Annotated in this window: 93 protein-coding genes, 1 tRNA gene, 4 pseudogenes and 2 CRISPR repeat arrays (1 of these 100 running past the window's edge); of the genes and pseudogenes, 55 read left to right on the top strand and 43 right to left on the bottom strand. The window is 65.6% G+C overall.

All coding sequences use genetic code 11. The features are described 5' to 3' along the window. Nucleotides 1-175: 175 nt before the first annotated feature. The 5 genes from EDC62_RS12060 to purE all read right to left on the bottom strand — a co-directional run bounded on the left by EDC62_RS12060 (nt 176) and on the right by purE (nt 5,050). Nucleotides 176-1,054, bottom strand: a complete 879-nt coding sequence (locus EDC62_RS12060; RefSeq protein WP_124224077.1) for an SGNH/GDSL hydrolase family protein — start codon at nt 1,052-1,054, stop codon at nt 176-178. 191 nt (nt 1,055-1,245) lie between these two features. Then, entirely contained in the window at nt 1,246-2,208 is a 963-nt protein-coding gene (locus EDC62_RS12065) for an IS5 family transposase (protein WP_124224078.1), read from the bottom strand. A 115-nt stretch (nt 2,209-2,323) separates the two neighbouring features. After that, on the bottom strand, nt 2,324-3,331 hold the full coding sequence (locus tag EDC62_RS12070; RefSeq protein ID WP_124224079.1) for an L-threonylcarbamoyladenylate synthase: 1,008 nt from the start codon (nt 3,329-3,331) through the stop codon (nt 2,324-2,326). Nucleotides 3,332-3,350: 19 nt separating this feature from the next. Continuing rightward, entirely contained in the window at nt 3,351-4,550 is a 1,200-nt protein-coding gene (locus tag EDC62_RS12075; RefSeq protein WP_124224080.1) for a 5-(carboxyamino)imidazole ribonucleotide synthase, read from the bottom strand. After that, nucleotides 4,547-5,050, bottom strand: a complete 504-nt coding sequence (gene purE, locus EDC62_RS12080; RefSeq protein WP_124224081.1) for a 5-(carboxyamino)imidazole ribonucleotide mutase — start codon at nt 5,048-5,050, stop codon at nt 4,547-4,549. The genes EDC62_RS12075 and purE overlap by 4 nt, the downstream gene beginning before the upstream one ends. Nucleotides 5,051-5,107: 57 nt before the next feature. On the opposite strand from purE, the gene trxA reads away from it, so the two are divergent. Continuing rightward, entirely contained in the window at nt 5,108-6,067 is a 960-nt protein-coding gene (gene trxA / locus EDC62_RS12085; RefSeq protein WP_124224082.1) for a thioredoxin, read from the top strand. Between the two features lie 43 nt (nt 6,068-6,110). On the opposite strand, the gene EDC62_RS12090 is transcribed toward trxA, so the two are convergent. The 7 genes from EDC62_RS12090 to def all read right to left on the bottom strand — a co-directional run bounded on the left by EDC62_RS12090 (nt 6,111) and on the right by def (nt 12,781). Next, entirely contained in the window at nt 6,111-7,007 is an 897-nt protein-coding gene (locus tag EDC62_RS12090; RefSeq protein ID WP_124224083.1) for a phosphoribosylaminoimidazolesuccinocarboxamide synthase, read from the bottom strand. Nucleotides 7,008-7,116: 109 nt separating this feature from the next. Next, nucleotides 7,117-8,181 (bottom strand): class II fructose-bisphosphate aldolase, encoded by a 1,065-nt coding sequence (fba, locus tag EDC62_RS12095; protein WP_124224084.1) that lies wholly within the window; start codon nt 8,179-8,181, stop codon nt 7,117-7,119. 308 nt (nt 8,182-8,489) lie between these two features. Further along, nucleotides 8,490-9,929 carry a pyruvate kinase gene (pyk, locus tag EDC62_RS12100; RefSeq protein ID WP_124224085.1) on the bottom strand — a complete coding sequence of 480 codons (1,440 nt, stop codon included), beginning with the start codon at nt 9,927-9,929 and terminating at the stop codon, nt 8,490-8,492. Nucleotides 9,930-10,012: 83 nt separating this feature from the next. Next, complete coding sequence (locus EDC62_RS12105; protein WP_124224086.1) at nt 10,013-10,342, bottom strand: AzlD domain-containing protein; 330 nt, start codon at nt 10,340-10,342, stop codon at nt 10,013-10,015. Further along, nucleotides 10,339-11,160, bottom strand: a complete 822-nt coding sequence (locus tag EDC62_RS12110; RefSeq protein WP_124224087.1) for an AzlC family ABC transporter permease — start codon at nt 11,158-11,160, stop codon at nt 10,339-10,341. Before EDC62_RS12110 ends, EDC62_RS12105 begins: the two co-directional genes overlap by 4 nt. Continuing rightward, on the bottom strand, nt 11,157-12,149 hold the full coding sequence (gene fmt, locus EDC62_RS12115; RefSeq protein ID WP_124224088.1) for a methionyl-tRNA formyltransferase: 993 nt from the start codon (nt 12,147-12,149) through the stop codon (nt 11,157-11,159). The genes EDC62_RS12110 and fmt overlap by 4 nt, the downstream gene beginning before the upstream one ends. A 98-nt stretch (nt 12,150-12,247) precedes the next feature. Then, entirely contained in the window at nt 12,248-12,781 is a 534-nt protein-coding gene (gene def / locus EDC62_RS12120) for a peptide deformylase (RefSeq protein ID WP_124224089.1), read from the bottom strand. A 191-nt stretch (nt 12,782-12,972) separates the two neighbouring features. Between def and EDC62_RS12125 the strand changes: the two genes are divergently transcribed. Continuing rightward, nucleotides 12,973-14,196 (top strand): LysM peptidoglycan-binding domain-containing protein, encoded by a 1,224-nt coding sequence (locus EDC62_RS12125; protein ID WP_124224090.1) that lies wholly within the window; start codon nt 12,973-12,975, stop codon nt 14,194-14,196. 22 nt (nt 14,197-14,218) lie between these two features. Continuing rightward, entirely contained in the window at nt 14,219-15,457 is a 1,239-nt protein-coding gene (dprA, locus tag EDC62_RS12130) for a DNA-processing protein DprA (protein ID WP_124224091.1), read from the top strand. A 20-nt stretch (nt 15,458-15,477) separates the two neighbouring features. Here dprA and EDC62_RS12135 read toward each other — a convergent pair whose 3' ends face one another. The 4 genes from EDC62_RS12135 to yajC form a co-directional block, all read right to left on the bottom strand. Beyond that, the gene (locus EDC62_RS12135; RefSeq protein WP_124224092.1) at nt 15,478-18,174 is read right to left on the bottom strand and encodes a DUF1631 family protein; all 2,697 of its coding nucleotides are present in this window, start codon (nt 18,172-18,174) and stop codon (nt 15,478-15,480) included. A 40-nt stretch (nt 18,175-18,214) separates the two neighbouring features. After that, complete coding sequence (gene secF, locus EDC62_RS12140; protein ID WP_124224093.1) at nt 18,215-19,177, bottom strand: protein translocase subunit SecF; 963 nt, start codon at nt 19,175-19,177, stop codon at nt 18,215-18,217. Between the two features lie 3 nt (nt 19,178-19,180). Then, nucleotides 19,181-21,070 carry a protein translocase subunit SecD gene (gene secD / locus EDC62_RS12145; protein WP_124224094.1) on the bottom strand — a complete coding sequence of 630 codons (1,890 nt, stop codon included), beginning with the start codon at nt 21,068-21,070 and terminating at the stop codon, nt 19,181-19,183. 102 nt (nt 21,071-21,172) lie between these two features. After that, nucleotides 21,173-21,508: a preprotein translocase subunit YajC gene (yajC, locus tag EDC62_RS12150; protein WP_124224095.1), complete on the bottom strand. Its 336-nt coding sequence runs from the start codon at nt 21,506-21,508 to the stop codon at nt 21,173-21,175. Nucleotides 21,509-21,814: 306 nt separating this feature from the next. Here yajC and EDC62_RS12155 point away from each other — a divergent pair, with 306 nt between their 5' ends. Then, the gene (locus EDC62_RS12155) at nt 21,815-22,003 is read left to right on the top strand and encodes a hypothetical protein (protein ID WP_124224096.1); all 189 of its coding nucleotides are present in this window, start codon (nt 21,815-21,817) and stop codon (nt 22,001-22,003) included. 13 nt (nt 22,004-22,016) lie between these two features. Here the strand turns inward: EDC62_RS12155 and EDC62_RS12160 are convergent, their stop codons facing one another. Together EDC62_RS12160 and EDC62_RS12165 are read right to left on the bottom strand one after the other, a co-directional pair. Continuing rightward, nucleotides 22,017-25,613: an indolepyruvate ferredoxin oxidoreductase family protein gene (locus EDC62_RS12160; protein WP_124224097.1), complete on the bottom strand. Its 3,597-nt coding sequence runs from the start codon at nt 25,611-25,613 to the stop codon at nt 22,017-22,019. A 300-nt stretch (nt 25,614-25,913) separates the two neighbouring features. Beyond that, entirely contained in the window at nt 25,914-26,504 is a 591-nt protein-coding gene (locus tag EDC62_RS12165; protein ID WP_124224098.1) for a Uma2 family endonuclease, read from the bottom strand. Between the two features lie 71 nt (nt 26,505-26,575). On the opposite strand from EDC62_RS12165, the gene EDC62_RS12170 reads away from it, so the two are divergent. From EDC62_RS12170 to EDC62_RS12185, 4 genes are all read left to right on the top strand, one after another. Next, nucleotides 26,576-27,055: an Lrp/AsnC family transcriptional regulator gene (locus tag EDC62_RS12170; RefSeq protein WP_124224099.1), complete on the top strand. Its 480-nt coding sequence runs from the start codon at nt 26,576-26,578 to the stop codon at nt 27,053-27,055. A gap of 75 nt (nt 27,056-27,130) precedes the next feature. Continuing rightward, on the top strand, nt 27,131-28,474 hold the full coding sequence (locus EDC62_RS12175; protein WP_124224100.1) for a nucleotide sugar dehydrogenase: 1,344 nt from the start codon (nt 27,131-27,133) through the stop codon (nt 28,472-28,474). Between the two features lie 52 nt (nt 28,475-28,526). Then, complete coding sequence (locus tag EDC62_RS12180) at nt 28,527-29,807, top strand: lipopolysaccharide biosynthesis protein (protein ID WP_124224101.1); 1,281 nt, start codon at nt 28,527-28,529, stop codon at nt 29,805-29,807. Between the two features lie 135 nt (nt 29,808-29,942). Beyond that, nucleotides 29,943-30,932, top strand: coding sequence for a glycosyltransferase family 2 protein (locus tag EDC62_RS12185; protein WP_124224102.1), 990 nt, complete (start codon nt 29,943-29,945; stop codon nt 30,930-30,932). Between the two features lie 296 nt (nt 30,933-31,228). Here EDC62_RS12185 and EDC62_RS12190 read toward each other — a convergent pair whose 3' ends face one another. Genes EDC62_RS12190 through EDC62_RS12215 form a run of 6 tightly spaced genes read right to left on the bottom strand, consistent with a single transcriptional unit; the run spans nt 31,229 to nt 37,530 of the window. Continuing rightward, nucleotides 31,229-32,080, bottom strand: coding sequence for a glycosyltransferase (locus EDC62_RS12190; RefSeq protein ID WP_124224103.1), 852 nt, complete (start codon nt 32,078-32,080; stop codon nt 31,229-31,231). Next, nucleotides 32,073-33,041, bottom strand: coding sequence for a glycosyltransferase family 4 protein (locus tag EDC62_RS12195; RefSeq protein WP_211331010.1), 969 nt, complete (start codon nt 33,039-33,041; stop codon nt 32,073-32,075). Before EDC62_RS12195 ends, EDC62_RS12190 begins: the two co-directional genes overlap by 8 nt. A gap of 53 nt (nt 33,042-33,094) precedes the next feature. Next, nucleotides 33,095-34,177, bottom strand: a complete 1,083-nt coding sequence (locus EDC62_RS12200; RefSeq protein ID WP_211331011.1) for a glycosyltransferase family 4 protein — start codon at nt 34,175-34,177, stop codon at nt 33,095-33,097. 43 nt (nt 34,178-34,220) lie between these two features. Further along, entirely contained in the window at nt 34,221-35,108 is an 888-nt protein-coding gene (locus EDC62_RS12205; RefSeq protein WP_124224105.1) for a glycosyltransferase family 2 protein, read from the bottom strand. A 5-nt stretch (nt 35,109-35,113) separates the two neighbouring features. Continuing rightward, nucleotides 35,114-37,105: a tetratricopeptide repeat protein gene (locus EDC62_RS12210; RefSeq protein WP_124224106.1), complete on the bottom strand. Its 1,992-nt coding sequence runs from the start codon at nt 37,103-37,105 to the stop codon at nt 35,114-35,116. Further along, a complete protein-coding gene (locus EDC62_RS12215) occupies nt 37,105-37,530 on the bottom strand; it encodes a pilin (RefSeq protein WP_342767078.1) in 426 nt (141 codons plus the stop codon). The genes EDC62_RS12210 and EDC62_RS12215 overlap by 1 nt, the downstream gene beginning before the upstream one ends. 288 nt (nt 37,531-37,818) lie before the next feature. Here EDC62_RS12215 and EDC62_RS12220 point away from each other — a divergent pair, with 288 nt between their 5' ends. Both EDC62_RS12220 and EDC62_RS12225 read left to right on the top strand, forming a co-directional pair. Beyond that, on the top strand, nt 37,819-39,606 hold the full coding sequence (locus EDC62_RS12220; RefSeq protein ID WP_245968872.1) for a PglL family O-oligosaccharyltransferase: 1,788 nt from the start codon (nt 37,819-37,821) through the stop codon (nt 39,604-39,606). A 9-nt stretch (nt 39,607-39,615) separates the two neighbouring features. After that, entirely contained in the window at nt 39,616-40,209 is a 594-nt protein-coding gene (locus EDC62_RS12225) for a Crp/Fnr family transcriptional regulator (protein WP_124224107.1), read from the top strand. Nucleotides 40,210-40,245: 36 nt separating this feature from the next. On the opposite strand, the gene EDC62_RS12230 is transcribed toward EDC62_RS12225, so the two are convergent. Genes EDC62_RS12230 through EDC62_RS12240 form a run of 3 tightly spaced genes read right to left on the bottom strand, consistent with a single transcriptional unit; the run spans nt 40,246 to nt 42,402 of the window. Then, nucleotides 40,246-40,818, bottom strand: coding sequence for a TPM domain-containing protein (locus EDC62_RS12230; RefSeq protein ID WP_124224108.1), 573 nt, complete (start codon nt 40,816-40,818; stop codon nt 40,246-40,248). A gap of 30 nt (nt 40,819-40,848) precedes the next feature. Next, complete coding sequence (locus EDC62_RS12235) at nt 40,849-41,751, bottom strand: TPM domain-containing protein (protein WP_124224109.1); 903 nt, start codon at nt 41,749-41,751, stop codon at nt 40,849-40,851. Nucleotides 41,752-41,805: 54 nt separating this feature from the next. After that, complete coding sequence (locus EDC62_RS12240) at nt 41,806-42,402, bottom strand: LemA family protein (protein ID WP_124224110.1); 597 nt, start codon at nt 42,400-42,402, stop codon at nt 41,806-41,808. A 203-nt stretch (nt 42,403-42,605) separates the two neighbouring features. Here EDC62_RS12240 and EDC62_RS12245 point away from each other — a divergent pair, with 203 nt between their 5' ends. Then, nucleotides 42,606-43,589, top strand: a complete 984-nt coding sequence (locus EDC62_RS12245) for a YheT family hydrolase (protein WP_124224111.1) — start codon at nt 42,606-42,608, stop codon at nt 43,587-43,589. A gap of 7 nt (nt 43,590-43,596) precedes the next feature. Next, nucleotides 43,597-44,157 carry a DUF2946 family protein gene (locus EDC62_RS12250; protein WP_124224112.1) on the top strand — a complete coding sequence of 187 codons (561 nt, stop codon included), beginning with the start codon at nt 43,597-43,599 and terminating at the stop codon, nt 44,155-44,157. Nucleotides 44,158-44,253: 96 nt separating this feature from the next. Here the strand turns inward: EDC62_RS12250 and EDC62_RS12255 are convergent, their stop codons facing one another. From EDC62_RS12255 to EDC62_RS12270, 4 genes are all read right to left on the bottom strand, one after another. Continuing rightward, nucleotides 44,254-44,793 (bottom strand): c-type cytochrome, encoded by a 540-nt coding sequence (locus EDC62_RS12255; RefSeq protein ID WP_124224113.1) that lies wholly within the window; start codon nt 44,791-44,793, stop codon nt 44,254-44,256. A gap of 101 nt (nt 44,794-44,894) precedes the next feature. Beyond that, nucleotides 44,895-45,242, bottom strand: coding sequence for a YqjK family protein (locus EDC62_RS12260; protein ID WP_124224114.1), 348 nt, complete (start codon nt 45,240-45,242; stop codon nt 44,895-44,897). Further along, nucleotides 45,242-45,673: a phage holin family protein gene (locus tag EDC62_RS12265; protein ID WP_124224115.1), complete on the bottom strand. Its 432-nt coding sequence runs from the start codon at nt 45,671-45,673 to the stop codon at nt 45,242-45,244. Before EDC62_RS12265 ends, EDC62_RS12260 begins: the two co-directional genes overlap by 1 nt. Before the next feature lie 53 nt (nt 45,674-45,726). Further along, complete coding sequence (locus EDC62_RS12270) at nt 45,727-46,077, bottom strand: ElaB/YgaM/YqjD family protein (RefSeq protein WP_124224116.1); 351 nt, start codon at nt 46,075-46,077, stop codon at nt 45,727-45,729. Nucleotides 46,078-46,411: 334 nt separating this feature from the next. On the opposite strand from EDC62_RS12270, the gene EDC62_RS12275 reads away from it, so the two are divergent. The 12 genes from EDC62_RS12275 (at nt 46,412) to EDC62_RS12330 (ending at nt 60,983) form a co-directional block, all read left to right on the top strand. After that, nucleotides 46,412-47,245: a MotA/TolQ/ExbB proton channel family protein gene (locus EDC62_RS12275; protein ID WP_124224169.1), complete on the top strand. Its 834-nt coding sequence runs from the start codon at nt 46,412-46,414 to the stop codon at nt 47,243-47,245. A gap of 103 nt (nt 47,246-47,348) precedes the next feature. Then, nucleotides 47,349-47,780, top strand: a complete 432-nt coding sequence (locus EDC62_RS12280; RefSeq protein ID WP_124224117.1) for an ExbD/TolR family protein — start codon at nt 47,349-47,351, stop codon at nt 47,778-47,780. A 15-nt stretch (nt 47,781-47,795) separates the two neighbouring features. Further along, complete coding sequence (locus EDC62_RS12285) at nt 47,796-48,227, top strand: ExbD/TolR family protein (RefSeq protein WP_124224118.1); 432 nt, start codon at nt 47,796-47,798, stop codon at nt 48,225-48,227. After that, nucleotides 48,224-48,886 (top strand): energy transducer TonB, encoded by a 663-nt coding sequence (locus EDC62_RS12290; RefSeq protein WP_245968874.1) that lies wholly within the window; start codon nt 48,224-48,226, stop codon nt 48,884-48,886. The genes EDC62_RS12285 and EDC62_RS12290 overlap by 4 nt, the downstream gene beginning before the upstream one ends. 303 nt (nt 48,887-49,189) lie before the next feature. Next, nucleotides 49,190-51,970, top strand: a complete 2,781-nt coding sequence (locus EDC62_RS12295; RefSeq protein WP_245968875.1) for a TonB-dependent receptor — start codon at nt 49,190-49,192, stop codon at nt 51,968-51,970. Between the two features lie 224 nt (nt 51,971-52,194). Further along, nucleotides 52,195-54,435, top strand: coding sequence for an ABC transporter substrate-binding protein (locus EDC62_RS12300; RefSeq protein ID WP_124224119.1), 2,241 nt, complete (start codon nt 52,195-52,197; stop codon nt 54,433-54,435). Next, complete coding sequence (locus tag EDC62_RS12305) at nt 54,432-55,409, top strand: ABC transporter permease (RefSeq protein ID WP_124224120.1); 978 nt, start codon at nt 54,432-54,434, stop codon at nt 55,407-55,409. The genes EDC62_RS12300 and EDC62_RS12305 overlap by 4 nt, the downstream gene beginning before the upstream one ends. Before the next feature lie 11 nt (nt 55,410-55,420). Then, nucleotides 55,421-56,896, top strand: a complete 1,476-nt coding sequence (locus EDC62_RS12310) for an ABC transporter permease (RefSeq protein ID WP_124224121.1) — start codon at nt 55,421-55,423, stop codon at nt 56,894-56,896. Between the two features lie 5 nt (nt 56,897-56,901). Then, nucleotides 56,902-58,806, top strand: coding sequence for an ABC transporter ATP-binding protein (locus EDC62_RS12315; protein WP_124224122.1), 1,905 nt, complete (start codon nt 56,902-56,904; stop codon nt 58,804-58,806). A gap of 31 nt (nt 58,807-58,837) precedes the next feature. Further along, nucleotides 58,838-59,467 (top strand): IS607 family transposase, encoded by a 630-nt coding sequence (locus EDC62_RS12320; protein ID WP_124224123.1) that lies wholly within the window; start codon nt 58,838-58,840, stop codon nt 59,465-59,467. Continuing rightward, entirely contained in the window at nt 59,461-60,696 is a 1,236-nt protein-coding gene (locus tag EDC62_RS12325) for an RNA-guided endonuclease InsQ/TnpB family protein (protein ID WP_124224124.1), read from the top strand. The genes EDC62_RS12320 and EDC62_RS12325 overlap by 7 nt, the downstream gene beginning before the upstream one ends. A 211-nt stretch (nt 60,697-60,907) precedes the next feature. Continuing rightward, a tRNA-Arg gene (locus EDC62_RS12330) sits at nt 60,908-60,983 on the top strand. 373 nt (nt 60,984-61,356) lie between these two features. Here the strand turns inward: EDC62_RS12330 and EDC62_RS12335 are convergent. After that, nucleotides 61,357-62,484, bottom strand: a pseudogene (locus tag EDC62_RS12335) (IS3 family transposase). 108 nt (nt 62,485-62,592) lie between these two features. After that, the gene (locus tag EDC62_RS12340; protein ID WP_124224125.1) at nt 62,593-62,805 is read right to left on the bottom strand and encodes a helix-turn-helix domain-containing protein; all 213 of its coding nucleotides are present in this window, start codon (nt 62,803-62,805) and stop codon (nt 62,593-62,595) included. A 173-nt stretch (nt 62,806-62,978) separates the two neighbouring features. Here EDC62_RS12340 and EDC62_RS12345 point away from each other — a divergent pair, with 173 nt between their 5' ends. The 7 genes from EDC62_RS12345 (at nt 62,979) to EDC62_RS12375 (ending at nt 72,811) form a co-directional block, all read left to right on the top strand. Then, nucleotides 62,979-63,215, top strand: coding sequence for a hypothetical protein (locus tag EDC62_RS12345; protein ID WP_124224126.1), 237 nt, complete (start codon nt 62,979-62,981; stop codon nt 63,213-63,215). Nucleotides 63,216-63,249: 34 nt separating this feature from the next. Then, nucleotides 63,250-64,467 (top strand): site-specific integrase, encoded by a 1,218-nt coding sequence (locus EDC62_RS12350; RefSeq protein ID WP_245968876.1) that lies wholly within the window; start codon nt 63,250-63,252, stop codon nt 64,465-64,467. Next, nucleotides 64,467-65,579: an HD domain-containing protein gene (locus EDC62_RS12355; RefSeq protein ID WP_170159073.1), complete on the top strand. Its 1,113-nt coding sequence runs from the start codon at nt 64,467-64,469 to the stop codon at nt 65,577-65,579. Before EDC62_RS12350 ends, EDC62_RS12355 begins: the two co-directional genes overlap by 1 nt. A gap of 112 nt (nt 65,580-65,691) precedes the next feature. Next, complete coding sequence (locus tag EDC62_RS12360) at nt 65,692-65,880, top strand: hypothetical protein (RefSeq protein WP_124224129.1); 189 nt, start codon at nt 65,692-65,694, stop codon at nt 65,878-65,880. 1 nt (nt 65,881) lies between these two features. Further along, entirely contained in the window at nt 65,882-66,523 is a 642-nt protein-coding gene (locus EDC62_RS12365) for a hypothetical protein (protein WP_124224130.1), read from the top strand. Then, entirely contained in the window at nt 66,516-69,416 is a 2,901-nt protein-coding gene (locus EDC62_RS12370) for a hypothetical protein (RefSeq protein ID WP_124224131.1), read from the top strand. Before EDC62_RS12365 ends, EDC62_RS12370 begins: the two co-directional genes overlap by 8 nt. Continuing rightward, nucleotides 69,413-72,811, top strand: a complete 3,399-nt coding sequence (locus EDC62_RS12375) for a site-specific integrase (protein ID WP_124224132.1) — start codon at nt 69,413-69,415, stop codon at nt 72,809-72,811. Before EDC62_RS12370 ends, EDC62_RS12375 begins: the two co-directional genes overlap by 4 nt. A 169-nt stretch (nt 72,812-72,980) precedes the next feature. Here EDC62_RS12375 and EDC62_RS12380 read toward each other — a convergent pair whose 3' ends face one another. Continuing rightward, nucleotides 72,981-74,090, bottom strand: coding sequence for an IS5 family transposase (locus EDC62_RS12380; protein ID WP_124224133.1), 1,110 nt, complete (start codon nt 74,088-74,090; stop codon nt 72,981-72,983). Between EDC62_RS12380 and EDC62_RS12385 the strand changes: the two are divergent. Beyond that, a pseudogene (locus tag EDC62_RS12385) lies at nt 74,038-74,862 on the top strand (IS3 family transposase); the annotation flags it as partial. The gene EDC62_RS12380 and the pseudogene EDC62_RS12385 sit on opposite strands and share 53 nt — an antisense overlap. A gap of 20 nt (nt 74,863-74,882) precedes the next feature. On the opposite strand, the gene EDC62_RS12390 reads toward EDC62_RS12385, so the two are convergent. From EDC62_RS12390 to EDC62_RS12405, 4 genes and pseudogenes are all read right to left on the bottom strand, one after another. Then, entirely contained in the window at nt 74,883-76,004 is a 1,122-nt protein-coding gene (locus EDC62_RS12390) for an AAA family ATPase (protein ID WP_124224134.1), read from the bottom strand. 153 nt (nt 76,005-76,157) lie between these two features. Beyond that, nucleotides 76,158-76,810: pseudogene (locus EDC62_RS12395) on the bottom strand (IS630 family transposase); the annotation flags it as partial. Next, complete coding sequence (locus EDC62_RS12400; RefSeq protein ID WP_124224136.1) at nt 76,804-78,363, bottom strand: transposase; 1,560 nt, start codon at nt 78,361-78,363, stop codon at nt 76,804-76,806. The pseudogene EDC62_RS12395 and the gene EDC62_RS12400, both read right to left, overlap by 7 nt. Before the next feature lie 248 nt (nt 78,364-78,611). Continuing rightward, nucleotides 78,612-79,577, bottom strand: a pseudogene (locus tag EDC62_RS12405) (DUF3375 domain-containing protein); the annotation flags it as partial. Between the two features lie 577 nt (nt 79,578-80,154). On the opposite strand from EDC62_RS12405, the gene EDC62_RS12415 reads away from it, so the two are divergent. The 11 genes from EDC62_RS12415 (at nt 80,155) to EDC62_RS12465 (ending at nt 93,244) form a co-directional block, all read left to right on the top strand. Continuing rightward, nucleotides 80,155-80,364: a hypothetical protein gene (locus tag EDC62_RS12415; protein ID WP_124224138.1), complete on the top strand. Its 210-nt coding sequence runs from the start codon at nt 80,155-80,157 to the stop codon at nt 80,362-80,364. Between the two features lie 14 nt (nt 80,365-80,378). Next, a complete protein-coding gene (locus EDC62_RS12420) occupies nt 80,379-81,239 on the top strand; it encodes a hypothetical protein (RefSeq protein ID WP_124224139.1) in 861 nt (286 codons plus the stop codon). A gap of 36 nt (nt 81,240-81,275) precedes the next feature. Beyond that, nucleotides 81,276-82,292 (top strand): protein kinase domain-containing protein, encoded by a 1,017-nt coding sequence (locus tag EDC62_RS12425; RefSeq protein ID WP_124224140.1) that lies wholly within the window; start codon nt 81,276-81,278, stop codon nt 82,290-82,292. A gap of 77 nt (nt 82,293-82,369) precedes the next feature. After that, nucleotides 82,370-83,026, top strand: a complete 657-nt coding sequence (locus EDC62_RS12430; protein WP_124224141.1) for a vWA domain-containing protein — start codon at nt 82,370-82,372, stop codon at nt 83,024-83,026. A gap of 52 nt (nt 83,027-83,078) precedes the next feature. After that, on the top strand, nt 83,079-84,086 hold the full coding sequence (locus EDC62_RS12435; protein ID WP_170159074.1) for a PP2C family serine/threonine-protein phosphatase: 1,008 nt from the start codon (nt 83,079-83,081) through the stop codon (nt 84,084-84,086). A gap of 137 nt (nt 84,087-84,223) precedes the next feature. Further along, nucleotides 84,224-86,140 carry a CRISPR-associated protein Csx16 gene (gene csx16, locus EDC62_RS12440; protein WP_124224143.1) on the top strand — a complete coding sequence of 639 codons (1,917 nt, stop codon included), beginning with the start codon at nt 84,224-84,226 and terminating at the stop codon, nt 86,138-86,140. Nucleotides 86,141-86,239: 99 nt separating this feature from the next. Continuing rightward, complete coding sequence (gene cas1 / locus EDC62_RS12445) at nt 86,240-88,384, top strand: CRISPR-associated endonuclease Cas1 (protein ID WP_124224144.1); 2,145 nt, start codon at nt 86,240-86,242, stop codon at nt 88,382-88,384. 21 nt (nt 88,385-88,405) lie between these two features. Continuing rightward, complete coding sequence (gene cas2 / locus EDC62_RS12450) at nt 88,406-88,690, top strand: CRISPR-associated endonuclease Cas2 (RefSeq protein ID WP_124224145.1); 285 nt, start codon at nt 88,406-88,408, stop codon at nt 88,688-88,690. An 8-nt stretch (nt 88,691-88,698) separates the two neighbouring features. Beyond that, entirely contained in the window at nt 88,699-89,010 is a 312-nt protein-coding gene (gene cas2, locus EDC62_RS12455; RefSeq protein ID WP_124224146.1) for a CRISPR-associated endonuclease Cas2, read from the top strand. Between the two features lie 546 nt (nt 89,011-89,556). Further along, nucleotides 89,557-91,882: direct repeats of the CRISPR family, unit length 36 nt; unit sequence CTTTTCCCGTACCCGGTTCATGAACGGGATTAAGAC. A 683-nt stretch (nt 91,883-92,565) separates the two neighbouring features. Continuing rightward, entirely contained in the window at nt 92,566-92,793 is a 228-nt protein-coding gene (locus tag EDC62_RS12460) for a hypothetical protein (RefSeq protein WP_124224147.1), read from the top strand. Further along, nucleotides 92,765-93,244 carry a hypothetical protein gene (locus tag EDC62_RS12465; protein ID WP_211331012.1) on the top strand — a complete coding sequence of 160 codons (480 nt, stop codon included), beginning with the start codon at nt 92,765-92,767 and terminating at the stop codon, nt 93,242-93,244. Before EDC62_RS12460 ends, EDC62_RS12465 begins: the two co-directional genes overlap by 29 nt. A 71-nt stretch (nt 93,245-93,315) precedes the next feature. Here the strand turns inward: EDC62_RS12465 and EDC62_RS12470 are convergent, their stop codons facing one another. The 5 genes from EDC62_RS12470 to EDC62_RS12490 form a co-directional block, all read right to left on the bottom strand. Then, entirely contained in the window at nt 93,316-93,540 is a 225-nt protein-coding gene (locus EDC62_RS12470; RefSeq protein ID WP_124224148.1) for a hypothetical protein, read from the bottom strand. Between the two features lie 449 nt (nt 93,541-93,989). Next, nucleotides 93,990-94,595, bottom strand: coding sequence for a hypothetical protein (locus tag EDC62_RS12475; protein ID WP_124224149.1), 606 nt, complete (start codon nt 94,593-94,595; stop codon nt 93,990-93,992). Nucleotides 94,596-95,175: 580 nt separating this feature from the next. Next, complete coding sequence (locus EDC62_RS12480; RefSeq protein ID WP_059401391.1) at nt 95,176-96,120, bottom strand: IS481 family transposase; 945 nt, start codon at nt 96,118-96,120, stop codon at nt 95,176-95,178. A gap of 49 nt (nt 96,121-96,169) precedes the next feature. Continuing rightward, nucleotides 96,170-97,348, bottom strand: a complete 1,179-nt coding sequence (locus EDC62_RS12485) for a PDDEXK family nuclease (RefSeq protein WP_124224150.1) — start codon at nt 97,346-97,348, stop codon at nt 96,170-96,172. Nucleotides 97,349-97,414: 66 nt separating this feature from the next. Continuing rightward, a complete protein-coding gene (locus EDC62_RS12490) occupies nt 97,415-97,603 on the bottom strand; it encodes a hypothetical protein (RefSeq protein ID WP_124224151.1) in 189 nt (62 codons plus the stop codon). 135 nt (nt 97,604-97,738) lie between these two features. Here EDC62_RS12490 and EDC62_RS12495 point away from each other — a divergent pair, with 135 nt between their 5' ends. From EDC62_RS12495 to csx2, 12 genes are all read left to right on the top strand, one after another. Next, on the top strand, nt 97,739-98,101 hold the full coding sequence (locus EDC62_RS12495; RefSeq protein ID WP_124224152.1) for an STIV orfB116 family protein: 363 nt from the start codon (nt 97,739-97,741) through the stop codon (nt 98,099-98,101). Between the two features lie 38 nt (nt 98,102-98,139). Continuing rightward, entirely contained in the window at nt 98,140-99,300 is a 1,161-nt protein-coding gene (csm6, locus tag EDC62_RS12500) for a CRISPR-associated ring nuclease Csm6 (RefSeq protein WP_170159075.1), read from the top strand. Nucleotides 99,301-99,538: 238 nt separating this feature from the next. Continuing rightward, on the top strand, nt 99,539-101,857 hold the full coding sequence (locus tag EDC62_RS12505) for a UvrD-helicase domain-containing protein (RefSeq protein ID WP_170159076.1): 2,319 nt from the start codon (nt 99,539-99,541) through the stop codon (nt 101,855-101,857). Nucleotides 101,858-101,962: 105 nt separating this feature from the next. After that, complete coding sequence (gene traT / locus EDC62_RS12510; protein ID WP_124224155.1) at nt 101,963-102,712, top strand: complement resistance protein TraT; 750 nt, start codon at nt 101,963-101,965, stop codon at nt 102,710-102,712. A 283-nt stretch (nt 102,713-102,995) separates the two neighbouring features. Next, nucleotides 102,996-104,000 carry a CRISPR system precrRNA processing endoribonuclease RAMP protein Cas6 gene (gene cas6 / locus EDC62_RS12515; protein ID WP_124224156.1) on the top strand — a complete coding sequence of 335 codons (1,005 nt, stop codon included), beginning with the start codon at nt 102,996-102,998 and terminating at the stop codon, nt 103,998-104,000. Next, complete coding sequence (locus EDC62_RS12520; RefSeq protein ID WP_124224157.1) at nt 103,997-105,634, top strand: Cas10/Cmr2 second palm domain-containing protein; 1,638 nt, start codon at nt 103,997-103,999, stop codon at nt 105,632-105,634. Before cas6 ends, EDC62_RS12520 begins: the two co-directional genes overlap by 4 nt. Then, nucleotides 105,631-106,230: an RAMP superfamily CRISPR-associated protein gene (locus EDC62_RS12525; RefSeq protein ID WP_124224158.1), complete on the top strand. Its 600-nt coding sequence runs from the start codon at nt 105,631-105,633 to the stop codon at nt 106,228-106,230. Before EDC62_RS12520 ends, EDC62_RS12525 begins: the two co-directional genes overlap by 4 nt. Then, nucleotides 106,227-107,741, top strand: a complete 1,515-nt coding sequence (locus EDC62_RS12530; RefSeq protein ID WP_124224159.1) for a hypothetical protein — start codon at nt 106,227-106,229, stop codon at nt 107,739-107,741. Before EDC62_RS12525 ends, EDC62_RS12530 begins: the two co-directional genes overlap by 4 nt. A 4-nt stretch (nt 107,742-107,745) precedes the next feature. Continuing rightward, the gene (locus tag EDC62_RS12535; protein ID WP_124224160.1) at nt 107,746-109,305 is read left to right on the top strand and encodes an RAMP superfamily CRISPR-associated protein; all 1,560 of its coding nucleotides are present in this window, start codon (nt 107,746-107,748) and stop codon (nt 109,303-109,305) included. After that, entirely contained in the window at nt 109,302-109,808 is a 507-nt protein-coding gene (locus EDC62_RS12540) for a hypothetical protein (RefSeq protein WP_124224161.1), read from the top strand. The genes EDC62_RS12535 and EDC62_RS12540 overlap by 4 nt, the downstream gene beginning before the upstream one ends. Beyond that, entirely contained in the window at nt 109,805-112,096 is a 2,292-nt protein-coding gene (locus EDC62_RS12545; protein WP_124224162.1) for a TIGR03986 family type III CRISPR-associated RAMP protein, read from the top strand. The genes EDC62_RS12540 and EDC62_RS12545 overlap by 4 nt, the downstream gene beginning before the upstream one ends. A 551-nt stretch (nt 112,097-112,647) precedes the next feature. After that, nucleotides 112,648-113,875: a CRISPR direct-repeat array (repeat unit 36 nt; unit sequence GTTCCGGCATACCCGGTTCATGAACGGGATTAAGAC). 150 nt (nt 113,876-114,025) lie between these two features. After that, on the top strand, nt 114,026-115,070 hold the 5' portion of the coding sequence (csx2, locus tag EDC62_RS12550; protein ID WP_124224163.1) for a TIGR02221 family CRISPR-associated protein. The gene runs 167 nt beyond the window's last position; the window shows 1,045 of its 1,212 coding nt (coding positions 1-1,045); it begins with the start codon at nt 114,026-114,028; the stop codon falls past the right edge of the window.

Genomic DNA, 115,070 nt, shown 5'->3' on the forward strand with positions numbered 1-115,070 from the left:
AATCCTCGCCATGGCGCCCGCCATGGCTGTGGTTTGCGCCTTGCCCGCGCGCCCGATGACGGCCCGCACGGGCGCGCCCAACTGCCGGATTTAGGTTCAAAGCAAAAAAGCGAGCCGCGGCTCGCTTTTTTCTTGGGCTCTGGGGCCGGAGCCGCGCCAAGCGCCCCGCACCGGTTCACCAACGCCCGGTCAGCTTGTTGTAGGCCTCGACGCCGAACAGTCGGTGCGCCACCGGCGTGAGGTGCGTGGCATCGGCAAACAGCGCGCGCGTGTAGTCGATGTTCGCCGCTATCGTGCTCGCGGTGCAGGTGGTCGCGTCGGGCGTGGTGCAGGCGGCGTCGGTGACATTGACCAAACCGTAGCCCGCCGGCAAGGCATGGACCAGGTTGAAATACAAGGCCGTATCGACGTAGAGCACATTCGCGCCCAAGTCCACCGCCGAGACGAGGAAACGGTTGTTGAAGTGGATCGAGAGGTCGGTGATCGCCGAAGCCTGCCCCCGGGCCACCGCCCAGGGCGTGATGCCGAGGTTATAGACACCGGCCACCAAAACGTACTTGGCGCCTGCGGCGACGAGACGACGCACGAGGGAGGCGAGCGCATCGCCCGCTGCGCGCACGCGCGTGGTCGTGGCGTCCGAAATCCCGGTTTGGGTCACGGCGTCGATGATTTCATTCATGCCCGCACCGATGAGCACGACGTCGTTCGGACCTAGGGCATGGTTGGCCAACATCCGGTTGAGCTGAGATTCGACGCTGTTGGTCGCCCCGCTGATCCAGGCTCCCCCTTGCGCATACGACAAGCCGCCCGCAGACGCCGTCGTGATCGTCTTTTGGTAGATGCTCACGAGCTGTTGCGTCCAGATGTTGACGCTGCCGTCGTTGACGGTGTAACGAACGCCCGTCTCGCCCAAGTCGCTGAAATCATCGCCGAGGGCAAAGAACCGATCCGGCTTGAGCGCAGAGACGATGGAACTCGAGCCGCAGCCACTCAGGGCCGCCGCAGCGCCACCCGCAAGCGTGAGAAAGGCGCGACGGGAAAGGGACGGGGTCATAAGGAAGTCTCCAAGGGGAACGACCGAGTTTAAGGCAACGCTGAACAACCCCCCCAATTTCGCCCGGTCAGCGATGAGCCGAGTGCCGAGCTTGCACATCATGAGATTGGTGAGTCCAAAAGGCACCAATCCGAGCCCGATTGGACTCAATTTTGCTTGGCGCATGCGCTCTGCGCCCATTTTGGGCGCACCTATGCCATGAGGCGCTGGCGCGCGAGGAAGATGTTGGCCAAACCCAGCGCCACAAAGCAGCGCGTGGCGTTCTTTTGCAGGCCTCGGTAGCGCACTTTCGTGTATCCCCATAGCCGCTTGACCACGGCGAAGACGTGCTCGACGCGAGCACGCACCTTGGATTTGTTGCGGTTTTTCGCACGCTCGACTTCGTCGATCACACCACCTTTGCGTACGCGCTGGTTGGTGAAGTCTCGAGCGTTGGGCGCCTTGGACTCGATCAGTGCCTTCTGGCTGGCGTAGGCACTGTCTCCGTACACGCGCTGCTCGTTGCCGTGCAGCAAGTCGGGCAGCGGGTGCTTGTCGTGCACGTTGGCCGCAGTCACTACCGCGCTGTGGGCCAGCCCCGTTCGGCTGTCCACGCCGATGTGAATCTTCATGCCGAAGTACCACTGCTGACCCTTACGCGTCTGGTGCATCTCGGGGTCGCGGGTGCGCTCAGCGTTCTTCGTCGAACTCGGTGCGGCAATGATGGTGGCATCCACGATCGTGCCGGTGCCCACCTTCAACCCTCGCGCCTGCAGCACCTGGCCGACCGTGGCGAACAGTTGCTTGCCCAGCTCGTGCTGCTCCAGCAGGCGGCGGAACTTCAGCAGCGTGGTGCCGTCGGGCACACGCTCGCGGCCCAGGTCGATGCCCACGAAGCGGCGCAGTGCCGTGCTGTCCAGCAGCGCTTCCTCGCACGCTTCGTCGGCCAGGTTGAACCAGTGCTGCACGAAGTACATGCGCAGCATGCGCTCCAGCCCCACCGGCGGGCGCCCATTGCCAGGCTTCGGGTAGTACGGTTCGATCACCGCACACAACTCCTGCCACGGCACGATCTGTTCCATCGTCGCCAGAAACGCGTCGCGCTTCGTCGGCCTGCGGTACTGCTCAAATCCGGCGCCTTGATCGGCTGCCATGGCAAGGGTCTGCTGTTTCATCCACCTTCAACGCAGCAGGCCGCTCATCGGTGGACTTAATCAGCGTTGCCTTAAGGCAACGCTGAACCAGTCCCTTGCGCACCGCACACCCGGCGCCGACGCTGCTGCGAACGGTTCAGCCGCCGGTCGCCGCAGCGGCCGCACGCCGCAGGCGGTCGCGCACGCCCTCCCACGCCGGGGTGTCGGGCGGCAGCTCGACCCAGATCAGCCGTGCGCCCGCGTCGTCGAAGCCGCGCAAGGTGTCGAACAACTGCTGCGCGGCCGCGCCGGCGTCGTCGGGCATGCGCCGCGCCAGGGGCGTGGCCAGGTTCGGCAGCGCGCTGCGCGCGTAGACGGCAACCCCGGCACGCGCAGCATCGGCACCGAGCAATTCCAGCGCCGTTTGCAGCTCGCGCGCCGACATCAAGCGCACCGGCGCACGCGGCGCGTAGTGAGCGGCCAAGGTGCCACTGGCCTTGGGGGTCGCTCCCGCCTGGACTTCGTCGGGGTCGAGTATGGGCATGCCCGCCGCCGCGGCGAGCGCCTCGCGGTCGATTTGCCCGGGACGCAGCAAGACGGGCGCGCCCCGCGTGGCATCGACGATGGTCGACTCGATCCCCACCGCACACGGGCCGCCGTCGAGCACGAGCACGCGGTCCCCCAGGTCGGCGACGACATGCTCGGCGCGCGTCGGGCTGATGCGTCCAAAGCGGTTGGCACTGGGTGCCGCCAGCGCCCGGATGCCCTGCGCGGCGGCGGCGCGCAAGAGCGCCTGCGCCACCGGATGCGCAGGGCAGCGCAAGCCCACCGACGGCTGGCCCGCGGCCGCTGCCGCTGCAACTCCGGCCCGGCGGGGCAGAATCAAGGTCAAAGGCCCGGGCCAGAACGCGTCCATCAGCGCGCGCGCGAAGCCTGGGACCTCTTGCGCAAAGGCGGTGACCGCGTCGGCATCGGCGACATGCAGGATCAAGGGGTGATCGCTCGGCCGACCTTTGGCCGCATAGATGGCCGCAACGGCGTCGCCGTTCTCCGCATCGGCGGCGAGGCCGTAGACGGTCTCGGTCGGCATGGCGACGATCCCGCCCGCGCGCAGCGTGCGCACGGCGGCGTCGATCGATTCGGTCCGGGTTCCGTCGAGGATCACGGGCGTTCGCCAGCGGGACTCACCACGGCGCCATGCCCAGCAGGGCTGCCGCCCGCGCGGCGGTGGCACGCACCTCGACGGCGCTCGCGGCGGTGAAGGTCAGGTGACCCATCTTGCGCCCAGGCCGCGGCTGCAGCTTGCCGTACAAATGCAGATGCGCCCCCGGCAGCGCCAGCACCTCGGCCCAGGCGGGCGTGCGGGCACGCCCCTCACCGTCGAACCAGAGATCGCCGAGCAGGTTGAGCATCACCGCCGCGCTGTGCTGGCGCGGGGCGACCAGCGGCAAGCCGGCGAGCGTGCGCACCTGCGCCTCGAACTGCGAGAGGTCGCAGGAATCGACCGTGTGGTGCCCGCTGTTATGGGGTCGCGGCGCCATTTCGTTGGCCACCAACGACCCATCGGCGAGCACGAAGAATTCGACGCAGAGCACCCCCACGTAGCCCAGCTCGTCTGCTATTGTTTTGGCAGCATCCAGTGCCCGATTGACGCCGGGATAAGGCAGATTTCCTTCAAAAGCCTCGGTCACGGCCAAAATCCCGTCGCGGTGCAGATTGCGCTGCAGCGGGTAATGCACCGTCTGGCCGTTCCAGCCTCGCGCGACGATCACCGAGCATTCATCGACCAGCGGCAGCATGCGCTCGAGCACGCAGGGAACCGCGCCGAGTTGCCGCCACGCCTCGCCCAGCGCCGCGCGCGAGGCGACCCGAACCTGCCCCTTGCCGTCGTAGCCCAGCCGCGCGGTCTTGAGCACCCCGGGCAGCAGCGCGTCGGACACCGCCGCCAAGTCGGCCTCGGACTCGATCGCCGCCCAAGGCGCGGTGGCCACGCCGCAGCGGTTGAAGAACTGCTTTTCCTGGATGCGGTTCTGCGCGATGGCGACCGCGCGGGCGCCGGGCGCCACCGGCCGGTGCGCGCCGAGCGTGTGCAAAGCCGCCGCGGGGACGTTTTCGAACTCGGTCGTGATGGCCGAACACCGCTGCATGAGCTGCGCCAGCGCCTGCTCGTCGAGGTAGTCGGCCTGGATGTGGAAGTGGCTCACCAGGCCCGCGGGGCTTGCCGGATCGGGGTCGAGCACCGCGGTAAAGTAACCCATGGCCTGAGCGGCCTGCACGAACATGCGGCCGAGCTGCCCGCCGCCCATCACGCCCAGCGTGGTCTGCGCACCGGTGGCCGTGGTGCCTGGCAGGATGGTGGCCGCCCGCGTTGCGGTTTCGGTCATGCGGCGGCTCCGGTGGGCGGCAGCGTCATCGCGCGCGCGGCGGCGGTTTGCTCGGCACGGTAGGCCTCGAGCCGCGCCCGCAAGGCCGCGTCGTGTTGCGCCAACATGGCCACCGCGAACAGCGCCGCATTGGCCGCCCCGGCCGCACCAATCGCGAAGGTGGCCACCGGCACGCCCTTGGGCATCTGCACGATGCTGTGCAGCGAGTCCACGCCCTGCAGATGCCGGCTCGCCACCGGCACCCCGAGCACCGGAACCACGGTCTTGGCCGCGAGCATGCCCGGCAGATGCGCGGCCCCACCCGCCCCCGCGATGATGGCGCGCAGGCCGCGCGGCTGGGCGGCTTCGGCATAGGCGTACATGTCGTCGGGCATGCGGTGCGCGGAAACGACCCGCGCCTCGTGGGCGACGTCGAAGTGTTGGAGAATCTGGACTGCGTGCTGCATGGTGTCCCAGTCGGAACTGGAGCCCATGACCACACCGATGAGCGCAGCGGTCATTGAGTGCCTGTCGGAAGTTGCTTGAATTTTACGGTTACAGCCCTGAGTTACCCCACCATGATCGACGTCACCCTGGAAAACTTTGAATCCGAGGTCATCGAAGCCTCGATGACGACCCCCGTGCTGGTCGACTTCTGGGCACCCTGGTGCGGTCCCTGCCGCGCGCTCGGCCCGGTGCTCGAAAAGCTCGAAGCGGCCTATGGCGGGCGGTTCAAGCTCGTGAAAATCAATTCCGACGAGCAGCAGGAACTCGCCGGCGCCTTTGGCATCCGCAGCATTCCGACCTGCGTGCTCCTGAAGAACGGCCAGCCGGTCGATGGCTTCATGGGCGCCTTGCCCGAAGGCCAGGTGCGCGCCTTCCTCGACAAGCACGTGCCCGCGGAAACCGAGCTTGCTGCCCAGGCCGAGGCGCAAGAGGCCAAGCAGCAGCTCGAAGCCGGCGACGTCGATGCGGCCCTGCGCCGTATGGCCGACGCCTTGGCCGCCGCCCCCGAAAACGACGACCTGCGCGAGGACTATGTGCGCTTGCTCATCGAGCTCGGGCGGCTCGACGAAGCCGCCGCGGCCCTGGCGCCCGCGCTCGCACGCATTCCGGTGCCGCTGCGCTTCGAGGCTCTGGACCAATGGCTCAAAGCGCGCGAATTCGCGGCGAACGACCCTCGGGGCCAGTGGTCGATCGAACAGTTCGATGCGCGCATCGAACAAAACAAGCGCGACTTCGAGACCCGCTTTGCCAAAGCCCGGGTACTCATGAACCGCGGCGAATGGACCGCGGCGATGGACGAGTTGCTCGAAATCATCATGCGCGACAAGAAGTGGGACGACGAAGCACCGCGCAAGACCATGGTGGCGATTCTGGAACTGCTCAGCCCGCGCAAGCCAGCACAACCGGGCGCCGTCGCAGCAGGGCGCACGGCCGGCGGCATCGAGATCGCGGGCAAGGCCGCGGTCGAGCAAGACCCGCAAGCCGAGCTCGTCTCGCGCTATCGCCGCCGCCTGAGCATGGCGCTGAACTGAACCCACGCGAGCGGGCGAGGTGCCGCCCTCGCCGTGTGCGGCCTCAGGCGGTGAGGCGCTGCAGCGCCTCACGGTATTTCTCGGCGGTTTTTTCGATCACCTCGAACGGCAGGTGCGGCGCCGGCGGCGTCTTGTTCCAGGGCTGGCCGTGGATGCGCACCTGCTCGAGCCAGTCGCGCAAAAACTGCTTGTCGAAACTCGGCGGGTTGCTGCCCTCGGCGTAGCTCTCGAGCGGCCAGTAACGCGAGGAGTCCGGAGTCAGCACCTCGTCCATCAGCACCACCGTACCGTCGCGGTCGAGGCCAAACTCGAACTTCGTGTCGGCGATGATGATGCCCTTGGTCAGCGCAAAGTCGGCCGCCGCGCGGTAGAGCGCAATCGACAGTTCACGGATGCGCGCGGCGTGCTCGGGCCCGATCATCTCCACCGTGCGCTCATAGCTGATGTTCTCGTCGTGCTCACCGACCGCCGCCTTGGCCGCCGGCGTGTAAATTGGCTCGGGCAAACGGGACGCGTTTTTCAAGCCCGGCGGCAGCGGCACACCGCAGACAGCGCCATGCTCCTGATACTCCTTCCACCCACTGCCCGCGAGGTAGCCGCGCACCACGGCTTCGACCGGAAGCGGCGTGAGGCGCTTCACCAGCATGGAGCGACCCCGGACTTGATCGACCTCGTCCGGGGCGACCACGCGCTCGGGCGACTCGCCCGTGAGGTGGTTGGGGCAGATGTGGCGCAGCTTGTCGAACCAGAACAAGGCCATCTGGGTCAGCAAGACGCCCTTGCCCGGGATGGGCTCGCCCATGATGACGTCGAAGGCGCTGATCCGGTCGGTGGCCACCATCAGGATGCGGTCGTCGCCGACCGCGTAGTTGTCGCGCACCTTGCCGCGCGCGAGCAGCGGCAAGGAATGGAGGCTGGAGGTGTGCAAGGCGGTGGTCATGTGAGCGAGCTGAAAAATGAAGAGGCCCGACGCAAGCGCCGGGCCCCGAAATTATCGCCCTGCCGGGCGCAACGCCCGTATCGGCGTGCGCCCGCAGGGATGGACTCCCTCAATGCACGACCTGTGCGAGCTCACCACGGGCATAGCGCTCGGCCATCACGGACAGCGGCAGGCCTTTGATCTTCGGGCCCTGGCCTTCGCAGCCGAATTCGAGATAGCGCTGCTTGCAGATGGCCCGGGCGGCCTCGCGCGCAGGCTTCATCCATTCGCGCATGTCGAATTTCTCGGGGTTTTCGGCGAGGAACTTGCGCACCGCACCGGTCATGGCCATGCGGATGTCGGTGTCGATGTTGATCTTGCGCACGCCATGCTTGATGGCCTCTTGGATCTCGGCCACGGGCACTCCCCAGGTTTGCTTCATCTGTCCGCCGTAGCTGTTGATGAGCGTGAGCAGATCCTGCGGCACGCTGGAGCTGCCGTGCATGACGAGATGCGTGTTCGGGATGCGCGCGTGGATCTCCTTCACGCGGCTGATCGCCAGCACGTCGCCGGTCGGTGGGCGCGTGAATTTGTAGGCGCCGTGGCTCGTTCCGATGGCGATGGCCAGCGCGTCGAGCTGCGTGGCTTCGACGAAACGGGCGGCCTCCTCGGGGTCGGTCAAGAGCGCCGAATGGTCGAGCTTGCCCTCGGCGCCGATGCCGTCCTCCTCACCGGCCAAGCCCGTCTCGAGCGAGCCCAGACAGCCGAGTTCCCCTTCGACGGTGACGCCGACCCGGTGCGCCATTTCGACCACTTCGCGCGTGACCCGAACGTTGTAGTCGAAGCTCGAAGGCGTCTTGCCGTCCTCCAGGAGCGAACCGTCCATCATCACCGAGCCGAAACCCAGCCGGATCGCGCCTTCGCACACCTTCGGGCTGGTGCCGTGGTCCTGGTGCATCACCAGGGGGATGTGCGGCCAGGCTTCGGTTGCCGCTTGGATCAGGTGCTTGATGAAGCTCTCGCCCGCGTATTTGCGCGCGCCAGCGCTCGCTTGCAGGATGACGGGGGCGCCCACCTCGTCGGCAGCCGACATGACGGCCTGCACCTGTTCGAGGTTGTTGACGTTGAAGGCCGGGATGCCGTAGCCGTGCTCGGCCGCATGGTCGAGCAGTTCGCGCATGGAGACGAGAGCCATGGGGAAGTCCTGTCGCTTGGAGGTTCTTGAAACGCCGGCAGCGCCGACGCGCCGCTGCCGCCCTTCGGTTTCGCCAGAAACCAGAAAAATTCTAGGGCAACGCTGAATCAGTTCCTGCGATGGCGCGCGCCCGGCCGCGGGATGGGATGCGAGGCGCAAACCGCAGCCATAGCCGAAGCTATGGCGAGGATTTGCAACGAAGCAGACCGCCCGCAGCTGGGATGCGCGACGCGCGAGGGACTGGTTCAGCGTTGCTCTGGCGCCAGGCCCCGACGCCGGACTGACGGCGGCATGTCCCGCCGCTGCGATTACGCCGCCCGGCAGACCTTGAGCATGTTGGTGCCGCCCGGGCTGCCCATGGGCTCGCCGCAGGTGATGGCGTACACCTCGCCGGAGGCGATGATGCCGCGGGTCTTGAGCAGTTCCTCGGCCTGCGCGAAGGCGGTGTCGCGGTCGGCGCTGGCGTTCATGAGCAAGGCCGTGACGTTGCGAAACAGCGCCATGCGCCGCTGCGTAGCCAGCCGCGAGGTCAGGGCGTAAATCGGGATGTGCGTGCGGTGGCGACTCATCCACAACGCAGTGGCACCCGATTCGGTGAAGGCCACGATCGCGCGCGCGCCCAGGGCATGTGCGGTGAACAGCGCACCCATGGCGATGGACTGGTCGATGCGGCTGAGCTGCTGGTTGTTGAAGTCCGCATCGAGCGCGCCGTGCTCAATCTGGTCGGCCTGCTCGGCGGCGGCGCAGATCTTGGCCATCTCCTGCACCGTCTCGAGCGGGTAGCGGCCCGCGGCGGTCTCGGCGCTGAGCATGACCGCGTCGGTGCCGTCCAGCACCGCATTGGCCACGTCGCTGACCTCCGCGCGCGTGGGCACGGGGTTGGTGATCATGCTCTCCATCATCTGCGTGGCGGTGATGGCGAGCCGGTCATGGCTGCGCGCAAGGCGGATCATGCGCTTTTGCAAGGCCGGCACCGCGGCGTTGCCCACCTCGACGGCGAGGTCGCCGCGCGCGACCATGATGCCGTCGCTCGCCAGAATGATGGATTCGAGCGCCGGAATCGCCTCGGCCCGCTCGATTTTGGCGATCAGCCCGGTGCGGTGCCCACCCCGTGCGGCCGCGTCGCACAGCCGCCGTGCGAGCTGCATGTCCTCGGCGCTCTTAGGGAAGCTAACCGCGATGTAGTCGGCGTCGAAACTCATCGCGGTGACGATGTCTTCGCGGTCCTTGTCGGTGAGGGCGGGCGCGGTGAGTCCGCCGCCCTGCTTGTTGATGCCTTTGTTGTTGGAGAGCTCCCCGCCGACCTTGACGACGGTGTGCACCCGTGAACCCTCGACCGACACCACGTCGAGCACGATGAGCCCGTCATTGAGCAAGAGTACGTCGCCGGGCCGCACATCCCGCGGCAGTTCCTTGTAGTCGAGTCCGACGCCGTGCTCGTCACCGGGCTCGCTGCGCTCGGCGTCGAGCACGAAGGGCTGCCCCGGCACGAGCTGAACCTTGCCCGCCGCGAACTTGCCGACGCGAATCTTCGGCCCTTGCAGGTCGGCCATGATGGCGACTTCCCGCCCGACGCGCGCCGACGCCTCGCGCACCCGCTGCGCCCGGTCGATGTGGTCCTGTGCCGAGCCGTGGCTGAAGTTGAGCCGCACCACGTCGACCCCGGCACGAATCATGGCTTCGAGCATTTCCGGCGTGTTCGACGCCGGGCCGAGGGTGGCGACGATGCGGGTGGCGCGCAAGGACATGAATGTCTCCTTCGTTGTTGTACTGGGATGAGTATTTTCACCCGTAAAAGTGTCGCGCGGGTGACAGCGACCGCAGGGGCGGCTTACCATCCGAGTCCGATGTGCAAGGGTAGGTAAACGGTCATCCCCAGCACGATGGTGCCCAGGATGTCGCGGCGCCAAAAATAGTAGGCGAGCGCCACGAGCACCGCCGGCGGTCGGGCATCGCGCCAGGTGTCGAGCAGCTGCCCGTGGCTCATCAGGATCTCGGGGGCGATCACGGCGACCAACGCGGCCAGCGGCGCGTAGGCCAAGCCGCGACGCAACCAGCCCGGCATCGGCAGCTCGCGGCGCGAAATGAAAAAGAAACTCCGCGTGACGACGCTGATCACCGCCAAGCCGACGATCGCCACACCGACGGTCCAGGGGTTCATGGTCCGGCCTCCTCTGCCGCAGAGCCGCCCGGCCGGGCGCCCTGCGGCGCAGCCCCCCGATGCGGGCGTGCGCCCCGGATCTGTCGTTCCGCCGCTTCGGCCGCCAAGCCAGCGGCCACCGCCGCGACGATGGCAACGACGATGTTGAGTCGCAAGGGCAGCGCCGAGGCCGCGATCGCCGCCGTTGCCGCCACGGCGGCGGCCACCCAGGCCGGTCGGCTCTGCAAGAGCGAGGCCGTCACGCCCAGCAACGCGAGCACGCCCGCAAATCCCAAACCCCAGCGCGCGGGCACCGAATCGGCCAGCACGATGCCGAGGATGGACAGGGTCTGCCAGGCGGTCCAGTTCACCACGACGCCTCCCCAGAAATACGGCAACTGCTCGGCGCTGGGTCGCGGCTCGGGAAAACGGCGCATGAACAGCACGTAATTGAGATCGCCGCTGAAGTACCCCAACATCATCCGATAGGGCCGCGGATAGGGCAGGAAATACGGTCGCCAGATGGCGCTGAAGATCACGAAGCGCAGATTCACGCAGGTCGCCGCCGCCCAGACGACCCAAAGCGGCGCGCCCGAGGCCAGCAGCGGCAGGGCCGTGAGTTGCGCACTGCCTGCAAACACCGCCAAGGACATGAACAGGGCCAAGGGCACCGACAAGCCGCTTTGCACCATCGCGACCCCGGTCACCAGCGCCCAAGCCCCGAGACCCAGCGCCACGTGGGCAATGTCCGCCGCGCCGCGCCGAAAGTCTGGATGCGTGACGATCGCCCGCCAGGTCGGCGGGCGCAGGGCTCGCAGCGGCGTAGCCTCGACGCTCATGCCGGCTCGAAGCGCTGCCCCGCCACGAGCGGATGGCCCTGCAGGAAGGCCGCGGCCCCAAGCCGCCGCCCGCCCGGGCGCTGCAGTTCGATGATGCGCAGCACGCCTTGCCCGCACGCGACGCGGATTCCGTCGGCATTGGCGGACAAAATCTCGCCTGGGCCGGCGGAAACTGGGGTCTCGGCGCTATCGATTTGTGACTTCCAAATCTTCAAGTGCTGCCCCCCGATCATCGCGCCGACGCCGGGAAACGGGTCGAAGGCGCGCACGCGGCGCTCGATCTGCACCGCCGACTGCGTCCAATCCACACGGCTTTCGGCCTTGTCGATCTTGGGCGCATAGCAGGCGCCCGCTTCGGGCTGAGGGCGAGGCTCGAGCCCGCCCTGCGCCAGCGCCTCGAGCCCTTCGACGATGGTTCGTGCGCCCAAGTCCGCCAAGGCATCGTGCAAATGCGCCGCGGTGGCATCGGGCGGAATCGGCAGGCGCCGCATCAACAACACCGGGCCGGTGTCGAGGCCCGCATCCATCTGCATCAGCGTGATACCGGTCTCGGCGTCGCCCGCCTCGATCGCGCGTTGGATCGGCGCCGCGCCCCGCCAGCGCGGCAGCAGCGACGCGTGGATGTTGATGCACCCCCACCGCGCGCGCCCGTCCGAACGCGGTGCGGCCATGAGGTCGAGCACCCATTGCGGCAAGATCAAGCCATAGGCCGCGACGATCATCGCATCCGCATCGGCGGCCTCGATCGCCGCGCGCGCGGCCGCCGCATCCTCGGGAAATTTGCCCTCGAGCCGCAGGCTGCGCGGCTGCGCCACCGTCACACCGTGCGCCAGCGCCCATTGTTTGACCGCCGAAGCTTGCAACTGCAGACCACGACCGGCAGGACGGTCGGGCTGGGTCAGCACCAGGCGAATCTCGTGCCCGGCGCGATGCAAGGCGTCGAGCGCCGAGCGGGCAAACTCCGGCGTGCCGGCAAAAATCAGGTTCATCGAAACTCGCGGCAGTGGATGGGTCGAAGCATCGGTCCCGAAGCGGCTACGGCGGAGCGGCTGGGCGATGCGGTGAAAAGAACTGGGGCAGCGCTGCCTTAGGCCCGCACCGGCTCGCGGCGCTCGCGCTCTTCCTCGCGTTGCTGTTTGAGGAGCTTGGCCTTGATGCGGTTGCGCTTGAGCGGCGAGAGGTACTCGACGAACACCTTGCCGAGCAGATGGTCCAGCTCATGCTGGATGCAGACCGCGAGCAGGCCCTCCGCCTCGATCGTCCGCCGTTGCCCCTCGGCATCGTGGGCCTCGACCCGCACGGCTTGCGCGCGCTCGACCCCATCGTAGATTCCCGGCACCGACAGGCAGCCTTCGTCGCTGCGCACACGCTCCGGACTCATCCAGACGATGTCGGGGTTCACGAGCACCAGCGGCTGGTTGCGCTCTTCCGAGACGTCGATGACCACCACCCGAACATGACGATCGACCTGCGTGGCGGCAAGCCCGATGCCGTGCGCGGCATACATCGTCTCGAACATGTCCGCGACCAAGCGGCGCAAGTCTTCGTCGAAACGCTCGACGGGCCGCGCCACCGTGTGCAGCCGGGGATCGGGGTAACGGAGGATGGGAAGCTGTGCCATGGAAAATGTCCGCCAGCATCCGGCCACGGGCCCGGAGACTTTGCGGGTGGAAAGCGAAAAACGTTGGTATTTTCGCGACTTTTGCGACGCTGTGCGGCCCGAAGCGCCGATCAACATTGCCCGAAGCAGGGCTTGGGCGCAGAATCGGCGGCATCGTGCCCAGAGAAACCCGCCCGGGATTGCCCTTCTCCATGAAACCCTTGCCACCCACCGACCTCACCGAACCGACGATGCCCCGCCGTCAGGCGCTCTCGGCGCTCGCCCTGCTCGCCAGTGCCTGGGTGCCCGCCGCCGCCTGGGGCGCCGGCAACTACCCCATCACCCCGGGCCAGAAGCGCACCGCCGCGCAAGTCGCCGAGCGCGGTGTGCCGCTCGATGAAATCGCCCCGAATGCGCCCGATCAGTACACCGTGCAGCGTGGCGATACGCTCTGGGCGATCTCCGGGCTCTACCTCAAGCGCCCCTGGCGCTGGCCCGAGCTTTGGGGCATGAACCTGGCCGACATCCGCAACCCCCATTTGATCTACCCCGGTCAGGTGTTGCGGCTCGTGCGCCGCGACGGGCGCGCCATGCTCGAGACACCCAGCGAGCCGCCGCTCGTCAAGCTCTCGCCGCGCGTGCGCGCCGAGTCACTCGCCGACGCGCCGATTCCGACTTTGCCGCCGCACCTGATCGAGCCCTTCCTCGCCGAGCCCATCGTGCTCGACGAGAAGGAATTCGAAAGCGCTCCGCGAATCGTCGCCACGCGTGAAAACAGCGTGCTGCTCAGCCGCGGCGACCTGGCCTATGCGCGTGGGCCGGCAGGCAAACCCCTCTCCACCGACCCGGGCGAGCCCAAGGCCTACCGGGTCTACCGCGACCTGCGCCCACTCAAAGACCCGGCCAGCGGCGAAATCCTCGGCTATGAGGCGCAGTTCGTCGGCCGCGCCCGCCTGCAACGCGGCGAATCCGTCTCCGAAGCACCGGGGCCCGACGGCAAACCCGAGGGGCTGCCCGTGCCGGCCACGATCGAAATCGTCAGCGCCAAGGAAGAAATCCGCACAGGCGACCGACTGCTGCCCGAACCCGAGCGCAGCTTCCGCAGCTACGCGCCCCACGCGCCCGCGGGCGAGGTCGATGCCCGCATCGTCTCGGTCTACGGCAGTGCGGTGCGTTTTGCGGCACAGAACCAAGTCGTCACGATCAACCGCGGCATCCAAGACGGCATCGACACCGGGACCGTGCTCGCGGTGCTGAGCGCCGGCGCGCGCGTGGTCGATCGCGGCGGCCCCGAAGGTCCCACGGAGTTGCGCTTGCCCGACGAGCGCAACGGGCTGCTGATGGTCTTCCTGCCGTTCGAACGCGTCTCCTACGCGCTGCTGCTGCAGATCGCCGACGGCGTAAAGGTCGGCGACCGAGTCGTTCAACCGCGCTGAGCGCGCAGCTGCCGCCCGGCCCATGGAGCGGGACGAACTGGCCGCCTGGTTGCGGCTGACCACCACGCCCGGCATCGGCGGGGTGACTGCCCGCCGCCTACTGGCCGCGTTTGGGCTGCCGCAAGCCGTGTTCGAGCAGCCCAGCAGCACCTTGCGCCAGGTGGTGACGCCCGCACAGGCCTGGGCCTTGCTCACACCCCCGCCGGGGCTGGACGATCGGATCCAGGTCACCTGGAACTGGCTGCAGGAAACGCCGGGCGGCTCCGATGCCACGGCCGACGCCCCTGCCGCGCCGATGCAGCGCGCGGTCATCGCGCTCGGAGATGCCGCGTACCCCCGCGCACTGCTCGAGCTCGAAGACCCGCCGCTGCTGCTCTACGCGCTGGGTCGCATCGCCACGGCGCCGGGCGCCGCGTTCCCGGCCACGCGGCGCTCGCATGGCGCAGGCTCGAGCCTCACGCACCTGGGCGAACAGGCCATCGCCATCGTCGGCAGCCGCAACCCAACCGCGCAGGGCGCCGAGAATGCCCGGCAGTTTTCGCGCTCGCTCGCCCAAAGTGGCTGGACCGTCGTCTCGGGCCTGGCCCTGGGCATCGACGCCGCGGCCCATGAAGGCGCGCTCGCGGGCGCACCGGCCCCGCTCGAGCTGGCAACCGTCGCCGTCGTCGGCACGGGGCTCGATCGGGTCTATCCACGGCAGCATCTCGAGCTCGCCCGGCGCATTGCGCACCGCGGCCTGCTGCTGAGCGAGTATCCGCTCGGCACCCCTCCGAGCCCCGCCAACTTCCCGCGCCGCAACCGCCTCATCGCCGCCTTGAGCCGGGGCACGCTGGTCGTCGAAGCGGCCCTGCGCTCGGGCTCGCTCATCACCGCACGGCTCGCGGCCGAGCAAGGCCGCGAAGTCTTCGCCGTGCCCGGCTCGATCCACTCGAGTCTCTCGCGCGGCTGCCACGCCCTGATCCGCCAGGGCGCCAAACTGGTCGAATCGGCCCAAGACATCCTCGAAGAGCTCGGCCCAGGCTCCGATTCCCAACCGCAGTCCGGGGCCGCCGCTGCGGATGCATCGACCCCGCCTGCGGCGAGCCCCTCGGGCAGCGCCATCCTCGACGCGCTGGGTTACGACCCCATCGGGCTCGACGCCCTGCTGGCCCGCACCGGCATGGACGCGGCGACGCTGCAGGGGCAATTGCTCGAACTCGAACTCGACGGGGCGGTCGCGCGTCTGCCGGGCGGACTGTTCCAGCGACTCGCCAGGGCCTGAGAGGCTGAGGCCTCACGAAGTCAACCGCCGATACGCTCAGGGTTGGCCTCGAGTTTGGTCAGTGCCGCGCGGGTGGCACGGATCGTCAGGGTCTCGTCCTCCTCGGGGAGGAGCAAGCCCGCTTTGAGGTAATTCGCCAAGCGCCCGCGCTGGATCAGGTAGTTGGCCCCTTCCCCAGAGCTGAACACGAACAGGCGCCCGCGCGGGTTGCGCCAGACGAGTTGCACCCGCGCGTAGCGATGGTTGTGATCGAGCTGGAACCACTGCCCGAGCTCGAGTTCGTCGACCCAAGGCGTGGCCTGCACCGTCGGAGCCGGCCCCGTATCGGCCAGCACCTCGAAAGCGCCCGCGTCGGGTCCGAGCAGGCGGGCCACGGCCTCGGGGGTCAGCAGTGACTGGCCGACCTGCTCGCCGGAGATTTCCGCTTCCAGCGCATCGAGCCGGCGCGCCATGTCGTCGATTTGCTCCGACGCGATCGCCGCCCCCTCGCCACGGGCCAGAAAGGCCTGCGTCAATTGCTGGTTGAGCCGTTTGATGTGCGCGTCTTGTTCCGGCCGGGGCAGCCCGATGAGCGTCATGCCCTCGCGCAGACGCTGAAGCAAGGCGGGCAGATGGCGCAGCACTTCGGCGCGTTCTTCGCGTGTCGCCTTGGCCGTGGCAGCCCAGAGCAGTTCGGGGGCGGCGCGCTTGAACTGCTGCGTGCTTGGGTGCTGGGCGCCATGACGCAAATCGGAGAGCGCCAGCACCTCGGCCCAAACCTTGAAGAGGAAGTCCCGCAAGTCGTTGCCCACTTCGAGCGTGCCCAGCATCTTGCGCAGCTCGATCGTGTATTGAATCGTGAGGGTTTCCTTCTGCTCGACCTGCTGCGCCACGCTCACCAGTCGCTGCGTTCCTTCGCGCTCGGTCAGGAAACGGGCCAGGAACTGTTTGAATTCGTCGAGCACGATGCGAAACACCCGCCGCCCCGTCTCGGGGTACTGCTCGATGACCTGGACGATGCGCCGAACCTCGGCCTCCATCACCGGCCCCTGCACGCCGCTGGCATCGAAGCCCAGCACCACGGCGCCCATGCGGTCGATCAGCTGCCGCGCCGGATGTTCGAGCGAGCTGAAGAAATCGGGTTCAGCCAAGGCGACGCGCAACACCGGCATTTGCAGACGCGCAAACCACACGCGCAGACTGGGCGCGATCCGCTCCTCGGCCAAGATGGCCTGAAACATGAGCGCCACCACCTCGATGGTAGCGCGTTCGACGTCGGTCGCCGCTTCCCGCTTGAGCGCCGCGGTCTGCTCGCGCAGCACCTGGCCGACGCGCTGCACCTCCTCGCGGCCCGCGGGGGCAGCGCCGGCAGCCTCCCAGGGGCCGCCCAAGGCTTGGAGCCGCTCGGTGGCCACCGCCTCGTCGAGCGCGCGCGTGAGCTGCGGCGAAGCACCCGCCGGTTGCGTCGCATCGAACTGCGCCCCGCGCGCGACCAGCAGCCGCTTGATCTGCCCCAGCACGCCTTGCGCCTTCACCCGAGCCCGGGCGAGCGGCGAGGTCGCGGTCATCAGGTGTGTGTCGTCGAAACGCTGGGGCACGCTGCCGGAGTAACCCTCCGTCGCACCACTCGGTGCGGAGCCGCGCCCGGAGCGACCACTGGCACCGGCACCACCCTGCGCACCGGCGAACCCGCCACCGGGCGCAGCCGCGCGGCCGCCGCTGGATCCAAAGCCTTCGGCGCCGACGCCACCCAGTGACGACCGTCCGCCGCCCGTCGACGGGGCCGACGACCCGCCCGAGCGCCCGCCGTGTCCGCCATAGGGCGACGGCCCTGAATGCGGCCCGCTATCCGGCCCCATACTCGGTCGACTACCCGGTCGACCACCCCCCGGCCCACGACCTGGCCCCGAGGCCGCAGCACCTCCGCCCGATGCGCCCCAGCCGCCGGTCGAGCCACCCGCCGGGTCTGCCAGCGCCCCCCCCGTCGAAGCGCCCGTAGCCCGGGCCTCGGACAGCGGCATCGGCGCAGAAGCGCGGGCAGCCGCCGAGGCGATGGCGCGACGCACACGATGGTCGATTACGGGCAGCACCCCCGCATCGATCAGCGTCTGGTTGGCATGGGCGACCGCGTGCTCATAGCGCTCGGCGAGCAAGGCCGCGATCGTGTCGTGCACCAAGGCCCAGATGTCCGCACCCAAGCCACTCGCGCCCCATTGCTGCACCAGCAGTTGTGCAAACCGGCTGGGATGCAAAACGTCGTCTTCAGCGGGCTCTCGACCGTCTTCGAGGTATTTGATGCGCAGTCGCAGCTCCGAATAGCCCGCACCCGCACGGTCTTCGATGACCGAGACCAGACGCGAGACACGGATGCGTCGATCGACTTCGTCGTCGCTCAACAGGGTCAGACCCCCGCCAATGTCGGCAAACTCGGTGGCGGGTGAAACCCGCTGGAGCGCCGGAGCTTCTTCGAGCCCCCCGGCTGCCGTGCGCCAGGCCGAAGCCAGCGACTGCATCCAGACGTCGCGACGCTTGCGATAGTCGAGCAAGGCGTCCCGCCGCTGGTGCTGCTCGCGCACCGTCCCTGCCGGCTCCTCGCAGAGCGCCGTCAGCCGTCCCTGCAACGTCGCCGCGAGCTTGACGATGGTTCCGTCCAGCTCGGTGGCGAATTGCTTGCGGACCAAGCGCGCCACGGCCGCGGGGTCAGCGGGCGTTCGGTGCGGGCTGGCGTTCGGGTTCATGGGCGGGGCGACGCGGCGCGGTGAACCTCATACCCGGCGATCAGACCGTCGCCCCGGCGTTGGGGTCTTTCGGGTCTTCGATCTCGCCGGATTTCTTGCCGCCGGATTTGACCAAATCTTCGCGCCGCACACCCAGCCACATCGCAATCGCTGCCGCCACGAAGACGGAAGAATAAATGCCAAACAAAATGCCGATCGTCAGCGCCATGGCGAAATAATGCAGCGTTTCCCCCCCGAAGAGCAACATCGAGAGCACCATGATCTGCGTCGATCCGTGCGTGATGATGGTGCGGCTGATCGTCGACGTGATGGCGTTGTCGATGATCTGCACCGTGTTCATCTTGCGATAACGGCGGAAGTTTTCGCGTATCCGGTCGAAGATCACCACCGACTCGTTGACCGAATAGCCCAGCACCGCCAGCACCGCCGCCAACACGGCGAGCGAGAACTCCCACTGGAAGAAGGCGAAAAAGCCCAGAATGATCACCACGTCGTGCAGGTTGGCGATGATGGCGGCGACGGCGAACTTCCATTCGAAGCGCATCGCCAGATAAATCATGATTCCCACCACCACGAAGGCCAGCGCCTTGAGGCCGTCGGTGGCCAGCTCTTCACCCACCTGGGGGCCGACGAACTCGGTGCGGCGCAGCACGACATCGGGTGCATCGGCCTTGAGCGCGGCGAGCACTCGCTCGCTCTGTTGAGCCGAGGAGACGCCCTTACGGGCCGGCAAGCGGATGAGCACGTCACGCGCGCTGCCGAAGTTCTGCACCTGCACATCGCTGTAGCCCAGCTGCGCCACCGCCGCGCGCACCCGGTTGAGGTCGGCGGGCTGGCTGTAGGCGACTTCCATCACGGTTCCGCCGGTGAACTCGACCGAGAGGTTGAGACCGCGGGTGACGAGGAAGAACACTGCCGCCAGGAAGGTCACGAGCGAGATGATGTTGAACACCAGCGCGTGGCGCATGAACGGGATGTCACGCCGGATTCTGAAGAATTCCATCGCTCACTTCTCCTTTGCAGAGGTCGCCACGGCCGCAGCGGTTTCGGGTCGCCAAACGGTACCGATCGATACGCTCTTGAGCTTCTTCTGGCGACCATACCAGAGGTTGACCAGCCCGCGTGAGAAAAACACCGCCGAGAACATCGAGGTCAGGATGCCGATGACGTGCACCACCGCAAAGCCCCGCACCGGCCCCGAGCCAAAAGCCAGCAAGGCCAGGCCCGCAATCAGGGTCGTGATGTTGGAGTCGAAGATCGTCGCCCATGCGCGCTCGTAGCCCGCGGCGATCGCGGCCTGCGGCGCCACGCCGTTGCGCAGCTCCTCACGGATGCGCTCGTTGATGAGCACGTTGGAGTCGATCGCCATGCCCAGCGCCAGCGCCATCGCCGCCATGCCCGGCAGCGTCAGCGTCGCCTGCAGCATCGACAGAATGGCCACGAGCAGCAACAGGTTCACCGCCAGCGCCAAGCCGGAAAACACCCCAAACAAGCCGTAATAGAGCGCCATGAACGCGACGATGACCAAAAAGCCCCAAAGCACGCTGTGAAAGCCCTTGGCAATGTTCTCGGCGCCCAGGCTCGGACCGATGGTGCGCTCTTCGATGATTTCCATCGGCGCAGCCAGCGACCCTGCGCGCAGCAGCAAGGCGAGGTCGTTGGCTTCGGTCACCGTCATCGCGCCCGAGATTTGGAAGCGGTTGCCGAGCTCGCCCTGAATCACCGGCGCGGTCAGCACCTCGCCCTTGCCCTTCTCGAACAGCACGATGGCCATGCGTTTTTTCAGGTTCTCGCGGCTGACGTCGCGCATGATCCGCCCCCCCTTGGCATCGACGGTCAGGTCGACCTTGGGGCTTTGGGTTTGCGCGTCGAAGCCCGGCTGTGCGTCGGTCAGGCTATCCCCCGTGAGGATGACCTGTTTTTTGACGATGATCGGCCGGCCGTCGCGCTGCGGGAAGCGCTCCGAGCCGAGCGGCACCGGGCCACGGCCGGCTTGGGCCTCGCGCGCCTCGGGGCTGTCGTCGACGAGCCGAAGCTCGAGCGTGGCGGTGCGACCCAGGATGTCTTTGGCCTTGGCCGTGTCCTGCACGCCCGGCAGCTGCACGACGACGCGGTTGCCGCCCTGCTGTTGGATGACGGGTTCGGACACCCCGAGCTCGTTGATGCGGTTGTGCAGCGTGGTGATGTTTTGCTTGAGCGCCTGCTCCTCGATCTTGCGCGCCGCCGCGGGCTTGAGCGTCGCGACGAGCCGCGTCTCTTCGCCCTCACCCTGGCGGGCGAGCTGCAGTTCGGGGAACTGGTCCTTCACCACGCGCTCGATCGCTTCGGCCACGGCGGCTTCGCGCACGCGGATTTCGATCGACTCACCGTTGCGGCTGATGCCGCCATGACGGATGCTCTTCTCGCGCAGCACGCTGCGCAGATCCCCCGCGAGCGACTCGACCTTTTTGGCCAGCGCCGCCTTCATGTCCACCTCGAGCATGAAGTGCACGCCGCCCCGCAAGTCGAGGCCGAGGTACATCGGACGCGCATGCAGCGCCGTGAGCCAGCCCGGAGTGCGCGAGACGAGGTTGAGCGCGACGATGTAGGCGGGGTCGGCCGGATCCGGGTTGAGCGCGCGCTGCAGCACGTCCTTGGCCTTGATTTGCTCGTCCGGCGTGGCGAAGCGCGCCCGAAGCGAGGGCCCGTCGAGCGTCACGGCCTCGGGCTTGAGGCCCGCTTCGGCCAACAACTGCTCCACGCGCGCGCGCAGCGGCTCGTCCACGTGAACGCTCGCCTTCGCGCCCGAAACCTGCACCGCCGGCGCTTCGCCGTAGAGGTTGGGCAGCGCATAAATGATGCCCGCCAACAGGGCGAGCGCGATGAGGACATATTTCCAGACCGGGTAACGGTTCATGGCTGGCTCCTGGAAAAACAGGCAGCGACGCGCGCAGGCGCAGACCCAAATGAGCCCGACACCGGCGGCACGCGGGCACGCGCCGGGGCGGGTTTCGATCGATCAAAGCGGCTTGATCGTGCCCTTGGGCAGCACTTGAACGACGGACATGCGCTGGAACTGCACCTCGACGCCGGGCGCGACCTCGACACCGATGTAGACATCGCCGAGCTTGGTCACCTTGCCAAGCATGCCGCCGCCGAGCACCACCTCGTCACCCTTGGCGAGCGCGTCGACCATGGCTTTGTGCTCCTTGGCCTTCTTCATTTGCGGACGAATCATGACGAAGTAGAGCACCACGAACATCAGCACGAGCGGCAGCATGCTCATGAGCGAGGACTGGGCGTCGCCACCGGCAGCAGCCGGCGCGGTCTGGGCAAAAGCAGAGGAAATGAACACGAACAACTCCAGAAAGCATGAAAACGAAGGATCGCGCGCGCAGCACCCAGGGACCGCTCACGCACGGACGGGCTGCACACGCCCAAAGCGCAGGGGGGCTCGCGCGGGCAAGCCGGCATTGTATGCGGCACCCTCGGCGTGAGGGCCAGGCGCGGTGACGGTCGGGGCCTGACCGCCGCAGGGCCGGCGCAGGTCCGTCTTACTCCTAATTAGAGAGCAACCAATCAGCGATTCACGCCGGGATTCTGCCAATTGGTTCAACCTAAATCCGGCAGTTGATCGCTTTGAGCTGAATACAAGGTGTTGGTGTTTGAGCCGTTTTTGGTGCAAAAGCCGTTCACCGCTTGGGTGAGCGCTGCGCGCCCGTTCGAGCCGCCCTCGGGCGCGGGGGCGGCGTTGCAAATCCTCGCCATGGCCAGCGCCATGGCTGCGGTTTGCGCCTTGCCCGCGCGCCCGATGACGGCCCGTCCGGGCGCGCTCAACTGCCGGATTTAGGTTCAAAAAACCTTCAGGCAGCCCGCTGCAGCTGCGCGGCGCTGCGCCAGGCGGCCAATTGCGCCTGCCACTGCGCGCGAACCTGCGCCAAGTGGCGCGCCTTCACATGGCCGTAGCCGCGGATGTGCTCGGGCAGCCGGGCGATTTCCACCGCCTGCGCATGATTCTCGGGCGTGAGGGCCGCGAGCAGTTCCTCGATCGTCGCGCGGTATTCGTCGATCAGTGCGCGTTCGGTGCGGCGCTCTTCGCTATAGCCGAAGGGGTCGAGCACGCTGCCGCGCAAGCCCTTGAGCCGCGCAAGCACCGCAAACACCCGGCCCATCCACGGGCCGAAGGGGCGCTTGACCAGTTCCCCGCGCTCGTTGCGCCGCGCCAAGAGCGGCGGCGCGAGGTGGTAGTGCAGCCGGTAGTCGCCCTCGAACATCTGGGCGATCTTCTGCTGGAACGACGGGTCGCTGTGCAGCCGTGCCACTTCGTACTCATCCTTGTAGGCCATGAGCTTGAACAGGTAGCGCGCCACCGCCTCGGCCAGCGTCTGCTTGGCGCTCGCGCCCGGCGCGGCGGCCCACATCGCCGCCTCGGCCGCGCGCACGCGTTCGACGAAGGCGCGGTAACGCTCGGCATACGCGGCGTTCTGGAAGTCGGTGAGGTAAGCCACCCGGCGCTCGACCAGCTGCGCCAGCGTCTCGCGCGGCTTGAACTGGATGACCTGCGCCGCCGGCTGCACCAGCGCCATCACCCGGGGCAGATCGTGCGCAGCCCAGCGGCCCCATTCGAACGCGGCCTTGTTGAGCGACACCGCCACGCCGTTGAGCTCGATGGCGCGCATCAGCGCCGCGTGGGTGAGCGGAATCCAGCCCTTTTGCCAGGCGTAGCCCAGCACCATGGGGTTGACGTAGAGGGTGTCGCCCAAGAGCCCAAGCGCCAGGCGCTCGGCATCGAAGCGGCCCACGGCGTCCTCCCCCAGCAAACCCACCACCTCGGCCACGCAGGCGGCCGAGGGGTCTTGCCAGTCGGGGTTGTGCACGAAGGCCGCCGTGGGCGGCGCATCGGTGTTGAGTGCCACATGCGTGCGGCCGCGGCCCATGCGCTGCACGGTTTCCTTGGCGGCGGTGACCACCGGATCGCAACCGATGATGAGGTCGGCGGCCGCCAGACTCACGCGCGTGGTGCAAATATCCTCCTGGTGCGCCCCAAGCAGCACATGGCTCCAGGTGGCACCACCCTTTTGCGCCAGGCCCGCCGCATCCTGCGTGACCACCCCTTTGCCCTCCAGGTGCGCGGCCACACCCAGCAGCTGTCCGATCGTGATGACCCCGGTGCCGCCGACCCCCGCCACCACGATGCCCCAGGGGCGTGCGCCCAGCGCGGGCAGCGTGGGTTCGGGCAGGGCGCCCAGCGACTCGGGCGTGGGCGCCTGGCCCTTCTCTTTCTTGCGCAACTGCCCGCCTTCGACGGTCACGAAGCTCGGGCAAAAGCCCTTGACGCAGGAAAAATCCTTGTTGCAGGTGCTCTGGTTGATTTGCCGCTTGCGGCCGAACTCGGTCTCCAGCGGCTCGACCGACAGGCAATTGCTCTGCTCGCCGCAGTCGCCGCAGCCCTCGCACACGGCTTCGTTGATGACCGCGCGCCGCGCCGGGTCGGGCATGAGGCCACGCTTGCGACGCCGGCGCTTTTCGGTCGCGCAGGTCTGGTCGTAAATGATGATGGTGGTGCCCTTGATTTCCCGAAACTCGCGCTGGATGGCGTCGAGCCGGTCGCGGTGCTCGATGGCGATGCCCTCCGGGATGCCGGCCACGCCTTGGTATTTCTCCGGCTCGTCGGTGACGATGGTGATTTTCACCGCGCCCTCGGCGCGCATGGCCTGCGCGATCTGAACCACACTGAGGCCATCGGGCCGCTCGCCAATCGGCTGGCCGCCGGTCATGGCCACCGCGTCGTTGTAGAGAATTTTGTAGGTGATGTTCACCCCGGCCGCAATGCTCTGGCGGATCGCCAGAATGCCGCTGTGGAAGTAGGTGCCGTCACCCAGGTTGGCAAAAATATGCGGCTCGGTCGAAAACGGCTGCTGGCCCACCCAAGTCACCCCTTCGCCGCCCATCTGCGTAAAGCCCGACGTGTGCCGGTCGGGCATCCAGATCGTCATGAAGTGACAGCCGATGCCAGCCACCGCGCGCGAACCCTCGGGTACGCGGGTGCTGGTGTTGTGCGGGCAGCCCGAGCAGAACCAGGGCAGGCGGTCTGCCGGCGGCTTGACTTCGATGAGCGTGCGCTCGGCGGCCTCGATGGCCTCGAGCCGCTGGCGCAAGTGCACCGCCGTGTCCGCATCCACCCCGAGCGCAAGCAAACGCTTGGCGATCGCACGGGCGATCAGCGCGGGCGTCAGGTCCGCGTTGGCGCGCAGCAGCACGTTGGCCGAGGGGTTGGGCATGCTCCATTCACCGCCCGAATGGTCATCGCCCACCTCGTCGAACTTGCCCAGCACATTGGGCCGCACGTCGGGCCGCCAGTTGTAGAGCTCTTCCTTGAGCTGGTATTCGATGACCTGGCGCTTCTCCTCCACCACCAGGATTTCCTGCAGCCCCGCGGCAAAGGCGCGCGTGATGCTTGCCTCCAGCGGCCACACCACCGCCACCTTGTGCAGCCGGATGCCCAGCGCGCGGCAACGCGCCTCGTCGAGCCCCAAATCCACCAGCGCCTGCCGCGTGTCGTTGTAGGCCTTGCCGCTGGCCATGATGCCAAAGCGGTCGTTCGGCCCCTCGATCACATTGTGGTTGAGCCGGTTGGCCCGCACATAGGCGAGCGCCGCGTACCACTTGGTGTGAAAGAGCCGCGCCTCCTGCTCCAGCGCCGCGTCGGGCCAGCGGATGTGCACGCCGCCCGGCGGCATCTCGAAATCGTCCGGCAGTTTGATGCGCACCCGGTCGGGGTCAATCTCGGCCGTGGCACTCGACTCCACGATCTCCTGGATCGTCTTCATGCCCGACCACACGCCCGCGTAGCGGCTCATCGCGAACGCATGCAGGCCCAGGTCCAGAATCTCTTGCACCGACGCGGGGAAAAACACCGGAAAGCCCACGGCCTTGAAGATGTGGTCGCTCTGGTGCGCGGCGGTGCTGCTCTTGGCCACATGGTCGTCGCCCGCCACCGCGATCACCCCACCCCACGGCGTCGTGCCCGCCATGTTGGCGTGCTTGAACACATCGGCGCAGCGATCCACGCCCGGCCCCTTGCCGTACCAGATGCCAAACACGCCATCAAAGCGGTTCGTGCCCGGCGGCGCAAAGCCCAGCTGCTGCGTGCCCCACAGGGCAGTCGCCGCCAGTTCCTCGTTCACCCCGGGCTGGAACACGATGTTCTGCGCAGCCAGGTATTTCTTCGCCTTCTGCAGCGCCTGGTCGTAACCCCCCAGCGGCGAGCCCCGATAACCACTGATGAAGCCCGCCGTGTTCTTGCCCAAGCGCGCATCCCGCACGCGCTGCAGCATCGGCAAACGCACGAGCGCCTGGATGCCGCTCATGAACGCGCGCCCGTGGTCGAGCGCATATTTGTCGTCGAGGGTCACGCGCTCGAGCGCGCGGCGAATGGATTCAGGCAAAGGCGCATTCATGGCATCGGTCTCCGGGTGGGGTCCTGCAAACGGCCGCGCCGCCTCGTGGGCGCCGCACCGGCACATCGGGCCTTGCCCTAGAGCAAGCGCCCGATCTCAAAACGCAGTGTAGAGAGATCGCCGCGAGAGGTGTTTGCTTTTCGTGCCCAAAAACCGCGCATCCGCGCAAGCTTCTTGCCGATCAGCCTCAAAACCTCGCGTAAACCCTAATCAAAGTCACTGTTTTGGAAAGGGTTGAGACGCTGCGATTCGGCGATGCCCGGGTCGCGGCTCGCCATGCTGGCTTGCTCCCGGTCGCACTCATGCATCGGACGACGCGCCTGCCCCAACCGCAGGCGCGACATCTTCGAACACCTGCGCCAAGGGCAGCGACAGGTGCACGCTGCCCAGTTCGAGCACCTCGTCGCCGCTGTAGGGGTACAGCACCCAGTGGCCGCTGGCGTCGCGCCGGTAGATCTCGACGCTGCGGCGGTCGGGGTCGATCAGCACGTATTCCTGCAAGCTCGGCAGGCTGCGGTAGGCCGCGAACTTGCCCCCGCGGTCGAAGGCCTCGGTACTGGGCGAAAGCACCTCGGCCACCAGCACGGGCTCGGCTTTTGCCAACGGCTGCTGGGCGTCGGCGGCCGAACAGGTGACAAACACGTCGGGGTAAAAATACGCGTCCGCTGCCGCCACGCGCAGCTTCATGTCGGCAATGTAGGTGCGGCAGGGCGTGCCGCGCAGGTGAGAGCGCAGGGCAGAAGCCAAATTCAGGCTCACCGTCACATGCGCGTCGCTGCCGCCCGCCATCGCGAATACCTCGCCCGCGAGGTATTCATGCTTCACCGGCTGGTTGGCCTCCCAAGCGAGATAGTCTTCGGCGCCGAATTTGGGCTGGGCAAGCGCGGTCATGGGGAACTCCTGGCAAGCGGTGCAGCGCTGCATTGTGACGGAACGCCGCAATCCGCGGCAAGATAGCGCCCATGAACCCGCGCCTCGACAAATTCGACCTGGCCATCCTGCGCGAGTTGCAGGCCGACGGGCGGCTGTCCAATGCCGAGCTGGCCGCCCGTGTGGGGCTGTCCGCCGCGCCCTGCTGGCGCCGGGTGCGCGCGCTCGAAGAAGCCGGCTTCATCACCGGCTACCGCGCCATCCTCGACCGGCAGAAAATCGGCCTGGGCGTGCTCGCCTTCGTGCGGCTCGATGCCGAGCGCAACAGCGGCGAAGTGACCCGCGCGCTCGAAGACGCGATCCGCCGCATCCCTGAAATCATCGCCTGCCACTACATCAGCGGCACCGGTACGTTCGAGCTGCAGGTGGTCAGCCGCGACCTCGCGAGCTTCAGCGCCTTCGCCCGCGACGTGCTGCTGAACCTGCCCAATGTCAAAGACGTGCACACCAGCTTCTCGCTCGGCGAGGTCAAGGCCGACGGGGCGCTGCCGTTGGACGCGGCGGGTGCGTGAGGGCTGTGCGGCCAAACATCCGTTTTCTTCGCCGACAATCAACGGTCACACCTCCCGAGCACCAACCTTTGTTGCATGACCACCTTCGTAGCTGCGCCCCCATTGCCCGAAGAACCCACCATCGCGATCCTCGGCTTGGGATACGTTGGCCTCCCGCTGGCGATCGAATTCGGCAAGCATTTCGACACGATCGGCTTTGACCATGCCTCTGCCCGAATCGCGGCCTGTCAGCAGGGCTGCGACCCGTCTGGCGAAATCGAGGCGGCTTCCTTTGCACAAGCCCGGCGGCTGCGCTTCACGACCGATGCCGCCAGCCTGCGCAGCGCGGACGTGCTCATCGTCGCCGTGCCTACGCCTGTCGATGCCGCCCACCGCCCGGACTTCGGCCCGCTCATCGCGGCGTCAGAAGCGGTTGGACGCAACCTCAAATCGGGCGCGCTCGTGGTTTATGAGTCCACCGTCTACCCGGGCGCCACGGAAGAGGTGTGTGTACCCGTACTGGAGCGGCACTCCGGCCTGCGATGGGCGGGTCGCGCTGACGCCGGCCCAACGGGCGGCCAATTCCACATCGGCTATAGCCCAGAGCGCATCAACCCCGGTGAAAAGGGCCGCAGCCTCACGACGGTGGTCAAAGTCGTTGCCGCGGACGACGAAGCGCACCTCGAATACCTCGCTGGCCTGTACGGGCAAATTGTCAGGGCTGGAATCCACCGAGCCAGTTCGATCAAGGTAGCCGAGGCCGCCAAAGTGATCGAAAACACCCAACGCGACCTGAACATTGCCCTAATGAACGAGTTGGCGATCATTTTCGACCGCATCGGCATTGACACCCAGGAGGTGCTGGAAGTTGCGGGCACGAAATGGAACTTCCTGCGCTTTCAGCCAGGATTGGTCGGCGGGCACTGCATCGGGGTGGACCCTTATTACCTCACGCATAAAGCGGAAATGCTGGGCTATCACCCCCAGGTCATCCTGGCCGGGCGACGCATCAACGACGACATGGGCCGCTTCGTGGCCCAGAAAACCGTCAAACTCCTGGCGCAACAAGGCCGGCCGCTGTTTGGTGCCAGCTGCAACGTGCTTGGGCTCACTTTCAAGGAAAACTGCCCGGACTTGCGCAACTCACGCGTCCCCGAGCTGATTGCCGAACTGCAAAGCTTCGGCCTGCGCGTGGCAGTCCATGACGCCGTGGCCAGCTCCGCGGCCGCCCGCGACGAATACGGCATCGAACTCCAGCCGCTCGACGCCCTGCCGCAGGCCGATGCGCTCGTCGTCGCGGTGGCCCACGATGCATACCGCTCGCTCGATCCCGCCGCCCTCAACGCGCTGGTTCGCCCCGCTGGCGTCGTGGTCGACGTCAAAGCCTGCTTGCCCCGTGCGCGCATCGAAAGCGCGGGCTATACCATTTGGAGGCTTTGATGGCACCCTGTCCCCAGCGCCCGCCCCATGCGCTGGCCCGCGCTGGGGCCGTATGAGTCGCGCAAGCGCCACGGCCTGGTGGCATCTCGCCCGTCGCTGGCGCCCCGGTGCCTACGCGCGGGACGGGCTGCGCATCTTCGCTTGGCTGGCGCTGCGCGCTGCGGCCCAAGCCGCAACCGTGGTGCTGCTGGCCCGCTGGCTGGGCGCAAGCGGCTATGGTGAATTCATCTCGGCGCTGGCCGTCGCCAGTTTTTTCAGCCCCCTCGCGGGCCTGGGGCTCGCGGCTGTGGTTCTGGTGCGCGGGGCGCGCGCGCCCCAGCAGTTACCGGCACTGCAAGCCCAGGCCGCACGGCTATGGGCCATCTCTTCGGTGGCGTTCAGCCTCGTCGCCACCGCGGCCTTGGTTTGGAGCTTGCCCAGTCCCCAGCCGCTCTGGGCGCTGGCCGCTTTGGCCGTTGCCGAAGTGGCTGCAGCAGCCTGGGTGGAGCTCGTTGCCCGCAGCAAGCAAGCGCGCTATCAGGCACATGCATTTGGGGCCATCCAGGCCGGCTTGCCCTTGGCACGGCTTGCGGCGCTCGCCTGCAGCCTGCCCTGGCTGCCCGCCAGCCCCGCCGCGTGGATGCTCATCTATGCCGCCGTCAGCCTACTCTACGCAGCTGCGCTCTCCGGCAGCTTCTGTGCTTCCATGCGCCGCACCGCGATGACCGATTCCGCCGACGAACCCACTGGCGCACTCGTGAAGGAAGGCTCGCCCTTCCTGGTGGGTGCGCTGTCGTTTCGCCTGCAAGCGGAATTCAACAAGCCTGTGTTGGCCCACGTCGGCTACGCCCAGGCGGGGGCCTTGGGCATCGCTCAGAGGGTGGTGGATTTGGCAACCCTGCCCTTGAGCGCGCTGCAAGAAGCGCTGTGGCCCAGAGTCTTTGCCTCCGAACGGCCAGGCTCCCGTCTGTGGCAAACCGGGGCGATGCTGGTGGCGCTGGCCCTCCTTTCAGGCGCTGCCCTCGCTCTCGCGGCACCAGTATTGCCCTGGCTGCTCGGGCCGGACTTTACCGCCGCTTCGCAGGCTCTTGGGTGGCTTGCCCTGCTGCCTGCGGTGCAGCTCATGCGCAATCTAGGGAATGCCTGGCTGATGGCGCGCGGCAAGAGCCACTACCTAACAGCAGTGTATGTGACCAGTGCTTTGGCCGGTGTGCTGCTGGCGCTGCTGTTGGTGCCGCGGTGGGGGTTGAGCGGGGCGGTGTGGGCAATGTATGGGAGCGAAGTCGCGGCGCTGGTGATACAGATGATTCTGAGTAAGCGAAATCCGGAGAAAAAAGATGAGCGATCCGAATAAGCAGCTATTCGACAATTACGCGTATAACTCTTCTGGTAACTGCACGTAAATGAAGCCCAAGCTCTTGTTTGTCCTGCCCGACCTCGCAGCTGGTGGAGCGCACTTCATGAACGTGCGCCTGACCCAGCAATTGCAATGCCTTTACTGTCCATCGTAATTCCCACCCACAAGCGCCCTCGCTTGATTGCTCGCGCGATTTCCAGCGCCCTCGACGTCTACAAAAATGTAGACCTCGAAATTATCGTGGTTCCGAACGGCCAGGACGACACATGGCGAGCCATTGCAGAGCAGCATGGGCATGATCCTCGCATCCAATGGCATTACCTGCCAGCCGGTAATGCTTGCGCGGCACGAAACCATGGACTTGCCAACGCCCAAGGCAAGTACCTGCGCTTCCTGGATGACGATGATTACCTGCTCCCGGGCGCCGCTGAACAACTGGAGCTGATCGAGCGCGAACGGCTTGATGCGTGCTCGGCACCCCTCGAGTTCACCACCGCAGACGGTATTGGACGTTATTCAATCGGACTGCCCGTCACGGACGATTTCGTCAGCGCAGCCATCCACTCCGCAACCGTGAGTCTGACACAAGGCTCCATCTTCCGGACCAGCCGCATCCGGGAAATTCGATGGCGCGAAAATGTGGACCTTTACGACGACTATCTCTGGATGCTGGATGTCGTTACCGCAGGTGAAATGACCTGGACAAAAACCCCCGTTCCTGTCTGCACATACGTGCAGCATGATGGCGCCCGACTCTCCCGGATTCGACGGTCCAATCGGAATTCACGCATCCTCGTGGATGCACTGCTGCACGTACACCGCGAACTCCAAGCCCAAGGCAGGCTCAGCCCCCGGCGCGACGAGGCCGTCGCCGCCGCATTGCTCGCCCACGCCCATTCCGCATTCCCGGCAAGCCCGGTTTATCTCAGTGCAGCGATCCGGAAAGCCAAGGCCATCGCTTCGGACGCAGCCCCTCTGCAACCGATCTTCGTGAGGCACCCGTGGCTGAACAAACACCTGCTTCTGATCGAATGGGCAGCCCTTGCCCCGCGCTATGTGACGCGTGGCTATCGTCGCGCCTCTTGGTTCGTCGGCAGGCTGCTGAACCGACTGAACAGCTGACCAAGACTGCGGAGTGGTATCCACGAACAGTATCGCAACGTACGTAAGACAGCACGAAGTGCCAACGAAGGCACCCTGAACAGCCGCATCGCTGTTATCTGCAATGGACTGTCAGCAAGCTTCCGCGCCAACAGCCGGTGCGGTGTTTGCCGACGGTCGTTGGCCACCCGATGCCGTGCTTTGGGTGCGATTGGCAGTGCATTCACACCGCACGCACAGACCGACCGTTTCCGTGCATCGAACAAGTGCCTGCCGACGACGTGATCCGCGCGGTGGAGGCAATTCTTTCCGGGCTGTCACGACCTGACACGTCGGGCGATGCGCCAACCCTCCAGCAAGGCTGACAAAGGCACTAGGCTACGGCTTCTCAGCGCGCGCGCGGCCGCCCTCGCCCCCAGACCCAGCACACGTCCCGCCAGCAGCGTGGCGTCCTCGAGAGGCGAGCGCGCCAGTTTGCGCGCGAGCAGCCAATGCCCAGCCGCAGTATAGGTCTCATAGAACACCGACCCGTTGCGGCTGGAGGCGCTACCCTCATGCCAGACCAGCACCTGAGGCACATGCGCCATGCGCGCTGCGCCCAGCCGCCAGCCGAGCATCACGTCCTCGCCGTACATAAAAAAGTCCTCGTCGAACAGCGGCAGCGCGGTACGTTCCGGCGCGATCAACAGCGCGCTGCCGCTGGGATAGGGAAAACTGCCCGGCCACGGGCGGTCGAAACGTAAGAGAGCAAACCAGCGCTGGTAGTAGACCGTGCCGATGACCTGGCCGCCATGATCGACGCGCGGGTAGGCAATGACGGCGCGTGGCTGATCGTTCAAGGCGCTCGCCAGGGTGACAAGCGCGCCGCGCTGGAGCACGGCGTCGTTGTTGAGGAGCATCACCCAGGCCTGCGGCCAGCGGGTAAGGATGGCTTCGATGCCGCGGTTGACGCCCGCGGCGAACCCGAGGTTGCGCGCACTCAACTCCACGATGACGCGCGGCTCGCGCGCCCACCGTTGATCCAACTCCCGCGCCGATACGCCGTCGTTTTCCGAGTTGTCCCACACCAGCACCCCGGCGGCCCCGTCGGCCAGGAGCGACGCGATGCACCGGCTGGTGCGCTCGGCATCGCGGTAGTTCAGGGTCAGGCCGACGATCAGTCTATCCATGGGGTTTGGTGCACACTTGCTGGTAAAGATCAAGGTACCGCTCAACCTGCTTGGCCTCGTCGAAAAGCGCTACTGCCCGCTCCCTGGCCGCCAGCCGCATCGTGCGCCAAAGCCCGACGTCGCCCTGCAAGCGCCGCGCGGCGGCAACGAACGCGGCCACGTCGTCCACCGGGCAGAGTAGGCCCGTCTGTCCGTCGGCCACGACTTCGGGGAGCGATGAGCTGCCGGCGGCAATCACCGGCAGGCCGCAGGCCATTGCCTCTGCGGCGACCAGCCCGAATCCCTCCAAGCGGCTTGGAAAGAGCAAGGCATCGGCTTGGGCATAGGCCGCGCGCAGTCCTTCGGCATCAAGCCGGCCCAGGCAGCGCGCATTACTTGGCAGGGGATAGCGGCGGTGTTGGCCGGAGCGGTCGGCGGTATAGACCAGCTCGAAGTCGTCGCCCAGTTCTCGCAAAATGGGCGACAACACGTCAACTCCTTTACGAGCATCCCAGTTGCCAACATACAGGAACCGGAAAGGTCGATTGGTTAGCTCGCACGGGGCTGGCGTAAAAAAGTCGGTATTGACCCCATTGTGGATGACTTCGATGCCCTGACAACCAAACACCGCGCGAGCGACATGCGCCGTGTATCGACTGACCGCCACGACCCGCGAGGCGCGGTTAAGCGCCGCGTTTTCGACGCGACGTATCCAAAAGCGGTGATACAGGCGCTGCAAAGGGCGTTTGAAGGGTGAAAAGGCCGGGTCATGAACGCAGGAATGCACCGTGCAAACCACCGGCAGCCCCTGCGGCCAGAAGCGCTGGGGCAACCACGAGTTCACATGCGCCACCGTCGCCCAGCCCGGCGGCCGGGGCACTGGAACCGACCACGGCGCGTACTCGGCGCGCAGCGGCAGCCAATGGATTTCGGCGCGAATGCCACGCGCATTGAGCGCCGTGCACAGCCGTTCGGTGAACACATCCGCGCCGCTGTGGGCGCGGATGGAGGGAAACCAAACACCGAGCGGCGGACTCATGGCTGAAGTTCCCCCATCAGCTTGTGCCCAAACTCATCCCACGCAAACCCCTGCGCAAACGTGCGGCAGCCCTCAGGAGCAAAGGGCGAGGCAAGCGTCGCCAACACGGCCTGCGCGAAACCGGCTGCATCGCCTGGGGAGACAAGGCGGCCGGACTGGCCCTCGCGCACCGCATCGACCACGCCACCGGTCGCATAGGCCACGGTCGGCAGTCCGTGCGCGGCGGCCTCGATCGCGACCATGCCAAAGCCCTCGGGGTCGCCTGGGAGGTCGCGCACGGGGAAGACGTGGAGGTCCGCACCAAAATTGGCCTCGGCCAGATCCGGCCCAAACAAGGTGCCCAGCCAACGAACGTTGGGCGCCACCCCCGCATCCCGCGCGGCGGCGAAGATGCTCTCCGGAGTTTGCGCCTGCGCGTACAGCGCCTGCTTGGGCGCATCGCCCACGATGACCAGCACCACATCGGGTCGGGCACAAGCGACCGTCGGCAGCACCTCTTGCACGAACTCGCGTAGCCCTTTGCGCGCGGTCAGTCGCCCCACCGACAGCAGCACCGGCGCGTCGGGAGGCAGGTTCCAGCGCTGGCGAAAACGCGCGCGGGCGGTGGGGTCGGGTGCGGGAATCTCCACGCCCGGGTGGACGATGGCGATCCGCTCGGGCGCAACGCCTGCCTTGCGCGCGAGTTGGGCAGTCGGGGCACTGTTGGCAATGACCCGGTCCATGCGGCGCAAGGCAGGCAGCCACAGCGCACGATAGACCGGATGCGGCACCACCACGTCGAGCCCATGCACATAGGCCGCGCTGCGTGCCTTGCACGCGCGCGCGGCGACGAGCGCCAGTGGAGCCGTCAAGCCACTACCAGCCAACACGATCTGAGGGCGGAAGCGGCGCGCTTCAGCCAGTGCAGCCAGCCCCGCTGCCGTAAGGAACCGGCGCAACGGTTGAAGGGGCACTTCCCGCACCGAGACCGCTCCAGGCGCATGCTCCGCCGCGCCCACGGGTGCAACGACGCGCACATCGAAGGTCTTGGACAGTTCCCCAGCCAGGTGCCAGTTGAGCCGCTCCATGCCGCCCCACATGGGGGGGAAATTGCGGGTGATGAGGAGCAAGCGTGGCCGCAGTTCACCCATCGCGCTTGTAGGTCAGGTTGGTGATCTGCTCGGAAATCAGCCCGATGAGAAACACGATCACGGCAGCACTGAGCAGCAGCGCGCTCATGTTCGTGAAACGCCCCTCCGTGCTGTAGGTGTGCGCATACCAGAGCAACCCCGCGGAGCCAAACCCCACGGCTACCGGACCAAATAGCTTCATGGGCGCGTAGAGCGTGGCGATTTTGAAAATGATGAGCAAGAACCGCAGCCCGTCGCGAAGTGGGCGAATATGGCTCTTGCCGATGCGCTTGTGCGCCGTGATGGGCACATAGGCCACGGGGTAAGCACTGCGGAAGAACGCCATGGTACTGGTGGTGGGGTAGGAAAACCCGTTGGGCAACAGGTAGAGAAACTCCCGAAACTTGGCGGCCCGCACAACGCGGTAGCCGCTGGTGAGGTCCAACACCCGATGCCCAACCACCCAACTCGCCAAGCGGTTGTACAGCGCGTTGGCCAAGCCACGCCCGAGGCTGGCCTGCGAGCCCGCCCCACGCGCGCCGACCACCAAATCAAAACCCTCATCGAGCTTGGCCAGCAAGCGTGGAATGTCCGCCGGGTCATGCTGGCCGTCGGCATCCATGAACACCAAAAGATCGCCGTGGGCTGCGCGCGCACCGGTTTTGATGGCCGCGCCGTTGCCCATGCCGTACGGGTGCCGGATGACGCGCGCCCCTGCGGCCTGTGCGACCGCGGCCGTGTCGTCCGTGGAGCCATCGTCCACAACGATCACCTCCGCTTGGGGAAAGCGCGCGCAAATCCGGGCGACGGTTTCCCCCACGGCGCCACGTTCGTTCCGGGCAGGAAGAACCACACTGAGCGTGAGCCCGTCGCCGGAATGGGTGTGGGTGGGGATGGACATGGGTATCAAGATCGCGCGGAAGCGGCCGCGCGCGCCGGCGCATGAGCCTTGTCCCGCTCTTCGTTCAGCAGCCCGCGGATCCGTTCGATTTCACGAAGGTAAAACGCGCGGGGGAATTTAACGTCATCTTCGCGTTGCGTGGCCAGCAGTCGCTCGGCTTGATCGAGCAGTCGCAGCGCGTGCTCCGGATACCCCGCATTGCCGACCTCAGCCACCATTTCCATCGCCGCATCCATTTGGCCATAGAGCGACATGGCCTCACGATAGAGGCGCTCGGCTGCGTCGGCATCGCCTTGCGCCAGCGCGATGCGCGCGAGCAGGTAGGGGATCAGCCTGCGGAACAGCGGAAACTGCTGGTACTGCCCATTGGCTTGCAGTCGCTCAATGAGGAGGCGCACACCGGCGCGCTCGACCTCGGTCGCTGAAGGGCGCGCGGCGCGCTCGGCGAGATGCCGCAGGGCCGTTACCACCTGGGCATCGAATGGAGCACTTTCCAGGCGCCGCGCCGCCTCCTCAAACTCGGCCAGCGTGGCCGTGCCCACATTGGTATGCAGTTGCAGCCGGCTCAGAATCAGCAAGCCGGAATTCGGCTTGCGCGCCAGCGCCTCATCGAGCACTTTTTCAGCTTCGGCCACATTCCCGCCCTGGTTGAGCCAATGACGGGCCAAGGCGTTGGCCGCGCGGGGCGATTCCGGTGCCGCCAAGGCCCAATACACCTCGAGCTTCACCGGATCGGCCCACAGCTTGGCCCGCTGCCACGAGAAAAAGGTCAACCAAGCCAGCAACACGCCCCCGACCAGCCAGGCCAAGGCGCGCTGCGTCCCGGCATGGGCCTGCACCAGCCACACGGAGAGGGGCAGGAACAAAAAGACACTGGGCAGGTAATTGCGATGCTCGAAGTAAAGCTCCAGCCCCAGCCAGCCCGACTCCATCACGTGGCCTGCGAGGAAAAAGAGCAGCGCTAAGGCCACAAAGGGCGCGCGACGGCGCACCCACACCGCCCCCGCCAGCAACACGGCAAGCCCCGCGACGGCCAGGGCGGTTTGCGGCGGCGCCCAAAGGCTACGCGAGAGAACGATGCCATCGCGGAACAGCCCTGCGCCCTCGATGCGCGGCAGAAACCACAGGCCCAGATAATCCCAGAGGATCCGCGCCTCGGTCAGCACCCGCTCGATCTGGTTGAAGGACCGCTCGGGCCAAGGATGATCGGACAGGTTGATGTAGCGCCCAAGGTAGGCGAGGAGCGCGAGGCTCGGCAGATACAGCGCCATCCAGCGAAACCAGCGAGGTAGCGGCGGGCGACCGGCCGGGGCGCAAAATTCGATGACCAGGATGAGCAGCGGCAGCAGCGCACCGTTTTCCTTGGAGAGGGTGGCCAGCGCGGTTCCCGCGCCCAGCCCCACCACCATCCAAGTAAGCGCCGCGCGGGGCCGTTCGGGCCAGAGGCTGCGGCCATGCAGGTAGGCGATGAGTCCCGCCAGGCTGAAAGTGGCGGCCAGCATGGCCATGCGCTGCACCACGTAGAAGGTGGTGGAGATCAGCAAGGGGTGCAAGCCCCAAAAGGCGGCGGCCCAGAAAGCCGCCCAGGCCGCGCGCCGTGCATCGAGGCCATAAAAACGGGTGAGCTTGAGCGTCGCCCAAGCCAGCAGCGCCACGTTGAGCAGATGCAACAGCAGGTTGGTGCGCTTGAAGTTCTCGGGCGTGCTGGGCCAAGTGAAGTCGTCGATCAGAAAACTCAGCAGCGACAAGGGGCGGCCGCTCGGGCCGGCAAAGCCGCCGAAGAGATAGGCGCGCAGGGTTTCCCATGTCTCGACCCCACCGTAGGCGCCCAAATCACGCAGGTTGGGCTCGTCGTCAAACAGAAAACCACCCTGGAGCGCTGGCCCTTGCAAGACCGCGATGAGGCCCAGCAACAGCAGCAGCGCCCAGCCGGGCGCTGTCGGCCCAAAAAAAACCCGCGCCGTGGCGCGGGCCTTTTCAGCCATGCGGCTCGGCATCAACGGCAGCTAGAGGGCAGATACTTGGCCTGCACCGTCCCCGCCTTGCACTTCCACTGAACCGCGCCGTTGGCAGTGACCGGGCTCAGGAGCAAGGTAGCGCCCGAAGCAACTTTCGTGTTGTAGGTGATCGTGATCAGGCCGTTGGCAATCCCCACGGACCTCACGGCGTTCCCAGTAATACTTGTCGCACTTGCAACGCCAGCCGAGGCGTTGCTGCCCGGCAATACGCCTTTGGTGGCCCAACTTTCCGAAACAGCCGTCTTCGCTGCAGCGGCGAGCGTGAGACCTTCGGCGACATGGGTGCGCTTGGTGTAGTCTTGGTAAGCGGGCAGCGCGATGGCCGCGAGAATACCGATGATCGCCACGACGATCATCAATTCAATGAGGGTAAAACCCTGCTGAACCTTGCGGGACATGGACATGAGAGCCTCCTGTGCTCGGGTAGATGAACAAAAACAACGCCGACGAAGCATGCAGCGTGCGGGCAATGTAGCAGTTTTCATGCCGGGACTGGGCTCGAGCGCCGCCCCTGCACAGCGCGACGTTGCGATTGGCCAACAATTGCACACTGGGGCCTTGGCCAATGCCGCATGGCCGTGGCCGCGATGGATGGGTCGGCGACATCGACAGCGGCACATGGAGTGACATTTTTGTCCAGGCTGTACCCAACTTTGTCAGCCGACGCGGTGCGCTCGCTCACAGCGGTGGCCTTGCTCACCCTCCCCTGGCTCACCCCGTTTGCGCCGGGGCCGAGTGCGGCGGTGGGGCCTTTGTTGTTCGCTTGGGCGTGCGTCGGGGTGCTGGCCTGGGTGGGGCTGGGCTTGGAGCCCGGCCGCGGCGGCGGTGGGGGGCGGGCGGATGCGGCAACGCCCGGGTCGGAGAGCCCGCAACGGAGTCGACGCGCCTGGGGCTGGGCGCTGGCTTGGGCCGTGGTGTGGGTGTTGGCTGCGGTGCGGCCGGTGGCCTTGCCGGGGGTGGATGTGGCACCGGCGGATGGGGCGGCGGCTGGGGTCACGTGGGTGGGGACGGCGGCGCAGCGCTGGAACACGTCACCGGAGACGCTGGGCTTGATCGCGGCGCTGCTGGCCACGGGGCTGTGCGCGCTGTGCTTCGCCCATGCGGGGCCGCGCGCGCGGCGGGCGCTGGCCGGGGCCTGGGTGCTGGCGGCGGCGGTGGGCGCGCTGATCGGCTGGTTGCAGTACACCGGTCATGCCGCTGCTTTCTGGCCCTGGGTGAACGGCGCGCGGCCCGGTGAGGCCTATGGCAACCTGCGCCAACGCAACTTGTACGCGAGCGGCTTGGCGATTGGACTCGCGGCGCTGCTGTGGTGGGCGCGTCAGGCGCCGGCGGTGGCGGGCGCCGGCACGGACACGGGTCCGGGCGGGCTTCCGCTGCGCGCCGTGGGGCTCGCGGCGCTGGCGGGCTTGATGGGCTCGGCGCTGGCGCTGTCGGCCTCGCGCACGGGCTTGGTGGCCTTGGGCGTGCTCGCGCTGCTGGCGACCGTGTGGCGGCTGTGGCGCGCGCCGGGCGTGGCGGCGGTGCTGGGGTGGGCGACGCTGGCTTATGTCACTACCGCCGCGCTGCTGCCCTGGGTGTGGCCGCAGTGGGCGGCGGGGGGGATTTTTTCGCGGCTGGCCGAGGGGGCGCCGGCGTGTTCGAGCCGGCTGACCTTGTGGCGCAATGTGCTGTATCTGATTGCCGAGCGGCCTTGGGGCGGTTGGGGTTGGGGGCAGTTGGATGCGGCGCATTTCCTCACGCTCTACCCCGATGCGCGGTTTTGCGACATTCTGGACAACGCGCACAACCTGCCGCTGCATTGGGCGGTGGAGCTGGGCGTGCCGGTGGCGCTGCTGCTCTGCGGTGCGGCGCTGTGGGCGGTGTGGCGCGCACGCCCCTGGGTTGAGCGTGACGCGACGCGGCAACTGGCCTGGAGCGTGCTGGCGGTGATGGCGCTGCACAGCCTGCTGGAATACCCGCTGTGGTACGGGCCGTTTCAGATCGCGGCGGGTGCGGCACTGGGGCTGCTGATGGGGCCTTTGGATTTGCGGCGAGCATCTCGGGTGCGCGGATGCTGTCGCGCGGCGGCGGTGGCGCTGGGGGTGGCGGTGGGGGTGGCGGCGGTGGACTATGCGCGGGTGAGCCAGATTTACCTCGCGCCGCAGGATCGGCTGGCGGTGTTTGGCGACGATGCGCTCGCCGCCGCGAGCCGGGCGTGGGTGTTTCGTGACACGGCCCGGTTCGCCGCGCTGACGGTAACGCCGCTGCAGGCGGGCAATGCCGCTTGGGTGTGGGCGACGGCGCGGGATTTGCTGCGGTATTCGCCCGAGCCCCGGGTGATCGAGCCTTTGATCGAAAGTGCCGAGCGACTGGGCGAGTCGGCGTATGCGGCCTGGCTGGAACGCCGGTACGCCGCGGCGTTTCCCGCCGACCATGCGGCCTGGGCCGCACGACGCGATGTGGTGGCAGCGCCGGCATCTGCGCCGGTGGCCGGCCCGTAGAATGGGCGCATGAGTTTTCCCTACCCCAAGGACGCAGGCCGCGCGGTCGCGGAGCGCGCGGCCGGATGGTTGTGCGTGCCCGAGGCTTTGCTGCCGCTGACGCTGCCGCAGGCACGCGTGGTGGTGCAACACATGCAGCCGCGGCGCATGGCGGCGGGCACGACCTTCATGCGCGCGGGGGACGCGAGCGAGACGGACTACCTGGTGCTCGTGATCGACGGCGAGGTGACGGTGCAAAACGCCGCGCCTGGGGCCGCCGAGGGCCAAGTGGTGACGGTGCTCGGCCCGGGCAGCTTGATCGGGACGATGGGGCTCATCGACGGCTCGCCGCGTTCGGCGACCTGCACGGCAGCGACCGACTTGGCGGTGGGCGTGCTCACCCGTGCGGCGATGCTGGAACTGATCCGCCACAAGCCCGAAGTGGGTGCGCGGCTGTTGTTGGCGATTGCGAAGCAGCTCTCCGACGACGTGCGCGACGCCAACCGCAAGCTGCTCACGCTGTCGCAGCTGACCCGGGCGCTGCAGCAGGAGCTCGACGCGACGCACGCGGTGAACCGGCGGCTGCTCGAAGGCGGCTCGCCCCCGGCGCCGACAGCAGGCTGAAGCCCGCAGGCGCCAACCCGAACATCGCGGTCGACCTCAGAGGCGCAGCGGCGCGTCGGAAAGCTCGTTCACGGGCGTTGTGCCCTGCACCGGCGGGAACGCGGCTTCTAGCAGGGCGGAGACTTCCTGCACGGCTTGCGTGAGACCTTGCTCGAACTGCTGGGCTGCCAGCGCCTCTGACAGCCGCGCGAGCACGCTGCGCCACTGCGCCTCGCTGACATGGGCGTTGAGGCCGCGGTCGGCCAGGATTTCGACCGCGCGTTCGGCCAACAGCAGGTAGATGAGCACGCCGTTGTTGCGCTCGGTGTCCCAGACGCGAAGCTTGCCAAACAGCATCAGCGCGCGCTCGCGCACGATGCGGCGCAGCGGCACGCGGTCGCGCAGGTGGCGCCAGAGGTAACTGAGCGGCAACGCGGCTTCGACCACCACGCGAATCTGCCCGCCGTGGCGGCGTTCGCTCTCACGCACGCGCTCGCCGATGCGCTCGAGCACCTCCGGCGGCAGCACCCGCTCGGACCACCGGGGGTGGACGAGCCGATGGCGCAGCAAGGTGCGCAGCCCCTGCCAGAAGCCGGGCGGCCGGTCGAAAACGGTTGCGGTGCTTGGCATGTCGGTCACCCTAGATTGCTTCGCCGTTGGTTACCAGTCGCCGCTGGCCCCGCCGCCGCCGAAGTCGCCGCCACCGCCGGAGCCGAAACCGCCACCTCCGCCGCCGCTACCCCAGCCACCGCCCAAGCCCCCGGGGCCGCCACCGCCCAGCGGAACGAAGCCGCCGCGGCCGACGACCAGGCCGTAGACGGCCGCGATGAGGGCGGCGAGCACGGCGACCAGCACACTCGCGGTGAGCGCGAACGCCAGCACGCCCGCCAGCGACGCGCCGGCCAGCAAGCCGAGCACGGGCCCGAGCACGGCGCGCAGCACGCTGGCGACCAGGGGCACGATGATGAAGAGCAGCACCAGGGTTTCCTGCCAATCCAGCCCGTCGCTCGCGGCCGTCGCGGGCTCGGGCGCGGGCAGGGCCTCGCCGCGGATCAGCGTCGCGAGCCGGTCGACCGCCTGGTCGAGCCCGGCGTAGTAGTCGCCCGCCTTGAAGTGCGGCACCATGGCTTCGTCGATGATGCGCTTGGCCGCGAGGTCGGGAATGGCGCCTTCGAGCGTCTTGGCGACTTCGATGCGCACGCGCCGGTCGTCGGTGGCGACGACCACCAGCACGCCGTCACCGACCCCGGCGCGGCCGATCTTCCAGGCGTTGCCGATGCGGTTGGCGTAGGCCGCGATGTCTTCAGGTGCTGTCGTGCGCACCAGCAACAGCACGACCTGGGCGCCGCGTTCGGCCTCGAGGGCTTCGAGCTTGCGCTCGAGCCCGGCGCGCTGCTTGGGCGTGAGCACTTCGGCAAGGTCGACCACCCGCGCCTCCAGCGCGGGCACGGGCTGCAGGGGCTGCGCCCACGGCACCCCCACACCCGCGAGCACCGCCACCGCGACGAGCCACCGGCGCCACAGCGCGCGCCAGAAACCCGCCCGCGACGCATCAAAATTCATAGCAGACCAGGCCCGATTCACGCCGGCACACGGCCAAAAACAGAGCCAAAAGGCTTACTTCTTACCGAAGTCCACCTTGGGCGGGGTGCTGATTTGCGCCTCGTTGCTGACGGTGAAATTGGGCTTGGGCTCGTAGCCAAAGACCTTGGCCGTGAGGTTGGTTGGGAAGCTGCGCACCAGCGTGTTGTAGCGCTGCACGGCCTGGATGTAGCGGTTGCGCGCGACGGTGATGCGGTTCTCGGTGCCTTCGAGCTGCACGCGCAGGTCGCGGAAGGCCTGGTTGGACTTGAGCTCGGGGTAACGCTCGGCCACCACGAGCAGGCGGCTGAGCGCACTGCCGAGTTCGCCTTGCGCCTGCTGGAACTTCTGGAAGGCTTCCGCGTTGTTGAGCGTCTCGGGCGTGACCTGGATGGCCGTGGCCTTGGCGCGTGCCTCGATGACCTTGGTGAGCGTCTCCTGCTCGAACTGAGTCTCACCCTGCACGGTGGCGACGAGATTGGGCACGAGATCGGCGCGGCGCTGGTACTGGTTGAGCACCTCGCTCCAAGCGGCCTTGACCTCCTCATCCAAGCGCTGGATTTCGTTGTAGCCGCAGCCCGAAAGCAGCGCGGCCGTCATCAGCGCAAACCATGTGAGCAACCAACGTTTCATGCGAACTCCTGCTTCTCAAAGAATGGGCAACGGTAGCATAGATACATGTTCCTCCCGCCGTTTCAAGTAGCTCCTCGCCAAGGCAGCGCCGGCCGCCGTGTGGCTGCGCCCGATGTGGCGGCATCTGGCCTGCCCCATTGGGCTTCCATGGATTTTTGGGACAAATTTCGCGGTTCCCCAGCGTAAAACGGTCGGCTGATGCTATGAATTACAGAGCACCCTGGTGGCTGCCCGGCGGCCACGCGCAAACCATCTGGAGTGCGCTGCTGGCCCGCCGCACGCACGGCCCGCGGCCGGTGTACCGGCGCGAGCGCTGGGACACGCCCGACGGCGACTTCATCGACGTGGACTTCGCCACCCATGCTCGGTCGTCGGGCGCGCCGCTGCTGGTGCTGTTCCACGGCCTCGAAGGCTCCTCGCGCAGCCATTACGCCGAGGCCTTTGCCGACTGGGCGCGCGAGCAGGGCCTGGCCTACGCGGTGCCGCACTTTCGCGGCTGCAGCGGCGAAATCAATCGCGCGCCACGCGCCTACCACTCGGGCGACTATGAAGAAATCGACTGGATCCTGCGCCGCCTCGCGGCCGCGCAGCGTGCCGCAGGCGCTGGGCCGGTGCTCGCGGTCGGCGTGTCGCTCGGCGGCAACGCGCTCATGCGCTGGGCCGGGGAGATGGGCGACGCCGCCGGCGCGGTCGTCGCAGCGGTGGCATCCATCTGCGCGCCGCTCGACCTCGCCGCAGCGGGCCACGCGATCGGACGCGGCTTCAACCGGCAGGTCTACACGCGCATGTTTTTGCGCAGCATGCAGCCGCGCGCACTGGCCAAGCTGCGTCAGTTCCCGGGCCTGTTCGACGAAGCCGCGCTGCGCGCTGCGCGCGACCTCTACGCCTTCGACAACGTGTTCACCGCGCCGCTGCACAGCTTTCGCAACACCGACGACTACTGGTCGCGCGCCTCGGCCAAGCCGCACCTCGCGCGCATCCGCGTGCCGGCGCTCGCGCTCAATGCGCGCAACGACCCCTTCGTGCCGGGGAACAGCCTGCCCAAGCCGCAGCACGCGGGCCGCCATGTCACCCTGTGGCAGCCCGAAGGCGGCGGCCATGTGGGCTTTGCCGCGGGCGCCTGGCCGCGCGGCCAGTTGCGCGGCTTGGCCGACGCGGTGGGCGGCTGGCTGCTTGCCCATTCATAATCGGTTCATGGACGACATCGTCATCAAGGCCATGGCCAAGTGGCCGAACGTTCCAGACTGCTACGGCTGGCTCGGGCTCGACGCGCGCGGACACTGGTGGATGCGTGACGCCCGCACCCAAGCGCTCGGCCCGTTTCCCACGCTCGATACGCCGGGGCCGGCGGCGGCACGGGGCGCGCGGCTCGCGCATGAAAAGCTGATCGAATTCATCGGCCGCAATTACCAGGCCGACGCCGCGGGCCGCTGGTTCTTCCAAAACGGGCCGCAGCGTGTGTACGTCTCGCTCGAAGCCACGCCCTGGATCTGGCGGCTGCAATCAGACGCCACGCAGGCGGACGCGGTGGCGGTACAGGCCCACACCGGGGTCGATGCCGGCGCGGTGCGCAGCGCCTGGCTCGACGAAGCCGGACGGCTCTATCTGCACACCGATCTCGGCTTTGGCCTCGTCGACAGCGCCGACATGTGGCGCGCCGCCGCCGCGGTGGAAGCCGGCCGGTGGACACCGCAGCCGATCGAAAGCGCCTTGACCCCGCAACGTTTTGGCTTCGTGCGCGCCCCCACGGCGTGAGACCGGTACGCGGCGCGCGAGGGACTGGTTCAGCGTTGCCCAACAAAAAACCGGGTGCTCGACCCGGTTTTTTTGTGCCTAGAGACAGCGTTTTGCTTACTTTTTCTCGCCCTCGGCCGCCGAAGCCGCAGGCGCCGCGGGCTCGGCAAACTTCGCCCCGGCGGCGTTGGCCATGTAAACCACCGCACGGCCGACTTCGACGTCGGTAAAGGCTCCGCCGCCTTGCGGTGCCATGGCGCCCTTGCCTTTGAGGGCGGAATTCAACAGCGCCTCGTAACCCTGGGCAATGCGCGGCGCCCAGGCCGCCTTGTCTTCGAACTTCGGCGCCCCGGCAGCCCCCGTGGCGTGGCAGCCCGAGCAAACCGCCTTGAACACTTCCTCACCGGTCTTGAGCGGCCGGTTGGCATCGACCAGCGTCACGGCGCCGACCTTCTGAATCCGACGGGCCACGGCCAGTTCGGAGTCGTCGGACGTCCCCGTGCCTTGGCCGCGGGTGACCGCATAAACCAGACCGATGATGACGAAGATGGGTACGACGAAGGCAAACAGGCTGGTCCACAGCAGCTGCCTTGGCGTTTTCACCGGCCCGGTGTGGGCCTCGTCGTGGGCGGAAGTGTCGGTACTCGAAGCGCTCATGGTTTCCTCTTTGGATGGATGGTGCGGAAGCGGACCCGGCGGCGTTGCCGCTCGTGCCGCACGCGGATGGGTTTGGTTCTTTACGAATTATTCCAGAAGCCTCAGCCGCGCCGGCGGGCGTCGCCCGCGCCGCGGTCGAGCGCCGCCCACAACGGCGGCAGTGCGGTCCGCACGCGCTGCGCCCAACGCCACAGCGACCAGACCCGCAGGGACCAGCGCCCGACGAACCGCACCGCGCGCACCGGGCCGGTCGCGAAGAGCAAGGCCGCAGCGCCCGCCACCCAAGCCGGGTTCTGCTGCAGCCACTGCCAACCCGAGCGCACCGCATCAGCGCCGCGCAGCGCCGGACGCAGCAGCTGCGCCTGATCCGCCACGACGCGACGCAACTCGGTCGAACGCTGCTGCAACACCGCGCGCCGCAGCGCCAAAGCCTGCCGCCGCGGCGACATCAACGCGCTCCCCCGCCTGCGGATGCGCCGTCCGCGCGCGCGGCGCCCGCAGCCTGCGGGTCGAGCACGGCACGGTCGCGTTCGAGTTCCTCGATGCTGGCGGCAAACACGGCCGCAGGCCGCTGCAGCCGCGCCCGCGCGGCCACGAACGCCACGCCACCCAGCGTCAGGAACAGCGTCGCAAACACCGCCAAGGCCACCAAACGGTGACTGTCCCAGAACAGCACGGTCAGAAACACCGCCAGAAAGCCGAGCCCCAGGCTCAACATCAGCACCGCCAGCGCGCCATACAGCAGCAGTTCACCCCAGCGCGCCGCCTCCTCCCGCGCCTCGACGCCCGCGAGCTCCAAACGCACTTGTGCCAACTCCAGCAAGCCGCTGGCCAGCCGGCGCAAGGAGCGCTCGAATCCCGTGCCTGGTGTGGAATCCATCTTGGTCTACCAAAAAAAACGGGCGCCCAGCGCCCGTGCGGTTCCCGCCGCGATCAACGCCGGCCGATCAGCAAGCCCACGAGCAGCCCAGCGCCGGCAGCAATGCCGATCGAGCGCCACGGATTCTCATGCACGTAGTCGTCCGTCACACGGGCGGCCTGGCGGGCCCGCTCGCGCATGGCCGCTTCGAGGTCTTCGAGCTTGTGACGCGCAGCGCGCAGGTTTTCACCCATGCGCACCCGCAAAGCGGCCACCTTTTCGCCGGTCTGGCCGGAGGTCAGCGCCAGCAGCTCTTCAGCATCGGCAATCACGGTGCGCAGGTCTGCGGCCAGCTTCTCGCGGGCGGCCAGCGGCAGATCTTGAGTCGCGGTCGCGGCAGCGACGTTGGTGTTGGTCTCGGACATTTGTATTCCTCCTGGTGGTTGAAAAACCCGACCCGCGCGGCGCGCGGGCTGATGGGCTCATGGATGGGCATTCTGATCGGTCTGTCGCGCGCTCGCGACAGCCGCCGTCCATTATTTATAGGCGAAGCTCTCCATTGACAAGGGCGCCGCGATGGTATTTGGCTCGCCTCTCCTCGGGATATACACCGGCCGGTACGTGCGTCCGCCGCTCGCAACAGGGAAAGCCCTACGCTGCGCCCACCCTTTCACGAAGCTGACCGCTGCTAACATCCGCGCCACTTCACACATTTTCACTGGAAGGAAACATTCCGTGCGCTACTCATTCGTCCGTTGGATGGGCATTGCCCTCCACTCCGCCGCCCTCCTGTGCCTCGCCGCGCCAACCCTGAGCCCGGCTCAAACCGCTGCACCCGCCGCAACTGCCCCCGCAACGACCACCGCTGCACCGGCACCCGCAGCCCCAGCAGCCCCCGCGGCTGCCAGCAACGGCAACAAGGCCGAAGGCATCGAGAACCCCTACGGCATCGAAGCCCTTTGGAAGACCTCCGACGCCGTCGCCAAGACCGTGTTGATCCTGCTGCTCGTGATGAGTGCCAGCAGCTGGTACGTCACGGTCGTCAAGCTGCTCGAACAAAGCAAGACCGCGCGCCAGGCCAAGACAGCGGCCCAAGAGTTCTGGAACGCGGGCAGCGTCGAGCAAGGCGCGAAGAAGCTCGAGCCCAACAGCCCCTTCCGCTTCATCGCCGACTCGGCACTCAACGCCATTCGCAAGCACGACGGACTCAAAGGCCACATCCCGCTGGCCGACTGGGTCTCGATGAGCATCCAGCGCGCCATGGACCGCGTGCAGAGCAACGCGCAACGCGGCCTTGCCGTGCTCGCCACCGTGGGCTCGATCTCCCCCTTCGTCGGCCTGTTCGGCACGGTCTGGGGCATCTACCACGCGCTCACCGCCATCGGCATTTCCGGCCAGGCCTCGATCGACAAAGTCGCCGGCCCCGTCGGCGAAGCCCTCATCATGACCGCCATCGGTTTGGCGGTGGCCGTCCCCGCGGTGCTGGGCTACAACTGGCTCGTGCGTCGCAACAAGGTCGTGCTCGACGACGTGCGCGCCTTCGGCCAGGACTTGCACGCGGTCATCGTCGCCGAAGTCGCGCAGAAGAAATAAGGCCTAGACCCAAGCCCAGACGCGCCATGCGTGCCACGCCCCAGCCGGTCTTGCCGGCGGGCGTGGCCCTGGCATTGGTGCTCAACCCACAGGAACTCAAGCCATGGCGATGAACATCGGCTCGGCTGACGACGGCGAAGACGCCGTCATGTCAGCCATCAACACCACCCCGCTGGTGGATGTCATGCTGGTGCTGCTGATCATCTTTCTGATCACCATCCCGGTCGTGACCACCTCGGTGCCGGTCACCCTGCCCAAGGAGCGCATCGAAGTGCGCGAGACCAAGCCCGAGAACATCATCATCTCGGTCGACCCGGCCGGGCGCATTTACTACTACGACACGCCCATCAAGAACGTAGACGCGCTCGTGGAGCGACTCAAGAAAGTCGCGGCGCTGAAGCCCCAGCCCGAGGTACAGGTGCGCGGCGACATGAGCGCTCGCTACGAAGGGGTGGGCAAGGTGCTGCTGGCCTGCCAGCGCGCCGGCATCGTCAAAGTGGCCTTCATCACCGAACCGCCCGCACTGGGCGGCTGACCGTAGGAGCACATCATGGCCATGAATGTAGGCAGCCCCGGCGGCAACGGCAGCGAACCCGACGTGATGATGGACATCAACACCACACCGCTCATCGACGTGATGCTGGTGCTGCTCGTGATGCTCATCATCACCATCCCCATCCAGCTTCATTCGGTGACGCTGGAGATGCCGGTCGGCGCGCCGCCAGCCAACCAGATCAAGCCCGAGAAAATCCAGATCGACATCGACGACAAAGGCACCGTCTACTGGCAGGGACTGCCCGTGACGGCCGCCGAACTCGAAGAAAAGATGCGTGCGACGGCCCAGATGAATCCGCAACCCGAAGTGCACGTGCGGCCCAACAAGGACGCCCGTTACGCGGTGTTTGCCAACGTCCTCGCGAGCACGCGGCGTATCGGGCTCAACAAAATCGCTGTCATCGGCGCGGAGCAGTTCGTCCAATGAGCCACACCGTCATGACCCCGGACTTCCGGCCGCGCGATCCGGCGCGGCGCATCAAGGGCATTGCCATCGTCATCGCGGTCCACGTCTTGATCGGCTACGTGCTCATCAGCGGCATGGCTCGCCAGGGCCTCAACCTCATCAAAAAGCCCCTCGAGGCAGTGGTCATCCAGGAAGTCATCATCCCGCCGCCACCGCCCCCACCACCGCCGCCCAAAGTGGTGCAAAAACCCGAGCCCCAGGCACCCAAGGTCGACGCCCCGCCGCCCTTCGTACCGCCACCGGACGTTCCAACACCGGTGAGCAACGCACCGGCGATCGTCGCCACCACCACACCGCCTTCGGCACCGGCACCCATTGCGCCACCGCCACCACCCGCGCCGGCGCCGGCGCCACCAGCGCCGCCGAAGCCGCGTGACATCGGCGTCATCTGCCCCACGCAGGTGCCACCCGAGATGCCCCGCAAAGCCTTGCAGGAAGGCATCGGCGGCGTCGTGCGGGCGCAGGCGCGCATCCAAAACGGCGTCGTCAAGGAGGTCACCATCCTCTCGGGCCCGCGCATCTTCCACAACGCCGTCAGAGAGGCGATGCTGCAGTACAAGTGCGCGAGTGAGGCACAGGAAGTGATCGCCGTGCAGGAGTTCAACTTCAAGGTCGAATGAGCCCGCTAGCCGGCCCTTGCGCTTATCGAGCCGACATCGCAATCGGCGCTGGCGATCCGCATCGGCGCGGCCCCGCCGCGCGCGGCGGCTCGGCTGCGCCCCATCAGCTGGCGGCGTTGCGCCAATGCGACGAATTTGCAATTTCGGGTAAACACCCGATAGCCGTCGAACGACCGTTCGGTTAACCTGATTTTTCAACCTTTTACACGGCGGATACATATGGATGCCTGTGCCCGACCCGGGCGCAGGCATCGGGTTTATGCCCCAACTGCCGTTTTTGTTTACTTTTCACGGAGTCTAGTTATGCCCCTGAAGCCTCGTCGATTCCGCCTGCAGCCGTTGACCCACTCGGTCCTGCTCGCCTGCGGCACCATGGCCTTGGCCGCCACCCCGGCACTGGCCCAAACCGCCAACACCGAACTGCAACGCGTCGAAATCACCGGCTCGTCCATCAAGCGCATCGCCGCCGAAGGCGCGCTGCCGGTGATGGTCATGAAAGCCGAAGACATCAAGGCCACGGGCGCCACCTCGGTGGCCGACCTGATCCAGAAGATCTCGACGGTTCAGGGCGGCTCGGTCGAATCGGGCGCGGTCGGCGGGGAGTCGCACGGTTTCACGGGTATTTCGCTGCACAACATCGGCGAAACCCGCACCCTGGTGCTGCTCAACGGCAAGCGCATGGCGCAGTTCGGCGGGCAAACCCTCACGGGCTTTGGCGCCGGTTTCGATGTCAACGCGCTGCCGATCTCGGCCATCGAGCGCGTGGAAATCCTCACCGATGGCGCCTCCGCCCTCTACGGTGCCGACGCCATCGCCGGTGTGGTCAACTTCATCACCAAGCACGACGTGACCGAAGGTGACGTCACAATCGGCTTCTCCAACCCCAAAGGCGGCGCGCGCGAAAAGCGCGTCAGCGCGAGCAAAGGCTTCGGCTCGAAGGAGAAAGACGGCTTCAACGTCTTCATGAGTTTTGGCCACGACGAGCGCACGCAACTCAACGCCACGGCGCGCGACTTCGCCAAGACCGGCAATATTCAATTCGACTACGAAGGTCAGCGCTACCAGACGCAAAAATACTCAAGCCGCAACATTCCGGCCAACGTCGTCAACGCCGGCCGACTCGTCAGTCCGTATTACCTGAAGAACGGCACCTGCCCGCCCGGCAGCTTCCTCGTCACCGATACCCAGTTCTGCGGCTACGACTACATCGCTGCGCTCGAAATCTACCCCGAGCGCAAGCGCGACAGCTTCATGGTCTCCGCCGTCAAGCCCATCGGCGACCATGAGCTCTACGCCGATGTGCTGCTGTCCCGCACGCAACAAATCTCGCGGATCGCTCCGGTGCCCGGTGAAGTCGGCATCCCGACCGGTTCGGCGCTCTACAACGAATACCTCACGCCGCTGGGCATGACGGGCAAGGCCACGGCCCGCTACCGTTTCACCGATCTCGGCAAGCGCACCAACGACGACAAGGCCGACTTCCAGCACCTCGTCGTCGGCTCGCGGGGCACCCTCGCCGGCTGGGACTATGACGCCAGTCTTCTGCATTCACAGAGCGACGTGAAGGGCAACATCTCGGGCTATCCGGGCTCGCTGGCCGTCGACCGCCTGGTCAAGAGCGGCCTGCTCAACCCCTTCGTGGGGCCAGGCCAGCAAACGGCTGCCGCGCAAGCCGCCATCGACGGCGTGAACTACCGCGGGTACTGGGACGGCGGCACCGCCAAGCTCACTGCGCTGAACCTCAACGGCTCGCGCCCGGTTGGCAAGCTCGACGGGGGCCCGATCATGCTCGGCGCCGGCGTCAACTTCAACCGTGAGGAGTTCGCCTCCAAGCCCAGCCCCTTCGCCCAAGGCATCCTCTCCGACCCGGTCAAGGGAACGCGGTGCGACCCCGCCGCCGGCGACTGTGACCAGCGCTTCGGTGACGCGGCAGCCAAGCCCCCCTACTCGGCGAGCCGCAATTCCAAAGGCGTATTCGGTGAACTGCAGTTGCCGGTTTCCAAGAAACTCGAATTCGGCCTGGCCGCGCGCTACGACAACTACTCCGACTTCGGCGACGCCACCACTGCCAAGGCCAGCTTCCGCTGGACGCCGATGCCCAACCTGCTGGTTCGCGGCTCGCTCGGTACGGGTTTCCACGCGCCGACGGTGCCCCAGGTGAAAGGCGCGCTGCAAAGCTACGGCGTTACCGGCGGCACCTACATCTGCACGCCGGAGCTGCTCGCCATCGCCAATTCGCTCGGTGCACAATGCCAGCCGGGCAAGGGCCAGTATGACGTGTACGCGGGCGGCAACCCCGAAATCAAGCCGGAGAAGTCGCGCCAGGCCACCATCGGCATCCGCTTCGAGCCCAACAACCAGCTCTCGCTCGGCGCCGACCTCTGGCACGTCGCTATCCGCGATGCGTTTGGCCAACTGCCCGAAGCTGCGTTCTTCACCAACCCCAACCAGTACCGTTCGCTGTTCAGCACCGCGACCGATCCGGGCACGGGCAACAAATACCTGGCCATCGTCCAGGCCAACGGCAACCTGGGCAAGTCCTACACCACCGGTATCGATTTCGACATCGTTGGCAAGGCCAAGACCGGCTGGGGCGACCTGAACTCGCAGCTGACGCTGACCTACATGCTGCGTGACGAAGCCCAGATCGAAAAGGGCGGCAAGTACTACACGGGCCTGGGCCGGTTCGATGATGACCTCGGCACGGTGACCTTCCGCTACAAGGGTCGCTGGGCGAACACGCTCAAGACGGGTAACTTCGCGCACACGCTGGCGATCAACTTCCAGTCGGGATACACCGACGGCACCACCACCGTCGACGTGCTCGACGCGATGGGCAACGTGGTCGACAGCAAAGATCTGCGCATCAAGGTTCCGGCTTACGTGACGTTCGACTGGCAAACCACCTGGACCTTCGACAAGAAATGGTCCGTCACCGGCGGCGTGCTCAACCTGACCGACCGCAAACCGCCGCTGAGCATCTCGGACATTGGCTACAACCGCGGTCAGCCGCGCGGCTACGATGACCGCTACTACGACCCGCGAGGCCGGACCTTCTACGTCAACGCGTCGTACAAGTTCTGATCCTCACCCGCCGGGTGGCAAACCGGGTACCCCCCGGTTGCTCCCCGGCAACAAACAAGGCCCGTCCGCGACAGCGGCGGGCCTTTGAACATCTGGCACCGTGCATGCGATCCATGCGCGGCTGCTCCGGGCAGCATCCGGGGCGCCCCGTTCCCACCAGGCAGGACGCCCTACTTCACCTTTTACAGCGACCGCCGTCACACCGGCATACACGCTTACCAGACATGCTCAAACGACCGCTACTCGCGTTCACGCTCGGCCTCGCGCTCGCCGCAGCGGGCTGTGGCGACGTGCAGAACAACCCGCACCCCGCGGGCTCCGAGTACACGAACACGTTGTTCGTGCCCTTCATGACGCGCTCGCCGCGCACGCTGGATCCGACGAGCTCGTATTCCAACGACGAAACGCCCTACACCTACCAGGTCTACGAGCCGCTGTACCAGTACCACTACCTCAAGCGGCCGTATGAGCTCATCGGCCGCGCGGCGACCGAGGTGGTGCAGCCGCGCTACTTCGACCGCGACGGCAAGCCGCTGCCGGCCGATGCACCGGGCGAGCGGATTGCCGAGTCGGTCTACGACATCCGCATCAAGCCTGGCATTCGGTTTGCTCCGCACCCTGCGTTTGCCAAGCGCGCCGACGGCCGCTACGTCTACCACGACCTCAAGCGCGAAGACCTCGAAGGCGTGCACCGCATCAGCGACTTCAAAGAGACCGGCACACGCGAACTCACCGCCGACGACTATGTCTACGCCATCCGACGTCTGGCCACGACGCGGGTGAAGTCGCCCGCGTATTCCACGCTCGCCGAGTACATCGTTGGCCTCAAAGACTACGGCGAACGCATCAAGGCCGTGGACAAGGAACTGCGCAAGGGCCTGCCCGCCACCGCACGGGACCTGCCCTTCCTAGACTTTCGCCAGTACCCGTTCGACGGCGCCGTGGCCCTCGACCCGCACACGCTACGCATCCGCGTCAAAGGCAAATACCCGCAGTTTTCCTACTGGCTGGCGATGACCTTCTTCGCCCCCATCCCCTGGGAAGCGGAGAGGTTCTACAGCCAGCCCGGCATGGCCGAGCGCAACCTATCGCTCAACTACTGGCCCGTGGGCACCGGCCCCTACATGCTCACCGAGTTCAGCGAGAACCGGCGCCACGTCCTCGAGCGCAACCCGAATTTCCGCGGCGAGCCCTACCCTTGCGAGGGCGAACCGGGCGACCGCGAGAAAGGCTACCTCGACGATTGCGGCAAGACCATTCCCTTCGTGGACAAGGTGGTGTTCGACATCGAAAAAGAGGCCGTGCCGCTGCAGGCCAAGTTCCTGCAAGGCTATTACGATTCGCCCGCCATCGAACGCTTGGACTTTGGCACCAGCTACCTCGTTGCGATGAGCGACGACGCCTCCAAAGAGCGCGAGTTCAAGGAAAAAGGCATACGCCTGCCCACCACGGTCGAAGCCAACAACCATTACATCGGCTTCAACTGGCTCGACCCGGTCGTGGGGGGCGGCAAAACGCCCGCCGAAGCTGAAGCACACCGCAAGCTGCGACAGGCTTTGTCCATCGCGCTGGACTGGGAGGAGCACATCGCCATTTTCGAGCGCGGCCAAGCCGTGCCCGCGCACGGGCCGGTTCCTCCATCGCTGTTCGGTTACCGTGCAGACGGGCCGGCTGCGTTCAACCCGATCGTCTATCGCAAAGGCCCCGACGGAGCGCCGCAGCGCCGCTCCATCGACGAAGCGCGCCAACTGCTCGCCGAGGCGGGCTATCCGAACGGGCGCGACGCCAAGACCGGGCAGCCGCTGGTGCTGAATTTCGACTACGCCAGCTCCTCCGGCGGCGGGAAAGCCTTGCTCGACTGGTACACGAAGCAGCTGGGCAAGCTCGGCGTGCAACTCGAAGTGCGCGCCACCGACTACAACCGCTTCCAGGAAAAAATGATGAAAGGCACGGGCCAAATCTTTTCTTGGGGCTGGCTCGCGGACTACCCCGACGCCGAGAACTTCCTGTTCCTGCTTTACGGCCCGAATGCCAAGGCCGTGACTGGCGGCAACGGCGAGAACGCCGCCAACTACCAAAGCCCTGAGTTCGACCGCTTGTTCGAGCAGATGAAGTACCTCGACAACGGGCCGCAGAAGCAGGCCCTGATCGACCAGATGATTGCGATCACCCAGCGCGATGCGCCCTGGAGCTTTGGCTACTTCCCAAAATCCGCCGCGGCCTTCCACCAATGGGTCTACAACGGCAAGCCGACGCAGATCGTGCGCAACCACATCGGCTACCTGCGGCTCGACCCCAAGCTGCGCGGCGACCTGATCCGCCAGTGGAACCGGCCGGTCTGGTGGCCGATGGCGCTGCTGGCCCTCGCCGGGTTTGGCTTGGCGTTCGTAGGCTGGCGCGCCTGGCGCCGGCGTGAATTGGAGACGGCCGCGCGCACGCTGGCTCGCGAGGAGGCCACACGATGATTCGCTACATCCTGCGCCGACTCGGCTACGGCTTTCTCATCCTGGTCGGGGTGAATCTGCTGACCTTCGTGCTGTTCTTCGCGGTCAACACGCCCGACGACATGGCGCGCATGAACATCGGCGGCAAGCGCGTCACCCAGGACGCCATCGACAAGTGGAAGGCCGACCGCGGCTACGACAAGCCGCTGTTCTGGAATGCCCAGCGCGAGGGCACGGCCAAACTGACCGAGACGATCTTCTTCCAGCGCTCCGTGCCACTGTTCGTGTTCGATTTCGGCGCGTCGGACACGGGGCGGGACATCGGCTACGAAATCAAGCAACGCATCGGCCCTTCGGCGGCGGTTGCTGTTCCCACGTTTTTGCTCGGAACCTTCGTGGCCGTGATGATCTCCCTCGGGTTGGTGTTCTTTCGACACACCGCGCTTGAACTCTGGGGGGTTGCGCTCGCGGTGTTCCTGATGTCGATCTCAGGCCTCTTCTACATCATCATGGGGCAGTTCCTGTTCAGCAAAGTGCTCAAGCTCGTTCCGGTTTCGGGCTTCTCGACCGGTCCAGACCTGGTGCTGTTCCTCGCACTGCCCGTGGCGATGGGCATCCTCTCGCGGCTCGGCTCCGAGGTGCTGTTCTACCGCACGATGTTCCTCGAAGAAATCGGCAAGGACTATGTGCGCACCGCGCGCTCCAAGGGCCTGTCCGAAGGCCAGGTGCTGTGGCGCCATGTGCTGCGCAACGCGATGTTGCCCATCCTGACGAGCACCGTCGCCGTGCTGCCACTGCTGTTCCTCGGGGCGCTGATCATGGAATCCTTCTTTGGCATCCCGGGCCTGGGCAGCTTCACCATCGACGCCATCAACGCGCAGGACTTCGCGGTGGTGCGCGCCATGGTGTTTCTCGGTTCGGCGCTCTATATCCTGGGGCTGATCCTGACCGACATCTCCTACACGCTCGCCGATCCGCGCGTGCGCCTCGGTTGAGGAGCTCTTCCATGCCCAAGTTCGTCTTCCTCGCCACCGACCTCGCCCTGCTGGCGATTCTGATCGGCATCGGTGTCTACATCCGACACGCCGCGCGTTCGCCCAGCCTGCGCCAAACCTGGATCCAAGTGCTGAAGAATCCCTCGGCAGTCTCCGCGGGGCTGGTGTTGCTGCTGTTCTTCTTGCTGGCCACTCTCGATTCCGTGCACTTCCGGCCCCGGCTGCCCGCCGCCGATGCGGCGGCAGCCAGCGACGCGCCGGTCGCGTATTCCACGCGCACGCTGTCGCTGCTCGACGTCTTGCTGAGTGGCCCGCGCGAAGCCGTGGAACGTACCTATTCCGTCCCCCTCGGCACGCATCAGTTTTCCAAGGAGTCCGTCCTCGTCAACGGCAAGATGGTGCGCGACTTTCCCCGACTGGCTTACGGTGGTCGGCATCTGCAAGACCCCGCGCGCGACTGGCTGCCCGATGTGCTGCGGAAATCGGCAGCCGGTCTCGCCGCGGGCCTGCTCGCCTCGGCCGCGCTGTGGCTGCTCGTGACTTGGCGCTTAGGAAAGAACGCTGCGCAGCCCCTGGGGGCGAGCTTTACCCGGCTCTGGCATGGGCACACGGCCTACCCTTGGCGCGCGGCCCTGTGGACCTTGAGCGTGCTCTTGCTGCTGGTGGGCTGGCTGGCGGCGCTGTGGCCGTACTACCACGTCATGGGCACCGATCAAACCGGCAATGATGTTCTTTTCCAGGCCATCAAATCCGTGCGCACCGCGATCGTCATCGGTTCGCTGGCGACGCTCGCCACGTTGCCCCTGGCGATTCTGTTCGGCGTGCTCGCTGGCTATTTCAAGGGTTGGGTCGACGATGCGATTCAATACCTCTACACGGTGCTCTCGTCGATTCCGTCGGTGCTGCTGATCTCGGCCTTCGTGCTGCTGATTCAGGTCTTCATCGACAAAAACCCCAATCTCTTCGCCACCGGCTTGGAACGCGCCGATGTTCGGCTCTTCCTGCTGGCGGTGGTGCTGGGCATCACCGGCTGGGCGCAGCTCGCGCGACTGCTGCGCGCCGAAACGCTCAAGCTCGGCGAGCTGGACTTCGTGCAAGCCGCCCGCGCCTTTGGCGTGTCCGATGCCGGCATCATGCGCCGCCACATCCTGCCCAACCTGATGCACATCGTCGTCATCGTGGCGGTGCTCGACTTCTCCGGGCTGGTGCTCTACGAGGCCGTGCTGTCTTACGTAGGTGTGGGCGTGGACCCGAGCACCAACAGCTTTGGCACCATGATCAACGGCGCGCGCAATGAGATGTCGCGCGACCCGGTGGTGTGGTGGAACCTGGTGACCGCGTTCAGTTTCATGGTGACCTTGGTGCTGTCGATGACGCTGTTCTCGAGCGCCGTGCGTGAAGCCTTCGACCCCCGTGCGCGAAGCTTCCGCGTCCACAAACTGCCGCCGCCCCGGACGGCTTCAGCCGCCGCTTCCTCGAAATCCTGATCCCCATGCTGACCGTCGATCACCTCTGTACCGAAATCGATGCCGAGACCGGCGTCGTGCGCGCCGTCGATGCGCTCTCGCTGACCCTGGAACGCGGGGAGACCTTCGCGCTGGTGGGAGAGTCCGGTTGCGGCAAGTCCATGACGGCCATGTCGCTGCTGCGGCTTTTGCCCGACAGCGGCCGCGTCGCCGCGGGATCCGTGCGCCTCGGCGAAACCGACCTGGTTCAATTGCCTGAAGCCAAGATGCGCGATTTTCGAGGCCGTCGCATCAGCATCATCTTTCAGGAGCCTTCGACCAGTCTGAACCCCATCATGACGGTGGGGCGTCAGATCATCGAAGTCATCGAGCGCCACACCGCGCTGCGCGGTGCCGATGCACGACGGCGTGCCATCGAGTGGCTCGATCGCGTCGGCATCCCCGAGCCCGAGCGGCGCATCGACACCTACCCGTTCCAGATGTCGGGGGGGCAGAAGCAACGCGTGATGATCGCGATTGCGCTGGCGGCCGAGCCCGACATCGTCGTCGCCGACGAACCCACCACGGCGCTCGACGTTACCATCCAGGCCCAGATTCTCGACCTACTGAAGTCGCTGCAGCAGTCGCAACGCCTGGCCATCCTGCTCATCACGCACGACCTGGCGGTGGTCGCCCAGATGGCTCACCGGGTCGGCATGATGTACGCCGGCCAGCTGGTCGAGGTGGCCGAAGCGGCCGAATTCTTCGCGCGGCCGCTGCACCCCTACGCCGTGAGCCTGTTCCAGGCGCTGCCGGACGCCGCCAAGCGCGGACAGCCATTGGCTTCGATCCCCGGCCAAGTCCCGCCGCTCAACCAAAGCTTTACGCGCTGCCGCTTTGCGAACCGCTGCAGCCACGTCATGCCCCGCTGCGAGCAAACGCCACCCGACCTGGTCGACATGGGGCACGGGCACCAGGTGCGTTGCTTTCTCTACCCCGAGGCCGAGCGTGCGCCCGCGACACCCACCCGGGTGGACCTGCGCTCGCCTACGACACTGCAGCCCACTGGGGCCCACGAGCGCGCCGCCGCAACGGCCGAAACGCTGCTGGAGCTCAGGGACTATCGCGTCTGGTTCCCGATCCGCAAAGGTTTGCTGCAGCGCACCGTGGACTACGTCCGCGCGGTCGATGGCGTGTCGCTGAAGGTCGCCGCCGGCTCGACGCTCGCCCTCGTGGGCGAGTCCGGCAGCGGCAAAAGCACGGTCGGCAAAGGCCTGCTGCAGTTGTTGCGGCAGACCGCGACGATCAGCGGTCAAGCCCTGTTGCGCGGGCAGCCGCTCGATGCGCTCGAGGGCGAGGCCTTGCGCGCGGCGCGACGCCGGCTTCAGGTGGTGTTTCAAGACCCCTTCGCATCGCTGAATCCGCGCATGCGGGTCAGCGACATTCTCGAAGAAGGCGTGGCTGCGCTCCGCACCGACCTCGACGCCCGGGAACGCGGCCGCAGGATCGCCGCCTTGCTTGACCGCGTGGGTCTGCCGTCCACGGCCGGACAGCGATTCCCGCATGAGTTCTCCGGCGGACAGCGGCAACGCCTGGCCATCGCCCGAGCCCTCGCCGTCGAACCGGAAATCATCGTGGCCGATGAGCCCACCTCGGCCCTCGACGTGTCGGTGCAGGCGCAAATCCTCAACCTCTTCAAAGAGCTGCAACAGGAACTCGGCGTCGCCTATCTGTTCATCACGCACAACTTCGGCGTGGTCGAGTACTTGGCCGACGAAATCGCGGTCATGAAAGCCGGAAAACTCGTCGAGGCGGGGCCCGCCGATCAAATTCTCACGCGACCGAGCGATCCATACACCCAGGCGCTCCTTGCTGCCGTCCCACGGCTAACCGTGGCCGAGGCGTTCCTCGAAGAGCGGGCCAGGGGTTCGAGTAGCTTAAATGAAAGTTGAATGTTCTTGCGCAGTATTGTATATTTTGATCATGTCTCGCAAGATGGTCAGCATTCAAGAGGCCGCCGAGTTCCTGGGCGTGTCGCCTCAGACCCTGCGCCGCTGGGAGCGCGAGGGTCGGCTTTTGGCCGATGAGCGCACGCCGGGTGGCCGGCGCCGCTATGACCTTGCGCGGCTTCGGCCAGAGCAATTCCGCGCACCGGAGACGCCACGCCGCACCATCGCCTACGCACGGGTCTCCAGCCACGATCAGAAGGACGATCTGGAGCGGCAAAAGCAGGTGCTCGAACTCTATTGCGCCCGCCAAGGCTGGACGTTCGAGGTCATTGCCGACCTGGGTTCCGGCATGAACTATCAAAAGAAGGGCCTGAAGCGCCTGCTCGATGCGATCATCGATGGTCAGGTCGGGCGCTTGGTCATCACGCACAAAGACCGGCTGCTGCGCTTTGGCGCGGAACTGGTGTTCGCCATCTGCGAGGCGAAGAGCGTCGAAGTCGTGATCCTCAACCAGGGCGAGGACACGATGTTCGAGGAAGATTTGGCAAAAGACGTGCTGGAGATCATCACCGTCTTCAGCGCCCGGCTGTACGGCAGCCGCTCCCGCAAGAACCAGAAGCTCATCGAAGGCGTGCGGGCCGCCGTGGAGGCTGCGCAATGCTGATTGCCCACCGCATCGCGCTCGATCCGAACAACGTGCAGGCGACGTATTTCGCTCGCGCCGCTGGGACGGCCCGCTTTGCCTACAACTGGGCGCTAGTCCACTGGAAGTGCCAGTACGAGGCATGGAAAGCCGACCCTAGCCTGCCCAAGCCTTCTCAGCAGTCCTTGCGCCGCCAGCTCAACGCCATCAAGCGCGAGCAGTTCCCTTGGATGCTCGAAGTCACGAAGAATGCGCCGCAGATGGCGATCATCCAGTTGGGGCAGGCGTTCCAGAACTTCTTCGCTGGCCGTGCCCGCCATCCGCAGTTCCGCAAGAAGGGTGTGCACGACCGCTTCACGCTCACCAACGACCAGTTCGACATCGACGGTTCGCGCATCCGCATCCCCAATCTGGGCTGGGTGCGCATGCGCGAGCCGTTGCGCTTTGCTGGCAAGCTCATGTCGGCCACCATCTCCCGTGTGGCCGACCGCTGGTTTGTCAGCATCACCGTGGACACGCCCGACAGTTCGCACCTGTCCAAAGCCGAAAACCAAGGCGCGGTAGGCGTTGATCTGGGCGTGTTGGCACTCGCAACGCTCTCGACGGGAGAGGCCATCCCTGGCCCCAAGGCGCACACCGCTCTGCTGGCCCGTCTCAAACGGTTGTCCAGGAGCCTATCGCGCAAGCAAAAAGGCTCGACCAACCGCAAGAAGGCCAGGGCCAGACTGGCAAAGCTGCACGTCAGGATCGCCAACATCCGCGCGGATGCGCTGCACAAGCTCACGACAGACCTCACGCGCCGGTTCCACACCATCGGCATTGAGGATCTGAATGTGCGCGGCATGGTGAAGAACCGCCATCTGGCGCGCTCCATCATGGACATGAGCTTCTTCGAGTTCAGGCGGCAACTGGAATACAAGGCCGCGATGCGCGGCGGCGAGATCGTAGTGGCAGATCGCTTCTTTGCCAGCAGCAAGATATGCTCGGCGTGCGGGCACAAGCTCGACGATTTGCCGCTGTCGGTGCGCCGGTGGACGTGCCCAGACTGCGGCGCGGTTCACGACCGCGATGTGAACGCGGCGATCAATCTGAAAAAAGTGGCCGAGAGTTCGGCTGGCGGCTGCCAGCCCTTTCAGCGACAAGCTGATTGCTCGGCGACAGCCTGTGGAGAGGCGGGCTCTGGCCTTGGGCGCAAGCTCAAGACGAAACCGGCCTCTATGAAGCAGGAAGTCAGCTTTGTTCCTGTGTGAGCAGGAATGAGTAAGTCTGATGGAACGGTATAGCCCGCGCGAGACGGCCGTGTTTCCATGCGATAATTGGCGCGGCATCTTTGCCGTGCGAGCGTAAGCTCGCATCCTGCAGAGTCAGCGGCTGTAGCTCAGTGGATAGAGTATCGGCCTCCGAAGCCTATGGTCATGTAGGCTTCATGTGAAAATTTGACGATGGGCCCTGCGCCCAAATGCGGCTGTAGCTCAGTGGATAGAGTGTTGGCCTCCGAAGCCAAAGGTCGTGGGTTCGATCCCCGCCAGCCGCGCCAAATCAATGGGTTATCCATTACTTTTAGTGTATTTTCTCGATACCTGCTTTCGGTAAGCTGGGCGAGGCATGCCATCACAGGTAAAAAAGCCTTGTGGTCATCTGACTTTTGAGACTCGCCGGTTGTGCCCAACTTGTGCCGAACCTGTGCCACGCAGGGTAGGCTACTCGATATAAATTGACCATAGGCTCTGTGCCTTGCAAGAAGCAGATTTCGGGATGCTCCCCGAGCCGCACGGGTACTCTTCCTTACGCGCCCCGTCGCTATCTCTAGATCTCGATATCGGTATCGACGTCGGCGTGAGTTCGACGTGCTGAGCTGCCCCCGCTTCCCGTACCATCGGTTTGGAACATTTCCGCGGGGTTGATGAACTTTACTCTTGCGTTGGTGTCATGCGGGCTGCGTGGCGATGCGGCGATCCGAACCGTGCCGGCGGGACGCGGCCGCAGTTGCTGGGAGGCCGCACCTCGTTGAAATCGACCCGCCACTTGGCGATCTCGTGTCGCGGCTGCGCCAACGTCTCGAACCAGTGCTCGTTGAGGCACTCGTCGCGGAACCTTGCCGTTGAAGCTCTCGATTTACGCGTTCTGCGTCGGCTTGTCCAGCTGGTTCAGGATGTGCCTGACGCCTCGGGTCATCGCCCGCGCCAGGAACGCGCGACTGGTGAACTCCGGCCCTTGGTCCGTTCGCACCGCTCGCGGGTAGCCGCGGAACCGGGCCGCCTGATCCAGCACCCACACGACGTACTCGCGCCGATGCCGCGGTCCACCGCGATCTCCGCGCACGCGTGGCTGAAGTCGTCGGGGATCGTCAGGCTTGATCCGGCGCCCGTTGGCCAGGCTGTCGCTGACGCAATCCATGCTCCACACCTCGTTGATCGCCTCGCACTGGTTCAGGGGCACGCGTTCGAGCTTCAGCCGCTTGCTACCTCGGCGTTTGCGCACCACCAGGTCACCCAGCCGATACAGCCGGTAGACCCGCTTATCGTTGACCTCTGTGCCACGGAGCAAGTCGGCAATGCGCTGGTGGACGAAGCGCCGGCGCTCGTGCGCCAGCTTGGTGATGCGTTGGCTCATGTCGCGGTCCGCCTCGGCTCGTCGAGCTGGATGGCGCCAGATGTCGCGCGCGAGGCCCACCAGCGCACACGCCCGCCGCTCGCTGATCGCTGATCGCTGATCGCTGATCGCACTGTCTTGCAGCATCTTGCCCACCGCCCGTCTCTTGACCGGTGGGCTCAGCGCTTTACCCCGAAGGCTACCTTCAGTGCTTCGCCCTCCAGCGCCGCTTCGGCAAGCAGCTTCTTAAGCCTGGCGTTCTCGGCTCCAAGCTCGCGCAGCCGCTTCGCGTCGCTGGCCTCCATGCCGCCGAACTTGGCCAGCCACTTGTAGAACGTGGCCGTGCTGAAGCCTTCCCAGCGGCATAAGTCCGCCACGTTCACGCCGGCGTCAGCCTGGCGAATGAGCCCGATGATCTGCTCTTCCGTGAACTTGCTCTTGCGCATCGCGCTTCCTTTGCGTTGCACGGATTTTGTTCCTTTTCCGTGCTACGGAATTCGGGGAGCCGGTCTGTCTGCCACGACCTCGCCGTGGATGGAGCGGCGTGCAGCCCTTCAAGGGGATTCGTCGGGTACGTGTTCCAACAATTCGTCAACGCCGACGCCGAGATGGGCGCAAAGCTTGTCCAGCACATCGAGCTCGACACGCTCAGCCGTTTCGTAATAGAGCCGCGTGAGCGTGCCCCGGTTGATGCCTGTAGCTCGTGACACGTCACTGATCTTGAGCTTGCGTTCGCCTAACAGGCGGGCGAAGTGACAGCGAATCATCGCACAGCCCAGATAAAACTGATCTTCAGTGGGTCAAAATGCTTGCAAACAGTTTCGTACTCTGTCATAATAACCTGCAGGAGATCGGAACGGTTTTGAAAAGGCCGTAAAGACCTCCTAGTGTACTAGTTGTCAGGAGACTTACAGTGGAAAACATCACGAGCAATCCTAGGGTGCCTCTCACCTATCTCACGACCGAGGAGCTGGCGCAACGCATCAAATACGACGTACGCACGATCCGCGACCGGCTCAAAGACAGCGTGCTGCTGGAGGGGCGCCACTACATCCGCCCCTTTGGTGGGCGCAAGACGCTCTACATCTGGGAGCACATCGAAGCGGACATGGGGCGCCGCTCGAGCCAATCCGGCGTCGCGATCCCGCTCGTGGGGGGAGGGATGATCTATGGCTAGTATCCGTGTACGTCCGGAAACAGGGCTGCTGTTTATGGACTTCACGTGGCAGGGAAAGCGCTACCGCGAGCAAACCGCCTTGCCCGACACCCCTGCCAACCGACGCCGGCTGCAAAAAGTCCTCGAGCGCATCGAAGCCGAGATCGCTGCGGGTACCTTCGACTACGAGCGCACCTTCGGCAAGCCACAGCCCAAAGCGGCGCAGGCAACGCCCGTGGTGGCTGAGCCTGCCGCCGCCGCAACTGCCGCCACAGGGGCGACGCACGCGCCGGTCACGCCCACCTTCGCCGAGTTTGCCGAGATCTGGTTTGCCGAAGCTCGGGTCGGCTGGCGGCGAAGCTACATCGTCACTCAGCGCGGCGTGCTCGACAAATACCTGCTGCCGCACTTTGGGAATCAGGCGGTCGGCAGCATCAGCAAAGCAGACGTGTTGGCATTTCGGGCGAGCCTCGCCAAAGTCCCTGCCCGAAGTGCCGCTGGTGCCCCTTTGTCGAACCGTCGCATCAACGCCATCATGAAGCCGCTGCGACAAATCCTCAACGAAGCTGCCGACCGCTATGAGTTTACTTCGGCGTTTCGCTCCGTCAAACCGTTGAAGGTCAAGCGCAGCGAGGTCATGCCCTTTAGCCTGGAGGAGGTCAACCGCATCCTGCAGACCGTGCGTCTCGACTGGCGCCCGTACTTCATCGTTCGGTTCTTCACCGGCATGCGCACCGGCGAAGTCCACGGGCTCAAATGGCGTTGGGTCGACTTCGAGCGCCGCCTCATCCTGGTGCGCGAATCCATCGTGCTGGGAGAGGAAGACGACCTCAAGACCGAAGGCTCGATGCGCGACATCCAAATGAATCAGATGGTCTACGACGCGCTGGCGGCGCTGCGACGCGCAGCTACTGAGGACAGTGTCTACGTATTTGGCAACCGGGCGGGTAAACCCATCGACAACAAGAACTTCATCACCCGCATCTGGAACCCGCTGCTGCGTCACCTGGGATTAGCCCTGCGACGCCCCTACCAGATGCGCCACACCGCTGCCACTCTGTGGCTCGCTGCGGGCGAGTCGCCCGAGTGGATCGCGCGCCAGCTCGGCCACACCAGCACCGAGATGCTCTTTCGGGTGTATTCGCGCTACGTGCCCAACCTCACACGCCAAGACGGCTCAGCCTTCGAGCGGCTGTTGCGCCAGCACCTGGAGCTGCCCGCGCGGGTACCGTCTGGCGTGTCCCCCAGCGATGGCACACAAGGGAGTCGATGATGCGAGCCGCCGCCCTCGATCACGGGGCGCGCGGTGCGCGCCAGGAAGTCATCCCATCCGTGCCTCCACCTCCGCCGCCACTGCCGCGCCCCACCGACGCGCCAGGCTGTGCGCCGCCGAGCGTGCCCTTGCGGCTGCTGCGCCTGAGGTCGCAGGCAACGGGTCGGGCGCGTGAATGCGAAGCAATCCTGTGGGGGGTGCTGCCTGGGGCCCGCGAAGCCGACGCGCGGCGCTGGCGCGTGTGCTGGCGAGCACCGGCGGCGGCCCCCTTGCCGAGCGCGGGCGCGCTGGTGCAGGTGGCCTTGGGCGCAGCGGGTCTGGCCGCCGTGCAGCGCGGCACTGACCCCGTGGCCGTGCAGCGCCTGTGGTCGCTGCCCCGGGTGCAGCCCGGTGTCAATTTGCTGCACACCGTGCCTGTCCATTGGCTGCCCAGCGAGCCGCTGCAGGGCCTGGACGTCTCGCACGCCTTTGCCCTGCTGTGGGCGCGCCTGCCCGAGGCGCTGCGGGCCTGGTTCAACGCGATCTTTTGGGAGCACCCGCAGCGACTGTGGGCCTTCTTGCACGCGCCCGCCTCGCTGGCGCACCACCACGCCTGCCGCCACGGCTTGCTGCGGCACAGCCTGGAGTGTGCGCTGCAGGCCGCGCGCCTGAGCCGCAGCGACCCCGAAGCCGACCCCGGAGTGCTGCTGCTGGCCGCCTTGCTGCACGACGTGGGCAAAGCGGGTGAATACGAGGCGTGGCTTAGCCCGCGCGCGCACGCTGACCCACGAGGGCCGCAAAGCGCAGGGCTATCGCTGCGCGGTGAACTGCTGGGCCACCGGCTAACGGGGCTGGAGTGGATGGCGCAGGCGCGAGCGCGGCTGCCTGCCACGCTCGCACCCAGCGAGGCCCAGGCCCTGGCGGTCTATCACGCCATCCATGCCTGCCACGCGCCTGCTTGGGTCGGCCTGCGCAGCCCGCGCACCCCGGAGGCGCACTATCTGGCCAGTGTCGATGCCCTCTCGGGCCACCTCGAGCTCATGGAGCGGCTGTGGCGCCAGGGGCGCGCCCAGGGCGTGCGTCACCCCGCGCTGCAGGGCAGACAGTATTGGCCCAGGCATACCCTGGCTTGACGCAGGGGGCGAGCGCGACCACCCTTGCGCGTGGTGCGGCAGCTCGACTAGCATGCGGGGCCATGATCCTAAATCCGGCAGTTGACCGCTTTTCGCTGAATGCAAGGTGTTGATGTTTCAACAATTTTCGGCGCGCACGCCGTTCACTGTTTGGGTGAGCGCTGCGCACCCGTTCGAGCCGCCCTCGAGCGCGGGGGCGGTGTTGCAAATCCTCGCCATGGCGCCCGCCATGGCTGTGGTTTGCGCCTTGCCCGCGCGCCCGATGACGACCCGCCCGGGCGCGCCCAACTGCCGGATTTAGGATGATCGTTGAGCCGCCCCCTCCCGAGCCGACGCCGGAGTCTGCCGACGCCGCGGACCGCGCCGCCCCGTGCCGCTGGCTGCCCGGGCGCTTCGTGGTCGAGCCGCGTTGGCTACCCGTGCAGGCCGTGGTCGACATCGACAGCGACACGCGCGCGTTTCTCCAAGAGGTCGGCTTACCTCCCGTGGCGCTGCTCGACACCGACGCGTGGGACCCCTTCGCCATGCGCTGGCTGGCGTTGCGCCATCCCCCGTTGCTGGCACCGATGCGCAGCCGCCATGAGCTGCGCTATCGTGTCATCGGCTCGCCTTGGGCGCTGGACCTGGCGCGCCGGGCCTACGCCGATGCAAACGCGTCGGGCATACCGGCACTGGTGGTAACCGCACCCAAGCGCTTGTCCGTTGCCGACAAGCAACTGATCTTGGCCACCGAGATTCTGGGATTGGCCGCCACGGGGCTGCGCGCACCTCCTCAGATCGCAGCGCTCTACGAATGGTGGTCGCAGCACCCGGTCGATGGCGTCTTGAAGGATCGGCAGCACACCACGTTCTTGCGCGCGCTGCGTGCCTCGCCAGGCTCGCTGTCTGGGGCAAAACCGCCGCAACCACGTCTGCGGAAGGCCAACCCACTGCCGCATGCCTAAAACCCGGCCTTCTCCTGCCGGGCGCGACGCGCTTGTGGCGCCGTGCGAGGCGCCCGCGCAGCAAGCGCTGCTCGCGCTGGCCGCGCAAGCTGGGCACGACCCGCAGGCGCTGCACTGGCTGCTGCGCAGCCTCAACGCCCACCCGGGGCTGCGCGCGCACGCGCGCGTCTTTGCCCGTGTGCATGACGTGCTGGCGCTGGAGTCCATCGACCCCACGGCGCACCGCTGGGGCGACTGGCTGCCAGCCTGGGTGTCATTGCTGCGCTGGGCGTGGACGCAGCGTGATGCGCTCATCTCACGGGCCCCAGAGGCGCTCGCGCACTTCGATGCGCAGCCAACCGCGCGCGGCACGGGTGCGCGTCAACGCCTGAGCCACCCCCTGATGCGTTACGGGGTCGATACCTACCCCGTCGTTGCGGCACTGTGGAACAGCCACGCGGACGCTCCTGCCCACCCGAGCGCCCCTCCACACGCCGGCGCCCCCTCGCTGCTGCTGCCGCTGAACAAAGCCGGCGCCGATGTGCACCACGCGTGGCTGCAGCGGCGCGTGCTCCTGGCGTATTGGGATGCGCGTTGGGCATTGGGCGAGTCGTCGCTGCTCACCTACGACACCCACCGCGCGGCCCAGGAGCACTTGAGCGATCATGTGAGCAGCTACGAAGCGGGGCTTGCCCTGCGTGAGTTCAGCTTGCCGGGCACGCAGACGCTGCTGGCCTTTTTGCAGCCGGACGCCCCCGACTTTCTGGCCCGTCTGCGCCAGGCTCCCGCGGTGTTGGCCCAGCTGTTGCCCGCGGGACTGCCGGATGCGCGCGCCAAGCGCCGGGATTGGCAGCGCTATTTGCAGGGGCTGCTGCGCTTCTTCCAGCGCGCGAGCCTTGTGTGCCAGGGCGCGACGGATGCAGGCGGGAGGCGCGCCCGCCGCATGTACACCGGTGCGGGACAGCGCTACCCCGAGCATGGCTTTGTCCCGTGGGGCCTGTCCGAAGAGGCGGCGCGCGCGGGGCTGAACCTGCAGCGGCGCATCGAAACCGCGCTTGGCCCCGATCTTGGGCTGGGGTGTGAGATCGAAGCCGCCGAGATCGTGTGGCAGACGCTGCCGGCTGGTGGGCTGGATGTTGCCGACGACGCCGAAGAAGGCGACGACCCCGAGCAGCGCGCGGCCGATGCGCGCGAGCCCCTGTTCGAATGGGTCAAGCCCAGCGACTACGCGAGCCGGCTGCGCCAGGCCACGTGGGGCAGCCGCGCCCACCGCAGCGCCGCGCAGCACTTTGCCTGGGATTGGCGCTGCCTCACCCCGGGGGAGTTGCAGGCGGTGTGGCAGGCGCTGCAGGTCGATTGGCGCCTGGACCAGCCCACGACCTCCACGGGTCTCGCCCCCCGTGCGCGCGACGCACAGCGGCTGCGCCTGGGCGCGCTGCTCGTGATGGGGATGTTGGTCACCGGCCAGCCCCTGGAGCGGCTGCACCGCCTGCGCTGTTGGCGAGTGCACGACCCGCAGCAGGCGCCCGCGCTGGTTGCCCGCAGCGGCACAGAGGATTTGCAACTCGTCGTCTGTGGCGAGCGCCCCCTGGGTTGGGCGCTGCCGCTGCCCGCGCCCAGCTACCGCACCGAACTGCCGCCCAGCCTCAACCCGCTGGCGCGGCCGCACCTGGGCGACGGCGCGGCGCTGCTGCTGCCCGATCGTTCACCCTGGAGCGACGCGCTGCTGGCGTGGCTGCGCGACGATGCTCGCGATGCGACCGCAGCGTCTGAGTCGGTGCCCGATCCGCCCAGCAAGCCCCAAGGAGAGCAGGTGTTTCGCATGCGCGAGAACACGGTCGCCGACGCGGTGACCCACTGGATCGCGGCGCGCGCGCTCGACACCGCTCGCATCACCCCCCAGCGCCTCGCGCACACGCTCGCGGCACTGGCGCTGGCCCACACGGGTGACGCCTCGCTCGTGTGGCTGCTCACCGGCGGACCAACACATGCCAGCGAGCCGCGCATGTACTACACCCAACACCCCGCCAGTACCCTGGTGGCCACCGTCGCGCGCGTGCAAGCCAAGCTGCTGCGCCGCTGTGGCGCGGTGCCCCGACCCTTTGCGCCCGACGCCTTCGCCCTCGAAGGCGACCCCTGTGCTGGCGCACGTTGGGTCATCCGCTCGGACGTGGTGCGCGCGTTGCTGGCACACTTGCGCCAGAGGCTGAGCCAGCCCCCCGCGGGTGACATCGCCAGTCGCGCCGCCTACCACCTCGACTACGTGCTCTACACCTACCTGTGTACCGCGCTGAGCACCGGAGTGCGCGGCCTGCGCGCCGCGCAGCAACTGTGGCAGCGCTGGGAACGCTCGGGCTGCCCGTCGACGCCGCAATGGATGGGGCTGGCCGATAAAGAGCTCGAGATCGCCAGCCGCGCCCGCCTCGTGTGGCTGCCCCGGCCGCTGCTGCAGCAGTGGAGCGGCCACGCCATCCATGGGGACTACGCCCGGCAGGCGCTGGCCTGGCTGGGCACCCCCGTCCCGGAGCAGCCGGCCTGGGCCGACCTGCAAGCGCCCCAGTCTGGCCTGCGTGGAATGGGCCCCAAGCTGCGCGCTCGCCTAGGCATGCATTTGCAACACGCGCTGCGCTTGCCGGAGCCACCCGAGGTGCCGCTCAACCTCGCACGGGCGCTGCTGCGCACCGAGCTGCTCGAGCGTGGGGTGCGGGCGGAGGCGGTCGATGCGTGGCTCGGGCACGCCAACCTGGGCGAGCAACCCTGGCTGCCAGCTTCCAGTGCCAACTTGAGCATGCTGCTCGAGCCGCTGTGTGGCGTGCTCGAGACCTTGCTGCAAGAGTGGGGGGTGCGTCCCGTGCACAGCCGCTTCGCTCTTGTCACCCGCCGCCGGGGCGCTGCAGGGCTGGAGCCGACGTGAGCGACAGCGCCTGTCCCCATCCCGACCCCGCAGCGGTGCCACGCGCCTGGGAGCGGGTCGCGCGCGGCTGCCCACCGGCGCTGCAGCTCGAGCTGCAAGCGCTGCGCGAGTGGTTGGCCTCGCAGCCGCACGCACTGGCCCAGCTGCTCAGTGGCCGCCCCATTGTCGGGCTGCAGCGCGCAGCGTTGCAAGACGACAGCGCTGCGCAGGCGCTGGCGCAAGCGGTGGTGCTGCACGTGCTCGGGACGCGCGGCAGCGGGCCTGCGCGTGTCCATGCCCACAGCAAGGCGATCAAAGACGCCGAGCGCTGGACGCGCTGGCTGCACGACGCCCACCTCGCCCTCGAGGCGGCCAGCCCCGCGGTGCGGGCGCTGCCGCGCGCACAAACCCCGCTGCTCGTGCCGGTGCGCCTGCCCTCGAGTCCTTTTGCGCCCGAGCACGATGAGCGTGCCGCGCAGGTGCAGCGCTGGCGCCAAGCGTTCATCGATCGCCTCGTCGCCTGCGCGCATGCGCAGCCTGAGCAACGCCCCGCGCGCATGCCTGCCACAGACCCGGTGCTGTGGCAGGCGGCGCTGCTGCTGTCGGCCGTGTTCTTTGGCGCTTTGCTCGACCCCGACAAGCTGCGCCAGTGGCGTGTGCAGGCGTGGCATGCACGCCTCGGGCATGGCCCCGCAGGCGACGTCTGGGTCGTGTTTCGCCATGCCTACGAGGGCAGAGGCCCACTGCACCTGCAGCGTTGGCTGCTCGATCCGGTGACGCGCTTGCTATGGCTGCAGCGCCCCAGCGGCGCCGAGCCCAGCCTAGCCCGCCCCACGATCAAGAATCACGCCTTGCTCGATCACGCCCGCCGCTGGCTCGGCGTGCCCGACCTGCCCACTTCGTTGAAGGAGCTGGTGTCCGCGGCACGCCACTGGTGGCACCGCCATGCACCCGCTGCGGTGCTGGCGACCACCGCGCGCGAGATCACCAACTTCGATCTGCACGACGCCAGCTGGCAGCCGCTCATGGGCGCCGACGCCGGCGAGCACGCTGCCGTGCGTGACGCCGCAGACGACGACGGGCGTTGCGCGCCCGACGCCTCCTCGTCGCCCGACGGTGACGATGTCGTCGATCGCGTGGCGCTGCAGCACGCTTGGCTGGCCGCGCTGCGCGACGCGCTGCATGCAAGCGATCGCGAAGCACGCGTACTGGCCTTGGCCGACGCGCAAGCCTGGGTCGATGATGCCCACCGCCCCTTGCTGCAGTGGGTCGTGCAAGTCATGCAACGCCGCACGGCAGCGGCTGCCGATACCATCGGCCAGGGCGCATCGACAGACCAGGGTGAGCCCGCTTTGCACGCGCGCGCTGCGCAGCAGCGCCCGCCGCCGCCCTCGCGTCAGGGTCGCCACTCCATCCCCGCGTACGCGCCCACAGGGGCGCTGCAGCTCGCGGCCGAGCTCATCGTCCGTGACCTGTGGGTCAGGGACCCGTCGAACGCCGCTACCCCAGACGACCCCGCGCCGCGCAGCCCCGAGTTCGTGGCCGAAGCCCTGGCGCAGATCGTCCTCGACGGGCCCAGCCAGAAGGAGGTCAACGCGCGCGAGTGGGCCGTGCACGATTGGCTGCGCTACCTCGCGTACGACGCGGCACTGTCGGCTGCCTTCGTCCGTGGCTCCATGCGCGGCGTGCAGCGCCTCGTCAACGAGCAGCTGCAAGACGTGCGCACCCTGAAAGCGGTCGATGCCGAGCTGATCGATGCGCGCACGTACCGCGAAGCCCTGGCGTACCTGTCGCGTCCCCCCTCCCACTTGCAGTCGACGCGGCGCTGGCAGGCCGCGCGGCTGCTGCTCGTGCTCGGGTTTCGTACCGGGATGCGCCGCCAAGAGATGCTGGGTTTGCGCTTGTGCGACGTCCCCGGCGACACCGACCTGATGCTGCTGGTTCGCCCACACGCGCGCCGCCGCCTCAAGACGCCTGCAGCCACACGCGCGGTGCCTGCGGGCGTGCTGCTCGATGTCGAGGAGCGGCGCTGGTTGCGCCAGTGGCTCGCGCAGCGCCGCCAGGAGTGCAGCCTGGAGCCCGAGCCGGGGCAAGCCTATGTCTTTGGGGTCCCTGGGCGCGACCCTGACCACCCCGATGGCGTGCTGTCGCACGAGCGCTTGGCCGATCTCGTCATCGAAGCGCTCACCGCTGCGCAGCGCCAGCTGGGTCAACAACCCCGCGCGCGCCTGCACCACTTGCGCCACGCGTTTGCCACCTGGATGACGCTGGCCCTGTACGTGCCCACCCATCCCGAGCTGCTCGAGCTTTTCGCGCACGACCCGCCCACGCAGGCGTTGCTGCGCCGCGGGGCGCGTCTGCGCCGCTGGCTGCTGGGCGTGCGCCCGGCGGGCACACGCGCCATCGGCTACGCTTTGGCGCGATTGCTCGGCCACATCGCGCCCGAGGTCTCGCTCGTGCACTACGTGCACGCGCAGGTCTTCTTGCAGCACGCGGCCGTGCTGCGCCAAGCCCGCGCACTGCGGCAGGCGCTGTGGGTGGCACTCACCGGGCTGAGCCAGCCCACAGTCAGCAAGCATCTGGCCCGCGGCGGCCCACGCCAGTTGGTGCAGCATGTGCACGGCGCGCGGCAGCCCTTGGTCGAGCCCCGGGTGGATCCAGCGCCGCTGACATCGCCCCCCACATCGTCGCGCGCACCCCAACCGCTGCGGGCGCCACTTCCCGTGTGCGCCGGCGCCGCTCCCGTGGCGTCGGCGCTGACGGTGTTCGCGGCGCTCAGCGGCGCACCCGTCCCCGAGGAGGTCACCCCAGCGCAAATCGAGGCGTGGCAGCGGGCCGTGCAACGCGTCGAGCTGCCCTGGCTGCGCCAAGCGCTGCAGCCGCCGCTGCGTAGCCCGTGCCGCCACTATCGCGAGGAGCGCTGGATGGGCGAGTTGAGCGCGCGACTGCAGCACGCGCTGGGTCTCAGTCTCGACGACAATGCCGCCGCGATGCGCGCCCACTTGCAGCGCTACCGTCCCAGCGCACAACGCTCGGAGGTGGCGTTTTGTGGCGCGCCTGGTGATACCGACTGGAGCGCACTGCGTGATGACTGGATGCGCTACCTGCGCTTGCTCCAGCGGCTGCAATGGCCGCCTGAGCATCTGCTCGTGCTGCTGCGGCGGCCCGTGCCCACGCTCATGCCGCCGAGGCTGGGCGATATCCCTGGGCTGCCGCCCCTCGTGCAGCTCGCCCCGCGGTGGCTGTTGGATGCCCCGGTGGACTTCGCCAGCCTGCGCAGCGCGGCGCATCACCCCACCAACGCGAATTGGGTCGGCATCCGGCTGTTGGACCGTCCCCACGCCCAGGGTGGGCAGTGTTTCCCGTGGGTGACAGCGGTCACGATGGCATTGGCGCTCGTGGGGGCGGTGGGGTAATTCCGGGGGCTGGAGATCTTGGGGTGGCAAGCCACGGGGGTGCGCGTTTTCAGGGGGGAGGGGCCGTGTATCAGAGGCAGCCCCAACTTTGTGCAACTCGCCAGCGCGGCAGTGCTCGAGACGAGCGGGCGGGGTTTATTCAGCGATTCCTTAGAGGTTGTTTACAAAATCAAGCCCTCACTCGCCGCAGCAACATGCGCGCCTCGGTCAGCCAAACCCAGGCCTCTGATACGGCGCTGAGTCGGTCATGATGCATCACCAACCGTCTTGCGCGCTCGCTCCAGGCATGCGTGCGCTCGATCACCCAGCGCTTGGCCAGCACCACAAAGCCCTGAGCATTGGCCTCGATCGTGAACAGATCGGCTTGGCTGGCATCATGCCAACGCCCTGGCTTACGGTTGCCCGGATGCCGCACCACATCGACGCGAATGCCGTGGCATTGAGAGACCGTTTGCGCACAAGAGCCGGCGTAGGCGCCGTCGACGAACAGGGTTTGGATGCTCGGGTGCTTGGACAGCGCTGCAGCCACCACCGGATGCGCGCCGTCGCGGTCCTGCACGCTGGCGGCCGTGACGCTCACAGCAAGCAGCAAGCCGAGCGTGTCGACCACGAGGTGACGCTTGCGTCCCTTGACCTTCTTGCCCGCATCAAAACCACGCTCGCCCCCTTGCGGCGAGCCGCGGGTGGATTGGGCATCGAGCACAGCGGCCGTGGGCTCGACCGCGCGGGCCTCGCGCTGACGCCACAGGGCACGCAGCCGCTCATGCATGTGCTCGAATTTGCCCTGCTCACTCCAGCGACGGAAGGTGCGGTAGACGTTTTGCCAAGGCCCAAACTCTTTGGGCAGCATGCGCCAGGCACAGCCCGTGCGCACCACATAGCAGCACGCATCGACCATCAAGCGGCGTGCGTACTTCGGCGGCGTCCCTCGTTCGCCCGTGTGGTCAAACAGATCTTCGACCAAGGCCCACTCGGCATCCGTCAGACAACTGGGATAGGTCTGCTCTGGCTCCAGGCGGCGATGGGCTTCGGTGTATCCATAGCGCCGCACATCCGGATCGGTGCGAACCACGCGCACGGCGCCGCTTGCGCGAGCGCGCTCGATGCCCAACATACGCAAGGCCTTGTGGATCGTTTGCACGTGCACCTCGACCCCCGTGCGCCGCTTCAGTTCGCGCTGCAGCTCGCCCAGCGTCGCCGTCGGCATCTCGCTCACCATGGCCTGCAGGATCTGCCGATGTTCGGGAGTCAGCTTTGGCGGTCTTCCTTGGCGGGACATGGCGGCTCCGGCAGAAAAGGATGCCGCTATTATGATTTCTTTTTGTAAACACCCTCTTAGGCAAACGGCCTTGGTGCGCCGCCGATTCGGCTACCGGCGCATCCACGACATGCTGCGCCAGCAGTTTCCGGGGGTGAACCACAAGCGCATCTATCGGCTGTACCGGCAGGCCAACCTGGCGGTGAAGAAGCGCCGCAAAGTCAAACGCTCAGCGCAGGAGCGCGTGCCGCTGCAACTGGCCAGGGATATCAACGAGGTGCTGAGCATGGATTTCGTATCGGACAGCCTGTCCAGTGGACGGCGCATCAAGTGTCTGACGGTGGTGGATGACTTCAGCAAGGAGTCCGTGGACATCACGGTGGACTACGGCATCTCGGGCCAGTACGTCACGCGCGTGCTCGACCAAGTGGCCCGGTTCCGTGGCTATCCGGCAGCCGTGCGAACGGACAATGGCCCGGAATTCACCAGTCGGGCGTTCCTGGCCTGGACGCACAAGAATGGGATTCGGCACATCCTGATTGAGCCGGGCAAGCCCATGCAAAACGGCTACATCGAGAGCCTCAACGGTAAGTTCAGAGACGAATGCCTCAACGAGCAGTGGTTTGAATCGTTGTCACAGGCCCGGGAGTGCATTGCGCAATGGCGGCGGGATTACAACGAGGTCAGGCCGCACAGCAGTCTGGGGCGCATGCCTCCTGCACGATTCGCACAGCAGCACCGCCAGCGCGCTGGCGGTGCTGCTGACAGTGAGCAGAAACAAAACTTCGATTAACCTTCACCCCCGGAGTTCTCCTATCCGTTGGTACGGTCCATGGAGCAGGTCAAAAAACCCGTCTTCATGCGCACGACGGTGGCGCGGGAGACCGACACCTCGGCGCTATCGCTCATGATGTCCGCCAGCGTGTAGCTAGACTGTCCGCTGGGGTCGCGCCGACCGGTCTGGCGCGCGAGCGCCAGAGCCTCCTCTGGGGATAGTGCGCGGAAGCGCACGACGTCAAAACACCGACCCTTGCGCAACAAGGCAGGGTCGATATCGTTGACGTGCTCAAGGTTGGTTGAAAAGATCATCTTCTTTCCTGAAATGGTGACCAACCCGTCCCCCACGGAGAGGAAGCGATGCATCATGTCGTTACCGCCGCTGTCACGGGCGCGCAGGAACTCGTCGGCGTCCTCCATCACCAAGATGTCCTCGGAACCGGAGACGAAGTTTGAGAACAACTCGTCCTTACTCAACAGCTCGGCCGAGTACGTCACCATTGCGGTCCGCTGGCTGTATTGCAGCAATCCTCGGATGAAGCTGGTCTTGCCCGTTCCGGGTGCGCCGATAAGCACAAGAATACTGGCGCTCGACTGGAGGTACTCGTTCCAATACTGCCGAAGCGGCCGTCCCAGAAAAGGAAACATGGCGTCGAGTGGCGAGCGGTCTTCGCGCAGCGGCACACTCACGGAACGGCCATCTTCCGCGTAATACCACTCGACCGACGCCCCAGGTCGATCAAAATTCCGCTCCCACTCGTCTACCAGCCTTGCCGCTTGATTGCGCGCGCCGTAGACGTGCACATTGATGAGGATGCGATCGGCGGTTGACAAATCCGGCGACTGGACGTCATCTGGCCAGTAGTCCGGATATGACTTGCTCCGTTGGCTCGAGAAGCGGGCCTTGACGAGGCAGGCCATTTCCGCGTTCCAAGCCATCGCGCTCGAATCCCAGCACAGCGACTCCCACTCGGGCCGCCCTTCGAACCACGCCAGCCACTCGTCCCGACTGGTGCGCAGCTTGACCCTTTGGCACGCCACACACCGGTGCACACGCAGCATTTCGGATTGCATGCGCGCGGTCAGGGCGTCCTCGTGGTCGGTGCGGACCGTCACCGGAAGCTCCAGCGACAGTTGTTCCAGTTTGGCGCTCTTCATATTGGTCCTCCTTATGGGCGGTGGCGACTGACGGTGACTGCCGGGAAATATACGGCGGCGTCGCGGCTCAACGGCGTCGCGCAAGCTTGCGCGATGCGTTTCTGAGCAAGCTCTGGCAATGGCTGCTCTTATTGATCCGGCACGAACATCTCTTCAAACTGCGTGCTTGACGATGGAGTCTTGGTGGCAGCTGATCACGCGCCCTTGATCAGTCTGGAGGCGCTGCATGTGCTCGCTGGCTACTGCCTGCAACTTGACCTTCGTGCGCACTGGCACTTTGCGCGAGATCGCGTGCTTGAGGTCGGCGTTGAGGCGCTCGCCCGGGTTTAGCTCGGGGCTGTAGGACGGCGGTAGAACACCTTGATCTCGTCCTTGTGCTAGGCCAGCCATGCCTCTACCGGCTTGCTGTGATTCATTCCGACGTTGTCCAGGAGCCGGAACACCTTCGTGCCGTCTTGCCGCCCCTGCTTGGCCAACGCCCGCAACAGCTCGATCGGCGCCCTCATGGATGAAGGCGCCGTCGATCATCATCCAGTGCGCCTTCGCTCGGTTGTTCACCGTGGAGTTCATGGGGAGCTTCCGGCGCGTTCTGCCAACGGAACGAGTCACAGGCGTTTGCCCCTTGGGTGGGTACGAGCGGCCACGCACATCGGTGTTAACCAGTGCGGTCTCGTCGCCCGGTGCACTGCGCCTCCCTCAGCCTTGGCGCGCGCCTCAATGGCGGGGTACTGGTCGTGCAGCCAAGCCTGGGCCGCTTCGGGCTGCTGCTCGTAGGCGCGCTTGAACCTAAAAGCAGCAGTTACCCCGGTGCCGCGAGCGTCGGTGGCGGGGCTGGCAGGCCGATCTGGCCGACGATTCGTTGGCAGATGTAGGCCAGCAGCGTCCTCCAGCGGTCAAGCTTGGGCAACTGCTCCGCAGCAGCCTTGACGTGCTGGATGGCCGCATGAACATTGGCGATCATCGACTTGATCAAGCCGGCTTCGGCGTGCATCGGCGTGAGGTACAGGGTGGTCTGGTTGCCGCTGCTGGCAGCGCGGCCGACGGCCGCGAGCAGCAGTGGCCGACTCGTCAGCGCCTCGCGCCGGGCCTGGGGGTTGGCCGCACGTACGTACCAGCTCCACCAGTTGTAGACCAGTGCCACGGCGCGCGCGGTGACCTGGCTGCGATGCATGTCCTGCGTCGTGAAGCCGCCCCAGCCCCATTGGTTCTTCAACTCGTCGAAGCCGTTCTCGCAGTCGCAGCGGCCGCGGTAGAGCTGGCCGATCGCCGCGAGCTCGTAGGTCGCATTGGTCGCCAGCACGGTGTATTCCCAGACCTGCGCGTTGTCTTGCACCTCGTCGTGCGGCAGCGCCAGCACGAGTTGTTCGTTGTTGTCCTTCTGACCGCGTTTCTTGGCCGTCAGCGCGATGTCGTGCTTGATGCGTCGGCGCAGCACCACCACACGCCTCGCTTTGCTCCAGCCGCTCAGGCGCAATTCGTCTTCGATGACCTGCCAGCCCTGACTGGCCTCGGTGGCGCGCGTCCAGTCCTCGCGCCTGAACAGCCGCTCGATCAGCCGCTTGACGTTGGCTGATCCGCGCAGGCGCAGCAGGTAGCGCAGGCCGCGCTGTTCGCACACGTCGATGATGTCTTCATTGCCGTAGCCGCAGTCCCCGCGCACCAGCGCCGGTGCTGCTGAGCCGAGTTCGTCGAGCAAGCGGCCCATGGCCGCCTTGGCGTGACCTGCAGCGTGCTGCTTGCCCGAACTCAGCACGGCGTCGAGCACCAGGCGCAGGTTGCCGACCCAGAAGGTGTGCAGCACGTGGCTGGGGCGTCCGGGCTTGTGCGGGTTGTAGCCGACCTCGGCACCTTCCTGGCGGCCGTACAGCGGCTTGATGGTGGCGTCCAGGTCCAGCACCCACGGCCGATCCAAGGCCTCGCGCACGCTGCTCATCAGCGCGCTGCGCATCCACGGCTCGCTGGCCTCGGGCACCATCGCCGCCAGCGTCCGGCGCACCGAGTCTTCGCTGACCATGCCGCGCAGCCCCAGCGCCTTGGCCGCCACCGCGTCGCCGCGAACGCCGGCAATGTGCGCGTAGCGCTTGCTGCCGGCCAGAATGCCCAGCATCAGCGTGCCCAGCACGTCGCGCGGGCGCGATGCGTTGGGGCTGCTGTAGTGCAGCGGGCAATCCGCCACCCACCGGTCGAACACACCGGCGGTGGCCAGAAACTCGGCGAAGAACACGATCTGCCCATGCGGCGTGGCTTGGGCCGCTTCGTCCCAGCTCACGTGCACGCGGCCACCCATCGTGTCGACCACCATGGCGTCCTCACTGGCCTGCGCCAGGAAGGTCCTCTTTGGTTCGTTGGCTTCACCCATCGGGTGAGTGTGCCAAACCAACCCAACCCAGCGCCAGCATTGAAAAAAATGGCGATAACACGGGGTCAACTGCGGTTTTTAGGGCAACGCTGAACAAGTCCCTCGCGCGTCGCGCATCCCGGCTGCGGGCGGTCTGCGTCGAAAGCAAATCCTCGCCATAGCTGCGGCTATGGCTGCGGTTTGCGCCTCGCATCCCATCCCGCGGCCGGGCGCGCGCCATCACGGGAACTTATTCAGCCTTGCCTTAGACGGTTTTCCAGAAAGGCCCGGTCGTCCAGAAAGCGGCGCAGCTGCTGCGACAGCTGGGCCACCGTGCGCTGCGTGTGTTCGCCGGCTTCCAGCCAGTCATGGTGCACGCGGCGGAGGCGTGGCTCTGGCTTCAGGGCCACCACGGCGGGTAGCGCCAGCACTTGGTCCAGCCGTTCGGAGAGCTCCTCCTGCCGTCGGCTCGACATCAGAAAGTCCCAGAAAGCGCGGAAGCTGCGCCCCTGGTCGGAGTCGCCGATGGCATCGCGCTCGCCCATGATCTCGTCGAGCAGCGCCCCCTTGCTGCCCTCCCACAACGCAATCTTCTCGCGCACCTTGCGGTCAAGTTGACGAAAGTTGTGCTCCACCTCGCGGAAGTCGGCCAGCAGCTCGCGCGCCAGTTGCTGGAACTGCTGGAAGCGGTCCTTCACCGCCGTGTCGTCCAGCAGCGGCACGTCACCGGCCAGCACGCGGGCGATCTCGGCGTCCAGCGCGTCGCGCTTCTGGCGTAGATCCGCAACCCGCTTGATCGGGTCGGCCTCGGTGCCAGCGCTGATCTGTTCCAGCAGCGCGAACAGCGTGAGCAGGCGCGACTCGGTGCCGACGAAGGGCCGCTCGGTGAGCTGTGCCAGCCAGGCGATGGCCTTTTCGGTGGCCGGCGTCAGGTCGAACTGCGCCTCGTCCGTACCCGGCTTGTAGAACTTGCGCAGCCAGCCCTTGTCGGGCGCGGCCCAGTCGTTCAGGTAGTCTTGCGCCTTCTTGGGGTAGGCCTCTGGCCCCAACTGCTCACGCAGAGCGTACAGCTCATCCTCCAGCGCCTCGGCGAGATCGGCCTCGCTCATCGTGCGCACATTCGGCGCGACAAACACCCGGTGCAGAAAGCTCGCCACCAGCGGCGCGTGCATGGATGCCAGCAGGCGCCAGGCGGGGTGGCGGTCGCGCAGGGTGGCGAGGGTGGCGTGGTCCATGGCCCAGGGCTACGCGGCGGTTTCTGATGGGTTGGCGGCGGCCAGGTACGCCAGCGCTACGGCTTCCGAATCCTCGATGGCAATTTCCACCGCACGCTTGGCGGCGTCGAGGAGGCGGGTGGCGCGCTGGCGTTGCGTCGCTATCTGACGGACAAGCACTGTTCTCGATAACGCAAGGGATTGGTGTTCGTGGACTGGGCTCGCGTAACAAAGGCTGCCTGACCTGCTCCCTTTAGCCGTACCAGCCTGTTCACTCGGATCGATAAGCGCAGGGCCTGTCAAGCCTCCCGTCGTCGAAGCTGTAGGCACAAACAAGACGCCCGAAACCAGAAACGTCAGCCCCCGCATGTGCGGCGCCTGATGGCCACTGGATTGCTCATAAACGGCGGTGGCGTGATGCGCAGCCACGATCCCCTGCAAGCTTGCGACGCGGGGAATCCCATGCCGATTGCTGAACAATTGCCATCGCTTCGAACACAGCGCATGCCCGAAGCAACGAGGGGACCCTCGTTTCTTGACTACATCTGGGTCATCCCGCTCTAACGACTCCATCCACTTGAGGGTATCCGAGGCAATCATGAAGGTCTATTTCGTTTCGCGCTATGAAGGCGTCATCCTCACCCGTTTGCAGCGCGGCGATGTGGCTGTTGCTTTCCGCACGAAACGACGCGGGGCCACCGTCCTGCCGAGATCCCTCCATCTCCGCCAAGTCGCCTCTACCGATCTTACTTCTGCGCCCATCGCTCGTTCCGTTCCAGAAAGCAGCACGTGCGGTATGACCAACTAAGCAGGGAGTGAATCATGGCTCAAAGAAAAAGCAATACGAACGGCGTCATCATCGGTAAGGGCAATGTCGGCCACGGCGCGGTGGTTTCTAAGACAGCCTACGAGGGAACGGTCATCGCTCGCGCAGTTGAGCGCGCCGGTCGTAACCCACACCTCAAGGGTCACGTCCATGAGGTTCTGGTGATGGATGCGCGCAATGCCCGCAATCTGCTTACCCTGAATGGTGCGAGCACTGAACTTACCAAAAGTACCACGGCTGGAAGCGTCGATCTGGTCACCATCAAAGGTGGCAAGGTGATCGAGCGCATCCAGGTCAAGGACGTCACCAGCCAAGCGGGCATCGAAAAGCTTGTCAAGCAATGCGCCAATGGCAAGTATCGAAGCGCGCAATTGGTGGGCTCCGAGGAATGTGCGCATGCTTTCAACAAGGCAGCCAAAAAGGCGGGTATTTCCAAGCGGATGGTCAGTACCGGTGTGTCGTCGAAAAGCACCGAGTCGCTGGCACAGCGCGCGGGAGCCACTGGTAGCGGCAGTCTCGGAAGCGCTATCGGACAGGCTGCCAAGGCAGGCGGCGCTGCTGGAGCAATCATCGGCGGTGGCGTTGCCGCCGTGAAAGGCTGTATCGACCTCATCGACGGCCGTGCAGACGCCGTGGAAGTGGCCGATACGGTAGTAAAGGCCGGCGCCAAGGGTGGCGTCAGTGGCGCAGCTGCTGGAGCTGCTGCAACAGCCGCGGGTGCAGGCGCTGCGGCCGCAGTCTCAGCGCTTGGCATGACCGGGATGGCTGCGACCGTCACCACGATTGGCGCACCACTTGCAGTTGCTGCCGGCATCGGCTACGTCGTCTCGGAAATCTTCGACTTGATTTTCGACTGAACCCTCATCACCCGTTACCACACAGAAGAGGCCTACATGAGCATCACCCTTCGCGACCCCGCAGGAAAATCTGTTCAGTTGTCCGACACCCCATTCGCTCAAGGCGGCGAAGCCGCTGTCTATGACGTGCCCCAGTTTCCAAACGTCGTGGTCAAGCACTACCACAAACAGGTGTTGGAAAACCGGGCCAACACTCTGCGCGCCAAAATCGAAGCCATGGCTAGCGATCCGGTGCTGAACCGCTTTAAGCAGCACCCCGCATTGGCTTGGCCGCGGTTCTCTGTCGTTGATGAACGTGGTCAATGGCGTGGCTATGCCATGCGCAAGGCGACTGGCGTACGCATGAACGTTCTTGCCCATGCGATAGCGTACAAGAAGCATTTCCCCGGCCTCGATCGCCCGTCCTTGGTCAGCTACCTGCTGAACCTGCTGACCACGATCCAGGTACTGCACGTGGCGAAGGTAATGATCGGCGACTACAACCCGGCCAACTTCCTGTGCGATCCCGGCAGCAACAAGGTCACGTTGATTGACTGCGACAGCTGGCAAGTCACCGCCAATGACAAATCTTTCCGCTGCCCCGTTGCCGCGGCGGACATGCTGGCGCCGGAGCTGCTCGGCAATGAGCTTGGCAAGATCGGTCGGACGCTGGCAAGCGAGCACTTTTCACTGGCCATCCTGCTCTTCAAGGTATTGATGCTCGGTCGTCATCCCTATGACGCGTGCGGCGGCGCAAGCCCTGTGGAAAACATCCGCAAGGGGTACTTCCCCTATGGCCTGGGCGGCGGCGGCATCCCTAAAGGACCGTGGTTCAATATCTGGAGCCACCTGCCCTACAAGCTCAAGGAACAATTCGTGCGCACTTTCAAGGATGGGGTCAGCAATCCGGCCAACCGGACGACGGCTGCCGAGTGGATCGAACTGCTCACTCTCTACCGGCACGAAATGGACAAAGGCTGGCACAGCACCGAGATCAGTCCCGCCATGCCCAAACCCAAAGACTACCGCGGCACGCAATCCATCTCGCAACCTCTCGTCCCCGAGAAACAGTAGTGACGGCCATGTCGCTGCTTTCCCCAATTTTTTCCCCTTCTCTCTCTTCCCACGTTTCCCCGTCACAGGAGATCACCATGACCGATTCGCACAACGACCTCATCGACAACCCCTCCCCGCGCTGCCCTGTTGCCCTGGTGCTGGATACCTCCGGCTCGATGGACGGCGAGCCGATCCGGGAGCTCAACGCCGGCATCCAACTCTTCATCGACGAGGTCAAGAGCGACGATCTCGCGCGTTGGTCGGTGGACCTGGCGGTCTATACCGCCGGCGGTTCGGCAGATTGCATTCAGTCGTTCATCGGCGTCGAGCAGATTGCTGGGTTTGCTACGCTCCATGCAAGCGGAAGCACCCCGCTCGGGCAGGCCGTTCGCATGGCCCTTGACGACCTGGCAGCGCGCAAGAAATCCTACCGCGACGCCGGTGTGCCTTACTACCAGCCGTGGCTTGTATTGATCAGCGATGGGGCTCCTACCGATGCCTGGCAGGATGCCGCTCGTCGCGCCAGGGACTTGTCCGAGCAGCGCAAGCTGGTCAGCCTGCCCATCGGTGTGCAAGGCGCGGACTTGGGAGTGCTGTCGCAATTTTCCAGCAAACCGGCTGTGGCACTGGACGGATTGAAATTCCGGGAACTGTTCCAGTGGTTGTCGGCATCAATGGCGCGGGTTTCGGCCAGCACTTCGTCCGATGCATCGGTACAACTTCCAAGCATGGATGGTTGGGGGAGCATCTGACATGGCGCGTAAACACAAACCACCATCCCGCCAAAGCGCCGGTGCATCTGTCATGACGCTCAAAGACAAACCATCACCCCACCAAAGTGATGATGCCGCTGTCGCGACGCACAAAGACAAACCGTCATCCAACCCCAGCGCCGATGGAGCCGTCACGGCCGAATCTGTTTTGGAGCCCCCATGTGTTGCCTTGATGCCAAACAGCGAGGTTGACGCATCGGTATCCGCGAGCGAACTGACAGCAGCGGTGCAATCTCTCCCGCCATTGCCAGTCCCCATGACGAGCTGGAAGCTCAGTGGCGATACCGTCATTGGCTTGGCGCACCGACGCAAAGGTTTGCCCTGCCAGGACGCGGTGGCCTTTCGACAATCGCAGCGCCCGATCCTGGCTTTGAGCGATGGCGCTGGTTCTGCCGCCATCAGTGAGCGGGGCGCCCAAGCGTTGGTGATCGGGATCACTCGTTTTCTGCAAACCATGGAAGACGATTTCTCACCTTGGCTGGATGGCGAAAACGATGCATCGCAAGCACAGGCAACGCGCTGGGCGGACAGGATGTTGCTGCATGCAAAAGGCTTGCTTGCTGATCTGGCGCACGGCGAGCGGCGCGACATACGCGATCTCCGCGCCACCCTCCAGGTCGCGATCATCGGCGAGCGCCGCATCTTTTGGTGGAAAGTCGGCGATGGGGCCATCGTGGCTAAATGCTCCGCCGGTTTGTGGTCGTTGGGCAATCCAACCAGCGCCAAAGGCGAGTTTGCCAATCAGACGTGTTTCGTTGATACGGCAAGCGCCAGCGATGTGCAATCTGGCGTGTTGCCAACCAGTGAAATTTTCGGTATTGCCCTGATGAGCGACGGCGGCGCCGAAAGGTTGGTTTCCTACGATGGAAGCAAGGTGGCGAACCGCCTTGGGGAATGGATGAATCACGTTGCGGAACAAAGATTCGCCACGGATCGAATCGCCCTTGCCTTTCATGAGCCAGCAATGTGGGAGCGTACGAGCTTGGATGATCGATCGATAGTGCTCGCCGCCAGGCTGCAGAATGTTCCTTCAACATGATGACGACGAACTTCAGGCGGGTACGGCTGGCATGGGTGGAGGTCGGCACAAGGCCAATTGGCCTCTCCCTCATCTAAACTGCGTCAGGGCGATCCCGCTCTACAGACTGAAACAACTTGAGGTTATCTGAGGCAATCATGCTGGTCTATTTCGTTTCGCGCCATGAAGGCGCCATTCGTTGGGCGCGCATCATGCAAAAGTTGGGCGGCTTGCCCTACCCGGTGGATCAATATGTCGAACACCTCGAACTCAGCCAAGTCAAGAAGGGCGATGTCGTGATCGGCACCCTGCCACTCAAGGCTTGCGCCGAGCTCACCGAAAAGGGGGCGCGATACGTCTCGCTCGATCTGTCGGTTCCGCCGCAGTGGCGCGGCCAGGAACTGAGCGCCACGCAAATGGCCAAATGCGATGCCAAGCTGACCCAGTACCGGGTGACCGTCAAAGAGACCTATGACCTCAGGCCGTCGCCGACGGCGAAAGCAGCGCCGACGCCGTCTGAGCCGGTCACCCTCATGCTGGTGAGCCATGAGCTCATGCCCCAGTACCTGGGCTATGTGCATGCGCACACCCCCTTGGTGGTACTGGCTGTCACCGACAGCATGAAGGAGCGCGGCAAAGCGCTCGAGCGGCTGCTGAACGCCGCGCCCATGCCTCCGCAGCGCATCGTCACGATCCCGCTGGAGGACGCCCAAGGGTATCCGGAGCTTCTGGAACAGGCGGACCAAGTGATGGACGCCTTCGTCAGCAAGAACCCCGAGTGCGCCCACATCAACCTCACCGGCGGCACCAAGCTGATGTCGATGGCGTTCGGCGAGGCAGGTCGATCCGCCCAACGTGAAGGCCACCCTGTGCGGCTGCACTACGTCGATACCGCCCACGGGCGTATCGAACGGATCGAACGCACCAACGCCAAAGCGGAACCGATGCGCCCGGTTCTGGGCGTGCACGCCGCCGTCTTGGCCTCGGGCAAGGAACTGGCGGGCTGCGCGAGCACCTCCGAACGGTTTCAAACCTTCATGCAGCGCCGAGACTTGCATGCGAAGTTGCTGTCGCTGCCGAATTACGTGCTCGGCGCGCTCAACGAGCTCGGTGCCGATATGACGAACTTGCACCGGAAGAAGTCGAACAGCCATTCCGGCATCAAATGGGTGCTGCCCGCCCAAAGCGACGCGCAGGCGCTGCGGTTCTCCATCCCGGTTCAACCCAAGAGTCCGTCACACCGAAAGCTGGCTCAAGCACTGCAGGGCAAGCTGGGCGCAGCCCTGTTCTCCAGTGGCGTGTTGCGCGAACACCCCAGCAGCGACGAACAGAAGCTCACGCTCATGCTCAGCTCGCCCGACGAAATCGACTATTTGATGGGCGGCTGGCTCGAGGCCCACCTGGCCTCCCTCATCGAAGCGGCCAAACCCGACGATTGGGCGTGCGGCGTTGAAATTGGAATAGGTGCTGGCAAATCCAACGAAATCGATGCACTGGTGACCTGTGGCAACCGCACGCTGCTGATCGAAGTGAAAACCGCGAACCTTGGTCGCTTCACCGAAGATAGCTCGGGGGAGAAGTCCACCAAAGCCCAAGACGCCCTCTACAAACTCGACTCCATCGGCCACGAGCTGGCCCGCAATTTCAATGAAAACTGGCTGGTCTCGGCCCGCCCCCTCTCGGATGCCGATGTCGAGCGGGCGAAAGACAAGCGCATCGTGCTTTTTGCACCCACAACAACAAGAACCGCAGATGGACAAGTGAAAACAGAGCCCACAACGGTCGCAGTCCGAAAGTTTGAGCGCGCACTCACCGATTGGGTCAAGGCCAGTCGCGCGCGGGTCGGCGGACGCAAAGCCGAGCCGTTTGAGCCGCTGCCCGTGTCTGAGACCTGGGAACGCAGGGCCAAGCGAGCCGCCGGCGAAGCAACCCCACCCCCCGCCCAAACCGAGGCCTTGCAAGCCCTGGCGAACCGGTATTCGCGCGCACCACACGCTCGCCAGCAGCCCGCTGCAACCCAGCAAAACCAGGCCAAACCATCCTCGAACCAGGGCCGGCCCCAAGGGCAACGCTGAACCAGTCCCTCGCGCGCCGCGCATCCCGGTTGCGGGCTGATCGTTCTCCGCAAACTTGCATCGTTCTCGCCCACGCCGGGGCCAGCCTACAGTGCGTGCATGGGCACCGCCAATGAACTCCCCCTGCTCGAACAGGCGCTTTCCGACGATCGCCTCCTCGCGGGTTGGGAGCGCGTGCGGGCCAACGCGGGCGGACCCGGCGTCGATGGCGTCACCGTCGAACAGTTTGGGGGCAAGGTGCTGCGGGCGCTTGCGGGCCTGCGCCAGCGCGTGACCGCCAGCCACTACCAAGCCCTGCCGCTGCGCCGCATCGAGATCACCCGGCCCGGAAAAGCGCCGCGCGTCCTGGCCGTGCCCTGCGTGGCCGACCGCGTGGTGCAGAGCGCCGTCGCCCTGACCATCAGCCCGCGGCTCGACCCAGGGTTTGAAGATTTCAGCTTCGGCTACCGGCCGGGCCGCAGCGTGCCGCGGGCCGTCCAACATCTGGCCGAAGCCCGCGACAGCGGCCTGGTCTGGGTGGCCGAAGCCGACATCCAAAGCTGCTTCGACCGCATTCCCTGGGCCGCGCTGCTGCAACGCCTGGGCGAAGTGCTGCCCGACGCTGGCCTGCTCGCGCTCATCCAGCACTGGCTCAGCCTGCCGCTGCAATGGCCCGATGGGCACCAACAAGTCCGCTGCATGGGCGTGCCGCAAGGCTCGCCGCTCTCGCCACTGCTCTCCAACGTCTTCCTCGACGGCATGGACAAAGAGCTCGCCGCAGGCCCGTGGCGCGTCATCCGCTACGCCGACGACTTTGTCATCGCCGCTGCCAGCCGCGAGGAAGCGCGCCGTGGCCTCGCCCAAGCCGCCCGATGGCTGCGGCGCTTGGGTCTGCGGCTCAACCTGGACAAAACCCGCGTCATCCATTTCGACCAGGGCTTCAGCTTCCTGGGCGTGCGCTTTCGGGGTCGGCAAATGAGCGCCGTACAACCCGGTGCCGAACCCTGGGTGCTGCCCCGAGCAACCCAGCCCCGGCCCCACAGCCCCAGCAGCAAGCCCGCCCAGCACAGCCGCAGCCCCGCGCCGACAGCCAGGGCTTCGGCACCCGCCACCCCACCCTCGGCCCAGCCCGAGCCACTCGGCCCCGCCGCGCCCTCGCCGAACGCGGCTGCATCGGCACAGCCCAGCCAGCCCCGAGCCGCCGACGCAACCCTGCAAGACCTGCAGCGCCTGAGCGTTGCGCCGCCCAACGAGCCGAGCCCGCCTCGGCTGCGCACGCTCTACCTGACCGAGCCCGGCGCCTACCTGCACATCGACGGCGAACGACTGCTCGTGGGCAAAGCAGGCGAGGAACTCGCCAACATTCCCGCCGAGAAAGTGGACCAAGTAGTCGCTGACGCCGAGGGTGCCGTCAGCTTCGGGGCCTTGCGTCTCCTGCTGCGGCACGACGCCACACTATTGCTCACCCCCGGCGCCAGCGACGACCCCGCCGGCCTGCTCACCCCCATCAACGGCCGCCAGGTGCAACTGCGTGCGGCCCAGTTCGCCCGCCTCAGCGACGGCCCCTTCCGGCTCGCGCTGGCCAAGCGCATCGTGCAAGCCAAAATCAGCAACGCCCGCACCGTGCTGCGGCGCTACCGGCGCTTCCGGCCTGAAGGCGACCGCGGCGAAGACCAAGCCCTGCAACGCCTGCACGCCCAGTGCGCCCAGGCCCCCACCCTGGAGGCCGTGCGCGGCTACGAGGGGCGCGCCGCACGTCTGCATTTCGAAGCACTCGCCACCCTGATCGATCCACGCTGGGGCTTTGACTCGCGCAACCGCCAGCCGCCCCAAGACCCCGTCAACGCGCTGCTGTCCTACGGCTACACCGTGCTGTTCCACAACGTGCACACCTTCATCCTGCGCCGAGGGCTCGACCCATTCGTGGGCGCCTTGCACGCGCCGCGCGACGGCCACGCCGCCCTCGCGTCCGACCTGATGGAGCCCTACCGCAGCCTTATCGTCGATGCCACCGTGGTGCGCTTCCTCACGCAAGACGACCTCAGCCCCGAAAGCTTCGACCCCGACCACCCCGGGCGCATGCCGCTCGAAGTCAAGCGCCGATTCATACAAGCCTTGGAACGCAAACTGGCCAGCCCGGTCGGCCGCGACGGCAGCCAAGAGGAACCCGCCGATTGGCGCCGCCTCATCGAACGCGACGTCAACGCCTGGGCGGCTGCTGTCACCGGCTCGCCCGACCGCTACCAACCCTGGCTGGCACGTTGAACCTCCTAACTCCGGTGCGCCATGAGCAGCCTCGTCGTCTTGGCCTACGACATCGCCGATGATCGTCGGCGCCGCCGCGCCGCCCGCCTTTGCGAGCAACGCATGATGCGCGTGCAGGAAAGCGTCTTTGAAGCCTGGCTCACCCCCGCCGAGCTCCAGCGCCTGTTGGACAACCTGCATGCCGAGATCGACCCCCACGCCGATCAAATCCGGGCCTACACGCTCAACCTGCGTGACTTCGGTCGCCGCCAGGTGCTCGGTGCAATGCCCGCCGCGGCCCCCGTTGAGGACTATTACCTCTGCTGAAGCCCGCCATGCCTGCCGATACCCTCAGCACCGCCACCGAGCGCTTGCACTTGATCGCGTTCGACGTTGCCGACGACCGCAGACGCTACCGCCTCACCCGCTTGCTGCAACGCTACGGCGAGCGCGTGCAAGAGAGCGTCTTCGAAGCCTGGATGAGCGCCGCGCAGCGCGGCGCACTGCTCAGCGCAGCACGGGGCATCCTCCACAGCACCCAGGACCGCCTGGTCTGCTACGCCCTCACTGGCGACGAAGCCCGACGCATCCGCACCATGGGCTGCGGTCGGCCCGTCACGCCCAACCCCGACTTTCATTTGGTTTGACCCGCAAGCTTGCAAATGCCCTTCTTTGACCGGCCTGCGGCTACGCTCTATGCAGAGCCCAGCCCCAGCGCAGCACCGCGCCCAGGCGAGCCCCCCCCAAGAGCGCGGCACCGCCTGGCCCATGCAGACAAAAGCCTGTCGGCGCCTGCGCTGCCGCGGCTGCAGCAGGCCACAGCGCCTGTTGCCCCAGTGCCCGACGGAGGGAGGCCAACCGCCGGGGCCGAGCACGGCCGGACAGCATGTGATCCCCCGCGTCCAACGGGGCGCTGTGCAGAGGATGCGGCCCAAAGCGCGCCGCGACACCTGCCCATCAGGTGCGCGACACCCGGCGGCTGCGCAGTCCGGGCGCCGCGCGACGCCAGCCGGACCGCTCGCTCCTGGGCGACCCGTTTGTGGACAAAAAAACCACAAGTCGCGCAGATCGTTGATTTATATGGAAAAACTGGATGAATCAGCCCACCATCGCGCCACCGACCGCGCCACGACCCGTCGCCCGCCGCGAAGTGTCCAAAAAACCCTTGACAGACAGGCACTTGCGAAGGCAGACTTTTCCCGTACCCGGTTCATGAACGGGATTAAGACTGTCGGCCTCCACCAGTGCCCGAAGTTTCGGGCCGCTTTTCCCGTACCCGGTTCATGAACGGGATTAAGACTAGGGGTCTGGAGCCCGTCCAGGAAGGTTTTGGTTGTCTTTTCCCGTACCCGGTTCATGAACGGGATTAAGACATCATATCTCATCTGAAGTCATAACCTCTTACTTTTCCCGTACCCGGTTCATGAACGGGATTAAGACGGCACAGCGAGAACTTTCATTAGAGACTCCTAAGCTTTTCCCGTACCCGGTTCATGAACGGGATTAAGACGAGAACTTTGTTGCTCATAACTAACTCCTAAGCTTTTCCCGTACCCGGTTCATGAACGGGATTAAGACACGGGCCCCCCTCCGGGCGGATCCAGGCATTCACCTTTTCCCGTACCCGGTTCATGAACGGGATTAAGACGATATAAGCCTCACGGTCGTTTTGGGCGGGCACCTTTTCCCGTACCCGGTTCATGAACGGGATTAAGACTCGGTGGCGGGCATGTTCAGTACTTTCATGTTACTTTTCCCGTACCCGGTTCATGAACGGGATTAAGACAGGGACTGCGATAACCTTGATGTTGCTCATAACTACTTTTCCCGTACCCGGTTCATGAACGGGATTAAGACGATACATCAAGGTAGTTCAGATCAGCATCTTTACTTTTCCCGCACCCGGTTCATGAACGGGATTAAGACGTTCGTCGTAGTTCATAGCTATCTCCTGCCAACTTTTCCCGTACCCGGTTCATGAACGGGATTAAGACTTATCTTGCAGATGTAGCAGTACCTAGCTATACTCTTTTCCCGTACCCGGTTCATGAACGGGATTAAGACCCATAAATGGCCCCGGAGGTCTTATCTTTAATGGCTTTTCCCGTACCCGGTTCATGAACGGGATTAAGACTCGCGCCCTTTGCGGAAAATCGGCGCGGGCTTGCTTTTCCCGTACCCGGTTCATGAACGGGATTAAGACTTGGACGTAGGCTTCTTTGTCGTTCTGGGCGGCTTTTCCCGTACCCGGTTCATGAACGGGATTAAGACGCATAGATGGCGTCACTATTCTTATCCCGAATGGCTTTTCCCGTACCCGGTTCATGAACGGGATTAAGACGTACGGCGATGATCTTCAACATGGTATACTCCTACTTTTCCCGTACCCGGTTCATGAACGGGATTAAGACTACACCATAACGACGTTTACCGCCTTATATCCTTTTCCCGTACCCGGTTCATGAACGGGATTAAGACTCTAGTGGTTTTGTCTTTCAAGGCGACCCAGGGGCTTTTCCCGTACCCGGTTCATGAACGGGATTAAGACGGGCCGAACGAGGCCGAAATAGAGAACGTTCGCAGCTTTTCCCGTACCCGGTTCATGAACGGGATTAAGACGTGTTCTCCCCGTCCTTGCGGATGACGAGCAACCTTTTCCCGTACCCGGTTCATGAACGGGATTAAGACAGCCTCATCTTGAGGATTTGCGAGCGTGAAGTCTTTTCCCGTACCCGGTTCATGAACGGGATTAAGACACAAACCCGACCGAGCAAGAATCGGCCTGAGAAGCTTTTCCCGTACCCGGTTCATGAACGGGATTAAGACGGTTCTGGTTTTCCTTGCGCTCATTCTTGAAGCTTTTCCCGTACCCGGTTCATGAACGGGATTAAGACGTTTGTTGCGCTTTCATCATGAGTCCTTTGCAACTTTTCCCGTACCCGGTTCATGAACGGGATTAAGACCGTCCCGCCAGAGCGACCGCAGTCGCCCAAGACACTTTTCCCGTACCCGGTTCATGAACGGGATTAAGACGTCGAGGTCGTCGAGGTCGATGTCTTCCTCCAGACTTTTCCCGTACCCGGTTCATGAACGGGATTAAGACCCGAAACGGACAATCGTTGCACGGCTGGGTGTTCATCTTTTCCCGTACCCGGTTCATGAACGGGATTAAGACAAAATAGTGGCGCCACCCGAAGGTGGTACCGCCTTTTCCCGTACCCGGTTCATGAACGGGATTAAGACTCAAGAGCTTGGTCGACACAAAGGCTGAACGCTTTTCCCGTACCCGGTTCATGAACGGGATTAAGACGAAGTATTCCAGTTAGAAATGTCACCGTTAAAGGCTTTTCCCGTACCCGGTTCATGAACGGGATTAAGACCTCCCGCATGTAGTTTGCGAGAATCCGCTTGTTATTTTCCCGTACCCGGTTCATGAACGGGATTAAGACCACTTGGCTCGACGCGCAAGGAGCTTTCCGGCTTCTTTTCCCATACCCGGTTCATGAACGGGATTAAGACATCCACGCCGGAGCGCTTCACAGACAGGCTGCATAAACACAACGCGACTGAGCCTGGGATCTTGCTGATCCCGCCTCTGTATGCGCGCACCTGGATTGCTTGGATCGTCTGACTTTGGCCGTGGACGCTTCCAAAAACGCACATAGGCGCAGCATGGCACATCGCGCTGCTCGGGCAGAAATTCCTTGGCGATGCGTTTCTCAGCTGGCTAGTGTTGCCCCTTTTGGTTGCTCTGGTTGCGATTCCCTAGTAGCGCAAAAAGGTAGAAATCACGGGGGTAGAAACGATTCGGAGTTTTATTTCAGAAGAGCTTCTGAAGCAACGTGGCATCGACGATGACGGGAATGCCGATGTCATCAGCCGGGCGTGAGTCTGAGGATGAAGAAGATGAGGAAGTCAAAGCCACTTACGAGCGCGGCAAGCGAATGACGGAAGAGAAGTATGAAGCGTGGCACCGTGCGGTTTGGGGGTACTATTGAGTCACCCCGGATTGACGTATCACTATCTGATTGAGTTCTGGTTTTCGCGCTTTCTTCGCCAAAATATCTGGGTATGCGTCAAAGTTGGTTGGAAAGCGTTCTCACGGTCAGCGCCGCACATGCGCCCACATTCGCAAATCATGTATCTTTCCCGCTAGTCGCGTAAGATACGGTTATCGACAAGCGTAAAAAGTATTGTTCCCCATGCTGCATCGCCATCTCAACCATCAGCGCTACACCCTCGCTGCGATCGACGACGTGATCTCACGCGGTCGGTGGCAGGACTGGGCTGATCTGCGGCGAGCGGTACTGGCTGACCGCACCCTGCTCGATCAGGTGGAGCGGGTCTGCCGGCCCTACGCTTCCGACCTCTACGCCCAGCGCCATCACTTCTGGATGCACTATGCCAAAGAGCACCGCACCGCTGCCTGACTGGGAACTCGTCTTGTCCTCTGCCGCACGTCTCCAACGTATCCTGCCGGATGCCGTGCTGGTCGGAGGAACTGCCTCGGCAATCCACGCCGGGCATCGCTTCTCGCGTGATGCCGATCATGTGCTGACTGACCTACGCCACCGCTTCGACGACGTGCTTGCCCAGCTTGAGTCAGTCGCTGGCTGGAAAACTGCTCGTGTGCAGCGCCCGGTGCAAATCCTTGGCAGCCTCGATGGTATTGAAACCGGCGTTCGTCAGCTGACCCGCGATGGGCCGCTGGAAACAGTCGTGGTGGACTACCACGGTGCGCGAATCACCGTCCCGACCGAAGGTGAGATTCTGCGCATCAAGGCCCTCTGGCGTGTTTTTGGGCGTCAAAGCGGGCATGACCAATTCCCTCTCAGCCTAAATCCGGCAGTTGACCGCTTTGAGCTGAATGTAAGGTGTTGATGTTTGAACCGTTTTCGGGTGCAAAAGCCGTTCACCGCTTGGGTGGGTGCGCCCAACTGCCGGATTTAGGCTCAGTAGTCGCTCGGGATCAGGCGCTCGACTTCTTTCAGGAATTCGTGGCGCGCGGCTTGCACGGCGCTGCGGTGTCGCTCAGCGCGCATCAGTCCCGCGGACGAACCGCTGTCGGCCGCCAGAACGACCCGCGCCTCGGCGTCTTTCTTCAGCTGGTCGAACGCCAGCACGGCCACCATCAAGGTGCCCAGAGTCAGCGAGGCATTCAACTTTTCTCCCTGCATTGCTTTCTCCTGTTCTTCTTCTTCGAACGGCTCAGTTCAGGACGAGGAGGCTTTTCCCGTATCCGCTTCATGAACAGGATGAAGACCTGCCCGATCGCGGCAGGGGAAGCGGCCCTCGGCTTTCGAGGCGTTCCTGTCTCAGCCGAGCGCAGTGGCCTGCACTCTTGCAACTTTCGGCTCGCTCTCGGCTGCAGAGCGCAGCGTATCCACTGGCGGGCGGCTGATCGCCTGGCCTCGGCGCGCGCCGAAGAGCAAGCCGCAGGTGCAGCGCACCCGCGCCTGAGCAATTGTTTCGCTGGTTTTTACCCGCGAGGACCGCGTGATTTCAGTTTGGGCCGCGCTGAACAGTTCCTCGCGCGCCGCACATCCCGGCCTCCACATTACCGGCATGGCGCTGGCTACTGCCGCACGGCGCGGCCCGAGGGCCGGGGGACAAAGGCTCTCAGAGCTCAGAAGGCCCGGGTATCTTGCTGCGCGCGTTGGCGTAGCCGTGCGTCTTCAGCAGCTTTCATTTGGGCCTTCATCTTGCCCTCGTTGTTGCGGTCGAGCAGCTGCAGGTAGGTGGTGGTGTCGGGCCATCCGCGATTGACGCGCACCTCCATGCCCTGGGGCTGAGCCCAGCGGGCGCTCACTTCCCCGAGCCCATAGTTGCCGACGAGGGCGCTGGGCCTGCCATACTTGACCGAGACGGTTTCCACGACGCGCTTGACCAATCCAGTATCCATGAAGGCAGGGAAGGTGTAACGCGCGGAAGCAAAGGTGTTGTCGTCCTCGGTGTAGCAGACCTGGAGCTCGGTGGAGCCTTCGGGCACGCCGTTGGTGCTGTAGAGGTCGCAGTAGTAAGCGTCATCCACCCGCGTGGGCACAAGACCGGCCTGGGTGAGCGCTTGGCGCAAGCTCGCGCGGCTGGCGCCTTTGAGGGGGGTGCCAAAGAGGCTGAGCGGGCTCGGCTGCGGTGCCGCGGCAGCCCAGGGCGCGGTGAGCACAGCGGCCAGTGCGCAAGCGAGCAGGCCAGCAAAGCGGCGGGCAGCAGATGCAGCGTTGAAAGCAAACATGGATTCCTCCCAAATGATGTGACGGTTGATGAACAGAAATAACGGGAGGGGAGTGTGCCCGCTGGTGACGCGCACGGTGCCTGATGCAAGCTTGCGAGCACTTGGGGCAACGCTGAACCCGTCCCTCGCGTGTCGCGCATCCAGTCCCGCCGCCGCTCGCGCATCATCGCGGGAACGAATGCAGCGTTGCCTTACCTCCGGGTGTTCAAGACGTCTTTGAGTGTTTGTTCAATCACGCGCGCTGACACTGGAGAGCCCGTCAAGATGCCGCAAAACTCCGCCGCGCCGTCCACGAGCGTGACCCAGCGGCCGGTGCCGTTGGCCCGCGACGCCTGAAGGAGTTTTTTGACGAGGAGCTCGCACTGTTTGCCGTCACAACCGGCGTGGTGTGGAGACGTCCGACTCACCCAGACCAAGATACCACCGGGGACGAGCAGCAGCGTCCAGCCTTGTTGACGGCTTTCCCCAACCGCTCGGAGCTCATCGATTGCATTGAGCCGACCCGAGTTGCTGAGCGGTAGCTCTGTTTTGACCTTGCGGCGGTCGCTCAAAACGGAGTAGCCCTGCCCCGCAAGGTCGGCTAGGTGTAGTTTCTCAAAACGTTGTTCCCGTTCATCCCGAGACGAGTGACAGGGGGTTTGCCGGCGGTGGCGCTGTGGGGGCGGTGGAAGTTGTAGTACCGCATCCAGTGAGGCAACTCTTCGGTGCGATGCCGCGATGAGGGGTACACGTAGGCGTAGGCCCACTCACGCAGCAGAGTCTGGATGAAGCGCTCGGCCTTGCCGTTGGTGCGCGGCGTGTAGGGCCGCGTCCTCAGATGTCGCAGACCCAGTCGGCGCAGCAGCGTGGCAAAGCGGCGAGACTTGTAGGCCGAGCCGTTGTCGGTCATCACGGCCTGTACGCGCACGCCCAGGCTGGCGTAGTAGCGCAAGGCAGCCAACAGGAAGGTGCAGGCGCTGCGGCTGGTCTCGTCATCGAGCAGTTGGCTGAAGCCGACGCGGGAGTGGTCATCAATGGCCACGTGCAAGGCCTGCCAGCCGGCATGGGGCGTGTACTGGGTGCGGTCTGCCGTGACCCGATGGCCGGGACGCTCGAAGCGGTAGAGCTTCTTGGTGTCGAGGTGCAGCAACTCGCCAGCGCTGCTGCGCTCGTAGCGCGGCCCAACGGGCCGCTGCTGCAGGGGTGGCAGCTTGGCCAGCCCCGCAGCCTGGCAGGCGCGCGCCACGGTGCTGCGCGAGAGCCCCACGCGCTCGGCGATGCGCTCGTAGGTCAGCCTCTGCGTGCGCCGCAACGCCAGGGCACGCTCGACCTTGGCAGCGTCGCTGCGCCGCGGGCTGCGGTGCGGCCGCGAGCTGCGGTCGAGCAGCTCAGAGTCGCCCTGGACGTAGCGGCGGTGCCACTTGCGTGCAGTGCGCACGCTCACCCCGGCGGCCGCCGCCGCTGTTGTGAGCCCCACCCGCTGGACTTCTCTGACCAGATGCGCTCGACCTTTGGGCGTCATTGAGGCATTCTTGTGAACGTTCATCCGAGGTTCTCCTGAGGAAGTTGGCCGGCTTGAGAACCTCCATCTTCCTCTACCTCGGGTGAACAACCTGTTGGGAAACAACAGCTAGGTGCTCTTGAGCCGCCTTCAGCGGCTCAGGAAGTGGCAGATCCTGTTGATTCCGGTCGATGGCAGCGACCAGCTTTTGGAACACGGCGGGCGCGTCCGCTTGTGTGAGCAAGTGGACTTGCAAAGCCCGCGCCAGCCTGCCCACCTCTGGGTCAGCAGGCCAACCAGGCCGCAAGGCGATGGCCACGGCCGCGTTGCCCCCGAGTTGACGCGCCAAGTCCGCGATGTCCGCCAATTGCGTGCCCTTGGACGAGTCCTCAGCATCCGGGAGCTTGATGTCGATGCACACTAGCCGGCCTTTGTGGCAGGCCACGATGTCAATCTCTCGAACGATCTTGGTCTGCTCGCCAGATTCCAAGGTGTCGAGCAATTTCAGCGAATGGCGCACCCGAATACCGCAGGACTCCAAGCCCGCAGCAATGAAGCGCTCAAACGCATCGCCACCACTGACCGGCTGCACACCCGGTAGGAGCGGATAGAGGGCTTCCCAGCGCCAGCGCCGGTGGCCGCGCTCGCGGGTGAATACCAAGTCCAAGGCTTGGCGGATGGGCAAGGGGCGCACCGCATTGGCTTTGCACCGATGCTGCCCAGGAAACTGGGCGATCACCAGGTCTTCCACGGACATGAGCCGGTCGAGCGTGTCTGCGGGAGGAACGTCGGGATCGTCGCGTTGGTCGATGGGCAGGGTTCGCAGAAAGCCCTCGCCTTCATCTTGCGTCAGCTCGTACCACCGGCCGTTGATTTCCCGGTAAATCACGCGGCAGGAGCTCAGGTCGGTCGACAGGCTGAGCTCGATGGCCGCAGCCGACATGAGCTTGTTGCCGCCGGTGACGTTGACCAGCCAATGCACATCGGGCGCGGCCTCGAAGCAGTGCAGCAGGCCCTGGCGCACGTCCTCGGGCTGCATGCTGCCCTGCACCCGCTCGACCTTCGTGGACAGGCCGCGCGCGTCGAGCCAGCGGCGCAAGCTACGCTCGAGTCGCTGGGCGGGCTCAATGGATCGGCGTTCGTCGTCGGTGCAGTAGAGATGGATGGTTTGCAACTGCGCTCCGTAACGGTCAGCCATGTGCAGAGCGAATTCAAGCGACGGCAGCAACTGCTCGCTCACCAGCAGCACCAGACGCACAGGCCAGTTTGTCATGATCAAGCTCATCCACGACGAGGCAGCAAAGGACACAACTATACCGGCGGGATAGCGCAACACCCATCAAAAATCCAGCGCCCCCCGACCGCGCCCCATGCGCTGGAGACGACGGCGGTTCACATGCGGCTGGCTGGCGCGGCGCATGCCCAGGAGCGAGGGCGCCAGCCCGGTCTGCGCCACCCAGGCCTGGCGCTTGCGCTGCGCTAGCGGGTTGGCTGAGCGGCTCTGCGATGCTTGGGGTTTGTTTTTCATGGGGCTCTCCTGCGAAAAACCGGGATTCTTCGCGGGCCGCTACCGCCTCGGCGCCCGTGCAAGCTTGCACGGGCGCGGCGACAGCAGGTTGCCGGTTAGATTTCACCCCGTCGCAACGCAGCATCTGTCGCATCCATGATCTACCTGCTCAATTCCCCGGTTCTCACCGCCTACGGCGATTGGCGCCTGAGCGGGCCGCTCAGCCCGCAAGAGGCCCGCGCGCGCTTGCACGGGCAGACCGTGCGCTCGGCCATCGGCCACGCGGGCAGCGCCCAGCTGCTGGAGCGTCTGCTCGGGCAGCCGGTGGCCGTGCAACGGGTGACCGCGCGCATGGAGCCGGGCGACGCCGCCTTGGTGCTGCGTTTGCTGCAGCGTCTGCCTGAAGGGGTCTTGCTCGACGACGAAGAACTGCAGCGCACGCCCTTCGAGCTGGCGTGGCTCGAGCGCCTTGACGACCCGGCAGCGGCGGCTCGCGCCGAGCCCAAGCGGGCCGCATGATTCCAGTGTCCCCCCCTGATCCGCAACTGAAATTCACGATGAACATGTCCGCATTCGATCGCCGCATTCTGATCTGCACCACCGGGATGTCGCCGCAGGTGGTCACCGAGACGCTGTTTGCGCTGGCGGTGCGCCCGAGCGCCGGCCAGCAGCCCTGGGTTCCGACCGAGGTGCATCTGATTTCCACGCGCCAGGGCGCGGAGCATGCGCGGCTCAATCTGCTGTCGACCACACCGGGGTGGTTTCACAAGCTGCGCGCGGACTATGGCTTGCCGCCGATCCTGTTCACGCCCGAGCATATCCACTGCATCGAAGCGCAGGACGGCCAGCCGCTCGAGGACATCCGCACGCCCGCAGACAACGAGGCGACGGCAGATCGGATCGCCGAGCTCATCCGCAGCTTTTCCCAACAGGAGAGCGCCCAACTGCATGTGTCGATTGCCGGCGGGCGCAAGACCATGGGTTACTACCTGGGCTATGCAATGTCGCTTTATGGACGGGCACAAGATCGGCTCTCGCACGTGCTGGTCAACGGGGCGTTTGAGTCGCACCCGGAGTTTTACTACCCCACGCCCTATGAGCGCGTGATCCACACCCGCGACCCCAAGAACCCGCTGGCCCTGGATTGCCGCAACGCCCAGGTCGATCTGGCGGAGATCCCCTTCGTGCGCCTGCGCGATGGTTTGCCGCAGCGCCTGCTCCATGGGCATGCGCGCTTCACGGAGACGATCGAGATCGCCAACCTGGCACATGCCTCGCCGGTGCTGCGCATCGACTTGCGCCGTCGCAGCGTCGAGGTCAGCGGCCTGCCGGTGGCACTGGGTGAGTCTGGCTTTGCGCTCTATGCCTGGCTGGCCAAACGCGCCCTCACCGACGAGCCGGAGGTGGACTGGACCGACCCGGCGCAATGGGACGGAGAGTTTGTGCCGCTGGTGCGTCGGCTGTTTGGCGAGTTCGACAGCGTCAGCGAGCGCATCGAGGAAAGCTTGCGCCGCAATTTCAAGGAGCGCAGCAACGAAACGGCCCACTATTTCCTGCCTTTGCTCAGCCGAGTCAACAAGGCGCTCGAAGAAGCGCTGGGCGAGGCTCTGGCGCGGCGGGTGCAGGTGGTGCGCGTGGGGGAAAAGCGTGGCCGCAGCGCCGAGACCGGCAGCCGCTATCGCCTGCCTGCCGACCTGCCGATTGAAATCGAATCCTGAGAGGCTGAGAGGGAATTGGTCATGCCCGCTTTGACGTCCCAAAACACGCCCGAGGGCATTGCAAATGCGCGCCGTAGCTCGAGCTACGGCTGTGCTTTGCCCCTACTCGGACGCGGTTTGTGGCGCCTCTTCGGGCACGCCCAATTCCCTCTCAGCCTCTGAGCCGATACGGCACAGAACCGACGCAACCGCATTGGCGGGTGAAAGATCAAAAACACACTTTTTGGGAGGTCCATCCATGCTCGACTCCATCCGCGCGCTCTGGCGCTCCAGCAAGCGGGCTGCCCGCGTCAGCCCCGAAGCCCGCACGCCAGCGAAGGCCCAGCCGGGCCATGCAGCACCGCGCACGTCGCAGCCCGCGCCCCTGTATGGGCCGCAAAAGATGCCGGTGAGCGCCGAGCAGGTGGCGGCCATGCGCGCGGAGGTCGGGGCCGCCGTGGCGCAAGGCATCGTCGCGCAGCCCACCGAGGCCCAGTGGGCGATGATTCTGTCCAGCCACCCCGCCACGTGCGTGGTGGCGGGAGCGGGTTCGGGCAAGTCCACGACGCTCGTGCTGCGCGTCGTGTTCATGTGGTGCCACCTGGGCATCCCGCCCGAAGACATGACGGTGATTTCCTTCACCCGCGCCTCTTGCGAGGAACTACGCCACAGTCTGCAGCGCGTCCTGTCCTTTGAGCCTTGGCGCCAGCGCCTCGCACCCGAGGATGCCGCACACTTGGAGGAGCGCTGCCGAACCCTGGTCAGCACGTTCCACGCGGCGCTGGGCCGGGTCTCGCGACGCGTGTGGGGGCGCGCCGAGTGGTTCGATCTGATCGAGCCCAACGCGACCCTGCGCGACGAGCGTGCCGATGACCTCGACAACCCCGTGCTGGGCGGGCCGCTCACGAAGGGGCAACGCGACTTGCTCAATACCGCCTACCGCAGCCTGTTCAACGAAGACCGGGTGTTTCGCCAACACATCATCGCTTTGCTGCGCCATGAGTGCGATCGGCATACCCTGCTGCGCCGCAATTCCGCTGAGGTCAAGCACTTACAACTGGCCAGCGAGCGCGATCTGGAGCTGGCCCAGCGCATCCAAGCGCGCTGGGGGAAGGACTGGGTGCTGCCTGGGGTCGATCCCACGCCGTTCGTCGCCTTTCGCGCCAACAACCTGCCCTTTTACGCCAACGGTCGCATCATCAAGACCGGCATGCCCATCTTTCTGAGCCTCGGCGGCATGAAGGACGACAAGTTTCTGTTCTCCAAAGACGACCGCATCGGCCAGGGCAAGCGGGCGTTCTCTGTCGTTGGCGCACTCACCATCCGGCGGCAAATCATCGAGCGGTACTGCGACCGGGAGGTTCTGCATCTGGATCACACCGAAAAGCTCGAATGGCTGCGCTACCGGCTCGAGCACCTGGCCGACGAGGACTTCCGCAACGTCAGCGCGCCTGCATTCGACGTGCAACTGCGCGGCGAACCGAAGGCGGTGGGTGTGGTGGAGGCTTTCTACGCCCAGGCGAACTTCATGGAAAGCCTGGGGCTCGACGTCGCCCAAGCGTGCCAGCGCGCGCAAGGCCAGCTCGCCTCGGGTTCCAGTGAATGGCATTTCTGCGCTGCCTTGGCGCGCTTCTGGCCCAGCTTCGAAGCGCAGCTGCGCAGCCTCGCCGTGCCCATGCGCCGGTTCAATCGGGCGTTCTTGGACCTGGGCGAGCAGGCACCGACACAGCCGGCCGTCCCTGCCGACGCGCTGCGGCCTTTCACCCATTTGCTCATCGATGAGTTTCAGGACATCTCGCCGCAAATCGTGTCGTGGCTGCGCGCCATGCAGCGCCGCGTGCGGGCATTGGGCGCTGCGCCCAGCCTCATGGCGATTGGCGACGACTGGCAATCGATTTACGGCTGGCGCGGCAGCGCGCCGGATCTGTTCATCGACTTCGCGCGGCATTTCCCGGTGCATCCGCAGCTGGGTGGACCGCTGCAATGCCGTTTGATGGACAACTTCCGCAGTGTCGAGCCGATTTTGCGCGACGCCGAACGCATCGTGGCTGCGGTCGGGGTGAAGGTGGACAAGCAAGCCCAGCCGCGGCGTCGCGCCGATCCGGCGCTGGACCACGGTGTGCGCCTGATCAAGGGCGTGCAGGTCCGAAGAGATCCCAAAGCCGTCGTCGCAGCGATCCACGAGCAGCTCGCCTTTGTGCGCAGCTTGGCGCGGTCCGACAAAAACAAGATCCTGGTGCTGAGCCGCTCCAACGAGACGCTGAACACCGTGGAAAAAGCGCTGCGCAAGGCCGGCGGCGTCAAACCCGGCGAGGTTCGCTTCGAAACCTTTCACCGCGCCAAAGGGCTCCAAGGCGAGGTGGCCATCCTCTGCGAAAACTGCGTATACGAGGAAAGCCACCCGCTGCGCAACGCGATCTACGCCGCCAGCGGCCTGTTTCGCCAAAGCTACGACGAGGCCGCACGCGATGAGGCTTTGCGTCTCGCCTATGTCGCTGTCACCCGCGGCATCCGGCGTGTGCTGTGGTTCGTCGATCAACCCAAAGGGGCTTCGGCACTGCTGCCTTCGCGCCCGTGACGGCCCTGGCGCCGCGGCGCAAGCTTGCAAGGGCGCACCGCCCGAAGCTCGGTTGTTAGGCTTCATCCCATCGTCGTTTTCACCCCTTCTCTGTCTGTCTGGATCATGAAACACTCGTTCTTTACCGTCCGTTCTCTCCGCACCCTGATCGCCGCGGCCATGGTGGGCGCTGCCGTCACCGCAAGCCTCACGCTGAGCGGCTGCGCGGCCACCCAGGTCGCTCTTGCCAACAAGGATCTGCAGGTGCAAAGCGCGGTGTCGCAAACCATCTTCCTGCCGATGACCTCGGACAAGACCTATGCTCTCGCCGTGCGCAGCACGACCGCAGAAGACGTGGGCGCGCCGCTGGTCGAAGCGGAGATCCACAAGGCGCTTGCGGCCAAGGGCTATGTGCAGGCGCCGCCCGAGAAGGCGCACTTCCTCATCCAGCTCAACATCGTGCGCGCCGTGGGCAATGACACGGCCGCGGGCAGCAACGGCGGCGGCATGCTCGCCGGCGCCGCTCTGGCCGGTGCCAACGGCAGCACCGGGCGCGGCGTGCTCGCAGGCGCTCTCGTCGGCGGCGTGGTCGACGCGATCGCCGGCGCGACGACGAAGAAGGTGATCGTGAGCCTCTCGTCTGAGCTGCAAATCGGTGTGCGCGGCGAGCGCCAGAGTACGGGCGCCGCGGCGCAAGCCAAGGAAAAGGCCGAAGCCGAAGCCCTCGCGCGCCGCGTGCAAGACGGCTCCGACGCGGATGTGACCTATCACCAGACCAGCATCGACTCCTGGATGAAGCAGGTCAACCTGGATTTCCAGGAAGCAATCCCGCAGCTCCGAACGGCGCTCGTGCGTAACGTGGTCGGGTTCTTTTGACGCGCGGCCCACGCAGGCATCAGCGGCTGATGTACCCAGATACCGATTTGGCCCGCTTGAAATGCGCTTTGGTAGCTATCGCGTTTGCAGCAGGCAAGGGCATCTCAGTCGGCATGTTGCCACTTTGAGACAAGGGCATCTGCCGCTGGCCGCGCTGGGCTTGTGCGACCCCGAAATGATGTGAAAAATCGTATCAAACCAAGATTCTCGAGCGCGAGGGAGGGTTGTCATGCATGGACCATGGGCACAGGGTGTGGGCTTATCGCGCCCGACACGTCCCTCGATGGCCCGACGGCCGAGTCGAGAAGTCGCGGCGAATGAACACGCCGCCCCCATCCAGGCCGTTGAGCTCCGCCACCCCAGCCAGAGCCAATTGCCCGTCGTGGTGTTGCTGCTGGAGCTGCAGCCTCTGCGCCCCCTGGTCGTCGATGGCGGCATCATCCGCGGCGCGCTGGGTTTGGCCTTGCATGACCTGGCACCCCTCGCCTACCAGGCGCTGTATGAGGCTCCAACGCCTCCTTACCGCATGGCTTGGCTCGCACCGCGGCTCAAGCTGGTCCTGATTGGGCATGCCACGCAACACGCCACGGCGGTCTTGCAAGCGGCTACCCACATGGCGCGCCAGGGGCTGGGTCACCAGCGCGTGCCTGTGCACCTCCGGGCGGCCTTTCAGGACCTGGGTCCGGCTGGCGAGCGGCCGCTGATCCGCGACGGCGCTTGGCTGGGTCTACCGATTCCTGTGCGGCTGGGCTCGATGCTGAGCCCACGCGACCCAACCGGGCCTTGGGCGCTGCACCTCGATACGCCTTTGTTCCTCAAGCAATCCGACCGCGTGGTGCGGGACGCCCCGCCGTTTTCCGTGGTTTTGGCGCGCGCCATCGAGCGCTGCAGCAAGATGTTTCGCTTCGGGGGGGAGTTCCCGATGCTGCCTGCCGAGGTCCGCGAAGCGGCGGCTCATGTGCGCTTGCGGGCCCATGCCTGCCGCTGGACCGAGTTCGAGCGCTACTCCGCGCGGCAAAAACAGGCCATGCTCATCGGCGGTATCCGCGGAGTACTCCACTACGGGCCAGCGCCCCAAGCCGCCTTGGCCTGGGTTCGCGCCTGCACCGTGCTGGGCCTGGGCGGCAAGCTCAGCTTTGGCCTAGGGGACATTCGCGTGCGCGAAGACGGCCCGCTCACAGGGGATGAAGTCATCCAGAAACCCGCCGTCGCAGCTTCCGCATCCCAGCCCACCGAGCGCGTGGCTCGACCCATCGACCCGAAAAACCTCTCCAGGGGAGCTTCATGAATTGTGTTGTTTTTGAGGTGAAATCCATCCAGGCCTACCTGTTCGCCTCGGCGCGTTTGCGCGATGCCATTGGCGGCAGTGAGTTGATCGACCTGCTGACGAATGCGCAATCGGTTGACAACCTGCTCGACGCGGTGTTGCGAGCCACCGAAACCCAGCGCCTGATCGAGTTTTCCCGGCGGGCCGGCGGTGCCTTCTACGCCTTCAGTGCAGACGCCGCGGCGCTCGAACGCTTTGCCGCTTTGTGGACCTTGGCGGTCCAGCAATGGGCGCCGGGGCTCGGCTTTGTGCTCGGACGCGGCCAGGGCGCGAACATGCCAGAAGCATTTGCGCAGGCTCAGAAAGACGCTCGCAGCCAAAACAGTCGGGAGCGGCCGTCTTACCCCGTTGCGGCCCCTGTGGCCGAGCGCGCCCGGCGCACGGGACGGGTGGCGGTCGATTGGAGCCGGAAGGACGGGGAGATCGACGCCGCGACCCAGCGCAAAAAAGCCTTTGCCGATCTGAGCCAAGCTGGCTTCATCACGCGGTATACACCCGAAGAGGAAGCGCTCGACTGGCGCGATTGGCCGCGCAACCTGGAGCCCGACTCCGATGAGGAGGAAGGCGCGTTCCCCTTTGTCGAAGATCGGCGCGATCTCGCCCTCATCCACGCCGATGGCAACGGCATGGGGCAGGTGCTCATCCGGATCGCTGCCGCGGTGAGACAGCGCCCCGGGGATTTCCTCAAGGTCTATCAAGCGTTTTCCAGCGCCATCGAGGCTTGCACCCAACACGCGGCCAAGCAAGCCACGCGTGAGGTGTTGCTGCCGAAGCGGGGCAACGGGGAGCTGCTCGCCGCGCGGCCGATTTTGCTGGGGGGCGACGATGTCATCGTGCTGGTGCGGGCCGACCTGGCCATGGCCTATGTCGACGTCTTCGCCCGTGCGTTCGAGCAAAAGAGCCAAGAACAGCTCGCCGCACTGGCCAACCTGAAGGTCGAAGGCTTGCCGGATCGGCTCACCTTGGGTTTCGGCATTGCCTTCATCGGCGCGAACCAGCCTTTCGCCATGGCGGCTGCGCTCTCCGAATCCCTGATGGCGCACGCCAAAAGTCAAGCGAAGCGTCGCAGCCAGGGGCAGGCCATCACCCCTTCGTCGCTGGCGTTTTACCGCGTCACCACCGCGCTCATCGACGACTACGACACCTTGGTGGAACGCGTCCTGACCCACCACGATGGTGAGAAGCGCTATGTCCATACCCTGGGCACCTACGCCCTGGGTTCGCAGGCCTGCGGCAGCCTGCCCAAGCTGGACGATCTGCAAGCCTTGGTGGCCCAGCTGAAGACAGAAGAAATGGCGCGTGGTCCGGTGCGGAGCCTGCTCAATCTGCTGCAGCTCGACCCGGTGCAGGCGCGCACCCGCTGGCGACGTTGGCGCCAATTGATGCAGGAGCAGCGACCAGCGGCCTTGGGAACCTTCGATGACTGCATGCGCAAACTCATGCCAGCGTATCAAGACGCCGATGATTTGCCTTATGCCTGGGACGAGGACAGCGGCGCTTTCGTGAGCCCGTTGGGCGATGCGCTGGATTTGCTGGCGCTCACGCTCAAATCCACCGCTCCGTCCGCAATCCAGCCACAAGAGGTCGCCGCATGAGCGCTTACACCTTGCACATACGCTTGCAAACCTATTGGCATGCGGGCACCGGCCGCGGGCTGGGCGCCGCGGTGGATGCCGCCGCTTACCGCGATGCCGACGGCCTGCCCGCGCTGCCGGGGCGGCACATCAAGGGGCTGTTGCGCGACGCGCTGGAACAAGCTCAGGCTTGGGGCTGGGCAGGACACGCCGATGGCGTCCTGCTCCACCGCCTGTTCGGCCAGCGCACCGAGGGCCTGAGCGCGGGAGAGATTCCGGCATCGGGTCTGCTGCGCGTCAGCGACGCGCGCATGCCCGAGGCGCTGTGCGCCTGGCTGGCTCTGGACGCGCAGCGTTCGCTGCGCGCGGCCCTGTTTCGGGTTTTGCAGTCCACCGCGGTGGACGCCCAAACCGGCAGTGCCAAAGACCGAAGTCTGCGCGGCATCGAGGTGGTCGTGCCGCTGGACCTGCAAGCCCGCATCGAACCCTTGCCGGGGGCGGTGCCGCCCTCGGATTGGGCGGAGCGTCTGCGCGAAGTCCTGCCACTGGTGACCGCCGTCGGTCGACACCGCACACGCGGCCTGGGCCGGGCATTGCTTACTTTGGAGGCCGCATGAACACGCTCCGACAAACCCTCGAGATCACACTGCTCGACGACTGCGTCTTCAGCGAGCGCGCCGCCACCGAGGGCGCGCACGACACTTTGGACCGGATTCCCGGCTCCGCGCTTCTGGGTGCCGCGGCCGCGCAGCTCTATGCCCAGCTCTCGCCCGATCAAGCCTACGCCGTCTTCCACAGTGGACGGCTGCGCTTTGGCGATGGCCTGCCCGAAACGCACGGCGGCGTCGCTTGGCCGGTGCCGATGTGTTGGCACTATGACAAAAACCACAAGCCCAAAGAAGGCCCAAGCGTCTTCAACCTGCTGCAATCCGGTTCGGACTCGCAGCAACCCAAGATTCAGTTCAAGCAGCTGCGCGAAGGCTATGTCAGCGCCTCGGGCCGCTGGATCAAGCCCACGCGCAACTACCGCATGAAAACCGCCATCAGCCCGACGACCGGTCGGGCGGCGGAGGCGCAACTGTTTGGCTACAGCGCCTTGCAGCGCGGGCAGCGCTTCATCGCGCCAATCGAGGCCGATGCCGACTTCGATCCCGCGCTGTTTGCCCGCATCACCCAAGTTCTGCAAGGGCAACTGTTTCTCGGCCGATCCCGTTCGGCGGAGTACGGTCGCGTGCGCATCGAACACCGCACCCGGGAGCACGCGGAGCTGCCTGGCCCCGTAGACGGCCGCGCGCTCACCTTGTGGCTGCTCTCAGACTTGGCCCCCTGCAATGCCCACGGACAGCCCACGCTGGAGCTGGACGTCGCGGGACTGGGCCTGCCCGCTGGCAGCCGCATCGACTGGGCCAAAACCTTCACCCGCAGTCGGCGCTACAGCCCCTGGAATGCCAAGCGGCACGGTTTTGACAGCGAGCGGCAAGTGCTCATGGCCGGTGGCGTCATCTACATCGAGCTCCCTGAGGGCACCGATACGCCTGCGCTCGCCGCCCAACTCAGCCGGGGCATCGGCTTGCACCGTGAAGCGGGGCTCGGACGGGTCTGGGTCAACCCGCCCCTGCTGGCCACGGAGCACCCGGCATTCGGCGCGCCGCAGGCTGCGGCCGTCACGCAGCCCCCAGCCGTGCCCCGGCCCGATCACCCGCTGATCGAGTGGCTCAGCCGACAGACCTCCACGAGCCGCGAGGCCATCGACGCGCGGGTGCACAAAATCACAGAGGCGTACCACGAAGCCATCGAGGCGGCTCGGCGCGAGAAGGGCTATCCCGACTACGCCACCGATTTCTACCCCTCGCGCTCGCAGTGGGGCAGCGTGCTCGAGGCGGCGCGCGCTCGGGATGGCCAAGATCTCTACCGAGCCTTGTTCCAGAGCAACGATGCCGTCATCAAGCGCACAGGCAAGGGCTGGAATCTGGAGGTTGCGCTTGCTGCGGGGCAATCCCCGAGGGGTCCGCTTGCGGACTGGCTCAAACATTATCTTGCCGACCCGTCGGCCCAAACCTGTGACGCCCGGCTGGTGCAGCAGTTGGCCCGTCGGCTGATGGACGATATGACCAAACGCAGGAACTGAAACCATGAGCACCTCATCCCCAGTCCGCATCCATTCCCAACTGCACATCGCCCGCGTGGTGCTCGAAGCGGTGACCCCGCTGTCTATCAGTACCGGCAGCCCCGACGGCGTGTTCGACAGCGCCTTGGTGCGCGATGCCAATGATCTCCCAGCGATCCCGGCTACCAGCCTGGCTGGAGTGCTCCGAAATTTGTATACCCAGCAACACCGCGTCGAAGCGGCTCAGCGCCTGTTTGGCTACCAAGATGGCGACGACGGCGCCGCCTCGCGCCTGCATGTGGGCTGGGGCCACCTGCTCGACAGCCGTGGGCGCGCCGCCTGCGGCCTCTTGCTGGGCCGGGAAGCCCAGCGGCTGCGCGACGATCCGCTGCTGGCGGATGCACGGGCACAGCAGGACCAGCCCACCCTCCGCAACCGGGTGCGCCTGACCCACCGGGGCGCGGCCGCCGACACCGGCAAATTCGACCGCACCGTGCTGCCCGCAGGCCATCGCTTCGCCGTTGAGCTGCGCTTGTGGACCGCTCCGGACGAGACCGACGACCTGTGGCAAAGTCTGCTCAGCCTGCTGGGCCATCCCGGCCTGCGCCTCGGCGGCGGGGTGCGCGCCGGCTTGGGGCGCATGTGCTGCATCCGCCTGCACACCGGCCGCTTCGACCTGCGCCAGCCCGCCCAAGCCCAAGCGCTCGCTCGGCTCGGGGCCGATCCATCGGCCACGCAGGGGCTCGATGCCCGGCCCATTCCTCAGTTCCCAGTGGCGCACTGGCTCGACTCCACCCTCAGGCTCGATGCCAGGCCCATGCCTCAGTTCCCAGGGGTGGACCGGCTCGACTCCACCCTCAGCCTCGATGCCCACAACCTATGGCGCATCGGCCAGGGCGATGTCGCCATCGGCAACATCGGGCCCGACGACAAAACGCCCGACCTCCTGCCCGTGACCGAGCGTCGCGTCGTCTGGAACAACGGCCGAGGGCAGGTGAACGCTCAGCGCGAGCTGCTGCTACCCGCCACCTCGCTCAAAGGCGTGCTGGCGCACCGCATGGCCTTCCACGCGCGGCGCTTTGCGGGCCGCTGGGCGGATCAGGAGCACGCCCGCGACCGGGATGGCCACCCGATCCCGCCGCCCGAAGTGCTTGCCTTGTTCGGCCAGATCAAAGACAAGGCGGAAGCCGGGCAGGCACCCCAGGGTTGGGCGGGCTGCCTGTTCATCGACGACACCTATCTACCCATCCATCAATCCGCGCGGCTGATGCACAACAGCATCGACCGCTTCACCGGCGGCGTGCGCGAACACATGCTGTTTGAGGAAGAAAACGTCTATGGCGGGCAGGCCGCAGTGCATCTCAGCATCGACCTGCTACGGCTGAAATGGGCGGCCAGTGTCCACGGCACCACCGTAGCGGCCATCCAAAAAGCATTCGTCGCTGCCTTGCGCGACCTGGGCGAAGGCCGCTTGGCGCTGGGAGCCCGCTCCACATCGGGCAACGGGTTTTTCCGCGCCGACATTCCGCCCGAACTCACCACCGCCTGGCCCGAACCCGCCAGCCCACAACTGGAGGCCGCATGACCACCCCCGCTCAACTCCTGACCGATTACCAAACCCTGTGCGGCACCCGAGCCGGCAGCGAGCTGCCGCGCATGCACGCCGCGGGCTTGCAACAACGGCAGCAGTCCTTCGACGGACACGCCGAGCTGTGGGCCGCCTTCAGCGCCCACGCGCCAGTGATGGGCTGGCTGCAATTTCAGTCGCATCAACTAGCCTTTCATGACGGCCTGCCCCACCCGGCCCCGGAATGGGGCTTGCTGTTGCAGGCCGAGGCGGTCACCGCCGACAAGCTGAGCCTTTCCGTGCACCGCCCCCCATCGGGCGGCTGGACGCTGATCGAGAGCCAGCATCTGCCGCAGGGCGACCTGCTGTGCGACTGCGTGCACCATCTCGCGCACGACCCCCGGCTGGACCGCTTGCGCTATCGCCGCTATTGGCGGCTCGACCCCGAGCTCGGCGCCGTGCAAGCCGCCGCCTGTTTCATCGGTTTTGGCCACCACGACGCCAAAGGAGCTTGTGAATGAGCACATCGCCACAGCAACGCAGGCCGCAGCACTACGGAACCCACCAAGGCAACAGAGCCGATACGACAGGGGGCGGTATGGCCATGATCTCCGCCCCGTACAACTTCGTCCCGCTGTCGGATCGGGTCTTTCTCCCCGATTGGAGCCAGCAGGTCTCGCACGACATCCCGTTCAAGGACGGCCTCAGCGGCGAGCTGCACTACACCCTCATTGCCGAGACGCCCCTGCTCGTCGGCGGAAGGCAGACCAGAGCCAACAACGGCAATCCTGGGGAGGTCAGGCCGTTCCGCTTGCCCGACGGCAGCTACGCCATTCCCGGCTCCAGCATGAAGGGTCTGCTGCGCAGCGTGATGGAAATCGCCGCGTTTGGCCGCATGAGCAAGGTCGATGAGGTGCGCCCGGGTCTGCGCGACATTTCCAAAGCCGACAGCGTGTACGCCACCCGTATCCGCGGCCAGGTCCAAACCGGGTTTCTGCGTCGGCGGGCGGACGGTGGTCAAGAGATCGTGCCGTGCCAGATGCTGCGGCTCAACCACCGCGACCTTGAAACGGCTCTGCGTATAGATTCACCGATCTTCCAGGCCCGGTGGTCAGTCGCCAAGAAATACAGCGAATGGAAGCGCTTGTGCCAGCAGCGTGGGAGAGATCCTCTAACCCTATCGTTCGATCTGGGGCATCCGGACGCCACCAAGCTCTTTAACGGCAGCCATCAAGGCGTGCCCGTCTTTACCGGTCAGATTTCCGACAGCACAAGCAAGAATGGCAAGCACCGGGACTTTGTGTTTTACCCCCCGGAGTCGCAGCAACCTGCCATTCCCGTGCCGCCCGAAGCCTGGCGCGACTTCCTGCGCATCCACGGCGACGAGGATGGCAAACCCGACATGTCCTGGCCCGGCTACTGGAAGGCCCAATACCAGGCCGGAGCAAAGGTTCCCGTGTTCTATCTCCAAGACGGCCCCTTGCTGCGCATCGGTCTGGCCTACATGCCCAAACTGGCCGGGGATTTTTCCACCCGCGACCTGATCTGCCACAGCAGCCCTGTCCATCGGCAAGAGCCGGGTGCCCAAAACGGCTACGACTTGGCCGACCTGCTGTTTGGCGCCATCAACAGCCAAAACCAAGCCGACGCCCTGCGCGGGCGGGTGAGCTGCGAAATGGCGCGGGCCAAAGGCCAGCCTGGGCCAAAGGCGCAGCCTCCAACCATCCTCAACAGCCCCAAACCCAGCTATTTCCCCAACTACCTCACCCAGCCGGTGGACCCCCACAGCTGGAAGCTCAAAAAAGACCAATACGTGACCTACATTCGCACCGACGCCGCGTGCGCGCCGACGCTGCGCGGCTTCAAGCGCTACCCGGTACGCCCCTTGGCAGACGCGCAGGTGCAGGAGCTCACCGACCAGCAGCGCGAAAACCGCAGCGTACAGGTGCGGTTGCACACCCTGCCGCCGCAAACTCGGTTCGAAGGCCGCATCGTCTTTCACAACCTCAAGCCTGTGGAACTCGGCGCCCTGCTGTGGGTGCTCACTTGGGGCGGCAAGGCCGGGTTGCGCCACAGCCTGGGCATGGGCAAGCCGTTTGGCTTTGGCCAAGTGCGCATCGAGCTGCAAGCCGACCGCAGCCGCCTCATCCCGAACGACCCCGCCGAGCCGGAGGCGGCGCTCACGCCCGAGCGGATCGAGCAGCTCATGCGTGCATTCGTCCAAACGATGACCGAGCAGATTCCCCAGTGGGAGCGCAGCCCGCAAATCCTCAACCTGCTGGCCATGGCGAATCCGCAAAGTGCAACCCAGCTGCCCGCGGGCATGGAATTGCGGCATATGCGCCTCGACTCCAAGCAACACGTCAACGAGTTCCAGGCCGCCAAGAAAGACAAGCTGGTTCTGCCCGACTACGCGGTGGCCACCGGCGCGCTCGATGCCAGCAGTTTCCGGCCGGCTCGGGGCAAGCCATGCACCGCATCACAGCCACACGCCGCCTCCGCGAGCGTCTCCGCCCCAACGACAGCACCCGCCAAGCCCGCCGAACCGGCCTTCAAGGAAACAGAAGAGGAGTGGACGAACGTGGTTCTGACCTGGAACAAAGGCAACCGAAGCCTCAAAGCCACGGCGGCACAGCAAGGCACTGCCACCGCCAACCAGGCAGACGCGGACAAACTACTCGCCATGCTGCCGCAGGAGCAGCGGGACAAGCTGAAGAAAAAAGGCGAACTCAAAGGGGCACAGGCCACCGTCACCATCAAAGGCAACTACTACACCCTCATCCGCTTGGCCTGGCCTGGGACAAGCTGAACCGCCGCAAGCTTGCAACACCCGTCGACACGCCCAGTGAACCCTACAGTACCACGGTGCCCAGCTCAACCCCAAGCGCCAACTGCTCCCAATCGACAGCGGTGCCGCTGCTGGCGGGCCTCTGGCGCTTCGCACCCTGCGAGCCCTGAGCGCTGCGCCGCGCACCGGGGAAGACAACTGCCGCAGACACGCACGTGCCTGTGGTCCCTGCGTCCGACGGAGGGGGGCCGCCCGCCGGAGCCGAGCACAGCCGGACCAAGACCCCCCGCGTCCAACGGGGTGCCGTGCACAGGATGCCATTGCGCGAGGGCCGAGCCGCGTCGAGTTCAACCCCCGCAGATGGCACCGCCCGCTGCCGCCGCCGCGCACGGGCAGCCCACCCCTGCGCGCCCGAAAAACAAGCCCAAATCCCTGGCCACGCGCAGATCGTTGATTTAATTGAGAAAAATCGTGTTTTCGCGGGAAACCCCAAGCACCAACAGCCCGCGAACGCGATGCGCGCCGCAAACCGCCCAAAAACGCGTTGACAATCAACGGGTTGCAAGGGTAGAGTTCCGGCATACCCGGTTCATGAACGGGATTAAGATTTATCCCCTCCAGAGGCAACCACTGCGGTGTGTTCCGGCATACCCGGTTCATGAACGGGATTAAGACGCGATTTCGAGCGCAGCTTCCGGGAAGCCCTTTGTTCCGGCATACCCGGTTCATGAACGGGATTAAGACGATGTCAATTTTAGCTACGCTGGCAACATAGATAGAGTTCCGGCATACCCGGTTCATGAACGGGATTAAGACAAAAACATCGCCATTATGAAAGCGGAAACAATAGTTCCGGCATACCCGGTTCATGAACGGGATTAAGACGTTTTCCTTGCCGTTCCGTTTGAACTTGAGCAGTTCCGGCATACCCGGTTCATGAACGGGATTAAGACTGCGACCGCACAATTTGCTGCACGAGTTTTGCGTTCCGGCATACCCGGTTCATGAACGGGATTAAGACTTCATAAAAGTAACTGTACAATCGTCTTTAGCCAGTTCCGGCATACCCGGTTCATGAACGGGATTAAGACAACGACGACCGGAACGCCGATCGCCGCAACGATCGTTCCGGCATACCCGGTTCATGAACGGGATTAAGACATGACGAGACTCGATAGCGGGCATAGCGATAACTTGTTCCGGCATACCCGGTTCATGAACGGGATTAAGACCATGACGGGCGAACTCCCGAACTAGGGTATCAATATCTGTTCCGGCATACCCGGTTCATGAACGGGATTAAGACAGGGGTGTCGGGCGCGCCGTCGCGCCCTTTGCGGAGTTCCGGCATACCCGGTTCATGAACGGGATTAAGACAGCGTTGGGTTGATTGATGTTGACTGCCATGATTTACGTTCCGGCATACCCGGTTCATGAACGGGATTAAGACTCAAGCCAGCTCGCAAGAGAGCCGGCCGAAGTTTCGGCATACCCGGTTCATGAACGGGATTAAGACTGGGTTTCCCCCGAGATATCGTCGATACGCACGTCGTTCCGGCATACCCGGTTCATGAACGGGATTAAGACTGACTTCCGGTCCGCCGCTGGTCGCCCACTTCGCGTTCCGGCATACCCGGTTCATGAACGGGATTAAGGCCAGACGCCGTTATGGCTCATCTCGGCTTTAAAAGTTCCGGCATACCCGGTTCATGAACGGGATTAAGACACAATTTCTTCCCACCGATACCGGCGGGCATAATTTTCGTTCCGGCATACCCGGTTCATGAACGGGATTAAGACGGATGGGGGTAGTAGTGACGCCACCCGAAGGTGATTCCGGCATACCCGGTTCACGAACCAATTAAAGCTAGTATCCGATTTCGGGGGTTCCCTGAATAGGGAACGGCATCAGAACCAAGGTCTATCATTCGACATCGGGTGAGTTTGGAGATGCACAAAACCTTGTTGACTTTTCTGGGTAAAGGGCGCGATTCGGCCAAAACGGGTTATCGGGTTGCCAACTACCGCTTTCCCGATGGCCTGACCCGCCAGTCGGCGTTTTTCGGTTTGGCGCTCGCCGAGGTCGTCAAGCCCGATCTGCTCGTCATGCTCGGCACCACGGGCAGCATGTGGGGCGTGCTGGTCGAACATGTCGCCGTGGAGGGGGAAGATGAGGCCTTGCGCCTGGAGTTGATGGAGGCGGAATACGCCGGTCAGGTGGATCAGCCCCTGCTCGACCGCGTGGCCCCTTTGCTGCGGCGCGCCGCGGGGATCGAGGTGCTGCCTCGGCTCATCCCCAGCGGGCGCAGCGCCCAGGAACAGGTCGAGATGCTCTCGACCATTGCTTCGTCCGTGCCCAAGAGCACGCAGTTGCAGATCGACGTGACGCATGGGTTTCGCCACCTGGGCATGGTGGGTTTGCTTTCGGCGGAGTTGCTGCAGCGCCTGCGCGCGCAGACCGAGGTGCACGCGGTTTGGTACGGCGCGCTGGATATGACCCAAGACCAGCTCACCCCAGTCTTGGCACTGGACGGCTTACAGTCCGTGCAGCGGTGGGTGAGCGCGCTCGATCGCTTCGATGCCAGCAATGACTACGGCGTATTCGCGCCCTTGCTCGAGGCCGACGGCCTGCCCCGCGATAAGGCCCAGTGTCTCGTCGATGCCGCGTTTTTTGAGAACATGAGCAACGTCGCGGACGCCGCCCGGCGCATCAACACCGTCTTGTCCGCGCTCGACGCACCACTGCGCGGCCCGAGCGAGTTGTTCCGCCAGACCTTGCGCAAGCGCCTGGAGTGGGCCCGCAAAAACGACTTGGGCGAGCAGCAACGGTTGCTGGCGCTGCGCGCCCTGGATCGCGGGGATTTGCTGCGCGCGGCGATTTTCGGCTTGGAATCTCTGATCACGCGTTTGTGCCAAGAGCAGGGCAAAGATCCGCTGGACTACCAGCAACGCGAACAGGCCGATGTGGTGTTTCAGCAGGAGCTCAAGGCGGGCG

Origin of the sequence: Tibeticola sediminis, assembly GCF_003843835.1 — a bacterium.
GTDB classification, from domain to species: Bacteria; Pseudomonadota; Gammaproteobacteria; order Burkholderiales; family Burkholderiaceae_C; genus Tibeticola; species Tibeticola sediminis.

Excerpts from the sequence above, each read along its gene's own strand:
- EDC62_RS12060 (WP_124224077.1), bottom strand. The coding sequence starts at position 1,054 with ATGACCCCGTCCCTTTCCCGTCGCGCCTTTCTCACGCTTGCGGGTGGC.
- EDC62_RS12065 (WP_124224078.1), bottom strand. The coding sequence starts at position 2,208 with ATGAAACAGCAGACCCTTGCCATGGCAGCCGATCAAGGCGCCGGATTT.
- EDC62_RS12075 (WP_124224080.1), bottom strand. The coding sequence starts at position 4,550 with ATGACCGAAACCGCAACGCGGGCGGCCACCATCCTGCCAGGCACCACG.
- purE (WP_124224081.1), bottom strand. The coding sequence starts at position 5,050 with ATGACCGCTGCGCTCATCGGTGTGGTCATGGGCTCCAGTTCCGACTGG.
- trxA (WP_124224082.1), top strand. The coding sequence starts at position 5,108 with ATGATCGACGTCACCCTGGAAAACTTTGAATCCGAGGTCATCGAAGCC.
- EDC62_RS12090 (WP_124224083.1), bottom strand. The coding sequence starts at position 7,007 with ATGACCACCGCCTTGCACACCTCCAGCCTCCATTCCTTGCCGCTGCTC.
- fba (WP_124224084.1), bottom strand. The coding sequence starts at position 8,181 with ATGGCTCTCGTCTCCATGCGCGAACTGCTCGACCATGCGGCCGAGCAC.
- pyk (WP_124224085.1), bottom strand. The coding sequence starts at position 9,929 with ATGTCCTTGCGCGCCACCCGCATCGTCGCCACCCTCGGCCCGGCGTCG.
- EDC62_RS12105 (WP_124224086.1), bottom strand. The coding sequence starts at position 10,342 with ATGAACCCCTGGACCGTCGGTGTGGCGATCGTCGGCTTGGCGGTGATC.
- EDC62_RS12110 (WP_124224087.1), bottom strand. The coding sequence starts at position 11,160 with ATGAGCGTCGAGGCTACGCCGCTGCGAGCCCTGCGCCCGCCGACCTGG.
- fmt (WP_124224088.1), bottom strand. The coding sequence starts at position 12,149 with ATGAACCTGATTTTTGCCGGCACGCCGGAGTTTGCCCGCTCGGCGCTC.
- def (WP_124224089.1), bottom strand. The coding sequence starts at position 12,781 with ATGGCACAGCTTCCCATCCTCCGTTACCCCGATCCCCGGCTGCACACG.
- EDC62_RS12125 (WP_124224090.1), top strand. The coding sequence starts at position 12,973 with ATGAAACCCTTGCCACCCACCGACCTCACCGAACCGACGATGCCCCGC.
- dprA (WP_124224091.1), top strand. The coding sequence starts at position 14,219 with ATGGAGCGGGACGAACTGGCCGCCTGGTTGCGGCTGACCACCACGCCC.
- EDC62_RS12135 (WP_124224092.1), bottom strand. The coding sequence starts at position 18,174 with ATGAACCCGAACGCCAGCCCGCACCGAACGCCCGCTGACCCCGCGGCC.
- secF (WP_124224093.1), bottom strand. The coding sequence starts at position 19,177 with ATGGAATTCTTCAGAATCCGGCGTGACATCCCGTTCATGCGCCACGCG.
- secD (WP_124224094.1), bottom strand. The coding sequence starts at position 21,070 with ATGAACCGTTACCCGGTCTGGAAATATGTCCTCATCGCGCTCGCCCTG.
- EDC62_RS12160 (WP_124224097.1), bottom strand. The coding sequence starts at position 25,613 with ATGAATGCGCCTTTGCCTGAATCCATTCGCCGCGCGCTCGAGCGCGTG.
- EDC62_RS12165 (WP_124224098.1), bottom strand. The coding sequence starts at position 26,504 with ATGACCGCGCTTGCCCAGCCCAAATTCGGCGCCGAAGACTATCTCGCT.
- EDC62_RS12170 (WP_124224099.1), top strand. The coding sequence starts at position 26,576 with ATGAACCCGCGCCTCGACAAATTCGACCTGGCCATCCTGCGCGAGTTG.
- EDC62_RS12175 (WP_124224100.1), top strand. The coding sequence starts at position 27,131 with ATGACCACCTTCGTAGCTGCGCCCCCATTGCCCGAAGAACCCACCATC.
- EDC62_RS12180 (WP_124224101.1), top strand. The coding sequence starts at position 28,527 with ATGAGTCGCGCAAGCGCCACGGCCTGGTGGCATCTCGCCCGTCGCTGG.
- EDC62_RS12185 (WP_124224102.1), top strand. The coding sequence starts at position 29,943 with ATGCCTTTACTGTCCATCGTAATTCCCACCCACAAGCGCCCTCGCTTG.
- EDC62_RS12190 (WP_124224103.1), bottom strand. The coding sequence starts at position 32,080 with ATGGATAGACTGATCGTCGGCCTGACCCTGAACTACCGCGATGCCGAG.
- EDC62_RS12200 (WP_211331011.1), bottom strand. The coding sequence starts at position 34,177 with ATGTGGGGCGGCATGGAGCGGCTCAACTGGCACCTGGCTGGGGAACTG.
- EDC62_RS12205 (WP_124224105.1), bottom strand. The coding sequence starts at position 35,108 with ATGTCCATCCCCACCCACACCCATTCCGGCGACGGGCTCACGCTCAGT.
- EDC62_RS12210 (WP_124224106.1), bottom strand. The coding sequence starts at position 37,105 with ATGCCGAGCCGCATGGCTGAAAAGGCCCGCGCCACGGCGCGGGTTTTT.
- EDC62_RS12215 (WP_342767078.1), bottom strand. The coding sequence starts at position 37,530 with ATGTCCATGTCCCGCAAGGTTCAGCAGGGTTTTACCCTCATTGAATTG.
- EDC62_RS12225 (WP_124224107.1), top strand. The coding sequence starts at position 39,616 with ATGAGTTTTCCCTACCCCAAGGACGCAGGCCGCGCGGTCGCGGAGCGC.
- EDC62_RS12230 (WP_124224108.1), bottom strand. The coding sequence starts at position 40,818 with ATGCCAAGCACCGCAACCGTTTTCGACCGGCCGCCCGGCTTCTGGCAG.
- EDC62_RS12235 (WP_124224109.1), bottom strand. The coding sequence starts at position 41,751 with ATGAATTTTGATGCGTCGCGGGCGGGTTTCTGGCGCGCGCTGTGGCGC.
- EDC62_RS12240 (WP_124224110.1), bottom strand. The coding sequence starts at position 42,402 with ATGAAACGTTGGTTGCTCACATGGTTTGCGCTGATGACGGCCGCGCTG.
- EDC62_RS12245 (WP_124224111.1), top strand. The coding sequence starts at position 42,606 with ATGAATTACAGAGCACCCTGGTGGCTGCCCGGCGGCCACGCGCAAACC.
- EDC62_RS12250 (WP_124224112.1), top strand. The coding sequence starts at position 43,597 with ATGGACGACATCGTCATCAAGGCCATGGCCAAGTGGCCGAACGTTCCA.
- EDC62_RS12255 (WP_124224113.1), bottom strand. The coding sequence starts at position 44,793 with ATGAGCGCTTCGAGTACCGACACTTCCGCCCACGACGAGGCCCACACC.
- EDC62_RS12260 (WP_124224114.1), bottom strand. The coding sequence starts at position 45,242 with ATGTCGCCGCGGCGGCAGGCTTTGGCGCTGCGGCGCGCGGTGTTGCAG.
- EDC62_RS12265 (WP_124224115.1), bottom strand. The coding sequence starts at position 45,673 with ATGGATTCCACACCAGGCACGGGATTCGAGCGCTCCTTGCGCCGGCTG.
- EDC62_RS12270 (WP_124224116.1), bottom strand. The coding sequence starts at position 46,077 with ATGTCCGAGACCAACACCAACGTCGCTGCCGCGACCGCGACTCAAGAT.
- EDC62_RS12275 (WP_124224169.1), top strand. The coding sequence starts at position 46,412 with ATGGGCATTGCCCTCCACTCCGCCGCCCTCCTGTGCCTCGCCGCGCCA.
- EDC62_RS12280 (WP_124224117.1), top strand. The coding sequence starts at position 47,349 with ATGGCGATGAACATCGGCTCGGCTGACGACGGCGAAGACGCCGTCATG.
- EDC62_RS12285 (WP_124224118.1), top strand. The coding sequence starts at position 47,796 with ATGGCCATGAATGTAGGCAGCCCCGGCGGCAACGGCAGCGAACCCGAC.
- EDC62_RS12290 (WP_245968874.1), top strand. The coding sequence starts at position 48,224 with ATGAGCCACACCGTCATGACCCCGGACTTCCGGCCGCGCGATCCGGCG.
- EDC62_RS12295 (WP_245968875.1), top strand. The coding sequence starts at position 49,190 with ATGCCCCTGAAGCCTCGTCGATTCCGCCTGCAGCCGTTGACCCACTCG.
- EDC62_RS12300 (WP_124224119.1), top strand. The coding sequence starts at position 52,195 with ATGCTCAAACGACCGCTACTCGCGTTCACGCTCGGCCTCGCGCTCGCC.
- EDC62_RS12305 (WP_124224120.1), top strand. The coding sequence starts at position 54,432 with ATGATTCGCTACATCCTGCGCCGACTCGGCTACGGCTTTCTCATCCTG.
- EDC62_RS12310 (WP_124224121.1), top strand. The coding sequence starts at position 55,421 with ATGCCCAAGTTCGTCTTCCTCGCCACCGACCTCGCCCTGCTGGCGATT.
- EDC62_RS12315 (WP_124224122.1), top strand. The coding sequence starts at position 56,902 with ATGCTGACCGTCGATCACCTCTGTACCGAAATCGATGCCGAGACCGGC.
- EDC62_RS12320 (WP_124224123.1), top strand. The coding sequence starts at position 58,838 with ATGTCTCGCAAGATGGTCAGCATTCAAGAGGCCGCCGAGTTCCTGGGC.
- EDC62_RS12325 (WP_124224124.1), top strand. The coding sequence starts at position 59,461 with ATGCTGATTGCCCACCGCATCGCGCTCGATCCGAACAACGTGCAGGCG.
- EDC62_RS12340 (WP_124224125.1), bottom strand. The coding sequence starts at position 62,805 with ATGATTCGCTGTCACTTCGCCCGCCTGTTAGGCGAACGCAAGCTCAAG.
- EDC62_RS12350 (WP_245968876.1), top strand. The coding sequence starts at position 63,250 with ATGGACTTCACGTGGCAGGGAAAGCGCTACCGCGAGCAAACCGCCTTG.
- EDC62_RS12355 (WP_170159073.1), top strand. The coding sequence starts at position 64,467 with ATGCGAGCCGCCGCCCTCGATCACGGGGCGCGCGGTGCGCGCCAGGAA.
- EDC62_RS12360 (WP_124224129.1), top strand. The coding sequence starts at position 65,692 with ATGTTTCAACAATTTTCGGCGCGCACGCCGTTCACTGTTTGGGTGAGC.
- EDC62_RS12365 (WP_124224130.1), top strand. The coding sequence starts at position 65,882 with ATGATCGTTGAGCCGCCCCCTCCCGAGCCGACGCCGGAGTCTGCCGAC.
- EDC62_RS12370 (WP_124224131.1), top strand. The coding sequence starts at position 66,516 with ATGCCTAAAACCCGGCCTTCTCCTGCCGGGCGCGACGCGCTTGTGGCG.
- EDC62_RS12380 (WP_124224133.1), bottom strand. The coding sequence starts at position 74,090 with ATGTCCCGCCAAGGAAGACCGCCAAAGCTGACTCCCGAACATCGGCAG.
- EDC62_RS12390 (WP_124224134.1), bottom strand. The coding sequence starts at position 76,004 with ATGAAGAGCGCCAAACTGGAACAACTGTCGCTGGAGCTTCCGGTGACG.
- EDC62_RS12400 (WP_124224136.1), bottom strand. The coding sequence starts at position 78,363 with ATGGGTGAAGCCAACGAACCAAAGAGGACCTTCCTGGCGCAGGCCAGT.
- EDC62_RS12415 (WP_124224138.1), top strand. The coding sequence starts at position 80,155 with ATGAAGGTCTATTTCGTTTCGCGCTATGAAGGCGTCATCCTCACCCGT.
- EDC62_RS12420 (WP_124224139.1), top strand. The coding sequence starts at position 80,379 with ATGGCTCAAAGAAAAAGCAATACGAACGGCGTCATCATCGGTAAGGGC.
- EDC62_RS12425 (WP_124224140.1), top strand. The coding sequence starts at position 81,276 with ATGAGCATCACCCTTCGCGACCCCGCAGGAAAATCTGTTCAGTTGTCC.
- EDC62_RS12430 (WP_124224141.1), top strand. The coding sequence starts at position 82,370 with ATGACCGATTCGCACAACGACCTCATCGACAACCCCTCCCCGCGCTGC.
- EDC62_RS12435 (WP_170159074.1), top strand. The coding sequence starts at position 83,079 with ATGACGCTCAAAGACAAACCATCACCCCACCAAAGTGATGATGCCGCT.
- csx16 (WP_124224143.1), top strand. The coding sequence starts at position 84,224 with ATGCTGGTCTATTTCGTTTCGCGCCATGAAGGCGCCATTCGTTGGGCG.
- cas1 (WP_124224144.1), top strand. The coding sequence starts at position 86,240 with ATGGGCACCGCCAATGAACTCCCCCTGCTCGAACAGGCGCTTTCCGAC.
- cas2 (WP_124224145.1), top strand. The coding sequence starts at position 88,406 with ATGAGCAGCCTCGTCGTCTTGGCCTACGACATCGCCGATGATCGTCGG.
- cas2 (WP_124224146.1), top strand. The coding sequence starts at position 88,699 with ATGCCTGCCGATACCCTCAGCACCGCCACCGAGCGCTTGCACTTGATC.
- EDC62_RS12460 (WP_124224147.1), top strand. The coding sequence starts at position 92,566 with ATGCTGCATCGCCATCTCAACCATCAGCGCTACACCCTCGCTGCGATC.
- EDC62_RS12465 (WP_211331012.1), top strand. The coding sequence starts at position 92,765 with ATGCCAAAGAGCACCGCACCGCTGCCTGACTGGGAACTCGTCTTGTCC.
- EDC62_RS12470 (WP_124224148.1), bottom strand. The coding sequence starts at position 93,540 with ATGCAGGGAGAAAAGTTGAATGCCTCGCTGACTCTGGGCACCTTGATG.
- EDC62_RS12475 (WP_124224149.1), bottom strand. The coding sequence starts at position 94,595 with ATGTTTGCTTTCAACGCTGCATCTGCTGCCCGCCGCTTTGCTGGCCTG.
- EDC62_RS12480 (WP_059401391.1), bottom strand. The coding sequence starts at position 96,120 with ATGAACGTTCACAAGAATGCCTCAATGACGCCCAAAGGTCGAGCGCAT.
- EDC62_RS12485 (WP_124224150.1), bottom strand. The coding sequence starts at position 97,348 with ATGACAAACTGGCCTGTGCGTCTGGTGCTGCTGGTGAGCGAGCAGTTG.
- EDC62_RS12490 (WP_124224151.1), bottom strand. The coding sequence starts at position 97,603 with ATGAAAAACAAACCCCAAGCATCGCAGAGCCGCTCAGCCAACCCGCTA.
- EDC62_RS12495 (WP_124224152.1), top strand. The coding sequence starts at position 97,739 with ATGATCTACCTGCTCAATTCCCCGGTTCTCACCGCCTACGGCGATTGG.
- csm6 (WP_170159075.1), top strand. The coding sequence starts at position 98,140 with ATGAACATGTCCGCATTCGATCGCCGCATTCTGATCTGCACCACCGGG.
- EDC62_RS12505 (WP_170159076.1), top strand. The coding sequence starts at position 99,539 with ATGCTCGACTCCATCCGCGCGCTCTGGCGCTCCAGCAAGCGGGCTGCC.
- traT (WP_124224155.1), top strand. The coding sequence starts at position 101,963 with ATGAAACACTCGTTCTTTACCGTCCGTTCTCTCCGCACCCTGATCGCC.
- cas6 (WP_124224156.1), top strand. The coding sequence starts at position 102,996 with ATGGCCCGACGGCCGAGTCGAGAAGTCGCGGCGAATGAACACGCCGCC.
- EDC62_RS12520 (WP_124224157.1), top strand. The coding sequence starts at position 103,997 with ATGAATTGTGTTGTTTTTGAGGTGAAATCCATCCAGGCCTACCTGTTC.
- EDC62_RS12525 (WP_124224158.1), top strand. The coding sequence starts at position 105,631 with ATGAGCGCTTACACCTTGCACATACGCTTGCAAACCTATTGGCATGCG.
- EDC62_RS12530 (WP_124224159.1), top strand. The coding sequence starts at position 106,227 with ATGAACACGCTCCGACAAACCCTCGAGATCACACTGCTCGACGACTGC.
- EDC62_RS12535 (WP_124224160.1), top strand. The coding sequence starts at position 107,746 with ATGAGCACCTCATCCCCAGTCCGCATCCATTCCCAACTGCACATCGCC.
- EDC62_RS12540 (WP_124224161.1), top strand. The coding sequence starts at position 109,302 with ATGACCACCCCCGCTCAACTCCTGACCGATTACCAAACCCTGTGCGGC.
- EDC62_RS12545 (WP_124224162.1), top strand. The coding sequence starts at position 109,805 with ATGAGCACATCGCCACAGCAACGCAGGCCGCAGCACTACGGAACCCAC.